The 86,207-nt window shown below is 68.5% G+C and carries 91 protein-coding genes, 1 tRNA gene and 2 pseudogenes; 63 read left to right on the forward strand and 31 right to left on the reverse strand.

Going from position 1 to position 86,207, the window contains the following annotated elements; genetic code table 11:
• Positions 1-430: 430 nt before the first annotated feature.
• The 6 genes and pseudogenes from ACTMTI_RS49625 to ACTMTI_RS49650 form a co-directional block, all read right to left on the reverse strand.
• Positions 431-1,819, reverse strand: a complete 1,389-nt coding sequence (locus ACTMTI_RS49625) for a tyrosine-type recombinase/integrase (protein ID WP_441127884.1) — start codon at positions 1,817-1,819, stop codon at positions 431-433.
• A 17-nt stretch (positions 1,820-1,836) separates the two neighbouring features.
• The gene (locus ACTMTI_RS49630; RefSeq protein ID WP_441127885.1) at positions 1,837-2,031 is read right to left on the reverse strand and encodes a helix-turn-helix transcriptional regulator; all 195 of its coding nucleotides are present in this window, start codon (positions 2,029-2,031) and stop codon (positions 1,837-1,839) included.
• A 128-nt stretch (positions 2,032-2,159) separates the two neighbouring features.
• Complete coding sequence (locus ACTMTI_RS49635; RefSeq protein ID WP_441127886.1) at positions 2,160-2,678, reverse strand: Arm DNA-binding domain-containing protein; 519 nt, start codon at positions 2,676-2,678, stop codon at positions 2,160-2,162.
• Entirely contained in the window at positions 2,675-2,860 is a 186-nt protein-coding gene (locus ACTMTI_RS49640; protein WP_441127887.1) for a helix-turn-helix domain-containing protein, read from the reverse strand. The genes ACTMTI_RS49635 and ACTMTI_RS49640 overlap by 4 nt, the downstream gene beginning before the upstream one ends.
• Positions 2,857-4,022: pseudogene (locus ACTMTI_RS49645) on the reverse strand (replication initiator). The gene ACTMTI_RS49640 and the pseudogene ACTMTI_RS49645 overlap by 4 nt, the downstream one beginning before the upstream one ends.
• Positions 4,023-4,026: 4 nt before the next feature.
• Positions 4,027-4,227, reverse strand: coding sequence for a replication initiator (locus ACTMTI_RS49650; protein ID WP_441127888.1), 201 nt, complete (start codon positions 4,225-4,227; stop codon positions 4,027-4,029).
• 108 nt (positions 4,228-4,335) lie between these two features.
• On the opposite strand from ACTMTI_RS49650, the gene ACTMTI_RS49655 reads away from it, so the two are divergent.
• The 4 genes from ACTMTI_RS49655 to ACTMTI_RS49670 all read left to right on the forward strand — a co-directional run bounded on the left by ACTMTI_RS49655 (position 4,336) and on the right by ACTMTI_RS49670 (position 6,999).
• A complete protein-coding gene (locus ACTMTI_RS49655; RefSeq protein ID WP_441127889.1) occupies positions 4,336-4,752 on the forward strand; it encodes a DUF5919 domain-containing protein in 417 nt (138 codons plus the stop codon).
• Positions 4,753-4,755: 3 nt separating this feature from the next.
• Complete coding sequence (locus tag ACTMTI_RS49660; RefSeq protein ID WP_441127890.1) at positions 4,756-5,232, forward strand: NUDIX hydrolase; 477 nt, start codon at positions 4,756-4,758, stop codon at positions 5,230-5,232.
• 64 nt (positions 5,233-5,296) lie between these two features.
• A complete protein-coding gene (locus ACTMTI_RS49665; protein ID WP_441127891.1) occupies positions 5,297-5,755 on the forward strand; it encodes a hypothetical protein in 459 nt (152 codons plus the stop codon).
• Between the two features lie 380 nt (positions 5,756-6,135).
• Entirely contained in the window at positions 6,136-6,999 is an 864-nt protein-coding gene (locus ACTMTI_RS49670; RefSeq protein WP_441127892.1) for a hypothetical protein, read from the forward strand.
• Between the two features lie 7 nt (positions 7,000-7,006).
• Here ACTMTI_RS49670 and ACTMTI_RS49675 read toward each other — a convergent pair whose 3' ends face one another.
• From ACTMTI_RS49675 to ACTMTI_RS49685, 3 genes are all read right to left on the reverse strand, one after another.
• Positions 7,007-7,195, reverse strand: a complete 189-nt coding sequence (locus tag ACTMTI_RS49675) for a hypothetical protein (RefSeq protein ID WP_441127893.1) — start codon at positions 7,193-7,195, stop codon at positions 7,007-7,009.
• A gap of 128 nt (positions 7,196-7,323) precedes the next feature.
• Positions 7,324-7,689 (reverse strand): hypothetical protein, encoded by a 366-nt coding sequence (locus ACTMTI_RS49680; protein ID WP_441127894.1) that lies wholly within the window; start codon positions 7,687-7,689, stop codon positions 7,324-7,326.
• Between the two features lie 318 nt (positions 7,690-8,007).
• Positions 8,008-8,460: a hypothetical protein gene (locus tag ACTMTI_RS49685; RefSeq protein WP_441127895.1), complete on the reverse strand. Its 453-nt coding sequence runs from the start codon at positions 8,458-8,460 to the stop codon at positions 8,008-8,010.
• Between the two features lie 113 nt (positions 8,461-8,573).
• Here ACTMTI_RS49685 and ACTMTI_RS49690 point away from each other — a divergent pair, with 113 nt between their 5' ends.
• The 3 genes from ACTMTI_RS49690 to ACTMTI_RS49700 are packed head-to-tail and all read left to right on the forward strand — an operon-like array spanning position 8,574 to position 10,012.
• Positions 8,574-9,473, forward strand: a complete 900-nt coding sequence (locus tag ACTMTI_RS49690) for an MBL fold metallo-hydrolase (RefSeq protein WP_441127896.1) — start codon at positions 8,574-8,576, stop codon at positions 9,471-9,473.
• Positions 9,470-9,844 (forward strand): hypothetical protein, encoded by a 375-nt coding sequence (locus ACTMTI_RS49695; RefSeq protein ID WP_441127897.1) that lies wholly within the window; start codon positions 9,470-9,472, stop codon positions 9,842-9,844. The genes ACTMTI_RS49690 and ACTMTI_RS49695 overlap by 4 nt, the downstream gene beginning before the upstream one ends.
• Positions 9,845-10,012: a hypothetical protein gene (locus ACTMTI_RS49700; RefSeq protein WP_441127898.1), complete on the forward strand. Its 168-nt coding sequence runs from the start codon at positions 9,845-9,847 to the stop codon at positions 10,010-10,012. It abuts the gene before it with no gap.
• Between the two features lie 181 nt (positions 10,013-10,193).
• Here ACTMTI_RS49700 and ACTMTI_RS49705 read toward each other — a convergent pair whose 3' ends face one another.
• Complete coding sequence (locus ACTMTI_RS49705) at positions 10,194-10,451, reverse strand: hypothetical protein (protein ID WP_441127899.1); 258 nt, start codon at positions 10,449-10,451, stop codon at positions 10,194-10,196.
• 504 nt (positions 10,452-10,955) lie between these two features.
• Between ACTMTI_RS49705 and ACTMTI_RS49710 the strand changes: the two genes are divergently transcribed.
• From ACTMTI_RS49710 to ACTMTI_RS49725, 4 genes are all read left to right on the forward strand, one after another.
• Positions 10,956-11,177 carry a hypothetical protein gene (locus ACTMTI_RS49710; protein WP_441127900.1) on the forward strand — a complete coding sequence of 74 codons (222 nt, stop codon included), beginning with the start codon at positions 10,956-10,958 and terminating at the stop codon, positions 11,175-11,177.
• 475 nt (positions 11,178-11,652) lie between these two features.
• Positions 11,653-14,196: a DUF6185 family protein gene (locus ACTMTI_RS49715; protein WP_441127901.1), complete on the forward strand. Its 2,544-nt coding sequence runs from the start codon at positions 11,653-11,655 to the stop codon at positions 14,194-14,196.
• A gap of 251 nt (positions 14,197-14,447) precedes the next feature.
• A complete protein-coding gene (locus tag ACTMTI_RS49720; protein WP_441127902.1) occupies positions 14,448-15,041 on the forward strand; it encodes a TetR/AcrR family transcriptional regulator in 594 nt (197 codons plus the stop codon).
• 164 nt (positions 15,042-15,205) lie between these two features.
• Positions 15,206-15,463 carry a class I SAM-dependent methyltransferase gene (locus ACTMTI_RS49725; RefSeq protein WP_441127903.1) on the forward strand — a complete coding sequence of 86 codons (258 nt, stop codon included), beginning with the start codon at positions 15,206-15,208 and terminating at the stop codon, positions 15,461-15,463.
• 395 nt (positions 15,464-15,858) lie between these two features.
• On the opposite strand, the gene ACTMTI_RS49730 is transcribed toward ACTMTI_RS49725, so the two are convergent.
• On the reverse strand, positions 15,859-17,112 hold the full coding sequence (locus tag ACTMTI_RS49730; protein ID WP_441127904.1) for a cation:proton antiporter domain-containing protein: 1,254 nt from the start codon (positions 17,110-17,112) through the stop codon (positions 15,859-15,861).
• Positions 17,113-17,344: 232 nt separating this feature from the next.
• Between ACTMTI_RS49730 and ACTMTI_RS49735 the strand changes: the two genes are divergently transcribed.
• On the forward strand, positions 17,345-17,935 hold the full coding sequence (locus ACTMTI_RS49735) for a hypothetical protein (protein ID WP_441127905.1): 591 nt from the start codon (positions 17,345-17,347) through the stop codon (positions 17,933-17,935).
• A gap of 123 nt (positions 17,936-18,058) precedes the next feature.
• Here the strand turns inward: ACTMTI_RS49735 and ACTMTI_RS49740 are convergent, their stop codons facing one another.
• Genes ACTMTI_RS49740 through ACTMTI_RS49750 form a run of 3 tightly spaced genes read right to left on the reverse strand, consistent with a single transcriptional unit; the run spans position 18,059 to position 21,262 of the window.
• Positions 18,059-19,615 carry an MFS transporter gene (locus ACTMTI_RS49740; protein WP_441127906.1) on the reverse strand — a complete coding sequence of 519 codons (1,557 nt, stop codon included), beginning with the start codon at positions 19,613-19,615 and terminating at the stop codon, positions 18,059-18,061.
• Positions 19,612-20,628: an aldo/keto reductase gene (locus tag ACTMTI_RS49745; RefSeq protein WP_441127907.1), complete on the reverse strand. Its 1,017-nt coding sequence runs from the start codon at positions 20,626-20,628 to the stop codon at positions 19,612-19,614. Before ACTMTI_RS49745 ends, ACTMTI_RS49740 begins: the two co-directional genes overlap by 4 nt.
• Positions 20,629-20,650: 22 nt before the next feature.
• Positions 20,651-21,262, reverse strand: a complete 612-nt coding sequence (locus ACTMTI_RS49750) for an NADPH-dependent FMN reductase (protein WP_441127908.1) — start codon at positions 21,260-21,262, stop codon at positions 20,651-20,653.
• A gap of 449 nt (positions 21,263-21,711) precedes the next feature.
• On the opposite strand from ACTMTI_RS49750, the gene ACTMTI_RS49755 reads away from it, so the two are divergent.
• The 5 genes from ACTMTI_RS49755 to ACTMTI_RS49775 all read left to right on the forward strand — a co-directional run bounded on the left by ACTMTI_RS49755 (position 21,712) and on the right by ACTMTI_RS49775 (position 25,877).
• Positions 21,712-22,944: an SMI1/KNR4 family protein gene (locus ACTMTI_RS49755; protein WP_441127909.1), complete on the forward strand. Its 1,233-nt coding sequence runs from the start codon at positions 21,712-21,714 to the stop codon at positions 22,942-22,944.
• 176 nt (positions 22,945-23,120) lie between these two features.
• Positions 23,121-23,585: a hypothetical protein gene (locus ACTMTI_RS49760; protein WP_441127910.1), complete on the forward strand. Its 465-nt coding sequence runs from the start codon at positions 23,121-23,123 to the stop codon at positions 23,583-23,585.
• A gap of 11 nt (positions 23,586-23,596) precedes the next feature.
• A complete protein-coding gene (locus ACTMTI_RS49765; RefSeq protein ID WP_441127911.1) occupies positions 23,597-25,135 on the forward strand; it encodes a multicopper oxidase family protein in 1,539 nt (512 codons plus the stop codon).
• A gap of 66 nt (positions 25,136-25,201) precedes the next feature.
• Positions 25,202-25,480: a type II toxin-antitoxin system Phd/YefM family antitoxin gene (locus ACTMTI_RS49770; protein ID WP_441127912.1), complete on the forward strand. Its 279-nt coding sequence runs from the start codon at positions 25,202-25,204 to the stop codon at positions 25,478-25,480.
• Positions 25,481-25,496: 16 nt separating this feature from the next.
• On the forward strand, positions 25,497-25,877 hold the full coding sequence (locus ACTMTI_RS49775) for a type II toxin-antitoxin system VapC family toxin (protein ID WP_441127913.1): 381 nt from the start codon (positions 25,497-25,499) through the stop codon (positions 25,875-25,877).
• A gap of 141 nt (positions 25,878-26,018) precedes the next feature.
• On the opposite strand, the gene ACTMTI_RS49780 is transcribed toward ACTMTI_RS49775, so the two are convergent.
• Positions 26,019-27,542, reverse strand: a complete 1,524-nt coding sequence (locus ACTMTI_RS49780) for an alpha/beta fold hydrolase (protein WP_441127914.1) — start codon at positions 27,540-27,542, stop codon at positions 26,019-26,021.
• Between the two features lie 208 nt (positions 27,543-27,750).
• Positions 27,751-28,542, reverse strand: coding sequence for a class I SAM-dependent methyltransferase (locus ACTMTI_RS49785; protein ID WP_441127915.1), 792 nt, complete (start codon positions 28,540-28,542; stop codon positions 27,751-27,753).
• A gap of 72 nt (positions 28,543-28,614) precedes the next feature.
• Here ACTMTI_RS49785 and ACTMTI_RS49790 point away from each other — a divergent pair, with 72 nt between their 5' ends.
• Positions 28,615-29,184 carry a CGNR zinc finger domain-containing protein gene (locus ACTMTI_RS49790; protein ID WP_441127916.1) on the forward strand — a complete coding sequence of 190 codons (570 nt, stop codon included), beginning with the start codon at positions 28,615-28,617 and terminating at the stop codon, positions 29,182-29,184.
• Positions 29,185-29,646: 462 nt separating this feature from the next.
• Here ACTMTI_RS49790 and ACTMTI_RS49795 read toward each other — a convergent pair.
• Both ACTMTI_RS49795 and ACTMTI_RS49800 read right to left on the reverse strand, forming a co-directional pair.
• Positions 29,647-29,784, reverse strand: a pseudogene (locus tag ACTMTI_RS49795) (ClpX C4-type zinc finger protein); the annotation flags it as partial.
• A 17-nt stretch (positions 29,785-29,801) separates the two neighbouring features.
• Positions 29,802-30,038: a hypothetical protein gene (locus tag ACTMTI_RS49800; protein WP_441127917.1), complete on the reverse strand. Its 237-nt coding sequence runs from the start codon at positions 30,036-30,038 to the stop codon at positions 29,802-29,804.
• Positions 30,039-30,483: 445 nt separating this feature from the next.
• Here ACTMTI_RS49800 and ACTMTI_RS49805 point away from each other — a divergent pair, with 445 nt between their 5' ends.
• The 9 genes from ACTMTI_RS49805 (at position 30,484) to ACTMTI_RS49845 (ending at position 38,077) form a co-directional block, all read left to right on the forward strand.
• Complete coding sequence (locus ACTMTI_RS49805; RefSeq protein WP_441127918.1) at positions 30,484-32,298, forward strand: glycosyltransferase family 2 protein; 1,815 nt, start codon at positions 30,484-30,486, stop codon at positions 32,296-32,298.
• A gap of 75 nt (positions 32,299-32,373) precedes the next feature.
• Positions 32,374-33,396, forward strand: coding sequence for an energy-coupling factor ABC transporter permease (locus tag ACTMTI_RS49810; RefSeq protein ID WP_441127919.1), 1,023 nt, complete (start codon positions 32,374-32,376; stop codon positions 33,394-33,396).
• A 3-nt stretch (positions 33,397-33,399) separates the two neighbouring features.
• Complete coding sequence (gene cbiQ / locus ACTMTI_RS49815; protein WP_441127920.1) at positions 33,400-34,155, forward strand: cobalt ECF transporter T component CbiQ; 756 nt, start codon at positions 33,400-33,402, stop codon at positions 34,153-34,155.
• Positions 34,149-34,886, forward strand: coding sequence for an energy-coupling factor ABC transporter ATP-binding protein (locus tag ACTMTI_RS49820; RefSeq protein ID WP_441127921.1), 738 nt, complete (start codon positions 34,149-34,151; stop codon positions 34,884-34,886). The genes cbiQ and ACTMTI_RS49820 overlap by 7 nt, the downstream gene beginning before the upstream one ends.
• Positions 34,887-34,979: 93 nt before the next feature.
• Positions 34,980-35,318: an STAS domain-containing protein gene (locus ACTMTI_RS49825; protein WP_345558275.1), complete on the forward strand. Its 339-nt coding sequence runs from the start codon at positions 34,980-34,982 to the stop codon at positions 35,316-35,318.
• Positions 35,319-35,365: 47 nt separating this feature from the next.
• Positions 35,366-36,139, forward strand: coding sequence for an SDR family NAD(P)-dependent oxidoreductase (locus ACTMTI_RS49830; RefSeq protein WP_441127922.1), 774 nt, complete (start codon positions 35,366-35,368; stop codon positions 36,137-36,139).
• Positions 36,140-36,192: 53 nt separating this feature from the next.
• Positions 36,193-36,957 (forward strand): crotonase/enoyl-CoA hydratase family protein, encoded by a 765-nt coding sequence (locus ACTMTI_RS49835; RefSeq protein WP_441127923.1) that lies wholly within the window; start codon positions 36,193-36,195, stop codon positions 36,955-36,957.
• A 108-nt stretch (positions 36,958-37,065) separates the two neighbouring features.
• Positions 37,066-37,686, forward strand: coding sequence for a rhomboid family intramembrane serine protease (locus tag ACTMTI_RS49840; protein ID WP_441127924.1), 621 nt, complete (start codon positions 37,066-37,068; stop codon positions 37,684-37,686).
• Between the two features lie 25 nt (positions 37,687-37,711).
• A complete protein-coding gene (locus tag ACTMTI_RS49845; protein WP_441127925.1) occupies positions 37,712-38,077 on the forward strand; it encodes a BlaI/MecI/CopY family transcriptional regulator in 366 nt (121 codons plus the stop codon).
• Here ACTMTI_RS49845 and serC read toward each other — a convergent pair.
• Positions 38,070-39,182 carry a phosphoserine transaminase gene (gene serC / locus ACTMTI_RS49850; RefSeq protein ID WP_441127926.1) on the reverse strand — a complete coding sequence of 371 codons (1,113 nt, stop codon included), beginning with the start codon at positions 39,180-39,182 and terminating at the stop codon, positions 38,070-38,072. The genes ACTMTI_RS49845 and serC overlap by 8 nt on opposite strands.
• Positions 39,183-39,282: 100 nt before the next feature.
• Here serC and ACTMTI_RS49855 point away from each other — a divergent pair, with 100 nt between their 5' ends.
• Positions 39,283-41,925: an ABC transporter substrate-binding protein gene (locus tag ACTMTI_RS49855; protein ID WP_441127927.1), complete on the forward strand. Its 2,643-nt coding sequence runs from the start codon at positions 39,283-39,285 to the stop codon at positions 41,923-41,925.
• Between the two features lie 48 nt (positions 41,926-41,973).
• On the opposite strand, the gene ACTMTI_RS49860 is transcribed toward ACTMTI_RS49855, so the two are convergent.
• Positions 41,974-43,080, reverse strand: coding sequence for a citrate synthase 2 (locus ACTMTI_RS49860; RefSeq protein ID WP_441127928.1), 1,107 nt, complete (start codon positions 43,078-43,080; stop codon positions 41,974-41,976).
• Between the two features lie 181 nt (positions 43,081-43,261).
• Here ACTMTI_RS49860 and pdxH point away from each other — a divergent pair, with 181 nt between their 5' ends.
• Both pdxH and ACTMTI_RS49870 read left to right on the forward strand, forming a co-directional pair.
• Complete coding sequence (pdxH, locus tag ACTMTI_RS49865; RefSeq protein WP_441127929.1) at positions 43,262-43,915, forward strand: pyridoxamine 5'-phosphate oxidase; 654 nt, start codon at positions 43,262-43,264, stop codon at positions 43,913-43,915.
• A 10-nt stretch (positions 43,916-43,925) separates the two neighbouring features.
• Positions 43,926-45,161, forward strand: a complete 1,236-nt coding sequence (locus ACTMTI_RS49870; protein ID WP_441127930.1) for an MFS transporter — start codon at positions 43,926-43,928, stop codon at positions 45,159-45,161.
• On the opposite strand, the gene ACTMTI_RS49875 is transcribed toward ACTMTI_RS49870, so the two are convergent.
• Positions 45,158-45,775 (reverse strand): UdgX family uracil-DNA binding protein, encoded by a 618-nt coding sequence (locus ACTMTI_RS49875; protein WP_441127931.1) that lies wholly within the window; start codon positions 45,773-45,775, stop codon positions 45,158-45,160. The two genes, ACTMTI_RS49870 and ACTMTI_RS49875, sit on opposite strands and share 4 nt — an antisense overlap.
• A 136-nt stretch (positions 45,776-45,911) precedes the next feature.
• On the opposite strand from ACTMTI_RS49875, the gene ACTMTI_RS49880 reads away from it, so the two are divergent.
• The 3 genes from ACTMTI_RS49880 (at position 45,912) to ACTMTI_RS49890 (ending at position 49,757) form a co-directional block, all read left to right on the forward strand.
• Complete coding sequence (locus tag ACTMTI_RS49880; RefSeq protein WP_441127932.1) at positions 45,912-46,616, forward strand: metal-dependent transcriptional regulator; 705 nt, start codon at positions 45,912-45,914, stop codon at positions 46,614-46,616.
• Positions 46,617-46,739: 123 nt separating this feature from the next.
• Positions 46,740-48,965 (forward strand): SpoIIE family protein phosphatase, encoded by a 2,226-nt coding sequence (locus ACTMTI_RS49885; protein WP_441127933.1) that lies wholly within the window; start codon positions 46,740-46,742, stop codon positions 48,963-48,965.
• A 12-nt stretch (positions 48,966-48,977) separates the two neighbouring features.
• The gene (locus ACTMTI_RS49890) at positions 48,978-49,757 is read left to right on the forward strand and encodes an alpha/beta fold hydrolase (protein WP_441127934.1); all 780 of its coding nucleotides are present in this window, start codon (positions 48,978-48,980) and stop codon (positions 49,755-49,757) included.
• Here the strand turns inward: ACTMTI_RS49890 and ACTMTI_RS49895 are convergent.
• Positions 49,747-50,100, reverse strand: coding sequence for a helix-turn-helix domain-containing protein (locus ACTMTI_RS49895; RefSeq protein WP_441127935.1), 354 nt, complete (start codon positions 50,098-50,100; stop codon positions 49,747-49,749). The two genes, ACTMTI_RS49890 and ACTMTI_RS49895, sit on opposite strands and share 11 nt — an antisense overlap.
• 59 nt (positions 50,101-50,159) lie before the next feature.
• Here ACTMTI_RS49895 and ACTMTI_RS49900 point away from each other — a divergent pair, with 59 nt between their 5' ends.
• The gene (locus ACTMTI_RS49900) at positions 50,160-50,543 is read left to right on the forward strand and encodes a MarR family winged helix-turn-helix transcriptional regulator (protein WP_441127936.1); all 384 of its coding nucleotides are present in this window, start codon (positions 50,160-50,162) and stop codon (positions 50,541-50,543) included.
• On the opposite strand, the gene ACTMTI_RS49905 is transcribed toward ACTMTI_RS49900, so the two are convergent.
• Positions 50,540-50,701 carry a hypothetical protein gene (locus ACTMTI_RS49905; protein ID WP_441127937.1) on the reverse strand — a complete coding sequence of 54 codons (162 nt, stop codon included), beginning with the start codon at positions 50,699-50,701 and terminating at the stop codon, positions 50,540-50,542. The genes ACTMTI_RS49900 and ACTMTI_RS49905 overlap by 4 nt on opposite strands.
• A 44-nt stretch (positions 50,702-50,745) precedes the next feature.
• The gene (locus ACTMTI_RS49910; RefSeq protein ID WP_441127938.1) at positions 50,746-51,891 is read right to left on the reverse strand and encodes an acyl-CoA dehydrogenase family protein; all 1,146 of its coding nucleotides are present in this window, start codon (positions 51,889-51,891) and stop codon (positions 50,746-50,748) included.
• 243 nt (positions 51,892-52,134) lie between these two features.
• Here ACTMTI_RS49910 and ACTMTI_RS49915 point away from each other — a divergent pair, with 243 nt between their 5' ends.
• From ACTMTI_RS49915 to ACTMTI_RS49940, 6 genes are all read left to right on the forward strand, one after another.
• Positions 52,135-53,508: a hypothetical protein gene (locus tag ACTMTI_RS49915; RefSeq protein ID WP_441127939.1), complete on the forward strand. Its 1,374-nt coding sequence runs from the start codon at positions 52,135-52,137 to the stop codon at positions 53,506-53,508.
• Complete coding sequence (locus ACTMTI_RS49920) at positions 53,508-54,314, forward strand: class F sortase (RefSeq protein ID WP_441127940.1); 807 nt, start codon at positions 53,508-53,510, stop codon at positions 54,312-54,314. Before ACTMTI_RS49915 ends, ACTMTI_RS49920 begins: the two co-directional genes overlap by 1 nt.
• Positions 54,315-54,504: 190 nt before the next feature.
• On the forward strand, positions 54,505-55,752 hold the full coding sequence (locus ACTMTI_RS49925) for a hypothetical protein (RefSeq protein WP_441127941.1): 1,248 nt from the start codon (positions 54,505-54,507) through the stop codon (positions 55,750-55,752).
• Between the two features lie 5 nt (positions 55,753-55,757).
• A complete protein-coding gene (locus ACTMTI_RS49930; protein WP_441127942.1) occupies positions 55,758-56,528 on the forward strand; it encodes a class F sortase in 771 nt (256 codons plus the stop codon).
• 14 nt (positions 56,529-56,542) lie between these two features.
• Positions 56,543-57,205, forward strand: a complete 663-nt coding sequence (locus tag ACTMTI_RS49935; protein WP_441127943.1) for a hypothetical protein — start codon at positions 56,543-56,545, stop codon at positions 57,203-57,205.
• Positions 57,206-57,324: 119 nt separating this feature from the next.
• Positions 57,325-58,470: an acetyl-CoA C-acetyltransferase gene (locus ACTMTI_RS49940; RefSeq protein ID WP_441127944.1), complete on the forward strand. Its 1,146-nt coding sequence runs from the start codon at positions 57,325-57,327 to the stop codon at positions 58,468-58,470.
• 656 nt (positions 58,471-59,126) lie between these two features.
• On the opposite strand, the gene ACTMTI_RS49945 is transcribed toward ACTMTI_RS49940, so the two are convergent.
• Positions 59,127-59,480, reverse strand: coding sequence for a MerR family transcriptional regulator (locus tag ACTMTI_RS49945; protein WP_441127945.1), 354 nt, complete (start codon positions 59,478-59,480; stop codon positions 59,127-59,129).
• Positions 59,481-59,548: 68 nt separating this feature from the next.
• On the opposite strand from ACTMTI_RS49945, the gene ACTMTI_RS49950 reads away from it, so the two are divergent.
• Positions 59,549-60,727, forward strand: a complete 1,179-nt coding sequence (locus ACTMTI_RS49950; RefSeq protein WP_441127946.1) for an MFS transporter — start codon at positions 59,549-59,551, stop codon at positions 60,725-60,727.
• Here the strand turns inward: ACTMTI_RS49950 and ACTMTI_RS49955 are convergent.
• Both ACTMTI_RS49955 and ACTMTI_RS49960 read right to left on the reverse strand, forming a co-directional pair.
• Positions 60,675-62,105, reverse strand: a complete 1,431-nt coding sequence (locus tag ACTMTI_RS49955) for a serine hydrolase domain-containing protein (protein ID WP_441127947.1) — start codon at positions 62,103-62,105, stop codon at positions 60,675-60,677. The genes ACTMTI_RS49950 and ACTMTI_RS49955 overlap by 53 nt on opposite strands.
• A 69-nt stretch (positions 62,106-62,174) precedes the next feature.
• A complete protein-coding gene (locus ACTMTI_RS49960; RefSeq protein WP_441127948.1) occupies positions 62,175-62,645 on the reverse strand; it encodes an Lrp/AsnC family transcriptional regulator in 471 nt (156 codons plus the stop codon).
• A gap of 93 nt (positions 62,646-62,738) precedes the next feature.
• Between ACTMTI_RS49960 and ACTMTI_RS49965 the strand changes: the two genes are divergently transcribed.
• From ACTMTI_RS49965 to ACTMTI_RS49985, 5 genes are all read left to right on the forward strand, one after another.
• On the forward strand, positions 62,739-63,959 hold the full coding sequence (locus tag ACTMTI_RS49965; RefSeq protein ID WP_441127949.1) for an APC family permease: 1,221 nt from the start codon (positions 62,739-62,741) through the stop codon (positions 63,957-63,959).
• 29 nt (positions 63,960-63,988) lie between these two features.
• Positions 63,989-65,860, forward strand: coding sequence for an acyl-CoA dehydrogenase family protein (locus ACTMTI_RS49970; protein ID WP_441127950.1), 1,872 nt, complete (start codon positions 63,989-63,991; stop codon positions 65,858-65,860).
• Positions 65,861-66,060: 200 nt separating this feature from the next.
• Positions 66,061-67,320, forward strand: a complete 1,260-nt coding sequence (locus tag ACTMTI_RS49975) for an extracellular solute-binding protein (protein WP_441127972.1) — start codon at positions 66,061-66,063, stop codon at positions 67,318-67,320.
• Between the two features lie 69 nt (positions 67,321-67,389).
• Positions 67,390-68,274: a carbohydrate ABC transporter permease gene (locus ACTMTI_RS49980; RefSeq protein ID WP_441127951.1), complete on the forward strand. Its 885-nt coding sequence runs from the start codon at positions 67,390-67,392 to the stop codon at positions 68,272-68,274.
• Complete coding sequence (locus tag ACTMTI_RS49985) at positions 68,274-69,164, forward strand: carbohydrate ABC transporter permease (protein WP_441127952.1); 891 nt, start codon at positions 68,274-68,276, stop codon at positions 69,162-69,164. The genes ACTMTI_RS49980 and ACTMTI_RS49985 overlap by 1 nt, the downstream gene beginning before the upstream one ends.
• Positions 69,165-69,197: 33 nt before the next feature.
• Here ACTMTI_RS49985 and ACTMTI_RS49990 read toward each other — a convergent pair whose 3' ends face one another.
• Positions 69,198-69,941, reverse strand: coding sequence for a class I SAM-dependent methyltransferase (locus tag ACTMTI_RS49990; RefSeq protein WP_441127953.1), 744 nt, complete (start codon positions 69,939-69,941; stop codon positions 69,198-69,200).
• Between the two features lie 115 nt (positions 69,942-70,056).
• Between ACTMTI_RS49990 and ACTMTI_RS49995 the strand changes: the two genes are divergently transcribed.
• Both ACTMTI_RS49995 and ACTMTI_RS50000 read left to right on the forward strand, forming a co-directional pair.
• The gene (locus ACTMTI_RS49995) at positions 70,057-70,596 is read left to right on the forward strand and encodes an RNA polymerase sigma factor (RefSeq protein WP_441127954.1); all 540 of its coding nucleotides are present in this window, start codon (positions 70,057-70,059) and stop codon (positions 70,594-70,596) included.
• The gene (locus ACTMTI_RS50000) at positions 70,583-71,488 is read left to right on the forward strand and encodes a hypothetical protein (RefSeq protein ID WP_441127955.1); all 906 of its coding nucleotides are present in this window, start codon (positions 70,583-70,585) and stop codon (positions 71,486-71,488) included. The genes ACTMTI_RS49995 and ACTMTI_RS50000 overlap by 14 nt, the downstream gene beginning before the upstream one ends.
• Here ACTMTI_RS50000 and ACTMTI_RS50005 read toward each other — a convergent pair.
• Complete coding sequence (locus ACTMTI_RS50005; protein ID WP_441127956.1) at positions 71,477-72,499, reverse strand: adenosine deaminase; 1,023 nt, start codon at positions 72,497-72,499, stop codon at positions 71,477-71,479. The two genes, ACTMTI_RS50000 and ACTMTI_RS50005, sit on opposite strands and share 12 nt — an antisense overlap.
• An 87-nt stretch (positions 72,500-72,586) precedes the next feature.
• On the opposite strand from ACTMTI_RS50005, the gene ACTMTI_RS50010 reads away from it, so the two are divergent.
• Together ACTMTI_RS50010 and ACTMTI_RS50015 are read left to right on the forward strand one after the other, a co-directional pair.
• Positions 72,587-73,159 carry a hypothetical protein gene (locus ACTMTI_RS50010; RefSeq protein WP_441127957.1) on the forward strand — a complete coding sequence of 191 codons (573 nt, stop codon included), beginning with the start codon at positions 72,587-72,589 and terminating at the stop codon, positions 73,157-73,159.
• 40 nt (positions 73,160-73,199) lie between these two features.
• Positions 73,200-73,685: a hypothetical protein gene (locus ACTMTI_RS50015; RefSeq protein ID WP_441127958.1), complete on the forward strand. Its 486-nt coding sequence runs from the start codon at positions 73,200-73,202 to the stop codon at positions 73,683-73,685.
• A gap of 141 nt (positions 73,686-73,826) precedes the next feature.
• Here the strand turns inward: ACTMTI_RS50015 and ACTMTI_RS50020 are convergent, their stop codons facing one another.
• A complete protein-coding gene (locus tag ACTMTI_RS50020; RefSeq protein WP_441127959.1) occupies positions 73,827-75,035 on the reverse strand; it encodes a pyridoxal phosphate-dependent aminotransferase in 1,209 nt (402 codons plus the stop codon).
• A 157-nt stretch (positions 75,036-75,192) separates the two neighbouring features.
• Between ACTMTI_RS50020 and ACTMTI_RS50025 the strand changes: the two genes are divergently transcribed.
• The 9 genes from ACTMTI_RS50025 (at position 75,193) to ACTMTI_RS50065 (ending at position 82,352) form a co-directional block, all read left to right on the forward strand.
• Positions 75,193-75,265 (forward strand) — tRNA-Trp (locus tag ACTMTI_RS50025).
• Between the two features lie 78 nt (positions 75,266-75,343).
• The gene (gene secE / locus ACTMTI_RS50030) at positions 75,344-75,589 is read left to right on the forward strand and encodes a preprotein translocase subunit SecE (protein WP_441127960.1); all 246 of its coding nucleotides are present in this window, start codon (positions 75,344-75,346) and stop codon (positions 75,587-75,589) included.
• A gap of 80 nt (positions 75,590-75,669) precedes the next feature.
• Positions 75,670-76,434: a transcription termination/antitermination protein NusG gene (gene nusG / locus ACTMTI_RS50035; protein ID WP_441127961.1), complete on the forward strand. Its 765-nt coding sequence runs from the start codon at positions 75,670-75,672 to the stop codon at positions 76,432-76,434.
• A 121-nt stretch (positions 76,435-76,555) separates the two neighbouring features.
• Positions 76,556-76,987, forward strand: coding sequence for a 50S ribosomal protein L11 (gene rplK / locus ACTMTI_RS50040; protein ID WP_441127973.1), 432 nt, complete (start codon positions 76,556-76,558; stop codon positions 76,985-76,987).
• A gap of 64 nt (positions 76,988-77,051) precedes the next feature.
• A complete protein-coding gene (gene rplA, locus ACTMTI_RS50045; RefSeq protein WP_441127962.1) occupies positions 77,052-77,771 on the forward strand; it encodes a 50S ribosomal protein L1 in 720 nt (239 codons plus the stop codon).
• 425 nt (positions 77,772-78,196) lie between these two features.
• Positions 78,197-79,018, forward strand: a complete 822-nt coding sequence (locus tag ACTMTI_RS50050; RefSeq protein ID WP_441127963.1) for an LppX_LprAFG lipoprotein — start codon at positions 78,197-78,199, stop codon at positions 79,016-79,018.
• Between the two features lie 239 nt (positions 79,019-79,257).
• Positions 79,258-79,782 carry a 50S ribosomal protein L10 gene (gene rplJ / locus ACTMTI_RS50055; RefSeq protein WP_441127964.1) on the forward strand — a complete coding sequence of 175 codons (525 nt, stop codon included), beginning with the start codon at positions 79,258-79,260 and terminating at the stop codon, positions 79,780-79,782.
• Positions 79,783-79,854: 72 nt separating this feature from the next.
• The gene (rplL, locus tag ACTMTI_RS50060; protein WP_441127965.1) at positions 79,855-80,244 is read left to right on the forward strand and encodes a 50S ribosomal protein L7/L12; all 390 of its coding nucleotides are present in this window, start codon (positions 79,855-79,857) and stop codon (positions 80,242-80,244) included.
• 365 nt (positions 80,245-80,609) lie between these two features.
• Positions 80,610-82,352: a glycosyltransferase family 39 protein gene (locus ACTMTI_RS50065; RefSeq protein WP_441127966.1), complete on the forward strand. Its 1,743-nt coding sequence runs from the start codon at positions 80,610-80,612 to the stop codon at positions 82,350-82,352.
• A gap of 45 nt (positions 82,353-82,397) precedes the next feature.
• On the opposite strand, the gene ACTMTI_RS50070 is transcribed toward ACTMTI_RS50065, so the two are convergent.
• Entirely contained in the window at positions 82,398-82,787 is a 390-nt protein-coding gene (locus tag ACTMTI_RS50070; RefSeq protein WP_441127967.1) for a nuclear transport factor 2 family protein, read from the reverse strand.
• 86 nt (positions 82,788-82,873) lie between these two features.
• Here ACTMTI_RS50070 and ACTMTI_RS50075 point away from each other — a divergent pair, with 86 nt between their 5' ends.
• The 4 genes from ACTMTI_RS50075 (at position 82,874) to ACTMTI_RS50090 (ending at position 85,697) form a co-directional block, all read left to right on the forward strand.
• Positions 82,874-83,440, forward strand: coding sequence for a TetR/AcrR family transcriptional regulator (locus ACTMTI_RS50075; protein ID WP_441127968.1), 567 nt, complete (start codon positions 82,874-82,876; stop codon positions 83,438-83,440).
• A 127-nt stretch (positions 83,441-83,567) separates the two neighbouring features.
• Positions 83,568-84,569: an ABC transporter ATP-binding protein gene (locus tag ACTMTI_RS50080; RefSeq protein ID WP_441127969.1), complete on the forward strand. Its 1,002-nt coding sequence runs from the start codon at positions 83,568-83,570 to the stop codon at positions 84,567-84,569.
• A 136-nt stretch (positions 84,570-84,705) separates the two neighbouring features.
• The gene (locus tag ACTMTI_RS50085; protein ID WP_441127970.1) at positions 84,706-85,206 is read left to right on the forward strand and encodes a hypothetical protein; all 501 of its coding nucleotides are present in this window, start codon (positions 84,706-84,708) and stop codon (positions 85,204-85,206) included.
• On the forward strand, positions 85,203-85,697 hold the full coding sequence (locus tag ACTMTI_RS50090; RefSeq protein ID WP_441127971.1) for a hypothetical protein: 495 nt from the start codon (positions 85,203-85,205) through the stop codon (positions 85,695-85,697). Before ACTMTI_RS50085 ends, ACTMTI_RS50090 begins: the two co-directional genes overlap by 4 nt.
• Positions 85,698-86,207: the final 510 nt, after the last annotated feature.

Genomic DNA, 86,207 nt, shown 5'->3' on the forward strand with positions numbered 1-86,207 from the left:
TGTTCGCAGGCATGACACGCCGGGAAAACCGCCGAGATCACTCCAGCTCGGCCGTACCGACCAAACCCTTTGTCAGCGGGCTCTAAGTGGCTGCGGCCGCCGCCGCGGCACAGGTTGTCGATGAACCCCGGGTCCTTCCGCGTCAGCGTGAAGAACAGAAGCACACCAGTTGAGAACCGTCGCGGCAAAGATCGTCAACCGCCCCGAGCGCCGACGTAGCCACAAGTCGGCATTGCAGGCGGCCGCACGGACTGCGTTCCAAGATCGGGGAGACCGCCGGAAGCCGAGATTCAAGATCCGGGATATGTGCGGGATGAAGTGCGGGACTGTCGGTGCCGCGGTCGACAGAAGCGCAGGTCGTAGAGCACTCTGCGTCCGAACCGGCGGCCCGCTGTAAAGCCGTCGACGGCTGTGTCCAGCCGTCACCGGCTTACGGCGACTCTTCATTCCCAATTTGGTCCCACGACCCTCCGCCAAGAGCGTCGATGATCCGACGCATGGATACCTCGGCCTCTCCCACCAGGCACTTGGAATAGGTGCTGAGAAGGACCTTGGGGCTGTTGCCCGCCCACTCGGCCACCTGCTTGGCCGACACCCCAGAGTTGAGCCAGGTGGACAGGCAGGCGTGTCGAAGGTCGTAAGGCCGCTTGGCCAGAGGTGAGGCGTACTCCTCTTCGGCCAGAGCGGTCTTGCGGGCGTTATCCCATGTCCGGCGGATCGTGCTCGTAGCGAGTGCTCTGCCTTCGACGCCGTGGAAGATGCGGCCATCGGGTCCTGTGCCGTGGGCCGCGAGGTGCTCCTGGAGGATCGCGGCCAGTTCGGGGACGCAGGGAACCATGCGAGTCTCTCCCTCTGCCCGGTGCTTGAGCCGTCGTGCGTCGCGGTGCTCACCTGAGTCGGTCCACTCTTTGCCGGCCTCGGGTGCGGTGCGCCTCACGTGGATCCAGCCCCAGGCTTTCGGGGCCGACGGCATCAGGAGATCGCTCTTGCGTACCTCCACGGCCTCTTCGGGGCGCAGCCCGGCGAAGTAGAGGGTTGCGAAGAAGGGCATGAGAAGAGGGCCGCTCGGTCTCTGCGCCTGGACGGACCTCAACAAGGCGCGCGCCTGGTTAGGGTTGACGACGGATCGGCGATCCACTTCGGAGGATGACTTGGGGGAGTTCAGCTTCAAGCCCGTGATGGGGTTTGAGTCCAGCAGGCGCATCTCCAACGCGTAGGACATGGCGCTCGACAGGATCACGCGGTGGTTGCGTGTCGTATTGGCCGCGGCGCGCTTGCCGTCGAGGCGCGAGGTGGCGGCGTCCAGCAGGGCGCGGGCTGTCGCGGGTGTGGCCAGCGTCGAAACAGGTTCGCTGTTCCGTGCGACCCACTTGAGCACGTCGGTGATCCGCTCGGGGCAGTTCTCGCGCTCCTTGGAGTTGTATCCCCAGCGGCGCAGGGCTGTTCGTACCTCCTTGGCGTCGTAGGGGCAAACCGTGCCGTTCAGCATCGCGAATGTGGCCAACGTCAGGGCGTAGGCGATGCTGGCCCGGTGCTTGGCTGAGGCGTCCTTCCACTTCATGTCCACGAACTTGCAGGCGAAGGCGTACCACGTCATGGAGGGCCGCTCGGTACGACTCCACGAGACGGGTTCACCCGTGGAGAGCGCGAACGCCTCACCATTGCGCGCGGCGGTGAGAAGCGCGCTGCGGAACGTGTCGGCCTGGGCCGCGTTCGAGAAGGGTTTCTTCCACAGCTTGCCGGCGGTCTGCCACAGGACCCGGTGCGAGGTGACCTTGCCGTCTTTGTTCTTGCGCTTCTCCGTCTTGTAGACGCGCACGCTGTAGGTGGTGTCCTTTACTGGGTGGTGTCCTCCAGACTGTTCAGCCAGCGGTCGTAGTCGGTACGGCGGATGCGTAGGTTGCCGTTGGGGAGTTTGAGGCAGCGTGGGGCGCGGCCTTTGGCGCGCCAGTCGTAGAAGGTGGATCGAGAGATGCCGAGTTCGGTGCAGAACTCGGCGACGGTGAGGTGCTTGCCGGCGGCGGTGGCCATGGGCGGGCGTGTCCTTCCGGGTTCCGTGAGCGGGCGTGGGTAGCTCCGGTGCGGGAGCGCAAAAGGGGGCGTTTCGAGGGGTGTGGAGAGGGGTTGTGAGGGGGGTAGCCGTCCCAGCCGTCCCAGGCTCATTTCCGCAGATGAAGCCTGGGACGGCTTTTTGGCTGGGACGGCTTAAGCCGTCCCAGGGATCGGAGCCGTCCCAGCCTGACCTGCACTGATGACGCTGGGACGGCTGGGACGGCTACCCCTGGGGAAGGGCAGCACATCGCCCTGGGGAAGGGGTTCGACGGCCGGGCAGTAGCGCGCCCAGGCGTCGAGAAAGTCGGCCCGCTGATAGCCCTTGGACTGACTGCCGTCGGGGAAGCAGGAAGAACGCTCGGGTGTGACCCGCACAGGGGCACACCCACCACCCCCTTCGATTCGCCGCGGCGAGCCTTTACGCGTGCCTCGTCGCGGGCTTCCTTGGCCTCGTCCTCGGTGGCGAAGCCTCCCACCCACCTCGGACGGCTCTCTCCGGTCTCAGGGTCTTTGACGCGGACGACGTAGGACCATGTGCTACCGCGCTTCACCACGCCATCGCGGAGCTTTGGCGTCCTTTTCTTGCGTGGTGGCTCGTCCGGGGTGCCGATTAGCGCCTTGGTCATACTGCGTCCTCCTTCTTCGTTAGGTGGGTGATGAAGTCGTTGAGGGCGGAGACAGGGATGCGGCGGGAGCCGTCGATCCGCAGTGAGGCAACCGCTCCGGTGGCGAGCAACTGGTAGAGCTTGCTGCGTGAGATCGCCAGGGCTTGGGCTGCCTCGGGAACGGTGAGGAGTAGCCGAGTCATAGGCGGCTCTCCGCGAGCGGCGCGTTTGATATGGCGGCGGCGATGATTTGATCTCCGAGGCTGTAGCCCTTGCCTGCGTAGGTCCATTCGCTGATGACGAGGACGGTGTCCTCCTCGAAGAGCGGCAGGCGTCCGTGAGTGACCTCTTCGGTGTGAACGAAGCGCTCACGCGCCGCTCTGAGTTCGCCGAGCGTGGTGGAGTAGCGGCGGGATCGGGTGGAGAAGTGACCGCGGAAGCCGAGCATGTGGGCCCAGTTGGCAAGGCGGAGTTCGGCCAGGTCCTCGATGGCGGCGAGGCGAAGGCATTCGGCGATCAGCCGCTTTGGGTGGTCACGAAGGTTGAAGGCGTCGAGGTTGTCCAGAGGGCTGATGCGGCGATCAAGGGTGCCGACGCATTCAGCCGCTTTCGTGGCGTACTTGGCGATGTAGCCGGCGACGGCTTGTTCAGTGAGGTCGCCGTTCAGGGTGATGGGGCGAATGTCGAGCTGTTGGCCCCATTTGAGAAGGCGAGCGGGTCGGCCGTCGATGGCCGGTACGAGGGCGCTGACTACCTGAGCAGCGTGCCGTACGGCTTGCGTCAGGACATCAGCGGTGGCCCAGGGCGGTGGCGGCGCGGCAGGACCGCCGGGACCGTCGAGGCGGATGACGGCGTGGAAGTGGACGACGCCGCGGCGCTGGTATTCGGCGACCTTGGCGAAGGAGACGGTGAGGTGTTCGCGGAGGTCCTTGAGGGTCAGGCCGCCGAGCTTGGCCAGGCGGCGGCGCAGGGAGTCGGCGAAGCGCTTCCACAGCAGTGGCGCCAGGGCGTTGAACAGGACGGAGCCGGTGTAAAGCAGTCCGGGCACAGTGGTTCGCCGAGGTGGGGGTCGTCGGAGCGGTGCTTGGCTGTGCAGGATATGACGCGCCCGTGTGGGCAGGTTTCGGCGTTGCGGCGGGCGTGGCAGGGCAGGACCTTGCCGTTCTTCTCGCAGCGAGAGTGGACCGTTCCAAAACCTGGTGCGGTGAGGGTGACGAACAGCGTCGGATGAGCGGTGACGCTCTCGGGCACGCCCTTGCCGCCGATCAGGCCCGCGCGGATGAGGTGGTAGGTGTCGGCGCGGTAGATCTCGGCGCAGGCCGGGCAGCGGGAGGCGCGGCGGGTCTTGCAGGGCAGGCGGAGGATTCCGTCAGGTTCGTTTGCGGGTGGTGTAGCGGTGCAGGAGTTGGCCGGTGGCGCGGTCGTAGTGTTCGACCTTGCCGCGCAGGTGGATGGGCTGGCGGCAGCCGCCTGTGGCGCGGATCTGGGCAGCCCACTGATCGTAGTCCGGGGCGTTCAGTCGGGCGATCACGCCGGCAAGGGCGTGCGGGTTGGTGGTGCATGCAGGCAAGATGGAAGCCTCCTTTCACTCGTTCGGGTGAGGGGATGGCCCTCGACCTGGCAGTCGTCTTGGCGGATGTGCGGCCAGGCCGGGGGCGCTGCGCGTTATGCGCCGTGGTTGAGCGGGTTGTTCCTCGCCGATGACACCGGCATGGTCCGCATGTTCGGCGAGAAGGCCGAGGCCGGAGTACGGGTGCGCATCCTGCTCGGCGACCCGGACTGCGCCGAGGTGGCCCAGCGCGGCAAGGACGAGGGGATCGACGACGGCATGGCCGCCAAGATCCGTAACGTGCTCGTCCTCTACCGGTCCCTACGCGAGCGGGAGAACGTCGAATTCCGGCTGCATGCCACGGTGCTGTACAACTCGATCTACCGCGCCGACGACCAATTCCTCGTCAACACCCACGTTTACGGCGTCCCCGCCGGCAACGCGCCGGTGCTGCATCTGCGTAAGGTCATCGGCGGGGACATGGTCGCCACCTACGCCGAGAGCTTCGAGCGCGTCTGGGACGGCGCGCGGCCGGTAGGGTCGTGAGCCATGGCCAAGCGGATCGACTACTACGACGACCCCGACGCCCCAGCGCCCAACAGCCTGGTCCCGTCCGTGAACGTCGTCGTCACCAACGCCGCGGACGACATATTGATGATCCGCCGCACCGACAATGGCAACTGGGCCGTTCCCGGCGGGGCGATCGACCTCGGCGAATCGATCCCGGCCGCAGCCGTACGGGAAACCGAGGAAGAGACCGGCATCCTCTGCGAGATCACCGGCCTGGTAGGCACCTACAGCGACCCCAAGCACGTCATCCTCTACACATCGAACGGCGAGGCTCGCCAAGAGTTCTCCCTTGTCCTGACCGCTCGCCCCGTCAGCGGCGAGCCCAGGCCGAGCAGCGAGTCTCGCGAAGTCCGCTGGGTCCCCCGTGACCAGGTCGCCGACTTGCAGATGGACAGGTCGATGCGGATGCGGATCGAGCACTTCCTAGCCGGGACCGGCCTGCCGTACATCGGCTGATCTCCACGGTGCGGAACGGTGGTGCCGACCGCGGCTATCAAGCAGAAGTGGGGGCTTGTAGCCAGTGGGTGACAACATCACCGAGGCGCTGATGTGGGACGGCGTGCAATGCATGATCAGCGTCTTCGTGGTCCACACCGGTGATACGGCGCCCGCACTGGATTTCTATGCAGGCCAGGTCGTGCCCCGGCAGGTAAGGGTCTACCAACTCGAGGACGAGGATGACCGTCTGCCAGGGAGGCGGTTGACCGAGTACGACCTGATCTTCGATGAGGTTCCTGGTGAACTGGCCGGGTATCTGGACGTCTGCCTGCGACGGGCCTGCGAGGCAGGCCCGGTGGCTTGGTTGGGCTTCGAAGGCTCCTTCCACTTCGACCACTTGCTGACCCCGGAGATAGCGGCGCAGATTTACGGGGTCTGCACCGCGGGCGCACCCGTGGAGCTGGCACTGGAGGAAGAGGAACGAACCCGCCCACGATGGCGGGAGGTGCTCCGGCGCCACGCGGACGCGCTCGCCTCCTGACTCTTCACTGGGCGGGCCCCCTGGTGGGCGTCGCCCTGCCGCGCCGACCGTCGTCACGAAACCCGGTCGCGGACCAACGACCACCGTGGGACGCCAGGCCGCATCACTTGCGAGATCATCGGCCTCGTCGGGACCTACAGCGAGCCCCGCCACGTCATTCTCCACACCAGCAACGGCGGGGCCCGCCAAGGGTTCTCCATCGTTCTCACCGTCCGAGCCATCAGCGGCGAGCCGACCCCAGCGACGAATCCCGCGAAGTCCGGTGGGCGCCACGGGACCAGGTTCTGTCGTTGCCTATGGATCGGTCGATGCGCATGCGGATAAAGCACTACTTGAGCGGTTCGACTGTGCCCTGCATCGGTTGATGTCATCGTTGGCTCATGGGGAAGGATCTTGTCCGGGGCGCTGGTGTGGGGCTGGTGGTAGGCCTCGGACTCGGGTATCCGGTGTCGCGGCTGTACAAGGAGGACATAGAGGCGTACACCGTCCTGCCCGGGGTGCTTGTGGGAGTATTGCTGGCCATCCCCGCCGGTGTGCTGCTCTCCGTGGCGCTGAGGATCGTGCATCCGATCCGTAGCGCGTTGCTCGCGCCCCTGTTGTTGCTTGTGTTGAACAACGCGGTGGATCTGGCTGTGCCGAGTCCCCGTCCTCATCTGGCCTGGTTCGGATTTACCGTGCTGGCCGTGGTGAGTTATGCGAGCGCCGCCGGAGTGTTGAGTACGGCGTCGCCGTTGCCCCGGCTCATCGCGGCTGTGATCGTGTGCACATGCGTGATCATGACGGCGACGATCGAGCAGAGACGGATGGAGGCCAGGAACCAGCAGCATCGTGAGGACTTGATCGCCTCCTACAACGAATCTCTTCCGCTGGCAGTGCCTGACGAGGTCCCTGGACGCACACTGGTCGGTGTGTGGACCATCGCCGACGACGTCTTGGCGCTCGACTACGCCAAGGACCGGCAGAGCGAGCCCGATGTCATGGTCCGTATCAGCGGCAGTGGTGATCCACGCAAGGAGTGCGCGGCGTGGGAACGAGATTCTGGATCCTGCCAGCGGTTGTCGGCGGATCGATGGCTATCCGAGACGGAGGCGAATGGCAGAAGGGTGCTGTTCGCCAAGGTGGGGCGCCTACTCGTCGAGGTGGACTCGACCGCTCTGAGTCCTGACGACGCCCTTGCCGTGGGCACCAGGCTACGTGCGGTCAGCGCGGAGTACCTCGTCGACTTCGAGGCACCGCAGAGATGATCGTCGGTCAGCCCTTGAGAGCGGACTGGATCGAATGCACGGCGGCCATGATGCACGGGGTCGAAGCGGTGATCGAGCGGCTGACCACATGTTCGGGGCCGTAGCGGGAATGGATCTCGGCTAGCCGCTCAGTGACGTCAAGGTGCGTGCCGTCCGGGCCGGTGGTCATGTCGCAGTAGGTCAGCGCCTCGACCAACTCCGGGCGTTCCTCGTCGAATTCGGACGTGAGCGCGTCGAACAGCGCAACGACCTGGTGGACCGCGCCAACACCATCCGCCCCCGCACCGTCCGCTGACCCGCGGTGGCGAGAGGGCGGATGATTCGCTACATCGGGGTGCCAGTCCCGCTCAGCCAGCTGCCGTAGAGGGTGCTGGTGACTCGGCAGCGACCGGCGTAACAGACGTAGCTCACCTTGATGGTCCGGTGCCTATAAACCGTCGGATTGAACTTGCGGATGACGCGTCCGTACGAGCAAACGTCGTACACCTTGGCCGTACGCACACCGTTCTGGTTGTAGATCTTCGTCATGCTGCTCGACGTCGTCTCAGTCTTCTTCAGCCGCTTGACGCTGTGCGTATTGGGGTCGTAGCTCCGCGTCCCGAGGTAGGTCCTCCACGAACCACCACATTCACTCCTGGTCTCCGACCAGTAGAGGTAGGGCCTGATCTCGTCGGCGCTGGCGGTCGACATCCCGCTGCCTCCGACCACTATCCCCAAAGCGAGTATCGCCGACGCCATGAACCACGCGAGCCGTTGTCCTTTGCGCATGAACCTTTCCATCTCTGGTGTCGTCGCATCCTGTGGAGCCCAGCACGGTCAACTGAGTGACCGTCCGCCACAGTGCCGTAGAGCGGTATATGCACAGAACATCTTCGGTACACGTGACGTATCCCAGCCGCAGACCGGCTCGCTTCTCCTAGGTCCGAAAGGGCAGCCCCTCAACGCCTCGTCTCGAATCTGCTCAGCGTTGACCAGCACGTCAATCCGCCCGAACCGCTCGATCACCCGTTAACCTCCACCAGCCAGGCGTGCCGGCTGCTGGGCAATTCCCGCGCCACCCTGTATCGGGAACGCTCGCGGCCGGTTGGTCCACGGCGCAAGCCCGGCCCGGACGGAGCGCCGGCCAACGAGCTGTCTGCGGCCGAGCGGGAGCACGTGCTGGCGATCCTGACCGAGGCGCGCTTCGCGGACAAGGCGGTGGCGCAGATCTGGGCCGAACTCCTCGACGAGGGTATCTATCTGGCCTCGCAGTCGACGATGTACCGGACCTTGCGGGAGGAGAATCTGGTCCGCGAACGCCGCCGACAGGCCGCGCATCCGGCCAAGATTAAACCCGAGCTGGTGGCCGTCCAGCCCAATGACGTGTGGAGCTGGGACATCACGCGCCTGCCCGGCCCGGCTCGCGGCACTGTCATTGATGCGGACGTCGAGGATGGTGTCGGCCATGGTGCGGGCCGGCATGCTTCAACTCATCGTCGTGCTCACACAGACCGGGGCCCGCGAGCACAGCACGTTCAGGAGCCGGTGGTGGGGCGAGTCACCACCCGCGTGCAAGGCATGGCAAGATCGCGGCCATGTCCCTCAGCGTTCCCCGCCTCCGGATCGGCTCGACCGAGATCATCGCCCTCGCTGATGGAGAGGGCCCATTCTTCTCCCCGCGCGCCGAGGCCTTCCCCGAGGCCACGGCCGCTCAGTGGGCCGAGGCCGACCGCTACGACCCGGGCGCGGTCGACGCCGAGGGCCGCTGGCGGCTCCAGTTCCGCGCGTACGCGATCCGCAGCGACAAGGGCCTCACCATCGTGGACGCCGGGATCGGTCCGGCGGACGGCCCGGCCGTCTCGTGGGCGCCCGTGCCCGGTGCGCTCCCCGAGTCGCTAGCCGCCGCGGGCATCGACCCGGCCGAGGTCGACACCGTGGTGCTCACGCATCTGCACACCGACCACGTCGGATGGGCGGTCGTGACCGAGGCGGCCGTCCCATCAGCGGGCGGCGCGGTGGACGGCAACGCTTCGACCAGCAGCGCCGTGGGCGGCGCCCCTGCGCCCGGCAGCGCGACCAGCGACCGCCGCCCCTACTTCCCGAACGCCGAATACCTGCTCCAGCGGGCCGAGTTCGACGCCCTCGACGCGCTCAACCCGCAGCTTCGCGAGACCCTCACCGACCCGCTCGCGGCGGCCGGTCGGCTCCGGCTCCTCGACGGGGACACGCCGCTACGCGCCGGGCGCACGGTCGCCACACCCGGTCACACGCCCGGGCACCAGAGCGTGCTGGTCGCCGACGGGCGCGAGCTGGTGCTCGTCACCGGCGACCTCCTGGTGCACGCGCTCCAACTGCTCCACCCCGAACTCGCCTACTCGCACGAGATCGACCCTGAGGCGGCCAGGCACTCAAGGGAGCGCATGCTCGGCCGCGAAACCGCCACCACGCTGCACCTGGCGACACCGCACCTGACGGAGCCGTTCATCTCGGCGTGATCGCGGCCGTCGGAGCCGTTCGGCATGGGTCAGGCCGCGAGGGCATGCAGACGCTCCAATTTCTCGGTGGTCTCGTCGTCGACGGGACTGAAGACCGTGAGGCGGCAGCCGCCTCCGGACTGGAGTCACATCCAGTCTGCGTGCAGGAGCAGCACGCCGACCTCCCAATTGCGGAAGATCTTGACGTTCTTGCCCTTGTCGGCGACGTTGCGCCGATCACAGATCTCGCCGAACGCCTGGAGGAGGCCGGGCAGGACGCGAAGCTCAGCCTCGAAGTTCAGCCCAACGGCAGGTTGAAGCTGAACGTCGACCGGCTCGGCGCGCTCGGCGAGAGCGAGTCCCTGAAGTGGCTGCGCAAGACAACCTCGTAGATGCTCCCGAAGATCGACCTGCCGGACCAGCTGTCCGAGGTCGACTCCTGGACCGGATTCCTGGACGCCTTCGTGCAGCTGCCGATGCACTGCACCGCGCAGGCGTGCTCACCGCCGAGGAGTTCACTGCTTAGAAGCAGGAACTCCTCGCGTGAGCTCCCCTCGTAGCGTGGAGGCCGAACCGGGAGAGGTTTGGTCGTGGCAGCAGTCATGCGGCGGCGCTTTGATCCGGAGTTCCGGGCTGGGGCGCTGCGCATCGTCAAGGAGACGGGGAAGCCCGTGGCTCAGGTCGCGGGATCTGGGGAGCAGCCCGTACACGCTGATGTCGTCTTTGGATGATCACTTCGTCTCAGTCGTCATCATCGTCACTTGTGTAATCGTCGTAGAGCTTGCGGCGGAGGAGATCGGTTCGGACAGTCAGGGCGCCAAGAAGTTCCTCATCGCTCAGCCCATCCGTGGTCCTGAAGGCCCAAGAGGAGCGACCTTCGTCATCAAGGCACTTCACGAGAACTATTGCGCCTAAAGCGGTCCATCCCTCGGGAAGCGGGTAGACGTTGAGGCCGTTCAGAGCCTGACCCAGGGGCACTTCTTCCTCTTCCACTGTCACGGAGCCTCCTGATAACTGGTGGTTGCACGGATCGAAGTGTGCTGCTCACGTGCATCGCAGCAAACGTCGAAACCACTATGCCGGGGACACTCGACTTCACCAGGTCGCCCGCAGTAGTAGATGTCCGAGCAGCCGCAGTCAAAGAACGCGGGCAAGGGATCAGGCAGGCCGGCCATGTTTCTGATCATGTGTCGTAGGCTCCACGCTGTGCAACTGCTTTGATAGCGACGGCCGACCAGTATGGCGAACGATCCTGAACGGCCCTGCAGATCGTTTGGGGGCCTTGTAAACAGAAGGCCAGAGGAGTTTCGACCATTGGCTCGGGCGCTCGTCGAGGCAGGTTGGGGTTCGACACGTGAAAGTTTCAGAGATCTCGGAAGCTTCTGGCGATCTCTGGCAAGCTCACGGTTTCGTGAGAGCGTCGTGAGAACTTCGGGGCTCGTCGGAGGCGGGCAGCGCTGTCATGATTTCTGAGATGTCGTCGCGAATCTCGAAGGAGAGTCAATGGGCAAAGCTCGATCGTTGGCCGTCACTGCGGCGCTGGCTGCCGGCCTGACACTATCGGTGGGGACGGCCCCTGCTCAGGCCGACAGCATCAGGTACGTCTACTACTTCTACTCCGACTGCATCAATGGCGGGAACCTCGGCATTCAGTGGGGATGGTGGACCTCCTACAACTGTGTCTATACGGAAACCTACGGGCCGAAATGGGCGTTGTGGGCCTGACCGTTCGCTGACGGCATTTCTTTCGTACGCCATCCGCGATTAAGGCCGATCCCGGACGCTCTCACGTGGGTCGGGTTGATTCCGTCGCGCGTTGAGTGGCGTCCGGTACGGTGTCCTCCGTCTTGATGCCGTACTCCTTCAGCCGGGCCGTCAGGATGGCGGGTCTTGGCCTCGTCTTCCAGGCACGCCCATTGGCTGTAGGCGTCGGGGCGCAGCTTCAGGAGGTCAAGGGCCAGTACTTGTGCGGTTCGGTTCGGGCTTCAGTGGCACGATGCGGGGTCGTTCGTGCCATCACGGTGCCATCTGACGCAGCGACATGAGGGTGATGTCGGCGGCGCCCCGGACGCCTCGGCGGTGGGCTGGACGTAACCTGACCGCGGAGTCGATCGCCTCCGGCCGCCCCGCGAGGACACGATTGTGAATCGTTCCCTGTGTGGGGAGCCGCGCCGCTTGCCGCGCCGGTCAGCATGTGCACATGCTTCGCCGTCTGCGCAGGGGTCCTTTCCCGGTACCGGTCCGCATCGCCGACCGTCATGCCCAGACCACGGGGTCGGGCAGGGTTCCGTGGCGGCCGTGGGAGAAGACCCTGCTGGTGGCCTGCCTGCTCTCCGTGCTCGCTCTGGCGGGCGCGGTGATGGCGCTCGCCGACACCGGGGTGCGCCCCCCGGACAAGGCCACCACCAGCGTGGGCCTCCCCGCCAAGACCACCGATTGCCGCGCGGATGTCCTGGCGGGCGCGAGAATGACGGCCAAGCTGACGGTTGTGGCCGACAACGTGAACACCCCGTCGATACGCAGCCACTTCACCGTATCGATACCGGCAAGATGGCCGTGGACCGACGAGGTACGCGGCCATCTCGAATCGGCCGGGTACCGGCAGGCCATGCGCTGCCTGTTCGGGCCTGCCGCCGACGAGCCGAGCCGCTGGTGGGAGGAGCGGCGGCGCCTTCCCATGGCGGAGATCGGCGACTCGACCGTGACGGTCTCGGACGAGGTGGAGACGTATGTCAGCAACGCCGGCGAAGCCACCGCCGTCGGCCCATGGCGTACGGACCTCACCGTCACCACGTGGAGGCTCGCCCTCACCGTCCCCCAGGCGCTGAGCCGGGCGACCTGGGAGCGGATCGACGTACACCTGCCCGCCGGTTGGACCTCCCGCCTCGGGCTCACCCCGGACACGACCCGGGCCGGAGTCCTGACCTGGACGGACAAGCCTGCGTCAGGAGAACAGCAGCCCGTCCTCGCCCTGGCGCCCGACATGCAGGCCCGCGCGGTGGTGGCCATGTCGGAGATTCCGGGCAGCACATGGGCCTTCGCCATGGAGCACCTGTCCTATGGGGGCGTGCTGGTCTGGGCGCTGGTGGTGGTCCGGCGGGCGCGCGCGGAGGAGCCCTGGCGGGCCGAGCACCCACGTCGGTCGGCCGGATCCGACAGCAGGCGGTACCTGGCGGTCACCTCTGCCCGGGCGCATCGGATCCTCCTGTTGCAGGTCGTGGTGTCACTCGCCGTCGCCGCCGACATGGTCCTCTACGACGTCTGGGACAGCGCCGGCATCATGGATCTGGAACGCCCTGCCACGCTGTACCAACTGGTCGACGTGCTCTTCTGGGCGGCCGTGATCGTCTCGGTGGCCAGGCTGACCGCGTTCCGCTTCTCCCTGCTGTCGGCTGCGCTGATGATCTTCGTCCCCCTGACCGTCATCATGGCTGGAGACCTGCCTGTATCCGGAGTCCTGCTGAACGTCTATGTCCTCACCCTGACACTCGTCATGACCGTGCTCCAGCTGCTCCATGTCATGCGCGATCGCCCTTTCGACGATCAGGCCGTGAGAGCCCCCCGCTGGGTATGGCTCGGTGGTCTGGCGATCACGACCGTGGCGGTCGCGGTCCTGGTCAACCATCACGCACAGCGTCTCCCGTACGCGACCTGGCTCGACGACGTGGTGAACCCCTTCGAGGAGATGATCGACCACGTCGGCTGGTATCCCTGGGAGCTGGCGATGATACTCGCCGAGCTGCTCGCCGCCGTCACCATAGTCGCCGTGATCGCGCAACTTCACGCCAGAACTGCGGTACGCGGCCCGCTCGCGACCGGGCGCGATCTCGCGCTCGTCGTCTGGGTCTTCGCGGCGGCCATGTTCGACTGGACCGACAGCCTGCTCGGGACTTCGTTACCCCTGTCCGTGGTCGCGGTCGGGTGCGTCTTGTGGCTCGCGCTGACTTGCAGCCGGCCGTGGGCGCCGCTCAACAGGCCTGCCATCCGCGCCGCTTTGGCACGGCTGCCCGGCACGGCCCTGCAGAAGCACGCCGAGCTGTTCGACGAGGCCCGCAGGCGTTACCACACCTCCCGCGCGGAGCAGGACGCGCAGGACGACCCCGCGGCCACCGGCATTGATTACGTACGCCTGGCCTTCGCGTACGGGCCCCACCAGGACCCCTGGCGGACGGCCCGCTTCGCCGCCGCCGTCACGGGCGTGCTGGGCAGCGTTCCCGCGGTCTGGTTCCTGTGGACCGAGCTCAGCACCCCGTACTGGAGCTTCGCCGGTGGGCAGCCCTTCGGCGGGCTGCGCGTGCCCGCGATGATCCTCCAAGAGGCCCTGTTCTGGTCCGTTCCCGGTCTGCTGCTCGGCCTGTTATGGCGGAATCTGCCCGGACGGGTCGGCGCGATCAAGGTTCTGCCGATTGCCGTGAGCTACCTCGTCGCCGCGCTCGGGCACCTGCTGGTCTCGCGACTGCTCGGCCAGGACCCCGCCGTCTGGGCGGTGCAACGCTCGCTGCTCCTTTGGGGTGTGCTGTCCATGGCGGCCATCGCGATCGACCTCAAGACCGTGCGCCTGCTCGAACGCCGACCCACGACCACCAGGAACGATCTGGCCGCCCTCTACGGGTTCGTGGGCTGGCCGGCCCGTCTGATGGGCGTGCTGCCGCAGGTGGCCGCGGTCGCGCTGATGGTCTATGTCGTCCTCCAGCCGGACGTCGGCCTGGTGCAGAGCGATCCTCTGCAGGTGCTCAAACGCTGAGTCGGCCTATCTCGATCCAGGATCGGCCCCGGGCGATGTCAGCTGAGGCTCAGACCGCGGCCTGCGGTGCCCAGAAGGCGCGGGCGCCCATGAAGGTGATGCCCGCCGCCGATCAGTCCGGCGAGCACAGTGGCGATGTTGCTGAGTATGAGTTGTCCCCTCGATAGCAGCGCCGTCTCTAGCGGCGCTAGTTATGGTAGTGACCATATTTCTATCGTAGACATGATGTCTAGCATTGCTATGCTGCTGCCATGTCCGCCATCACCAAACGCCGCGAACGTGAACGCGCCCAACGCCATCAGCTGATCATCACGGCCGCCCGCGAACTGGCCGAGGCCGAAGGATGGGAGGCAGTGACAACGCGAAGGCTGGCTGAGCGCGTCGAGTACAGCCAGCCCGTGCTCTACAGCCACTTCAACGGGAAGGACGCCATCCTGCGCGCCGTTGCCATCGAAGGCTTCGCTGAACTCGCGGCCCGCCTGCGCCGTGCCCGGCTGGCCACCCCCGAGCCGCCTCAGGCACTGCACGCCGTCTGCCGCGCTTACCTGGAGTTCGCGACCGAGCAGCCCGCCCTCTACCAGGCCATGTTCGTCCTGCCGACCGATGTGAAGTTCGCGCACGCCGAGACGCCGCCCCCACTGCGCGCCGCTTTCGACGAGTTCGTGAGCTGCTTCCGCTCGGACAACCTGCGACGCGAACTGTTCGCCGAAGTCACCTGGAGCGCGTTGCACGGCATAGCCGCCCTGTCGGACAGTGGCCGCATCCCCCCGAACGGCCAAACGGAGCGGCTCGACTTCCTCGTCACCCAGATCGCCGGCACACCAAATGGACCGGCCACGCTGTGAGGGGCGATTGAAGGGCCAAGGATCTGAGCCGAGCCACTGGCATGGTCGTTGTGATCAAATCCTCCGCCTAGCTGAGTGCCACCGCGGAGGCCTACGACGCCGTCGCCGTTCGCTACGTCGATTTCGCCCGAGATGAGCTCGCCCAGCTGCCGTTGGATCGCGCGGTGCTTGCCGCGTTCGCCGAATTCGTGCGGGCAGGGGGCGCTGGTCGCGTGGCCGAGCTTGGGTGCGGCACCGGCCGGGTCGCAGCGCACCTGCGGGACCTGGAATTGGATGTTCTCGGTGTCGACCTGTCGCCGGTGATGATTGATCTTGATCGCCAGGCTCACCCAGACCTGCGCTTCGAGAAGGTGGCGTCGGCTTACCGGTGGCCGATCGACGAGCCGTTAGGTGTCCTTCCTGATCTGGCGGCGCACGAATAACGCCACACCCACCCAAATCAGCACGTGGATCACGCCGTCCCTGAAGTACCGACACCAGGGGATGGGGTGCTCTCCCGTCGCCACAGAGATGGCGCCTCCGAGAAGAAGAAAGAGGCACACCGCAGAGATCGTGCCACTGATCGCCAAAGTGGCAATGGGACGAGCGCGGACCTGCCTGCCATACCGGTTCCCGGCAGCGGTGATTCTCTCCCGCACCGCACCGCTCGCCTCCATGACCGCGATCATCTCAGATTGCCGACAGCGTCCGGAAGAAGGACTTTCGACAGCCAGCAGCATTGGATGCGTCCATGCCGTCCCCTGTCTTCACCATCGTGGAGGAGCCGCGTATCGAGCGCGTGATGTTGCGTTTCTGGCCCATTCATGCCGCCCATGTCTCACCAGGCGGGTAGCCGGGTGCCGTCGCGTAGGGCGTCCAGGCGGGCCATGGCCGGAGTGGCGGTGATGCCGTGCAGCACCACCGAGGCGACCACGGTGAAGGCGGTTACCGCCCACAGCTCTTCCGGCGGGACGCCGAAGTCGGCCTGGCCGAGCGCGTACGCCAAGTAGAACAGCGAGCCGATCCCCCGGATGCCGAAGAACGAGATCATCAGCCGTTCCTTGGGGCCGGCCGGGCCGCGTACCTGGGACAGCCAGCCCGCGAGCGGACGGATCACCAGCAGCAACAGCAGTCCCACCGCGGCGCCCCGCCAGGTGAGGGCGGCCAGGCCGCCCGCGGCCACGAAGCCGCCGAGCAGGAGCAGCAGCCAGGCGGTGAACAGCCGCTCGAGCTGCTCCACGAAGCTGTGCAGGACGTTGTTGTAGCCGTGGCCGAACTCGGCCCGCCTGATGGTGCACGCGGTGACGAACACCGCGATGAAGCCGTAGCCGTGCGCGAGTTCCGTCAGCCCGTACGCGAGGAAGGTCGCGGCGAGCGCGACGAAGCCTTCACGATGCTCCGCCAGCCGCAGCTCGTCGGCCTGGGAGTGGAAGAACAGCCGTCCCAGCAGCCGGCCGATCAGCAGCCCGCAGACCAGCCCCGCCACGATCCGATAGAGCACGTCCACCAGCGCCCACTCGCCTGCCCATCCCGCGCCGCCGACGGCGGCCACGGCGATGGCGGCGTACACGACGGGGAAGGCCAGCCCGTCGTTCAGCCCCGCCTCCGAGGTCAGCGCGAAGCGGACCTCGTCGTCCGCGTTCTCGACGTCGCCGGGCTCGCCCACGTTCACGTCGGAGGCGAGCACCGGGTCGGTGGGCGCGAGCACCGCTCCGAGCAGCAGCGCCGCCGCGATGGGCCAGCCCATCACGAACGCCGCCGCAGCCGTCACCCCCGCGACGGTCAGCGGCATCGCCCAGCCGAGCAGCCGCCACGTCGTGGTCCAGTTGCGTAATCCGACGCGCCGGTTGAGCGCGAGCCCCGCTCCCATGAGGGAGACGAGTACGCAGATTTCCGTGATGTGCTCCAACGCCACCCGATGAGTGATCGGGTTGGGTTCGGGCAGGCCGATCGGCAGCAGGAACAGCAGCACACCGCCGAGCAGGTACACCAGGGGCAGGGAGAGCGCCCGGCGGGCGAGCAGGTTGGGCAGGACGGCGGCGAGCAACGCGGCGGCGCCGGCGAGGGCGAGAATGAGATCGGGGGTGGGCATCCCGGACCACCTGCCCCAAAGGTCACCGCGCATCCCACGTTGGGCAGAGTTCTCGAACCCGGTAGGCGCGGCCATCTCCGGTCGCGGGCGCGCATACAGGCACGAGACAAACGGCATGCAACCACCACGCAAGTGCTTCGCCGTTACCTGATCACCGTACGCCGGACAGGACCGCGGAGTAAGGAACACGCTGATGGCGCGTAGAGGGATGCTGCTCCCGGTAGGAGTGGCCGTGGAAGTGATCGGTGGCATCGTGCTGGCGGCCGGGATCACCGGGATGATGAAGTGGCCGGCACCGGAGTGGGCGTCCATCGCCTTCCCCATCGGCATGATGCTGTCGATCCCCGGGGGCTTCATGATCGTGTTGGGCCTCGTCAACGGCGCGACGCGTACGGCCAGGTCGAGCTTCGACGGAGCCGTGAAGCCGAGCGGAGCCGGCAGCCTGAAGGGGATGATCAAGGGCATGGCCGGCGGCAACCATGACCTGTGGAACGACGGCGACCCGGCCGGCGCTGTCATCCTGTCGATGCAGGACACGGGTGTGACGATCAATGACCAGCCCATGGTCGCGTTCGATCTGGACGTGCGCCCCGAGGGCGGAGCCGCGTACCGTGTCGTCCACCGCGAGACGATGCCCCGCCTCCTCGTGGGCGCCATCCTCCCCGGCGCCCATCTCCCCATCTTCGTCGACCCGCGCGACCCTGGCCGCGTTCTCATCGACTGGGAGCTCGCTCCGAGCTGGAACTCCCCGCCGGCGGCGAGCGGGTGTAGGCCGATGACATCCTCGCTCGGGGCGTGCCCGCCATGGTCACGTTCTCTGTGAGCGCACCCGGCTCGCGGCCAAGATCGATCGCCGCGCACATGATCATGTGCGGCGCTCCAGGAGGCGTGATCTCCTTGGAGAGCGGCGGGGCCGGGGCCAGGTGGACCCGCAGATCCTGCCCGCTCAGCTGGTGCTCGTCGTGGCGGCCGGTTGCCGGGACGGGGCCAGCGTGGCCCACACGACGACGGTGATGATGACGCAGACGCCCGCCATGCCCCAGGAAGTGACGTGCCAGGCGTCGGTGAAGTGCAGGGCGTGCTCGGCGCGGCCGGGACCGGCGAGGTCACCGGCGGCGATCCGGCCCGCGGACGCGATGTCACCGGTCCGGGCCTGGATCAGGTTGGTCAGGGCGGTGCCGAAGAGGGTGATGACCATGGTGGCGCCTCCGGCGCGGATCGTGTTGAGCAGGCCCGTGGCCAGGCCGATCCGCTCGGGCGCCACCTCGTTCAGCGCCTGGGCGTCGGTGGTGCCGATCACCAGTCCCATGCCGACGCCCAGCGTGGCCAGCGGGCCCAGCAGGGCGAGCGCGCCGATGCCGGGATGGAGCACGGTGAGCCCCGCGTTACCGGCGGCGATCAACAGCAGGCTGAGGGTGATGAGGGTCCGAGGCGGCAGACCCCGGTTCACCAGCCGGGCTCCCACCTGCGGCATGAGCAGGACCGGCGCAGTCAGCATCAGCCTGGTGAGCCCGGCACCCTGGGCGGACACGCCGTTGACCCCCTGCAGATAGGTGGGCAGGAACGCCGTCACCCCCGCGGCCCCGGCTGCGACGAAGAGGCAGGCCAGGCACCAGGCCATGAAGCGGCGCCGGCGCAGCAGGGCCAGGTCCAGCACGGGATGCGCGCTGCGGCGCTCGATGAGCACGAAGGCCACCAGCAGGACCGAGCCGGCGGCGAGCGGGACGAGCACCGCGGCGCTTCCCCATCCCGACTCCGAGGCCTGGTTGACGCCGAACATGACCAGCCCGAGCGCACCGATGAGCGTCACCGACCCGGCGAGGTCGACCCGGCCCCTGGTTGCCCCGCGCGATTCGGCCATGAACGCGGTGCCGGCCCATAGCAGCAGGCCGACGGCGGCGAAGACGGCGAAGGTGGCGCGCCACCCGAAGGAGCCCACCAGCCAGCTGGACAGCGTCGGCCCGATCGCCATGCCCACTCCGGCCGTGGTGCCCATCGCCCCGAACGCCCGGGTCCGGGCGCGCCCGGTGAATGTGGCGCCCAGGATCGCGCCGCCGCCGGCCATCACCCCGGCGGCGCCGATGCCCGACAGCGTCCGCGCCACGTCCAGCAGCAGGATGTCGGTGGCGATCGCGGCGGCCAGAGCGCCCGCGGTGTAGGCGACGGCGCCGAACGCGAAGACGCGGCGGCGGCCGAACAGGTCGCCCAGTGAGCCGGCCACCAGCATCACCGACGCGGCGGCCAGAAAGTAGCCGACGACCACCCATTGGAGCGCCGCGCCGGAAGCGCCCAGGTCGGCGCCGATGCGCGGCAGCGCGACCGTCGTCCCCGACATCAGCATCGGCAGGACGAGGAAGCCGAGCAGCACCGCGGCCAGGGTCACCCCCGGATGTCCGCGCCCTTCCCGGGTCACGGCCGCCGCCCGTCGCCGGGCCGCGTCGAGGCGCTCTCGTGTCATGGCCGCCGCCGGTCGCCGGGCCGCGTCCAGGTGCTCTCGCGTCATGGCCGCCTGCCGTCGACCCGGGTGGCGACCTCGCCGAACACCGAGCCGGCCTGGGCGAGGAAGTCGCCGGGGAAGCCCAGGGTGAAGTCGGTGCTCTCCTCCAGCAGGCGCACCGCGTCGGCGGGGAGGGTGAGGTCGAGGACGCCGAGGGTGTCGTGGAGTTGCTCGGCGGTCCTGGCGCCCACGATCGGGTGTACGGCCCGCGAGCGCGCCCGGGTCCAGGCGATCGCCACCTGGGCGGGAGTGGCGCCCAGGTCTTCGGCGACCTTCTGGACCGCTTGCGCGGCGCCGCGCTCGCGCGGGCCGAGGGAGTCGGGCGCGACCCGGGTCCTCGCCTTCGGGCCGCCGGGGCGGGTGAACGCGCCCGACAGGACGCCGTGGGCGAGCGGCCCCCAGGCGGCGACCGTCATGCCGAAGGTCTCCGCCATGGGCAGCAGCTCGCGTTCGATGTCGCGGTTGAGCAGGCTGTACGGCGCCTGCACGGCCGCGAACGGCGTCCAGCCGCGCGAGTCGGCCAGCGTGTTGGCGTGGGCGACGACCCAGGCGGGCGCGTCGGAGAGGCCGACGTAGAGGATCTTCCCCGCGCGCACGGCGTCGTCCAGTGCCCGCATCGTCTCCTCGATCGGAGTGTGCCGGTCCCACAGGTTGACCCAGTAGAGGTCGAGGTAGTCCGTACGCAGCCGCCGCAGGCTCTCCTCCAGGGAGAGCGTGAGGTTCTTGCGGTGGCTGCCGGCGGCGTTCGGGTCGGTGCCGTCGCGCGAGACGGTGTACTTGGTGGCGACGACGAACCGGTCACGGCGGCCCTGCAGGAATTCACCGAGCAGGCTCTCGCTCTGCCCATCGCCGTAGAAGCCGGCCGTGTCGACGACGTTGCCGCCGGCCTCGGCGTACAGGTCCAGGATGCGTCGTGCCTCGGCGTCCGAGGCGCCCATCCTCTGCTCGCCGAAGGTCATCGCGCCCAGGAACACTTCCGAGACCCGCAGGCCGGTACGGCCCAGCAGCCGGTATCGCATGGGATCTCTCCTTTCCGGAAGATCAGGCGGAGACGGGCAGCGAGGCGGTCTCGCGCAGCGGCTGGAGCGCCCGGGACCAGGCGATGACCTCGTCGAGCAGCTCCATCAGGGTGGGCTCCTGGTGCGGTCCCGGTGCGATCGTGCCGGGCTCCGTCGGGTCGGTGATCTCGAAGTCGGTGAAGGCCGACAGCGCCACCTGGGTGCGCACGTTGGCGACCTGCAGCTCGGTCATGACCAGGCGGAGGTGCTCTACGGCCCGGGTGCCGCCGAGCACGCCGTGGCTCACGAATCCGGCCGCCTTGTTGTTCCATTCCGCGTACAGGAAGTCGATCGCGTTCTTCAGAGCGGCGGGGGCGGAGTGGTTGTACTCCGGGGTGACGAAGACGAACCCGTCGAACGAGCCGATGGTCCTGGCCCACCTGGCGGTGTGTTCGTGGCGGTAGTCGCCGAACAGCGCGGGCACGGGCTCGTCGAGCATCGGCAGCTCTTGGTGGGCCAGGTCGACGAGCTCGAAGGCCGCCTCACCGGCCGTGACGGCCGGGTGCCTGGCGGCGACCTCGGCGACCCAGCGGGCGGCGACTTCGGTCCTGCGGCTGTCGCGGGTGCTGCCGACGATGATGGCGATCCTGGTCATGCGGGTTACTCCTCTGCTGCTTCGGGTGCGGCACGAGCTAAAGTACAACGCACAGGGCAATAAGTAAAACGCTCACGGCAAAAACGAGGCGATCCAGGGTGCCCGGTGCGAGCAGCACGTCGTCACGTCCGCGCGGAGGGCTGGCGGGCGAGCCTCGCAGGCGCGCTCACGGTGTTCGCGCGGGTGGTCGGGCACTGGAGCCGACGGTGGCGGGATACGCCGGCGGAACGCGCACGGTCCGGGTGCCCGCTGGCCTTGCCGGTCGTCTTCGAGACCCGGTAGATCGCCACCCCCGTCTTGGTTTTCGAGCGGACGATCAAGCGTCCCGCCTGAGAGCCGTACGAAATTCGTTGGAAGTATTCAGATCAGCACCGATGTCATTTCCATTTCGGGATCATCCGGAGGGCTTTTGATCTCCTCGCAGTCCAATTCCGGGTACTCTGCCGGGCGTGCGGCGATTGATCACGTCTCGCGGAGTATGGCTCGCGCTTTCGGCTGCCGTAGTGGCAGCGACGATTGTTGCGATCGCGCGTTCTCGCCGGCGCCCGACGGGACGGCGTCCAGTTCAGCAGGACGAGGCGGCCTCCGATAGCTCGTTTCCAGTCCAGACCGAGACCGGCCCCGTATCGCAGTGGCCCCCGGTTCCGCTCCTCGGCACCCCCACTGCTGACGACCTCGGGCGCTATGCCCGCGGGCCCTCCGTTTTCGACCGCCCCGCGTTCACGAGGATCTTCGAGCGCGGCGAGCCGAGAAAGCCGCTGGACGAAGCGGCCCGACGCCGCCTGACCCGCTGGGGCATCGCCGGACTCGCGCTCCTCTTGCTGACCGCCGGCACTCAAGCCCTTGAATCCTCGGTCTTCTCCAAGGAAACGGGGGTCGAGGCTGCCGAGGGGTATCGGTATGCGTTCGAGCTGCGGCCATGCGTCGGGACCGCCTCCTGCTCGTTCACCGAGATCGAGCAGGAGAACGCTCCGGAGGGTGATCACTTCCCTCAGCCCACCGAAGGCGGGGAGACGCAAGAGCCGGTCCCGGCCTATCAGGAGAGTCCCGACGCGGACTGCCGCCCCAAGAGCGCCAACCCGCGAGTACGGAAGCTCAACGCGAAGGTGACCCGGGCAGTCAACCGGCAGTGGCAGCGGATCGAGGCGTGGTTGAAGATCAACGCCCCCAGAACTCATCGCACGCTCGGCAAGCCCGGAAAGGCCGAGGCCATCGCGGCGGCGGAGGCGCAGATGGGCTTGCGATTCCCCGACGACCTGCGGGCGTCACTACTGCGGCACGACGGGACGGTCCCGGTGAAGGACACCTGGGGCTTCGGCTTTCTGGGCAACTCGAATCTGAGTGTCCGGCAGATCCCGGATACGTGGCGGGGGCTGTGCGAGATCGACGGTGCGGACGAAGGCGATGGGGGGTTCTCCGATCCGCGAACGGAATGGTGGGACGGGCGAATGCTGCCCTTCGGCGACAACGGGTCGGGTGACCACCTCGTGATCGACTCGGTGAAGCGCGACGTCGGCAACACCGATCACGAGGGGAGTATGAGCTTCACGCCTGGAGGGGCGCGGATCCGCTCGTACTACGCCCTGCTGAAGGCCACCGCCGACGCCATGGAGAACGGCGGCTCCGTCGGCTACTGGAAGCCCAAGGCAGTCGCCGGTGAGCTCGACTGGGAGGTCCTCTGAGTCCGCTCAAGGTGTTCCGCGGGCATCTCGTCTCGGCCATTTTCTGCGCCACCAGAAGGCATGCGTGTTGACGATGATCCGGCGCGCGTACCGGCTTGAAGTCCGTTCCAAGTCGCTGACCATTCCGTGCCAAGTCGCGCTCTCTAACGTGACACGCGACGAAAGGGAGGGACGTCATGAAACGCGTCTACAGGGTCTTGGCCTATCTCGTGGCGATCGAGGTGGCCGTGCAAGCGGCGATGGCGGTCTGGGGGGACGCCGGGCTCGGCAAGTGGGTCGGAGAGGGCGGCGTGCTCGACAAGACGCTCGCCGAGAGCGGTGAAGCGCCGTTCCCGGAGTTCGCCGGCATGGTCGTACACGCCTTCAACGGGATGATCGCCATCCCGGTCATCGCGCTGCTCCTGCTGATCTCCTCGTTCTGGGCGAAGGTCCCTGGAGCGGTGAAGGCGGCCGGACTGGTGTTGCTGCTCGTCGTCCTGCAGGTCACCTTCGGCATCATCGGCCACAGCATTCCGCTGGTGGGTGCCGTGCACGGCCTCAACGCGCTGCTGCTGTTCACCGCGGCGCTGTACGCGGCGCGGCGGGGCGCGGCCGTGCAGTCGTCGGCCGCGCCGGTGTCACAGCCTGCGGCTCGAGGCTGACGGCGCGTCCCATGAATCGTCGGGGTGGTGGTCGCGTCCGGCTCGCCGTCGCGTGCGTCGCGACCATGGGCGTACTGGGGCCGTTGGGCTGGCTGTGGCAGGACAGCCTGCTGCCGGCGGCGTACTCGGTCATGGACATGGGGTACGCGGATTACGGGGGCGGGCCGGTCGGCTCCCCGGGGCACGAAGCGCATTCAGGAGGAGGCGCGTCGGCGCACGGCGGCCGTGGACGGCAGCCGGGGGCGGGGCGTGACGTCACGCAACTGATCGCCGACGCGGACCTCCCGGCCGACGTCGCGGTGACCATGGTCGCCCGCAAGCAGCGGTTCCGGCTGCCGTCCGGCCGCGCTTTCGAGGGCTACACGCTCAACGGCCGATCGCCCGGCCCGGTCATCAAGGCGGCCAAGGGGCAACTGGTCCAGGTGCGGCTGATCAACGAGTCGGTTCCGGGGGGCATCACGCTGCACTGGCACGGCGTCGACGTGCCCAATGCCGCGGACGGAGTGGCCGGCGTCACCCAGGACGCGGTCGGCATCGGCAAGGAGTTCACCTATCGGTTCGTCGCCGACCAGGCGGGCACCTTTTGGTACCACTCTCACCAGATGTCGCATGAGCAGGTCCGTGGGGGGCTGCTCGGGGCACTGGTGGTCACACCGGCTCCGGGCAAGGACGCCGACGCGGGCCGGTCCATCGACGTCGAGGCGTTGGTGCACCTGTACGGCGGAGTGCGCACCATCAACGGGCGTGAGGGTGATGTCCGTATCGAGGCGCCTCCCGGCGCGCGGGCACGGGTGCGGGTGATCAACACTGAGTACGGCGTCATGCCGGCGTGGGTGAGCGGCGCGCCGTACCGGCTGGTCGCCGTCGACGGCACGGAGATCAACGAGCCCACGGCGGTTCAGGACAAGGCCGTGGCGGTGGCCGCCGGAGGACGCGCCGACATCGAGGTGACCATGCCCGAGGACGGCTCACCGGTCCGGGTCCACCTCGGCGGCCCGGCCGGCATCGTGCTCGGCTCCAAGGCGTACGACCTGGCTCCGGTCCCTCGGCCGGCGGCGACGCTCGACCTGCTCACGTACGGCACCCGGGCGCCGCTTGCCTTCGACCCCGGCAAGGCCGACCGGCGCTTCGCCTACGACATGGGGCGCCGGCCCGGCTTCCTCGACGGGGTCCCGGGGGTGTGGTGGACCGTCAACGGCCGCCTCTATCCCGACGTGCCGATGTTCCACGTGGCCGAGGGCGACGTGGTGCGGATGCGCATCTCCAACGACAGCGGCGAGGCCCATCCCATGCACCTGCACGGCCACCACGCGGTGGTGCTCAGCCGCGACGGCGTGCCGGCCACGGGCAGCCCCTGGTGGGTGGACTCCCTGGAGGTCGCCGTCGGCGAGTCGTACGAGATCGCCTTCGTCGCCGACAACCCCGGCGTCTGGATGGACCACTGCCACAACCTGCCCCACGCTTCAGAAGGGCTCACCGCCCACCTGATGTACGAGGGCGTCACCACGTCGTTCACCGTGGGAGGCCCGGCCGGGAACGAGCCGGAGTGAGCGCTGGTACAGACTGATGACGCATATCACGTAGCACATGGGGCTACACAGAGCTACGACAGGCGCATGATGAAGGTCATCACCCAGCGAGAGTTCCGCAACAACTCCGCCGCCGTCATGGATCAGGTCGAGGCGGGCGAGGTCTTCCACATCACCCGCAACGGAGTCGAGATCGCGGAGCTGCGACCGCTTCCGCGTCGGCGGCGCCTGAGTGCTGAAGAGCTCGTCGCCAGGCATCGCCGGCTCCCAGCCGTGGACTACGCGGAAATGCGCCGGGAGGCCGACGAGTTGTTCGGCTCCGAAGACCGCATCGACGACGACCCCTGGGAGCGGCGCGATGGCTGAGCGGTACAGCGCCGGAGTGATCGACACGTGCGTCTACATTGACCTCACCCAGATCTCTCCTGCCGATCTTCCGGTTTATCCCGAACTCGCGGCCATCACACTCGCCGAACTCCACCAGGGTGTGGCCATGGCAAAGGACCAGGCCACCCGAGCCGCGCGCATGGAGAAGCTGGGCGCCGCGGTGACCGACTTCGAGCCTCTGCCCTTCGACGCCGACGCGGCGGCCCGCTACGGCAGCCTTGTCGCACTGACGCTCGCGGCGAAGCGCGACCCTCGGCCTCTGCGAATGGACCTCATGATCGCTGCAGTCGCCTCCAGCCGAGGCTTGCCGCTCTACACGCGCAACACCGACGACTTCGTCGGCCTGGAAAGCCTGGTCACCGTCGTCCCTGCGTAAACGTCAATCCCCGGTGATGCGAGACCGGCCGGTCCAGGGCCTCGTTGTGCTCCTCCAGCCCGCAGTGTCCCTGAGGAATCGATCAAGTCTAGAAACCCGGCTTCGCGGGGCGGACCCCCGTGAAGCCGGCAGATCAGCTCCTTACGAGGCCGTCCAACCTGGGAGGCCAGGCATGGGGCCAGGGAACGTGCGGGTCCGCTGGGCGGTCAGCTCGGCCGGCGGCACGGCCGGGCATCGTGCACCCTTGCCCGGCACGGTGAGGGAGGTCAGATAACGGTCGAACGCGAGGGTCGGGCACTCACCCCGGCCGTAGACCCCGTGCCCCCACCCTTCGTAGGTGAGCAGCCTGGCCTCGCGGCCGATCTGCAACGCCGCGTTGACCGCCCACGGGTAGCCGGTGGCGGGGTCGTGCAGGGCGTTGGCCAGCAGCAGCGTCGGGGTGCCTGAGACGCGGAGGCGGTGCTGGGGGTTCGGGACCGGGGTAGGCGTGCCGAGGCACGCGGCCGTTATCGGGTGGGCCGCCGCGCTGACCAGCATGTCCGGCGCGATCGCCGCCGACCTGCGCAGGTGGCGCGCATACTCGCGGTAGTCGCGGACGGGCACCGCATAGTCCAGGCAGAAGACCTGGGTGGCGTCGTTGATCACCTCCTCGCTCTTGGCCGCCGGCGGCGTGAGGATCGCGCGCGCCGTCTGGTCACCGCTCTCCAGCGCCACCAGGAACTCGGCCAGCTCCTTGTAGGCGGGGCCGTAGAACGCGCCGAACGCCTGCGAGATGAGGCCCAGCTTGCTCAGCGGGATCTCCGGCCTGCCAGGCAGGTGCAGCTCGCCGCGCTCGGCCCGGGCAAGCAGTTCCTTCCAGAGCCCGCGGATGTCCCTGCCGTGCAGCGCGCACGAGGTGGTCCTGCCGCACCAGGCGACGAACTCGTTGAACGAGTCCTGGGAGGTCCACGACTCGGTGTCCAGGAACGCCGTCGTGCCGAGGCTGTGGTCCATGTTGCTGTCGAGCGCCAGGGCACGTACCCGCTGCGGGAACCGCTCGGCGTAGAGCTGTCCGATGAGCGTGCCGTACGAGACGCCGTAGTAGGTGAGCTTGTCGTCGCCCAGCGCGGCACGCAGGGCGTCGAGGTCGCGTATGACGTTGCCGGTGTGCACCTGGTCGAACAGCGGCCCGGTGCGAGCCCGGCAATCCTGCCGGTAGCGCTCGTTGTAGGCGAGCAGGGCGTCGAAGTCGGCCTGGCTCTTCAGCGACAGCGGGTCGGGTGCCTGCCTGGCCAGCTCCAGCGAGCACCGGATCGGATGGCTGCGGCCCACGCCGCGCGGGTCGAATCCGACGACGTCGAAGCGGCTCGTGAGCTCCGGTGTGAAGCCGAGCCAGTTCTGGAGTACGGCGTCCACGCCGGACCCGCCCGGCCCGCCCGGGTTGATCACCAGCGACCCGGTCCGGGCCGCCGGATCGGTGGCCTTGCGGCGGGCGAGCGCCAGCTCGAACGTCTCGCCGCCGGGGTTGTTCCAGTCGACGGGTACGGCCAGCGTGCCGCACTCGGCCGTGGGATCTTCCTCGCACGGCGCCCAGGAGATGGCGTCCGCGGCGGAGGCCGGGGCCACGGGTAGTAAGGGGACGACGAGGGCGAGTAAGAAGGCAAGGCTCAGAACAGGTCTTCGCACAGCGAATCCAATCGTCGGGAACTCGATCATCAATCAGATCTCCCGACAAGGCCATCCGACTCGGGTATGAAACCCGCGTCATCCTCAGGTGCCTCTGATGCTCGTGGAATCAGCCGTATGCGATGAAAGGCCGGCTCGGCAGCCTCGCGGTCGAAAAAGAGCGGCCCTTCTGGTGATGTCAGAAAGGCCGCTCTCACGGTTCACAAGGTCATGACGTAGCCCGCAGCCCACGGCCGGGGTGGCTCGCCCTCCGCACGGCGCACAGCAGCCGGTTGTTGCCGCGCTGCCAGAGTGTCCCGATCTCGGCGAAGCCCGCTTCGCGCAGGGCCTCGACGTGATGCGACAGCAGGTGGGACTCGGAGCCGTGGTGGCCTGCCCCGGCCGTGGTGCGCTCCTGGTTGAGCCCGGCGAACGCCGGGTCCGCCGCGATCGCGTCCCACCAGGCCCGCCAGTCCTCCGGCCGGTTGCCGCCGAACGTCCGCTCGGTCTCGCGCTCGTGCACGGCCCGCTCCAGCCGCGCCAGAGCAGGCGTGGTGTCGTCGGTGTCCATGTGATCTCCGTTGAGCAGCACCCCTCCAGGCCGCAGCAGGGCCGCCACCTCGGCGTACACCCTGCGCAGGTCGAAGTCGGAAATCCAGTGCAGCGCCGTCGTGCTGACCGCGGCGTCGGCCGGCCGGTCCAGGCCGAGCAGCTCCGTCCACCCGCTCGTCCGCAGATCGGCCGCGACGAACGTGAGCTGCGGATAGGCCGCCCGCCCGAGCCCCAGCAACAGCGGATCGGCGTCCACCGACACGACGGTGGCCTTGGGGAGCCGGTCGAGCAGTCGCGCGGACAGCGACCCTGGCCCGCACCCCAGGTCGATGACCAGCGGATCGGGCCGGCCCAGTGCCTCCACGGCGTCGATCAGGGCGGTGAATCGTTCCTCGCGGTCGGGAAGGTAACCCTCCTGCTGGCGGTCCCAGCGCGCGATCCACTCCAGTGCGGCATCGTGAGTGAGCACGTACGTCTCCTTGTGACTGTCGTTTAAGCTTTCGACAGTCACAACCTAGAACACGAAGGTGTAACCGGTCAATTGGATTTCAACAGTCACACGGATGGAGTGGTCCGGGCCGCGGTGGCGCTGGTGAACGCGCTGACCCCGGGCGAGAGGCGCGGACGCGCCTTCCCCGTGCCCGCCGATCCGGCCGCCGCCGCCACCGAGGGCCTGCGCGCCGTCTATCCGGCCTACCGAGAGCTCACCCAGGCGGAGGGCGCCGAGTTGGCCGAGGTCGCGGCCCGCTTGCGCACGGTCTTCACCGCCGTCGCCGCGGACGACATCGACACCGCCGCCACGCAGATCAACGCGCTGCTGGAGGAGACCCGCGCCAGGCCGCTCCTGGAAAGGCACGACGGCGAGCCGTGGCACCTGCACTTCCACGGTCGTGGCGGGACCGCGGCCGGCGACTGGGCGGCGGGCTGCGCCACCGGCCTTGCGATCGTGCTGGGCGGCGAGTTCAGCGACCGCCTCGGCGTCTGCACGGCGCCGCACTGCGACCGCGTCTACGTGGACGTCTCGCGCAACGGCGCCCGCCGGTTCTGCTCCACGGCCTGCCAGAATCGCGTCAAGACGGCGGCATTCCGGGCGAGGAGCAAGACCGAGTGAGCCGCCCTCGACGCGGCCCACGGGAGCGGGCCCCCTGCCCCAGCTCCCCGGGGCGGCCGGGGAGCTGGGGCCCGTTCATTCCGCGGCCACCCGCTCTGCCTCTTCGTGCAGTGCGAGGACCAAGGCCAGCTCCAGATTGAGCTGGTCGAGGTCCTGTGGCGCGAGACCGTCAAGGACGCTCATGGCGGGCCTCCCTGAGCATGAGACGTCCCAGAAGTCACATCGGTTCACATTTCAGGTTTCAGTCCTGAATCGTTCCCACGCTGATTGGCGTGTCATGCCGAGTGAGGCGCCGATGCGTTCCCAGCTGACGTCTCTGCTGCGCAGGTGTGTCACCCAGTCGCGCAGATTGTCGTCGACCTGCGCCTGTACGGCGGCGATTTTCGGGAGATGGCCGAGGATCTGCTCCTCGGTCATGGATTCCCATAGGGGGAGCCGGGGGCTCGGTTGAGGGGCGAGCCGCTCCTGTTCGAGGATTGCATTGCACAGACCGATGCACTCGTCGCAAATATGCACACCAGGCCCGGCAATGAGCTTGTTCACCTCCGTGTGTCTCTTGTGGCAGAAAGAGCAGCGGGTTTTGTCCTTCCAGTCAGGCATGGCCTGACGGTAATCCGTCAGGCGGCACCTGACAACCCTCTCTGTCGATCCTGTTCCATCTGCGCCCGCAGGATGGTCTGGCGCTCTTCGGTGATCCTGGCGCAGAGCGTCACGTACGCAGTCAGCACCTTCGAGTACGCCTGACGCGCCTGGTCGAGCTGCGCCTGCAGGCTCAATATGTGATCAGGGTCGCCGAGCCGCTCCGCCTCGGCCAGCAACATGCGAGCCTCGTCGACGATCTCTTCGGCGCGCATCCTCGTGCGGCGGAGCAGAGCCGTGCACTCGTGCAGCTCTGTCAGCCGCGCCGAGGAGGCAATGAACTCGGCAGTGTGCCCGGCTGAACCGTTGGCCGACCACCTGCGGAGATCCGATCCCATTTCCCGCCACCTCCCGGTCAAGGATGCCTAACTGTAGACGCGCCACCCTCGCGAGCGGATCACCAGGGACGGCTGGGAGGATCTCAATGCACCTGGCGGAGAGGTTTCTACCCCCGGGAGGGAAAACCTCGTTCCTGAAACTCATTCGGTCCAGGATGAATGTGGCATTTAGCGGTCTTGACTGCAGTTATTTGAGGAATGCCGCGAATATCCGGTGATAGCAAAAGCAGGGGATGAAGAGCTTCGATCGGCCCCCATGAGCACGGGCGCTCGTCACATACTGAATCGGAACGACAGCGCAACGTGTCCGGGAGTGGTGGCGATGCCGCAAGCAGCGAACGACGACGACGCGGTGGACGTCAGCGTCGTCATCCCCGCCCACAACTGCCGCGACTACCTGGACAGGTGCCTGACGTCCGTGCTCGTGCAGCGGGTGAAGAAGGAGATCGTCGTCGTGGACGACGGATCCACGGACGGCAGCGCCGGCCTGCTCGACCTGTACGCCGCCTACCACAAGGACAGCGTCCGGGTGATCCACATCGAGAGCTGCGGCGGTGCGGGCCGCCCGCGCAACGTCGGGCTCGACCACGCCACCGGGCGCTACGTGTTCTTCTGCGACGCCGACGACTACCTCGGCCCCGAGGCGCTGGAGCGCATGGTCGCCATGGCGGACAGGAACGACTCCGACATCGTGCTCGGGAAGATCGTGGGGCACGGCAGGCGGGCGCCGGTGTCGATGTTCCAGCGCAGCGCCGACCGGGTGGACCTCGGCGACAGCACCGTCTACAACAGCCTGAGCTGCTTCAAGCTGTTCAGGAGAGAGCTGCTCGACCGCCACCGCATCCGGTTCGGCGAGGGCATGCTGGTGGGCGAGGACATCCTCTTCACCGTCCACGCCTACTGTCACGCCCAGGTGATCTCCGTGGTCGCCGACCACGACTGCTACCACCTCGTGGCCAGGCCCGACGGCAGCAGCATCATGCAGCAACCGGGCAGCAGGGACCCGCTCGCCTGGCTCGCCATGATCCGCGAGCCCATCCGGCTCATGGCCCGGCACATCCAGGCGGGCCCGCTCCGCGACCACCTGCTGCGCAGGCACTTCCGGCTGGACGCCTTCGCCCAGCTCGGAGCGGTGTTCCTGGAGAGCGACGACATCCGGCGCAAGGACATCGCCCGCGAGGTGGCGGCGCTCTGCGAGGAGTGGTACACGCCGGGCGTGCACGAGCTGCTCAACAGCATCGACCGGCAGCGGGCCGGCGCCCTCGACGACATCGACCGCCTCGTGCGCCTGGCCCGCATCGAGAGCGCCACCGTGCGGCGCAAGCTGACCGGCCTGCGCTGGGACGGCGATCGCCTGGTGGTGACCGGCGCCGCCCGGCTCGACGGCATCGGCAGGGACGACGGCGTCGCCGTGGTGCTGCGCTCCCGGTACGACCCGGCAACCGAGCTCGTCATCCCGGCCGAGCGCAAGGGCGGCGAGTTCAGCGCCGGCATCGACGCGGGCGCGCTCGGCCCCGGCATCTGGGACCTGCGGGTGGCCGTCGAGATCGAAGGCGTGGTGCGGTTCGGCAGGCTCGGCGCCGATCGCGACAGCGGCATCACCCGCCCGCCCCCGCGGCTGCTCGGGAACGTCGCGGTCCTGCCGTACTTCACCAGGGACAACGACAACCTGAGCATCGACGTCGGCGGGCACGTGGTCGCGGTGCCCGGCACGGTCCGGCTCATCAGGACCCGATGGACGCTCGGGCACCGGCTGCTCGTCGACGGCGAGGTCACGGTCGCCGGCAGCGCCCCGGGGACCGCGGCGATCAAGCGGCTCGTCTGGCGCGAGCGGCGCACCGGGCGCGAGCGGACCGAGCCGGTGGTGGCGCTGCCCGGCGGGGGCTTCGCGGCCCGGCCCGCGATGGGGCGGCTCGCGCCCGGCACCTGGGACGCCTATCTGGAGCTGGATCTCGGCGGGCCGCCCGCGCGGTTCAGGATCGAGGCCGACGCCGAGACCGTCGTGGCGCCGCGGCGGTGGCGGGCGGCGGCCCTGTTCAGGAGCGTACGGCCGTACGCGACGCGGGGGACCGGGCGGCTGAGTACGGCGGTGCGGCGGCTGACGCTCGGAACGATCATCAGAAGGATCATGCACTAATTGCCATCTATATGCAGGTGCAAGACGATGTCCTAAAGTAGGAACGGTTGTTCGTCCTCTTTGGGAGGCTTGGTCGTGCACGTACCCGATGGCTTCTTCAATGCGGCAACGTCCATATCCGCTGGGGCGGTGGCGGCCGCCGGGGTCGCTGTCTGCCTGCGCGGGGCGCGGCGCGAGCTCGACGACCGGACCGCTCCCATGGCCGGGCTCGTCGCGGCCTTCATCTTCGCCGTTCAGATGCTCAACTTCCCGGTCGCCGCGGGCACCAGCGGCCACCTGCTGGGCGGCGCGCTGGCGGCGATACTCGTCGGCCCCTATACAGGCGTCCTGTGCATGGCCGTGGTCCTCCTGGTGCAGGGCGTGTTCTTCGCCGACGGCGGACTGACCGCGCTGGGCGTGAACATCACGATCATGGGCATCGTCACGGTGCTCGTCGGCTGGGTGGTCTTCCGGCTGGTCACCGGGCTGGCCAGGGGCAGGGGCGGGGTCACGGTGGCGGCGTTCCTGGCCGCGCTGATCTCCGTGCCGGCCTCCGCGCTGGTGTTCACGCTGCTGTTCTGGATCGGCGGGACGGCGCCCATCGAGGCGTCGTCGGTGGCGGTCGCGATGGGCGGCGTGCACCTGCTGATCGGCATCGGCGAGGGCGTGATCACGGCGGCGACCGTCGGCGCGGTGCTCACGGTCCGCCCCGACCTCGTCTACGGCGCCCGCGGCCTCGCCAAGCCGCTGGTCCTGCGCGGGGCGGAGGGGACGACCACGACCGTGGGCGACCCCGAGCCGGTCCCCGCCCGCGGCGCGCTCAAGCCGTTCCTGCTCGGCGGCGTCGGGCTGACGCTGGTGCTGGCCGGGGCCGTGTCGTTCGTCGCCTCCTCCGCCCCCGACGGGCTGGAGGCGGTGGCCGAGAACAAGGGCTTCCTCGGCCAGGCGACCGACCACGGGTTCGGCAAGTGGGCGCTGGCCGACTACGGTGAGGTGGGCGGGATCCCCGTGGGCGTGGCCGGGATCATCGGCGTCGGGCTCGTGCTGCTCATCGCCGGTGCCGTGGCCTACGCCGCCAGGAGCCGAAGCGAGATCGACGAAAAAAAGATCAAGGTGTGACGCGTGAGCGCCGGGCATCATCACCAGCTCTACCTGCCGGGCGACTCGGTCGTGCACCGGCTGCCGCCGCAGTGCAAGCTGCTCGCCGTCTTCGCGTTCGCGATCGTGGTGGTGGCCACGCCGCGGGAGCGGTTCTGGGCGTTCGCCTCGTACGCGGTCCTGCTCGGGGGCGTGGCGGTGGCGGCCCGGGTGCCGGTGACCTACATCCTGCGGCGGATGGTGATCGAGGTGCCCTTCGTGCTGTTCGCCTTCCTCATTCCGGTCATCGGGCTGGGGGAGCGGACCACGGTGCTGGGGCTCTCGCTGAGCGTGCCCGGGCTCTGGGCGGCCTGGAACATCCTGGCGAAGGCCACGCTCGGGGTGGCCGCCTCGATCCTGCTGGCGACCACCACGGAGCCGCGCGTCATCCTGATCGGAGCTCAGCGGCTGCGGCTGCCGAGTCTGCTGGTGCAGATCGCCATGTTCATGCTGCGGTACATGGACGTGATCCTGGATGAGATGCGGCGGATGCGGGTGGCCCGTGAGTCCCGTGGCTTCGAAGCGCGAAATTTCCGGCACATCCCCGTGATCGCCCGCTCAGCCGGGGCGCTGTTCATCCGGTCGTACGAGCGCGGCGAGCGGGTGCACCTGGCGATGCTCAGTCGGGGATACTCCGGGCTGATGCCTACCATTCAGGACATGTCGGCATCGGCTCACCAATGGGGCACCGCCCTCGCCCTGCCCGCCGTGGCGCTCGCAGTGTTGGGACTGACGTGGTGAACTCTCTCGAAGTACGGCAGCTCGCCTACGCCTATCCCGACGGGACGCAGGCGTTGTTCGGCGTGGACCTGTCGATCGCCCGCGGCGAGCGGGTCGCCCTGCTCGGCCCGAACGGCGCCGGCAAGACCACGCTCGTCATGCACCTCAACGGGATTCTCACCGCAGGGCACGGCACTGTCACCGTGGCCGGCGTCCCCGTGCGCAAGGACACGCTCAAGGAGGTCCGGCAGCGCGTCGGCCTGGTCTTCCAGGACCCCGACGACCAGCTCTTCATGCCCACGGTCCGCGACGACGTGGCCTTCGGCCCGGCCAACGCGGGAATGCGGGGCGAGGAGCTGGACTGGGTGGTCAAGGAGGCGCTGGCACGGGTCGGCATGCTGGAGGCCATCGACCGGCCGCCGCACCACCTGTCGTTCGGGCAGCGGCGCAGGGTGGCCGTGGCGACGGTGCTGGCCATGGAGCCGGAGATTTTGGTGCTCGACGAGCCCTCGTCCAACCTGGACCCGGCCGCCCGCAGGGAGCTGGCCGAGGTCCTGCGTTCCCTGGACGTGACGGTGCTCATGGTCACGCACGACCTCCCGTACGCGCTGGAGCTGTGCGAGCGCTCGCTCGTCCTCTCCGACGGCGTGATCGCCGCCGACGGGCCCACGCGCGAGCTGCTCGCCGACACCGATCTGCTGGCCCGGCACCGCCTGGAGCTCCCGTACGGCTTCGCGATTCCGGCGGTGTGACGACGTTCAACCCGTTTATCCCACTATTCGTGGTCTGTGCATGTCCGCGATCCGGGCATGTCGAAGTACAGTGGCTCATCGAGGAGGGGCCAAATGAAGCTGCGGCTTGCGCGACATGCCCTGGGTGACGCCGTGGTGGTGGCCGTTGAGGGAGAGCTCGACCTGTTCACCGCGCCGTTCCTCCGCGACGAGGTACGCGACGCCATCAAACAGGACGGCGCCAGGCTCGTGCTCGACCTGCAGCAGCTGTCGTTCATGGATTCCAGCGGACTGTCGGTGCTGATCGAGGCCTGGCGGCTGGCGACGGGGGAGGGCGGCGGCGTGTCACTGGCGGCGCCGCAGGCGCCGGTGGCGCGCATCCTCCGCACCACCGGGCTCGACCGGCGGATCAAGGTGTATTCCGACGTCGACAGTGCCGTGGGTGGAATTTAACCACCCCCAAGTAGAACTTCATTCGGTCGGCGGCTAGGGTCCGGGATATGGACGTGAACGGATCTGCAGCAATCATTTCCGGCGGCGCCAGCGGCCTCGGCGAGGCCACGGCCCGCGAGCTGGCCCGCGCCGGCGCCACGGTGGTCGTCGCCGACCTGAACGAAGAGCGCGGCAAGAGCGTCGCCGACGAGATCGGCGGCGTCTTCGCCAAGACGGACGTGACGGACGACGAGCAGGTGCAGGCGGCCGTGGACGCCGCCGTGGCCACCGGCAAGCCGCTGCGCGTGGTGGTCAACAGCGCCGGCATCGGCTGGGCCGAGCGCACGGTCAACCGCGATGGCCAGCCGCACAACCCGAGTACCTACCGCAAGGTCATCGAGGTCAACCTCATCGGCACGTTCAACCTCATGCGCATCGCGGCGGCCGCGATCGCCAAGACCGAGCCGGCCGACGAGGACGGGCAGCGCGGCGTGGTGATCAACACGGCCTCCGTGGCGGCGCTGGAGGGACAGACGGGGCAACTGGCGTACTCGGCCTCCAAGGGCGGCATCGTGGGCATGACGCTGCCCGCGGCGCGCGACCTGTCGGCGATCGGCGTGCGGGTGAACACGGTCTGCCCCGGCATCATCGACACCCCGATCTACGGCTTCTCGGCCGACGCCGATGAGTTCAAGGCCAAGCTGGTGGCGCCGGTCGTGTTCCCCAAGCGCATGGGGCGGCCCGAGGAGTTCGCCCACCTGGTGCACTCGCTGATCGAGAACGACTACATGAACGCCGAGGTCGTCCGCTTCGACGGCGGCATCCGCTTCCAGCCCAAGTGAGGCACCCGCGGGGGGACGACCCCCCGCGACCCCCCAGACCTGAAAGGGATCTTGTGTCTGACGAAGTGCTCGTCGAGGAGTCCGGCAACGTCGCGATCATCACGATCAACCGGCCCAAGGCCCGCAACGCGGTGAACGGGGCGGTGGCGCGGGGGATCGCCGGCGCGCTGGACGACCTGGATGCCCGCCCCGACATCTCCGCTTATGTCCTGACCGGTGCCGGCGGCACGTTCTGCGCCGGGATGGACCTGAAGGGGTTCCTGTCCGGTGACTTCCCGATGGTGGAGGGGCGGGGCTTCGGCGGCCTGACCGAGGCGCCGCCGAAGAAGCCGCTGGTCGCCGCGGTGGAAGGGTACGCGCTCGCGGGCGGGTTCGAGCTGGCGCTGTCGTGCGACGTCATCGTGGCGTCGTCGGAGTCCACTTTCGGGCTGCCCGAGCCGAAGCGCGGGCTCGTGGCGGGCGCGGGCGGCATCATGCGGCTGCCGCGGCGGATCCCGTACCACGTGGCCATGGAGATCGCGCTCACCGGCGATCACTACCCGGCCGCCCGCCTGTACGAGCTGGGCCTGGTCAACCGGATCACCGAGCCCGGCGCGGCCCTGGAAGGGGCGATCGAGCTGGCCCGCAAGATCGCGGCCAACGCCCCGCTCGCGCTCGCCGCGACCAAGAAGGTGATCATCGAATCGCAGGACTGGCCGCTGGAGGAGATGTTCGAGAAGCAAGGCCCGATCATCAATCCGGTGTTCGGCTCGAAGGACGCCATGGAGGGCGCCGCCGCCTTCGCCGAGAAGCGCGCGCCCCAATGGAAGGGCGAATAGCCGTCCCCTCCCGCTCCCTCGCGGAACGGGAGGGGACTCTCTTAACGCGCGCATGACTCTTCCTGCGTACGGTAAAAGAAGATAAAGACCGACCTTCCGGGAGAGCGCATGAGCGACTATTCGGGTTCCAGGTTCGAGTCCGCCAAGCGCGGCGCCGGGGCCCTTCTCCCGGGCGCGTTGAGCTCGCTCATCATCGTGGTCGCCATGCTCGCCGTGATGTGGGTCGTCGAGGGCGTCGACTTCGTGCTCAACGGCTCGCTCGACCAGTTCGGCATTCTCGGCTGGGACGCCGACGGGCTGGTCGGCATCCTGTTCGCGCCCTTCCTGCACGGCGGCTTCGGCCATCTCATGGCCAACTCGCTGCCCCTGCTGATCCTGGGCTTCCTGGCCGGCCTGCGCGACGTCCGCAAGTTCCTGTGGGCCAGCGTGCTGATCATCCTGATCGGCGGCCTGGGCACCTGGGTGACGAGCCCGGGCGTCTACACCGTCGGGGCCAGCGGCCTGGTCTTCGGCTACTTCGGCTACATCTTGGCCAGGGGCGTGTTCGACCGCCGCCTGCTCGACATCGCCATCGCCGTCGGCGTGGGCATCGCCTACTACGGGATCCTGGCCGGGCTGCTGCCCAACCAGCAGGGCATCTCCTGGCAGGGCCACCTGTTCGGGCTCATCGGCGGCGTGGTGGCCGGCTGGGTGCTGCGCCGCAAGCGTGCGTTGCCGGCGCCCTATTGAATATCGAACCGGAGGGATCGGTCAGTTGGCGAACCTGGGATCCCTGGAGCGCGCGATCATGGATGTGCTGTGGGCCGCCGGGAAACCGATGCGCGTCAGGGAGCTCCTGGCCACGCTCAACGAGGAGCGCGAGCTGGCCTACACGACGGTCCAGACCGTCGCCGAGCGGCTGGTGAAGAAGGGCCTGCTCGTACGCACGCCGTACCGCAACGCGTTCAGATACGCCGCGGCGAAGTCAAGAGACGAACACGTCAGCGACCTCATGCTGGAGGCCCTGTCCGCCAGCACCGACCGGCTGCCGGTGCTGGCGAGGTTCGCGCAGAGCGTCGCGGACGAGGACGCGCTCGCCCTCATGGAAGAGCTGCGACGCCGCGGCGCGGGGACTAGCTGAGGCGCTCGACCACGTGGTCCACGCACGCCGTCAGCGCCTCGACGTCCGCCGGGTCGATGGCCGGGAACATCGCGATGCGCAGCTGGTTGCGGCCGAGCTTGCGGTAGGGCTCGGTGTCCACGATGCCGTTGGCGCGCAGCACCTTGGCCACGGCCGCGGCGTCCACGCTGTCGGCGAAGTCGATCGTGCCGACCACCTGCGAGCGGAACTCGGGCGCGGCGAACGGCGTGGCGTAGGAGGACTTCTCCGCCCACGTGTAGAGGCGCGCGCTGGAGTCGGCCGTGCGGGCGGTGGTCCAGGCCAGGCCGCCGTTGCCGTTCATCCAGTCGAGCTGGTCGGCCAGCAGGAACAGCGTCGCCACGGCCGGGGTGTTGTAGGTCTGGTCCTTGGCGGAGTTGTCGATCGCGACCGGCAGGCTGAAGAACTCCGGCACGTAGCGGCCGGTCGCGGCGATCTCCTCGACCCTGGCCAGGGCGCGCGGCGACATGATCGCGATCCACAGGCCGCCGTCGGAGGCGAAGCTCTTCTGCGGCGCGAAGTAGTAGACGTCGCTCTCGGTGATGTCGACCGGCAGGCCGCCGGCGCCGGAGGTCGCGTCCACGAGCACCAGCGAGTCGTCCGAGCCCACGCGCTTGATCGGCATGGCGACGCCGGTCGAGGTCTCGTTGTGGGTCAGCGCGTAGACGTCCACGCCGTCCTCGGCGACCGCCGTGGGGTGGGTGCCGACCTCGGACTTGATGACGCTCGGCTCGCCAAGCCACGGGGCCTTCTTGGTCACCGCGGCGAACTTCGAGGAGAACTCGCCGAACGACAGGTGCTGTGACCTGTCGCGGACCAGGCCGAAGGCGGCGATGTCCCAGAACGCGGTGGTGCCGCCGTTGCCCAGCACGACCTGGTAGCCCTCGGGCAGCGAGAACAGGTCGGCGAGGCCGGAGCGCACGCGGCCGACCAGGTTCTTGACCGGCTTCTGGCGATGGGAGGTGCCCATGAGGCTCGCGCCGGAGGCGGCGAGCGCGGCCAGTTGCTCGGTGCGCACCTTCGAGGGCCCGCAGCCGAATCGGCCGTCGGCGGGCTTGATGTCAGCGGGAATCACGATGTCAGCCACGTGCCCAGCGTACTGAGCCCGGAAGAATGACCTGGACCTGGGTCCGGATCCTGAGACATGATGAACCACTTCTGTTGATCGTTCGTTGACCGTACACGGGGTGGGTACCGGCTGGAGGGGCGTCCAGGTGGCCGATCTGCGCAGCGTCATCGAGGTGTTGATCCGCAGGCCCGCGTTCTGGCGCGCGGATCCGCCGCTGCCCACCGTGCTGGTGACCGGTCCGCAGGCGCTCGCCGCGGTCGAGATGCTCGCCGAGCCCTTCCACGACTGCGTGCCCTATGCCTACGTCAAGGACGGCGAGCACGAGTCGGTCGTGGAGCTGGTGAAGTCGCTGGCGGGGGAGCAGGGCCAGCTCGGAAAGCCGGTGGGCGGGTCGCTCCTGCCGCCGCCGCGCTTTCCGCTCGCCCAGTTCGTGTTGTGGGCGAGGGAGCAGCGCGGCCTGCCGCCGCAGGGCGCCGCGAGCTGGCCGCCCGAGCCCCATTCGCACACGGGCTACCAGGAGTTCAAAAAACGCCTCAAGGAATGGCGCAGGCGCGCCAGCAGCGACGACCGCGGGGTCAGGACGAGGGCCGACTTCCTGACCCGGGCCGCCACGACATGGGTGCCGGTGGGCACCCTGGCCGTCTGGTGGGCCGGTGGCGCCGCCGACCTCGTCGGCGTCATTCCCTGGCTGCTCGGCCTCGTCGTGGCGCTGGCCGGCACCGCGGCGCAGGGCGTGCTGTCGATCCGGGGATCGCTGTTCACCCGCTGGTTCAGCGGGGCGCCGGCCCTGAAGAGGAAGCGTTTCGAACGGCTGCCGCAATACGCGCTGCGCCTGGCGAACGCGCCGGCACCGGAGATCGAGGAGTTGCTGGTCCATGCGCTGATGCAGGACCTGCACGAGGCGTACAAGAAGTGGATCATTCCGTGGCCGAGCTGGGGCAGGGGGCTGCACTCCCTGCTGGTCCTCCAGATCACCGATCCCGACGGGATCAACGCCCGGTTCCTGTGGCTGACGGAGGAGATCACCAAGAAGAGCGGGCTGCTCGCCCCGATGGTCGTGCTGGCCGCCGTGCCGGAGGTCACGTCCAGGCCGCAGGACAGACCGGAGGACCTCGGCAATCTCGAGGACGCGGTCCGGCGGTGGCGGGAGACGGCTCGGCTGGGCGTTCCCGATCTGCGGTTGACCATCGAGGCCACCGCCCTGCCCCCGAGCCCGCCGCCGTACCAGCCGCCGCCACGCCGCGCGCGGGCCATGGGCTACTGGGCGGCGATGGCGCTGCTGCTGGTCGTGCCGCTCGCGTCGGTCTACTGGATCCAGCGGGACAGGGCCGAACACTGCGGTGGCCTGCCGTGGGTCGAGCGGATCGAGGATGAGTGCGTCGGCATCGTCAACGCCACCCGCGCCACGCCTGGCGACCTGTTCGACGGCGAGGTGGAGCGACTGATCAAGAAGATCGACGCGAACAACGTCTATGCCACGGACTCCGGACGGTACGTCAGCATGGTCCTGTTCGGCGAGTTCTCGATCAAGAAGACCGCAGAGGACGACACCCGGCTCGCCGCCGCCGTCTCCGAGCTCGCGGCGGTCGAGGAATACCAGCGGACGGTGTCCAGCACCCCCCGCTTACGTGTGCTGATCGCCAACGCGGGCGACAACTTCGACCATGGGCGCAGGACGGCCCAGCTCATCACCGAGATGGCCGAGCAGAACCCGCACGTGATGGGCGTGGTGGGCCTGCCGCGCAGCGTGAGGGGCATCAGCGAGGCGATCCAGGAGCTGCACCTGGCGAAGATCCCGATGGTGTCGAGCACGGCGACCGCGGACGGGCTCGGCTACATCAAGAACACCGCCAGGCCGGACGATCCCGGCGATCCATCCCCTTACTTCTTCCACGTGGGCCCGACGAACTTCCGGCAGGCGACGTTGGGCGCCCGGTTCGCCCGGCGGACCCTCCTGCCGGCCGTGGACGAGCCCTCGGCGGTCATCGTCGAGGACCGGTCGACGGGCGACGAGTACACCTACAACCTGGCCGACGACTTCGAGAAGGCGCTGACGGCGGAGGAGGTCAAGGTCGCGGGCCGGATCCCGTACACCGTCGAACAGGGCGGGATCTCCTCGGCCGCGGAGAAGGCGTGCAAGCTCCAGCCGGACGTCCTGATCTACGCGGGGCGCGCGTCCGAGTTCCGCGCCTTCCTCACCGCGATCGAGGGCCAGGCCTGCGGGCAGGTGAAGGTGATCGCCGGCGACGACGTCATCAAGGTGGTGACCGATCACGGCGAGGCGATCGCGAACATGAAGCAGGTCGAGGTCTACTACATGGCGCTGGCGAGCCGGGCGTTGTGGCGGCCTGACTTGGCCACCGCGTTCGTCAGCAAGCTGCTGAAGGGCGCCCACGCGAAGGCCTCCGACGACAACCTCATCCTCACCTACGACGCGGCCGACGTGGTCTACCGGGCGGCCGAGGCCGCCTACCGGGCCGCCAGCGCGGCAGGAGGGGAAGAGGACGAACGGCTGCCCAGCCAGGGCGACATCCTGTACCGGCTGGCCCGCACGTCAGGGGAGCACGCGTGGGCGGGGTCCAGCGGGGTCATGGACTTCAACGCCACGGAGCGGCACACTCCCACCGACAAGGCGATCGCGATCATGAAGGTGGAGCGGTCTCAGTGGGGCTACGCACAACCCAAGGTGCGCTGCGGCCGGCTGGACACCAACGAGCCTCCCTCGAAGGAGGCTCTATGCGTCGGCCTGCCCAACACCTGACCTGACGAACGGCTGCCGCGGCGGAGGCGCGGCAGCCGTTCGCCGGAATCAGATGGTGCCGGTGACCTCGGCGGCGCCGGGGACGTCGCTCAGGGGACGGGAGGCGGGGCCGATGTAGTTCGCGCTGGGGCGGACCAGCCTGCCCGTGCGCTTCTGCTCCAGGATGTGCGCGGCCCAGCCGGCCGTGCGGGCGCAGGTGAACATCGAGGTGAACATGTGGGCGGGCACCTCGGCGAAGTCCAGCACCACGGCCGCCCAGTACTCCACGTTGGTGGCCAGCACCCGGTCGGGCTTGCGCGCGTGCAGCTCCTCCAGCGCGGCCTGCTCCAGCGCCGCCGCGACCTCGTAGCGGGGGGCGTCGAGCTCCTTGGCGGTACGGCGGAGCACCCGGGCGCGAGGGTCCTCCGCGCGGTAGACGCGGTGCCCGAAGCCCATGAGCCTGTTGCCCTTGTCGAGCTCGCTCTGAACGTACTTCTTGGCGTCGCCGAGGTGCTCGACGCCCTCGATCATGTGCAGCACCCGGGCCGGGGCGCCACCGTGCAGCGGACCCGACATGGCGCCCACGGCGCCCGAGAGCGCGGCGGCCACGTCGGCGCCGGTGGAGGCGATGACGCGGGCGGTGAACGTGGAGGCGTTCATGCCGTGCTCGGCCGCGGAGGTCCAGTAAGCGTCGATGGCCTTGACGTGCTTGGGGTCGGGCTCACCGCGCCAGCGGATCATGAAACGTTCGACGATGGTCTTGGCCTCGTCGACCCGGCTCTGCGGCACCATCGGCAGGCCGAGCCCGCGCGCGGACTGCGCGACGAAGGACAGAGCCATCACGGAGGCGCGGGCGAGCTGGTCCCGGGCCTCCTGGTCGGAAATGTCGAGCAGAGGCTTGAAGCCATAGGCCGGAGCCAGCATGGCCAGCGCGCTCTGCACGTCTACGCGGATGTCACCGGAGTGGACAGGGATGGGGTACGGCTCCGCCGGGGGCAGGCCCGGCTGGAACGTGTTGTCGACCAGCAGGCCCCAGACGGCCCCGAACGGGACACGGCCGACCAGCTCTTCGATGTCGACGCCCCGGTATCGAAGGGCGCCCCCTTCTTTGTCCGGTTCCGCGATCTCGGTCTCGAAAGCTACGACGCCTTCGAGCCCGGGTTTGAAGTCGGACATGCTCGGCCGCCTCCCTTTCTGCCATGTTCCGGCAATGCAATGCCTTGATGTCGAGATACCGGCGGGTCAATTTAACCCCCTACCAGCTCATGCTCGGTCTCGGGACCCGCCGTTAGGCCAAACCCGCTGGTGGGGAGGGGGGTATGAGATCCGTCTCACGGGCGCGCAAGAATACCGTCTCGTGGATGCCATCCCGCGCCCGCCCTTGTTGGCGGGGCTTCGCCGTACGTACGAGGGCGAGCCGCTGCTCGAAACTGACGTCGCGGCCGATCCCGTCACCCAATTCACCGTCTGGTTCCAGGAGGCGCTCGACGCCGGGCTGCCGGAACCCAACGCCATGATCCTGGCCACCGCCTCCGCCGGCGGCCGCCCCAGCGCCAGGACGGTCCTGCTGAAGGGCTATGACGAACGCGGATTCGTCTTCTACACCAACTTCGAGTCCCGCAAGGGCCGCGACCTGGCCGAGAACGCCCGCGCGTCACTCCTGTTCCCCTGGCACCCGATCCGCCGCCAGGTGCGCATCGAGGGCACCGTCACCCGCGTCTCCCCGGAGGAGTCGGCCGCATATTTCAACTCCCGCCCGTACGGCTCGCGCATCGGGGCCTGGGCCTCGCGGCAGTCGGCCGTCGTGCGATCCAGGGAGGAGCTGGACGCCCGATACGCGGAGCTGGCGGCACGCTGGCCGGAGGATCCGCCGGTGCCCGACTTCTGGGGCGGCTTCCGGGTCCACCCGATCGAGGCCGAATTCTGGCAAGGACAACTCGACCGGATGCACGACAGACTCCGCTATCGGCGCACGCGCCCCGGATGGGTCTTGGAGAGACTGGCACCTTAATGTTCTTCAAGTGGCATTCGGGGAGCTGGTCAAACGTCATCTGGTGGACACCCGGCCGCTCGGCGTGCCCGCGTACCGGCGGCTCTGGCTCGGCCAGGCCGTCTCGCAGGTGGGCATCGGGGCCACCGTGGTCGCGGTCGGCCAGCAGGTCTATGAGCTGACCGGCTCCTCGCTCTGGGTCGGGCTGCTCAGCATGGCCAACCTGGTGCCGCTGGTGGTGTTCGGCCTGTGGGGCGGGGCGGTCGCCGACGCCGTCGACCGGCGCAGGCTACTCGTCGCCGGCTCGCTCGTGGCCTGGGTCGCCACGCTGTTCATCCTGGTGCAGGCGCTGTTGGGTTGGGGGAACGTCTACCTGATCTTCGCCGCGGTCGCGTTGAACGCCACCGGCTTCGCCATCACCGGGCCGACCAGGGGCGCGATCATCCCCAGGATCCTGGAGCCGGAGCTGGTGCCCGCCGCCAACGCGCTCAACTCGCTGGTCTACAGCATCGGCTCGGTGGTCGGCCCGATGGTCGGCGGGGTGATGCTGGCCTTGGGCGGGTTCGCGGCCGCGTACGGGGTGGATGCCCTGCTGTTCGCCGGCAGCCTCTACGCGGCCCTCAGACTGCCCTCACTGCCCCCGCTGGGCGAGGTGAGCCGCCCGGGGGCGCGGGCCGTGTTCGACGGCCTCAGCTTCATCGTCAGGAGCCCGGTGCTGCTGATGTCGTTCGTCGTGGACATCATCGCGATGGTGTTCGCGCTGCCGCGGGCGTTGTTCCCCGAACTGGCCGCCACGAAATTCGGCGGCTCCGAGATCGCGCTCGGCCTGCTGAACTCGGCCATGGCCGCCGGCTCCGTCGCCGGGGCGCTGTTCTCCGGCTGGGTGGGGCGGGTCTCGCGGCAGGGGGTGGCGCTGGTGGTCGTCATCGCCGTCTGGGGGCTGGCCGTGGCCGCGGCCGGGCTGGTGCAGGAGCTGTGGCTGGTGGTGGCGTTCATGGCCGTCGGGGGCGCGGCGGACGTGGTCTCGTCGGTGTGGCGGCAGTCGATCCTGCAGTTGCACGCGCCTGACGAGATGCGCGGGCGCATGCAGGGCGCGTTCCTGGTGGTCGTGGCGGGCGGGCCGCGGCTGGGCGATCTGCGGGCCGGGGCGACCGCGACGGCGTTCGGGCTGACCGGCGCGTGGGTGGGCGGCGGGCTCGCGTGCGCGGTCATGGTGCTGGTCGTGGGCCTGTCCGTGGCGCGCTTCAGGAACTACCGATCGGGTTAGGCGGCGTGGGCCGCCGCCCGCAGGTCGGCGAGGAAGCCCTCGTACTCCGCCTCCCTGTCGGGGGCGCGCAGCACCGCCGACGGGTGGATGGTGGCCACGGCGAGCCGCTCCCCGAGCGGCACCGGCACGCCTCGCTGCTTCGTCACCCGGAACGCCGGCCCCAGCAACGACCTGGCCGCCGTCGCGCCGAGCACCACGACCATCCGCGGCTCCACCACGGCCAGCTCCGCGTTCAGCCACGGCTGGCAGGCGGTGATCTCGGCGGCCGTCGGCTTCTGGTGAATGCGCCTCTTCCCCTTAGGTATGAAGGCGAAGTGCTTGACCGCGTTCGTCACGTAGACGTCGTCGCGCGGGATTCCCGCCTCCTCCAGCCCTCTGTCCAGAATGCGGCCCGCCGGACCGACGAACGGATGCCCCTGGCGGTCCTCCTGGTCTCCGGGCACCTCGCCCACCAGCATGAACGTGGCGTGACTCGGCCCTTCGCCGAACACCGTCTGCGTGGCGTTCTGGAAGCGGCCGCAGCCTTCACAGCAGGCCGCGGCGATGCGCAGCGACTCGAGGTCCAGCTTGTCGGGAAGGAACTCGGCCGCGCCTTTGTTGGGGTCCTTATCCATCGTCGGTCGTTCTCCCAATAGGGTTCCTGTGACTCATGTGCCCGAGGCGGATGAGCTCAGTCCTGAGCCGGGTGGGCCAGTGTTCGAAGGGGCCCGCACGCCACGACCGGCGTAACATTTAGGTGGGAGGACTGCCTTGACCGCACACGGCCTGATCGACACGACGGAGATGTATCTCCGCACGATTTACGAGCTCGAGGAGGAGGGCATCGTTCCCCTTCGCGCCCGCATCGCCGAGCGCCTGCAGCAGAGTGGGCCCACCGTCAGCCAGACGGTCGCCCGCATGGAGCGCGACGGCCTCGTCCGCGTCGAGGGCGACCGGCACCTGTCCATGACGGACCTCGGCCGCACGCTCGCCACGCGCGTGATGCGCAAGCACCGGCTCGCCGAGTGCCTGCTGACCCAGGTGATCGGACTTCCCTGGGAAGAGGTGCACATCGAGGCGTGCCGCTGGGAACACGTCATGTCGGAGTCCGTGGAGTCGCGCCTGGTGACGCTGCTCGACAACCCCACCGTCTGCCCGCACGGCAACCCCATCCCCGGGCTGGCCGAGCTGGGCGCGACGGAGCCCGCCGAGGCCGGCGCCAACGTGCTGACCTCGATGTGCGACCTGGCAGGACCGGGAGACGTACCCGTCGTCGTCAGGCGAATTAGCGAACAAGTGCAAAGTGATCCCGCTGTGATGCTTAAACTCAAGCAAGTTGGGATACAACCCGGACGCGAGGTCACGCTCGCGGCGAGCGACGACGGTGTGCGGGTGACAGGTGACGGTGACGCGAACGACACTCCCGCGGAGCTTCCGCGAGACGTTGCGGCGCACGTTTTTGTCTCCAAGCGCTGACGCGCGCGCGGCTGCTTGGTTGAATCCCTCTTGGGAGCCCCTCCACTCTCCCCTGGCCAAGACCGTTGCAGGAGCGCCCGTGGTTCGCTTTGCATGCATGCCACCCCGAGGAGTGGTCTCCGGATGAAGCGATGGGGGGATCTGCCCCAAGACGCGGCCGATCACCTTGCTGCCGGATCCGTGCTCGACCACGCGGAAATGGCGGTGGTCGTCACCGATCGTTTCAGCAATCTTCTCTATTGGAACCCCTTCGCCGAGAAGCTCTTCGGCCGTACGGGTCAGTCGCCTTCTCGTGAGACGTCCGTCCTGTCCCTCGGGATCATGGAGAAGGACCACCCGCTCGCCATCGAGCTGGCCAAGCACGTGCTCAAGGGCGGCGTGTGGGAGGGCACGTTCGACGTCAAGCGCGGCGACGGCACCATCGTCTACGTTCGCGCCCAGGCCGTGCCGCTGCGCCACTCCTCGGGCGCGGTGACCGGCATCGTCATCCTCGCCCGCGAGGCGCTGCGCAGCAACGAGCGCGAAAAGGACCGCTTCGGGCTGCTGGAGCGCATCGGCGAGCGGCTGGCCGGCTCGCTCTACGTCGAGGAGACGCTCAAGCGCGTCGCCGAGATGCTCGTCCCGCAGTTCGCCGACCACTGCTTCATCGAGCTGATGGAGGGCGACCGGCTCGTCCGCCGGGTCTCACAACATGTGCAGGGGTGGACGCCGCCGTCGGGAACATGGAAGCCGGTGGGCGCGGAGATCCGCTACCCCTCCGGCCACTACGCGGACACGGCACTGCGCCGCCAGGAGACCATCCTCGTCGAGGACTTCGCCACCAGCAGCTACCCCGCCTCCAACGAAAACAGCGCGCGGCTGTGCGGCGAGATCGGCATGACCTCGGCCATCGTCGCCCCCCTGCTGGTGCGCGGCGAGACGCTCGGCCTGATGTACCTCAGCCTGTCCAACCTCACCGACCGCCGCAGCCCCCACTACGACGCCTTCGACCGCGACTTCGTGGGCGCCATCGCCACCAGGGTCGCGCTCGCGATCGACAACGCGCTGCTGTTCGAGGAGGAGCGGCACACCGCCGAGTCGTTCCAGAAGCACCTGCTGCCCAGGGCGTTGCCGCAGCTCGACGGCCTGACGATCGCGGTGCGCTACTACCCGGCGGCCCCGCTGGTCTCCCACGGGCAGGGCATCCAGACCCAGGTCGGCGGCGACTGGTACGACGTGATCCCGCTGTCCGCCGGCCGCGTCGGCATCGTGATCGGCGACGTCGAGGGCAGGGGCGCCAAGGCGGCGGCCATCATGGGCCAGCTCAGGGCCGCGCTGCGGGCCTTCGCGCAGGACGACAAGTCACCCGCCGACATCCTGGCCAGGCTGGATGAGTGGACCCGCATCATCGCCACGCCCGAGCAGGACGACAACGGCGCCGACGTCAGCATCCCGCCCATCGTGACCTGCCAATACCTGGTCTACGACGCCTGGTCCCGGCAGCTGTCCTTCGCCAACGCGGGGCACGCGCCGCCGCTGCTGCTGGTCGACGGCCAGTGCGTGGAGCTCGACATCGAAGAGGTCGGCCAGCCGCTCGGCGTACGCGCCAAGGGCCTTCATGCCGACCTGGTCTACAAGGAGGAGACCCGCACCCTCCCGCCGGGCGCGGCGCTGCTCCTCTACACCGACGGCCTGGTCGACCGCCGCCCCAGCCGCGACGGCCGGATGCCGACCGACGAGGAGACGCTCGGCGTGCTCTGCGACAAGCTCGCCAAGATGTCGTCGGCCGACGTCGAGCGCATCGCCGACGTCGCCACGGTCGCGGTGCCCGGCGAGATCGACGACGACATGGCGATCCTGGTGGTCCGCTCCAGCGACGTGGACCTCGACGTCGAGGAACGCACGTTCCCCGCCCAGCCGATCATGGTGAGTGAGGCGCGGCGCATGGCGGGTGAGGCGTTCGCGAGCTGGAACGTGCCCGAAGAGCGGGCCGAGCTGGCCTGCCTGCTGGTCTCCGAGGTCGTGACCAACGTGGTGCTGCACGCCGCCACCGCCAGCGTGCCGCGCAGGGAGCTGGTCGTGGAGGGGCCGCCGCTGCCGTTCGAGGAGTCCTGGGACATGCCGGGCTTCGAGGACGAGGTGGTCGGCGACAAGGAGTTCACGCTGCGGCTGCGCAGGGGTGAGGAGGCGGTCTGGGTCGAGGTGTTCGACCAGGACCTGCGCCTGCCGCGGATCCGCAGCGCGGGGGAGAACGACGAGGGTGGGCGCGGCCTCTACCTCGTCGACCAGCTCGCCAGGCGCTGGGGCTCACGGCCCACCAGGGAAGGCAAAGCCGTCTGGTTCGAGATTCCCACGCGCGGCAGGCAGTGATTCACTGACGGGATGGAGCTGGCCTTCGAACGACGGGGCGCCGGCGCGCCCCTGGTCCTCATTCACGGCATCGGTCACCACTGGCAGGCCTGGTTGCCGGTGATCGACCGGCTGGCCGCCTCCCGTACGGTGATCGCGGTCGACCTGCCTGGCTCCGGGAGGTCGCGGGGCCTGCCGGACCGCACCCCGTACACCGCGGAAGCGCTGGCGGACGCGGTGGAGTCGTTCTGCGCGCTGCTGGGCGTCCGCGAGCCGCACGTGGTGGGCAACTCGCTGGGCGGCTACATCGCGCTGGAGCTGGCCTCGCGCGGCGCCGTGCGTACGGCCACCGCGCTGTCGCCGGCCGGTTTCTGGTCGCGGTCCGAGCTGCTCTACTGCCAGGCGGTGCTGCGCGCGCTGCGGGCCACGGCTCGGGCGATGCCGCCCGAACAGGCCGTCAGGACCGCGGAGAGCCCGTTCCTGCGGGCCGTGTCCGCCGGGATCCTGGTCGCGCACCCGTCCAGGCTGGAGCCGACCGCGCTCATCGCGGCCACGCAGGCGCTGGCCGCGTCGAGCGGCTTCGACGAGACGCTGGAGTCGTTCGCGGGCCTGATGCCGCCCGCGCCGCCCAAGTCGCCCATCACGATCGCCTGGGGTGAGCACGACCGGCTCCTGCCGCGCCGCCAAGCGGTCCGCGCGGCCCGCTGGTCCGGGCAGCGGGTCAAGCTGCTGAAGGGCTGCGGGCACGTGCCGATGAGCGATGATCCGGAGCTCGTGGCACGCGTCATCCTGGAATCCAGCGCTATGTCGTGAGATTGGCGGACATCCGGCGGAGCACGTCCACGGTCGCCTGATACTCCTGCGGGCTCACGCCCACGCTCACCCGCCACCGGAACGCGGCCACCCGCTCGGCGATCTCCGCGTGCGCGGCCCTGCCCGCCTCAGTGATCCGGCCGTCCATCAGCCACCCCCGGGCGGTGAGCCGCTCCACGGCCTCGTCTATCCCGGTGAACGGCGCCAGTTCGTCCGGCCGGGCGTCATGCGCGGTGGTGTTGAGGACCTGCCACTCTCGCCGGGACATCTGCAGCGCGTCGTCCATGGCACTTTCCAGCAGCATGTCCAGATTCTTCAGCCAGTACCCAATGTGCTTCTCCATGCATGTACACTAGCAACTATATGTATGAAGACAATCAAATTGCCGCGATTGAGCGGGCGATGGTCGCCATCAGGCGCAGGCAGAGGCGGCGCGTGCTCGCGCGAGCACAGGGCGCCGGGCCGGAATATGACGTGCTCGACGTGATCGACGGGGCGCGCGAGCCCGTCACCGTGACAGCGGTCGCCGAGGCGCTGAGCGTGGACCAGCCGCGGGCGAGCCGGCTGGTGGCCGCGGCCGTGGCAGCCGGGCTGGTCGGGCGGGAGGCCGATCAGGCCGACGGGCGCAGGTCGCACCTGGTGCTGACGGACAAGGGGGCCGCCGCGCTGGAGCAGGCCCACCGTGCCAGGCGGGCGGCGTTCGCGACGGCGATGGAGGGCTGGTCGGAGGCCGAGCGCGCGGAGTTCGCCCGGCTGCTCACCCGCTTCGTCGAGGCGATGCTCTAGAGCTTCGTCTGGCCCCAGACGAGCAGCATGGCGATGATGAACACGATCATCACGCCGGCATAGCCCACCGGCCCCAGGCGGAACGCCCGGCGCACGCGATTGAGCCCCCAGGCGCACAGCAACGCCAGGAAGACCAGGAGGATCAGGCCGCCGTCCATGCTGCCCAGTATGCGGCGTGAACGGGCTCCGCGCGCGGCATGGATCAAAACCCGAATGACCGGCCGATGATCTCCTTCATGATCTCTGTGGTGCCGCCGTAGATCGTCTGGACCCGGCTGTCCAGCCACGCCTTGGCGACCGGGTATTCGGTCATGTAGCCGTACCCGCCGTGGAGCTGGAGGCAGCGGTCGACGACCTTGGTCTGCAGCTCCGTGGTCCACCACTTGGCCTTGGCCGCGTCCACCGCGGTCAGTTGCTTGGCGTTGAGCGCCAGGATGCACTTGTCGACGTAGTGGCGGGCGATCTCCGTCTCGGTGGCCAGCTCGGCCAGGACGAACCGGGTGTTCTGGAACGAGCCGATGTTCCGCCCGAACGCCTGGCGGGTCCTGCAGTATTCGACGGTCTGCTCCAGCACGGTCTCTGCCGCGGCCACCGCCGCCACCGCGATCGACAGGCGCTCCTGCGGCAGGTTGTTCATGAGCTGGAAGAAACCCTCGCCGTCGCGGGGGCCGAGACGGTTGGCGACGGGCACCCGTACGTTCTCGAAGAACAGCTCGGCGGTGTCCTGCGCCTTCATGCCGATCTTCTCCAGGTTGCGCCCGCGGCCGAACCCGTCCATGCCGCGCTCCACGACCAGCAGCGTCGTCCCTCTGGCGCCCGCCTCCGGGTCGGTCTTGACCACCACGACCACCAGGTCGGCGTTGATCCCGTTGGTGATGAACGTCTTCTGCCCGTTGACGACGTAGTGGTCGCCCTCGCGGACGGCCGTGGTCCTGATCCCCTGCAGGTCACTCCCGGCCCCTGGCTCGCTCATCGCGATCGCCGTGATCAGCTCACCGCCGGCGAACCCGGGCAGCCACCGCTGCTTCTGCTCGTCGCTGGTCAGATCCACGAGGTACGGGGCCGCGACGTCGTTGTGCAGCGAGAAACCGAGCCCGGTCGCACCATGCCTGATGATCTCTTCGACGATCACCGCGTTGTACCGGAAGTCCGTGACGCCCGCGCCGCCGTACTCCTCCGGCACCGAAAACCCGAACACGCCGAGTTCCCCGGCCTTCTTCCAGACCTCGCGCGGGACGACGCCGTCCTTCTCCCACTGCGCGTGGTGCGGGTCGACCTCGCGGGCCATGAACTCACGCACGGTCTCCTGGAAGAGCAGGTGCTCCTCATCGAAGAGGTCTCGCTGCATCGATCGCCTCCTAGCAGGTGTCGTGCACGCCAGAATACGATTCTGTTACTCAGAGGTATACCCGCTTTTCCAGTACTGCCGCGCCTGTGGACACGGGTTCATCACAAGTGCCGGGAGAAGGCTGATTTTGCATGTGTTACGGGTGTTTTCGACTCTAAGATCTACCCTCGGTCTGTTTGTGGTTGATCGGAGTCTCCCGTGAGTCGGTGGCACAAGGCGTTGATCGCCGCATCGGTCGGGTCTGTGGCAGCGTTAGGCCTGGTGGTGTTGCCGAGCGTACCCGCATCGGCCGCGCCGGCCGATCTTGTCATCGACTACGCGTGCACGCCGACCGGGCAGAGCAGCATCGTCAGGCACAGCCCGGTACGGATGACCACCAACCTCACCTTCGCCACTGACCTGGTGGTCGGCGACCCGCTCAACTTCACCTGGAAGATGAACTACACCGGTGACGGCAGCCGGCTGCAGTCCCCCGGCTACTTCGACGACGGCGGCCAGGTGCACGCCACCGGGAACGTCGAGCTGCGCAGCGACTGGGTGGGCATTCTCCAGCCCAGGGGCAGCTCTGACCCGGAGGGCCCGCTCCGTCCCGACGACCCCCTCGGCCTGCCGCCGATGATGAACGACCCTGGCCTGATCAACAGGGCGGGCACCATCAAGATCACGCCGAAGGACATCGAGCTCGACTTCACCCCGCCGGACGGGAGCGTGGTCGTCAACGACGGCGACGACACCGACAACCCGAGCGACATGCAGATCGTCTACGGCGGCACCTGGACCCAGCGCGACGACCTGCCGGGCTCCGAGCACCACGTGCACAACGACCTGCACGAGACCAACCAATTGGGTGCCTCCGCCTCGCTGACCTTCGTCGGCACCGGAGTGACGTACATCGGGCCCCACGACAAGGACTCGGGCCCCGTCGACGTCTACATCGACGGGGTCAAGCGGGCCACGGTGGACCCCTCGCGTGATGCCAACGACGATCCCGTCAACGACGACCTCGACGGTGGCTACCCGCTGTATACGTCGCCCGACCTGACGTACGGCAAGCACACGATCAAGGTCCAGAACGCCTCGCCGAATTCGGCCAAGTTCATGTGGGTGGACGCGTTCGAGGTGTCGACCACCACGGCCCAGACCCCGACCGGCTACCACAGCGCGAAGTGCAGCCCGGTCAACCCGCCGGCGTCGGTCGTGGTGACCGTACGGGAGAAGATGGGTCCCACGGGGTCGAACTCGCCTTCGCCCAGCCCTACCGTCACCCCGACGAACACTCCGACGGATGACCCGACGGACCCGAATCCGCCCCCGAACGACACCACACCCCCGCATGCCGGCACCACCACCATCGGCATGGGTCACGTGGTCGTCGTTCCGTCGGCGTCCAGTTCGAGCTCGGCCAAGCCCAAGACCACCGGGCCGACCGCGACCAAGTACTACAAGCCGCAGGTGGCCAAGACACCCCAAGGCGGTGTGGACACCGGTGAGGCGCCGGAGAGTGCCGACCCGCCGTACGGGCTCTTGGCCAGCGGGATGGCAATGGCGATGGGTAGTGCCGGCAGCGGGTTGCTGCTTCGGCGGCGCAGGGCCGCGCACGCAGGAGGAGTGAAGTGATGGCCGAGACCCCGACGCAGAAGACGCCCATGCAGAAGACCCCTATGCAGAAGGCCACGCCGGGACTGCTGATCGCCGGCTCGCTGGGCGGCATCGGCGCCATCATGGTGGGGCTGCTGTCGCTGGCACCCCCGGTGGATGACGGCTCAGGCTCCCTCGCCGCGGCCCAGGACCGGCCGACCACGGTCCAAGTCGAGAACGCGGGTGCTTTCGTCCTCCCGGCCACGGTGGGACCGGGCGGAAAGAACGCGCCTTTGACGCCTGCCCGCCTGGAGGCGCCGCCGCCACTGCCGGCCCTCCCCGTCGTGGCGCCGATCCCGCCGGCCAAGACCAAGGCCGCGAAGGTCAAGGCCAAGCCGACCCGGATCAAGATCCCCAAGATCAAGGTCAACTCCCCGACCGGGGCGGTCACCGTCGACATCAAGGGCAAGCTGGGCACCCCGCCGCTGAGCAGGCCGAACCGGACCGGCTGGTACCGCTTCTCGCCCATCCCGGGCGAGGCCGGCCCAGCGATCATCAACGGCCATGTGAGCACCCGCAAAGGCCCCGCTGTCTTCGACCGGCTGCGCGAACTGGCCAAGGGCGACCACATCTACGTGTATCGGTCGGACGGCAAGGTCACCCGGTTCACGGTGAGTGGCATCGAGCAGGTGAGCAAGTCGACATTTCCGACGTCCCGGGTCTACGGGAACACGAACGACTCCCAGTTGAGGCTCATCACGTGTGGTGGGGTCTACAACAAGGCAGCGCACAGCTACACGGACAACATCGTCGTGTACGCGACGCTGTCCAAGAAGAAGGGCTGAGGAGAGAGTCTTGGCCGATTTGACGGTTTACGGGAAGTTGACAGGGACAGTTCGTAGGATCTCAACCAAACCGTGACCAAGGGCTGGGATTCTGGCACGACTGTTGGCACTGCTTTGAAACGGAGATGGACCCGTGCTCATGTCTCAGGCGTGGCGCCGCCTCGCCCATAAGACATCCACCTTGGGATTGGTGGGTACGCTCACCGTCTTCGTTAGCTCGATCTTCATCGTCTCGACCCCAACGTCGGCATCGGCTGCGGTGACGAAGCAGTTCAGCTTCACATGTCAAGGGACGTTGCTCAGCTCGACGGCGCAACCGATCAATGTCGGGCTCAGTGCGCCGGACACGGCGGCGGCAGGCGCGACCTTCGATCTTACGGTGAGCATCCCCGCACTTACTCTTGCGACCGCACCGACCGCAGCGACGACCTTGCAGGTCAACGCCGCGCTGACGCCGACGCCCGGCTCGGTTCAGGATGCCGGGGCAAAGCAGGGCGCCAGTGTCACGACCAGCACTGCTGTGCCCGCCAAGGAAGTGATCTACAAGGTTTCCGTGCCTACCGGAACAACAGGCAATGTCATGGTGAAGCCCGGCACGCTGATGCTGAGCCTCGCTTCGACCCCGAACACCTCGGCGACCTGTACGACCACGTCCACCGAGAGCCTGTCGGTTCCGATCGGTACGGGAGGCGGCAACGGCTCTGGCACGGACCTGGTCCAGTACGAATGCGTTGGGCCCGCTACCACTGACACCCAGGATGTCGAGATCAAGGTCGAGATGACCATGCCGACCTCCGCCAAGGTGGGGGAGCAGTTCGCGATCAAGTGGAAGGGCACCTACACCACGGGCAAGGAGCTGAAAGCTCCTACCACAGGCCAGACGATCAGTGCGAAGGTCTTCGCCTATGCGGCCTTGACCGGCATCACCGGCCTGACCTCCGCCACGGGTGAGGGCACCACCGGCACGATCACGGCCGGCCAGATCATCACACTCCCGACCACGACGATCGACCTCAAGTCGACCACCAGCACCGCGGGCACCGCGACGGTGAAGCCTGCGAAGGTGAATTTCGGCTCGAACACGGCTACTGGCACGCAGCCGATGATTGAGTGCACGGTCCAGAACGAGACTGCGCTGAAGACCTACACTTTTACGGTGAGCAGCGGCACCGCCAGTCCAAGCCCCAGCGCGAGCCCCAGCCCCAGCTCGACCAGCACCAGCCCCAAGCCCACGAACACCAAAACCGCGACGGTCACCGTAACCCCGCCCACGCCCACCAAGAAGAAGTCCCAGACCCCCAAGGCCGGGGCAGACACGGGTGGTGGCGGTGAGATGGGCCCGGATGGGCGGATGTTCATTCTTACCGGCACGGCCCTGATCGCGGCGGCTGCCGCAGGTGGGCTTCTCATGCGGCGGCGTAACGCCACCCGGGGCTGACTGACATGTCGGGGTACTACCCGTACGGCGGCGGCAATGGGGGGCCGCCACCCGTTGAGGACAAGGGGAGCACGGCGCTCAGGACCGTGCTGATCGTGGCCGCCATCGCCGGGGTCGTGACGGTGGTGGCCGGGCTGCTGATCGTGCTGAGGTCGCCCGACGAGTACGGCCTCGCGTCCGGCAGCAGGGACGCCCTGTCCCTGCAGACGCAGCCGGACGGCAAGGCCACCGGGCAGCCCGAGCAGGCGCTGTTCCAGGCGGCCCCCGACGTGCCGCCGCCATTGCCGCAGATCAACCCGGCCCCGCCGATGCTGCCGGCCACTCCCGTCCAGATCGTGATCAGAAGGCTGGGGATCAAGGCGCCGATCAAGTCCGTCGGGCTGGCCAAGGACGGGACGATCGAGGTGCCTCCGGCGAACAATGCCAACCTGGTCGGCTGGTACCGGAACATGTCGACCCCCGGCGAGGCCGGTCCGGCCGTGCTGCTCGGGCACAAGGACACCAGGACGAGCCCCGCGGTGTTCAGCCGGTTGTTCGAGATCAAGAACGGCGACACCATCGAGGTCAAGCGCCAGGACAAGACCACTGCGGTGTTCACGGTGGGCGGCGTGGAGCAGGCGAGCAAGAAGACGTTCCCGACGGAGCGCGTGTACGGGGCGCAGGACAACGCCCAGCTTCACCTGATCACCTGCGGCGGGATCTACGATCGCCGTACTGGGCACTACACCGACAACATCATCGTCTATGCGACGATGACGAGCTCCTATCGAAGCTGAGCGCGGAGGCGGGCATGGGCTGGTTGGCGAAGCGGAGACTGCGTACTGGCCCCACGGCGGCACTGCCGGCCAAACCTGATCCGGCCGAGCTGCTGCGAATCGTGCAGCTCGCGGATCCGGGGGCCAAGAGGGACGGCGACGACATCGTGGCCACCGACGTCAGGATCTGCGCGCCCGTGGAGGCGGACGCCGAGCTGACGGGCGGCGAGCTGGAGCAGGTCTGGGCGGTACGGGTGACCGCCGAGGGCCCGCTGCCGCTGGACTTCTTCGACCGTTATCTCGCCGAAGGCATCGCGTTCCGGCTCAAGGGGCTCGCGGTGTGCCGGGGCGAGGTGAGCGATCCGGCCGACGAGGAGGGCTCGGGCCCGGCGGTGATCATTCCGGTACGGCCCGCCGCCGAGGAGCTGGCGCCGCTGCTGGAGCCGCAGGAGGACGACGAGTTCACCTTCACCGCCGGCGACATCCGGGCCGCGCTGGTCCCGCAGAAGGGCCAGCCCCCGGCCGTACAGGAGCTGCTGCCCTTCGCCACCGAGCTGACCGCTGTAGAGCTGCGCGGGGACGAGCAGGTCAAGCTCGGCACGCTGGCCCTGGAGCTGTCCGACAAGCTGAACGGCCTGGTCGTGGACCGGTGGCGGTTCCGGGTCGACGCGGCGGAGGACCTCCTGCCGCCGGAGTAGGCGCAAACCGCTGCCTGCGGTGGACCGTTGAACGGGGCCCACCGCGAGCAGCCGTAGAACGTCGTTCTGTTGTAGTCTGCCCTTAGTAACCGAATAATGCTCGGTTTCCAGGAGGCACTGTGGCAGAGGCGTACATCGTCGGGGCGGTCCGCACCCCGGTCGGCAAGAAGAAGGGCGGCCTTTCCACCGTCCACCCCACTGACCTGGCCGCGCACACGCTGAAGGCGCTGGTCGACCGCACCGGCGTCGACCCCGCGGCGGTCGAGGACGTCATCATGGGGTGCGTCATGCAGTTCGGCCCCCAGAGCATGGACATCGCGCGCAACGCCTGGCTGTCGGCGGGCCTGCCGGAGACCACCGCGGGCGTGACGATCGACCGTCAGTGTGGCTCCTCGCAGCAGTCGATTCACTTCGCCGCCCAGGGCGTCATGTCCGGCACCCAGGACCTGGTCGTGGCCGCCGGCGTCGAGTCGATGAGCATCGTGCCCATGGGCTCCTCGATCACGGCCGCCCTGGAGAAGGGCATGCCGTTCCCGTTCGGCGACAAATGGGTCGAGCGGTACGGCAAGCAGGAGATCTCGCAGTTCCGCGGCGCGGAGCTGATGTGTGAGAAGTGGGGCTACACGCGCGAGATGCTGGAGCAGTACGCGCTGGAGTCCCACCAGCGGGCCGCGAAGGCGATCGCGAACGGCTACTTCAAGGACCAGATCGCGCCCGTCAACGGCGTCGAGGACGACGAGGGGCCGCGCGCGGACACGACGCTGGAGAAGATGGCCGGGCTCAAGACCCTGAAGGAGGGCGGCCAGATCACCGCCGCCACCTCCTCGCAGATCTCCGACGGCTCCGGCGCGGTGCTGATCGCCTCCGAGCAGGCCGTCAGGGACCATGGGCTGACGCCGCGCGCCCGCATTCACCAGCTCGCGCTCATGGGCGACGACCCCGTCTACATGCTGACCGCGCCGATCCCCGCCACGCAGCGGGCGCTCAAGAAGGCCGGCATGTCGATGGACGACATCGACGTCGTGGAGATCAACGAGGCGTTCGCGCCGGTGCCGCTGGCCTGGATGCACGAGCTCGGCGCCGACCCCGCCAAGGTCAACCCCAACGGCGGCGCCATCGCGCTCGGCCACCCGCTCGGCGGCACGGGTGCGATCCTGATGACCAAGCTCCTGCACGAGCTGGAGCGTACGGGCGGCCGCTACGGCCTGCAGACGATGTGCGAGGGCGGCGGCCAGGCCAACGTCACGATCATCGAAAGACTGTGAAAGGCGCGAGCGCCGCCTCCGGGCGTAACAGGGGAGGCGGCGCTCGCTAACTACCCATCCTGGTAGTTGTCTTAGCGGCCCTTGGGGGGGATGCGCCGGGGCGGCGCGATCGGGCGCTGCGGCATCTTCGGCATCTGCCGGGGCACGGGCATCTCACGCCCAGGGAGACCCGGGGCGTTCTTCTTTTTGCCTGATCGAACTCGCATGCGAAAGCTCCTTTACGCAGGTTCACGACGCGGCCCGAGGCCGGTCGGCTAGCTCAGCTGCCGCGTCTGGGATGGACGGGGACGGCGGGAGTGATCGCCGCCGGACGGTTTCGCTGAGTGGCTGGAACAGCCGTTACTGGTAAAGGCGCATGTCCATGACAGTACGGGGCCGCCGGAATCCGGCGCAACCCAATTAATTCCACCGCCAAGAGCGGGCGCCGCGTGACGGTGAGGTGCTTACGTCCCTCGTTCTCCGGCTCTCGGTCCGCCGAACGCACTGCCAGCTGATCTTGTTCACCTGCTGATCTCTCAAGTGGGCCTGGACGAGGCCGAGATCGCGGCGATGACCAAAGGGGATGCCGCTGCCAGGCTGCAGAAGTATTGGACCGAAGGCGTCTGATGCGGTGGCCACCGGCGCTGCGTGTCCCGAAGTAGCCACGACGCGGCCTTCTATAGCTGGGCGGCCTCGATCACGACGTCGAGGGCCTCGCGCGACTCGCGCAGGTCTGCCATCGCCCGCTCGATCCGCTCCCGTTCCCTGCGCAGCCGCCCCACCACGTCCGGGCAGGTAGGGGCCAGGCGTTCGCCGTTGGTTTCCAGGCAGGGGAGCACGGTGGCGATCGTCGAGGTGCGCAGCCCGGCCGCGAGCAGGCAGCGGATGCGCCGGACGGTTTCGACGTGGGCCTCGGTGTAGTCGCGGTAACCGCTGGGGCGGCGCTCGGGCTTGAGCAGGCCCTGCTCCTCGTAGTAGCGCAGGAGCCGCTCGCTCACGCCAGTGCGCCGCACCAGCTCGCCGATCCGCATGTGACCTCCCTCACGGCGCCCCGAGCTCCGTTGACTCTCACATACATGTGAGACTTTAGCGTACTCGCATGAAGAAGAGTCTTGTGGTGCCGATCGCGCTGATGGTGAGCGTGTTCGTGGTCGGCACGTCCGAGTATCTGATCGCGGGATTGCTTCCCCAGGTCGCCGCGGACCTGGACGTCTCGGTGTCCACGGCGGGGCAGACGGTGACGGCGTACGCGCTGGGCGTGGTGATCGGCGGCCCGCTGGTGACGATCGCGACCGTGCGGCTGCCGCGCAAGGGGCTGGCGTTGGGGCTGCTCCTGCTGTTCGCCGCCGGTAACACGATCTGCGCGGTGGCCGGTTCGTACGAGCTGCTGATCGCCGGGCGGGTCGTCGCGTCGCTGAGCCACGCGGCTTTTCTGACACTGGCGTTGATGCTGACCACCCGTGTGGTCGCGCCGGAGCGGGTCGGCACCGCCATCGCGGTCGTGGGGTCGGGGTTCTCGGCGGCGACCCTGCTGGGCGTGCCCGTGGGTGTGTTGCTCGGGGAGGGCATGGGGTGGCGGGCGCCGTTCGGCGTGCTGGCCGTCCTGGCGCTCGTGGTCACCGGGCTGCTGGCGGTCGTGCTGCCCCGGCAGGATGCCGCGGCCACCAGCGTCCGGGACGAGCTGGCTACAGTCGTCCAGCGGCGGGTGCTGGTCGTGATCGCGACCACGGCGGTGGGACTGGCGGCCACCTCGACGGTGTTCACCTACCTTGCGCCGGCGCTCACCGAGATCACCGGGTTCACTCCGGTGGTGGTCTCCACGCTGCTGCTGGTCTATGGGCTGGGAAGCCTGGCCGGCGGCCTGGTGGCGGGGCGCCTGGCCGACCGCTCGCTGGCCGCCACCGTACGCGGGACGTTCGCCGGGCTGGCTGTGGTGCTGGCGCTCTTCCCGCTCGCGCTGCGGTGGCAGGTGTCGGCCGTGTTCGCCGTGCTCGCGTTCGGGCTGCTGACCTCCGCCACCACGCCCGTGCTGCAGAGCCTGATGCTGCGGCGCGCGGGGGACGCGCCGACGCTGGCGGTGTCCGCGAACGTGTGCGCGTTCAACATCGGTATAGCGGGCGGCTCGGCGCTTGGCGGTGGCCTGGTCGCCGTGGACGGGCTGGGCTGGCTCGGGCTCGTGGCGGCCGTACTGAGCCTGGGCGCCCTCGCCGTCAGCTACGCGGCCATTACGCGCCGGCAGCCGGCCGCCGCCGAGCCCGCTCCGGTGCACGCGCGCTAGAAAGCGCGCGAATCCGGGTCACCGCTGCCAGAGCCCCCGCGAGGGCCGTCACGAGCAGCGTGATCGACATCGGTGCGGGGAAGTAGGTGAGCTGTGCCCAGGTGACCGTCCGCCCGTTCATGAGGAACGACAACAGATCCGGATACGCCGCCAGCGCCGCCGCGGGCAGCAGTAGGGGCGCCAGCCGCAGCCAGATCAGCCACCGGGGCTTGCCCGCCCGCCTGGTGGCCCAGCGCCGAGCCCGTAGCACGCCCAGGATCCCCATGCCCGCCGCGGCCATCGCGATCAGGGCCAGGACCAGTTCGAACTGCTGCCGGCCGCCTCCGACCTCCTCGGGCGTGCGCCCCTCGCTCAGCGCCGTCAGGCCGAGCATGATGTCGTACGTGTCGTCGTGCAGCGCAGCGCTGTTGGTCATGACGGCGAAGCCGTATCCGGTCTTGGGGGAGATGGCCTCGACGGCGGTGTACGTGAACAGGTTCCCCGAATGGGCGAGCTGTCCGGTCTCGTCGTCCTTGCTCCAGCCCATGCCGTAGTCCCGGATCGCGGTGGGCGCTTGCATGGTCTCCAGGCTGCGTCGCTTGACCAGCGGGGCACCGTCACCCGTCTGGGCGATCAGCCATTTGCCCATGTCGGCGGCAGTCGTGATGACCCCGCCCGAGCCGCTCCCGTCGAGGAAGGCGGGCAGCTCGGGGCGCGGGAGCCAGAGGCCGAAGATCGAGTTGTAGCCGTCGGCCGGCCGCACGACCTGGTCGCTGACGGCGCTGGACTTCATGCCCAGCGGGCCGAACACCCGATCGCGCAGGTAGTCGCCGAACGGCCGGCCGCCGGCGACCTCGACCAGGCGGGCGGCCAGGTTGTAGTTGACGTTGCAGTACGCCCAGCGGGTGCCGGGATCGGCGGCGAGCCGGGAATCGGCGAGGCGTGCGGTGTAGTCGGCGAGCGAGGTGGCGCTGTCCAGCGTGCCGATGTCGACCGTGGTGTCCGACAGGCCGGAGGTCTGGTTCAGCAGCTGGCGCACGGTGATCCGGGCCGCCCGGGGGTCCGCCATCCGGAACTCCGGGAGCTGGGCGGCCACCGGCTCGTCCAGCTTGATCTTGCCGCGCTCCACGAGCGTCATGATGGCCATCGCGGTGAACGACTTGCTCACCGAGGCCACCCGCATCGGGGTGTTCTCGGTGACCGCGCGGCCCTCGGAGTCCTCGCCGTAGCCGGCGGCGTGCACCACCTTGCCGCCGTGCGTCACCACCACGGACACGCCGGGCAGGCCGGTGTCTTCCAGCGCGCCGCGCATGTACGTGTCGATGGCCGCGGGGGTGATGGAGGGGGCCGGGGGAGCCAGGGTCATGGTGGCGAACAGGCCGATCAGGAGCGTTTTCACGCGATCAACCTAGAGAGGGAGGACCTTCCGCCGGATCGGCCGACCGTCCAGAACCACCCCTGACGAAAGTCAGGTCTCGCCCGGCGCCGGCAGCCGGGTCGGCACGGCATTCTGCACCTGCTGGTAGATCACCGACGTGCGGAAGCCGACGATCTCCTTTCGCTTGCTGAGCTTGTCCAGCAGGAACGCGTGCAGGTGATCCAGATCCTGCACGGCCACGTGCAGCAGGAAGTCGTCCCCGCCCGCCAGCACGAACACGCTGAGCACCTCGGGCATCTCGGCGGCCGACGACTTGAAGGCATTGATCACGGCCCGGCTGAGCGGGCGCACCTGGACCGCGACCATGGCCTGGACGGTGCGGTTGAGCGCGGCCGGGTCGATGTCGGCGTGGTAGCCGCGGATGACGCCGCGCCGGGTCAGCGCCCTTACCCGCTCCAGACAGGTCGAGGGCGCGATGCCGAGCTGTCGGGCGAGCTCCCTGTTGGACTGCCGCGCATCCGTTTGGAGAAACCGTACGATCGCCGAATCAAGTTCATCCATGGCTTGATCTTTCCATGCTTGTCCGGTCAGACGTTCGGCACGGGCCCTGGGATTTCGTTCATGTGGGCTAATTTCAGCGCTATGACACAACACATGAGCGCAGGACAGGGCACGGCGTTGCTGGTCGGGGCGGTGCTGGGGCCCGGGATGCTGGTGCTGCCGCACCTGGCCGCGGCCGCCGCCGGACCCGCCTCCGTGCTGGCCTGGGCGGGCCTGCTCGCGCTGAGCGTTCCCGTCGCCCTGACCTTCGCCGCGCTCGGCGCGCGCTACCCGGACGGCGGGGGAGTGGCGAGCTTCGTCGGGCTGGCGTTCGGGCGGCATGCCGCCGCCGTGGCCGGGTGGTGGTTCTACGGCGCGGTGCCCATCGGTACGGTCGCGGGCGCCCTGGTCGGCGGCCAGTACGTCGAAGCGTGTTTCGGCGTGGACGCGACCCTCGCCGCCTGGCTGATCATGATCGCCGCCTTCGGCGCCAACACCGCCGGGCTGCGCACCTCGGGACGGCTGCAGATCGGATTCGTCGTCCTGCTCGTCGGGCTGCTGGCCGCTGCCGTGATCACCGCCGCGCCCCATGTCGACCCGGCCAACTTCACCCCCTTCGCCCCGTACGGCCTGGCGGGCGTGGCCGGTGCGGCCGGCGTGCTCATGTTCGCCTTCGTCGGCTGGGAGGCGGCCAGCCATCTGTCGGCCGAGTTCGCCGACAGGACGAACGGCCTGGTCAGGGCCACGGTGGTGACGCTCGTCGTGATCAGCGTCCTGTATGTCGGGGTGTCGGTCACCTCCGTCGGCGTGCTCGGCGCGGACATGACCGGCGTGCCGCTCACCGCGATGCTGGAGCTCGGGCTCGGCGACGTCGCCCGGCCGGTTACCGGGGTGGTGGCCGTGCTGCTGACGTTCGGGGCCGTCAACACCTACATCGCCGGAGCCGCGCGGCTCGGGGCGGCCCTGGCCAGGGACGGCGCGCTGCCCGCCTGGTTCGCCGCGGGCGGAGAGCCGGGGCGCACGCCGTACCGGAGCCTTGGGTTGCTGGCCGTGCTGTGCGTGCCCGTGCTGGTGTGGGCGGTGGATCTGGATCTGCTGATGCGGGCCACGTCGGCGTGTCTGGCCGCCGTCACGGCGGCGGGCGTGGCGGCGGCGGTGCGCGCGCTGCCCGCGGGACGGCACCGGAACACGGCTGTGGCGGCCACCGGGATGTCACTCGTGGCGCTCGCGCTTTGTGGCGGCTACCTGGTGGTTCCCGCCGTGTTCGCGCTCGTGGCAACGGCCGTGTTGAAAGCCGGTGCTCGCCGTCCCGGTAAATGGGGCATATACCGATAGCACGGGACGACGTCACGTCGGGAGGTGCTATGACCGAGCAGGCCAAGTACGCGGAGTCCAGAGCGGTCGGCGAGCAGGCGCGCGAGAAGGAATGGACCCGGCCCAGCTTCGGCAAGCAGTTGTTCCTCGGCGACTTCCGGCTGGATCTGGTGCATCCGGTCCCCACGCTGTCCGACGAGGCGACCAAGCGGGGCGAGGAGTTCGTCAGGACGGTGCGGCGCTATCTCGACGCGCACGTCGATCCCGCGCTCATCGAGCGGACCGCCCAGGTGCCCGACGAGGTCGTCAAGGGGCTGGCCGGGCTCGGGGCGTTCGGGATCACAATCGGGGAGGAGTACGGCGGGCTCGGGCTTCCCTACCTGTACTACTGCCGCACCCTCATGCTCCTCGGCTCGTACTGCCCGGCGCTGGCGACGCTGCTGTCGGCGCACCAGTCGATCGGGGTGCCGCAGCCGCTGAAGCTGTTCGGCACCGAGGAACAGAAGCGAGAATTCCTGCCAAGGTGCGCGGCGGGCGAAATTTCGGCATTCCTGCTTACCGAGCCTGATGTCGGGTCCGACCCGGCCCGGCTGTCCACCACTGCCGTCCTCGACGGCGACGACTACGTGCTCAACGGCGTCAAGCTGTGGACGACGAACGGCGTCGTCGCCGAGCTGCTCGTGGTCATGGCCAGGACCGGCAAGAAGATCAGCGCGTTCGTGGTCGAGGCGGACACCCCGGGCATCACGGTCAGGCGCCGCAACGAATTCATGGGGCTGCGCGGGATCGAGAACGGCGTCACCGAGTTCTCCCAGGTACGGGTGCCGGCCAGGAACCGCATCGGGCGCGAGGGAGAGGGCCTCAAGATCGCGCTCACCACGCTGAACACCGGCCGCCTGTCGCTCCCTGCCGTGTGCGCGGGCAGCGCCAAGTGGGCAGTCAAGATCGCCCGCGAGTGGGGCAACGCCCGCGAGCAGTGGGGGCGCAAGATCGGCCGGCACGAGGCCGTGGCCACCAAGATCGCCTTCATCGCGGCCACCGCGTACGCGCTCGAAGCCGTCACGGAGCTCACCAGCCGCCTGGCCGACGACCGGCGCAACGACATCAGGATCGAGGCCGCGCTGGCCAAGCTGTACGCGACGGAGCTGTCGTACCAGGCGCTGGACGAACTGGTCCAGATCAGGGGCGGGCGCGGCTTCGAGACGGCCGAGTCGCTGGCCGCCCGCGGGGAGCGCGGCGTGCCGGCCGAGCAGATGCTGCGCGACGCGCGCATCAACCGCATCTTCGAGGGCTCCTCGGAGATCATGCGCCTGATGATCACCCGGGAGGCGGTGGACGCTCATCTGTCGGCCGCCGGGGAGCTGATCAACCCGGAGGCCTCCCGCCAGGAGCGCGCCCAAGCCCTGCGACGGGCCAGCCGCTTCTACGCCAAGTGGCTGCCCACGCTGGTGGCCGGCACCGGCAACCTGCCCACCGCGTACGCCGGATTCGGGCCGCTGGCCGGGCACCTGCGCTTCGTGGAGCGGACCAGCAGGAAACTGGCCAGGTCCACCTTCTACGGCATGTCCCGCTGGCAGGGCAAGCTGGAGCACAAACAGTCGTTCCTCGGCCGGCTCGTCGACATCGGGGCCGAGCTGTTCGCCATGACCGCCGCCTGCGTCAAGGCCGCGGAGGACTCCAGGGATCTGGGGCGCAGGCCGTACGAGCTGGCCGACACGTTCTGCCGCCAGGCGCGGCACCGCGTGGAGGCGCTGTTCGACCGGCTCTGGGACAACAGCGACGAGCAGGACGCGCGGCTGGCCGGCTACGTGCTCGAAGGCCGCTACGGCTTCGTCGAGGAGGGCATCCTCGACCCGTCCATCGAGGGGCCGTGGATCGGCACGCCATCCGGCGAGGAGAACGTCCGGCGGAAGATCCTCTGACGACCGGTCTAGACCGGAAGTGAGGCTTTTCTGGTAAGAGTGTTTCCAAATCGAGACGAGCCGGTATAGACCGCTTCGTTTGCGCAGGCTTACTCTGACGCAAGCGCGCCTCGCGCGTCCCCATCCCCCCAGGGCGGGGTCCGGTGGCTGGTACGGACCAGCGTCACCCGTCCGACGAGAAGGCGGTATCTCCAGTGAACATGAAGCTTGTGGGCGGCGCCGCGCTCGGCCTTGCCACGGTACTGGTCCTGTCCAGCTGCGGCTCCGGCGGCTCCGGCGGCGCCACCCAGGCATCGGGCGACGGCACGGTCACGCTCAAGATGGTCGCCGCCGACTACGGCGATGGCCCCGGCAAGCCCAACTCGGGCGAGACGTTCTGGAAGGGCGTCACCGACGAGTTCACCAAGGCGAACCCGAACATCAAGGTCGAGGTCCAGGTCATCAACTGGAACGACATCGACAAGCAGGTCGCCACCATGGTCCAGAACGGCCAGGTGCCCGACATCCTGCAGACCGGCGACTACTCGGGCTTCGTCAAGGACGGGCTGCTCCACAAGGTCGACGAGGTCCTGTCCCCGAACGTCTCCGGCGACATGCTGCAGAAGTTCGCCGAGTTCGGCAAGGTGGACGGGGCCGCGTACGGCATCCCGTTCGTCTCCTCCGCCCGCGCCCTGTTCTACAACAAGGACCTGTTCGCCAAGGCCGGCATCGCCGAGCCGCCGAAGACGTGGGACGAGGCCAAGGCCGCGGCCGAGAAGCTGAAGGCGGCCGGCGTGACCCAGCCGTTCGGCCTGCCGCTCGGCCAGGAAGAGGCCCAGGCCGAGTCCTTCCTGTGGATGCTCGGCAACGGCGGCGGCTACAAGGACGCCTCCGGCAATTGGGCGATCAATTCGCCGCAGAACGTCGAGACCTTCACGTACCTGAAGGGCCTGGTCGACGCCGGCTTGACCACCCCGAACCCGGGCACCAAGGACCGCAAGACGGTCTGGGAGGACTTCGGCGCCGGCAAGGTCGGCATGGTCAACGGCGGCCCCATGTCGATCCCGATCTTCGACGCGGCCGGCCTGAAGAACTACGGCGTCGCGCCCATCCCCGGCAAGGCCGGACCGCTCGACACCACGCTCGGCGTCATGGACTGGATCATGGCCTTCAACAAGAACGGCCGCGCCGCCGAGATCAAGAAGTTCTTCGACTTCTTCTACAGCGGCACCGCCGCGCAGAAGATCTCCGACACCTACAAGCTGCTGCCCGTCACCAACAGCGGCATCCAGAAGCTGTCGGGTGACGAGAAGCTCAAGCCGTTCCTGGACGCGCTGCCCAACGCCAGCTTCTACCCGTTCCAGGACCCCAAGTGGGCCACGGTGAACCCGGCGATCAAGCAGACCATCGGCGGGGCCGTCAAGGACGACCCGGCCAAGGTCCTCGGTGAGCTCCAGAAGACCGCCGAAGCGGCCAGCTGATTCATCGGGGATCCGTACGGCCGGCGCTGTTCTGCCTGCGCCGGCCGTACCGTCCTGGAAAGGTGCCTCATGAGAAGGTTGCGCGCCCTCGAGCCCCTCGCCTGGGTCGGGCCCGCCATCGTGCTGATCGCAGTGGTCGTGCTTTGGCCCGTGGTCGAGATGATCAGGTCGTCGTTCCTCGAGATCAGCCGCTTCGGCGTGGAACGCGGATACAACGGGCTGGCGAACTACGACAAGTTGTTCGGCGAGAAGGACTTCGCCGACATCATGTCCCGCAGCGTGATCTGGGTCGTCGCGGTCGTCGTCTGCACCGTGCTGATCTCGCTGGCCCTCGCCCAGCTGTTCAACCAGCGCTTTCCGCTGCGCAAGGTGGCCCGGTGGGCGCTGATCGCACCGTGGGCCGCCTCGGTGCTGATGACGGCCATCATCTTCAAGTGGATGCTCGACCCCGAGGTCGGCGTGATCAACCAGATCCGGCTGAAGCTGGGACTGATCGACGCGATGGGCGGCGCCGCGGCCGACCAGCTCGGCGACGGCTCCACCGCCATGCCGTGGCTGGTGTTCGTCGCGGTGTTCGTGTCGGTGCCGTTCACCACGTACGCGCTGCTGGCCGGCCTCGCAACGATCCCCAGTGACGTGTACGAGGCGGCCAAGATGGACGGGGCCGGACGGTTCCGGACGTACTGGTCGATCACGCTGCCGCTACTGCGTCCCGCGCTCACCGTCGCGGCCCTCATCAACGTCATGAACGTTTTCAACAGCTTCCCGATCATCTGGGCGATGACGCACGGCCAGCCGGGATACTCGACGGCCACCTCGACCATCCTCATGTTCATCCTCAAGGGATCCGACATCGGTGAATCGGCAGCCATGTCCGTCGTCAACTTCGGCATGGTGATCGTGCTGACCGTGATCTTCCTCAAGGTGTCGCGGTGGAACAAGGAGGTGGCGTGATGGCCGTCAACACGATGCCGCCGAAGGCCAGGCCGCACCCCCATGTCAGCAGGCAGAGGGGGGCCGTGCAGCGTCAGCTGCCGCGAGTCAAGACGGTGCTGGTGGCGGCCAGCGCGTACGTCGTCGCCTTCATCTTCCTGTTCCCCTACCTGGTGATGCTGCTCACCTCGCTGCGTTCGCAGGACTCGCTGCGCGACGTGACGTTCTGGCCGGAGGAGTGGGTGTGGTCCAACCTCACCAACTTCTGGAGCAGCGGCCTGGCCGGCAACCTGTGGGTGACGATGAAGGTGGCCGCGGGCTCGACGGTGCTCGTGCTGCTGGTGGCGCTGCCCGCGGCGTACTACTCGGCCAGGCACAACTTCAGGGGGCGCACCGCGTTCCTGATCCTCGTGCTGATCACTCAGATGTTCCAGCCCACGGCCATGGTGGTCGGCATCTACCGCGAGTTCTTCCAGTTCGGGCTGGTGGACTCGATCTGGTCGCTGATCCTGGTCAACGGCGGGTTCAACCTGGCGTTCGCGGTGTGGATCCTGAACGCGTATTTCGCCTCGATCCCGCGTGAGCTGGAGGAGGCGGCGTTCATCGACGGGAACGGGCGCTTCGGCGCGCTGTTCAGGATCACGCTGCCGCTGGCCATGCCGGGCGTCATCACCGCGCTGATCTTCACGTTCATCGCGGCGTGGAACGAGTTCGTGGTCGCGCTGACCCTGACCACGAGCCAGGCGAACCAGCCGCTCACGGTGGCGCTCAACTCGTTCATCGGCCAGTATCAGGTGGACTGGCAGAACCTGTTCGCCGGGTCCGTGATCGCCACCATCCCGGTGATCATCCTGTTCGCGCTGATCGAGCGCAAGGTGGTCGGCGGGCTGACCGCAGGGTCGATCAAGTGAGACGGGGGAGGCCGACCGGGCCTCCCCCCGCCACTAGTCCTTCTTCTTGGGCACCCGGGCCACGCAGAACACCGTCTGGCCGAAGGGCGGCCGCATGAACCGCTCGATCAGGCGGGTCAGCGGGACCACCGTCCGGTCGTAGATCTTGACCAGCCGCGGGTCCGGGTAGCCGACGCCACCCCGGCGCACCGCCGCCCACCAGGCGATGCCGCCCAGGAAGTTGATCGGCTTGAGCACCTCGATGTCCAGCCCCGCCTTGGCGACCGTGGTGCCCAGAGTCTTGGGCGTGTAGCGCTGGACGTGGCCGACCTTGCGGTCGAAGTCACCGTAGAGCTGCATGTAGCCCGGCACCCAGATGATGATCCGCCCGCCCGGCAGCGTGACACGGGCCAGCGAACGCAGCGCCTCGGCGTCGTCCTCGATGTGCTCGAGGACATTCATCATGACGACGGTGTCGACCTTGTCCTTCAGCGGGATGTCGGTCGGCAGCCCGAACTGCAGGACGTCGATGTCGTCGCGGCCCTCGAAGCGCTTGGCCAGCTGTTCGACGCAGTAGGGGTCGAAGTCGCTCACGACGAGCCTGTCGAGCCGGGGCAGGAACTGCTCGGCGAAGTGGCCGAGCCCGGAGCCGATCTCCAGCATCGACCGGCCGACGTGCGGGGCGACCATGTCGAACTCGTACTGCCGATAGTTCTTGGCCTCGTCCCCACCTAGGTGGTTCTCCAGGGCCTCGTCACCGGCCGCCGGTTGGACTACACGGTCATACCCAGATGACATAATCCCGTTCCTTCTAGGGGCTCATGGATTGCCCGAGTCTAATGCCCTTGCCGGGGATGAGGGGCAAGACACCCCTTCCCCCGCGGCACTCGGATGCGGTGGAATCTGACTCGCCATGGACGACGACGAGGCGATCGCCCGCTCGCTCGACGGTGACTTAGCGGCCTATGAGGCGCTGGTCGCCCGCTACAGCGCGCTTGCCCACCGTACCGCGTACATGATGGGGGCCGGGGACGAAGCCGAGGACGTCGTGCAGGAGGCGTTCGTCAAGGCGTTCCGGCATCTGGCGAGCTTCCGCAGGGACGCGCCGTTCCGGCCGTGGCTGCTGCGCATCGTTGTGAACGAGACGCACAACCTGACGAGGTCGCGGGGACGGCGGGCCGAGCTGGCCTTGCGGCTCGGCGCCACCGCCGACCCCGTGGCGCCCGACGATCCCGAGGGCGCGGCCATGGCCACCGACCGGCGTGCGCGGTTACTGGTCGCGGTACGCGGGCTGCCCGAGCGGGAACGCCAGGCCGTCGTGTGCCGGTACTTCTTACAGCTGACGGAGGCGGAGACGGCGCAGGTGCTCGACTGGCCGGTCGGCACCGTCAAATCCAGCACGCATCGTGGGCTGGCCCGGTTGAGGGAGGAGGTGGGCAATGAGTTCGCGTGAGCCTTTCGACGACCTGGAAGCCGAACTGCTGGCGCTCGGCGACCTCCTCGACGTGCCTGCCCCGCCGCCGGCCGACGTGGCCGCCGCCGTCCGCGCCCGCCTCGACGCTGCCGCTGCCGCGGACGCCGGGGCTGCCGATGCTGACGCCGCGGCTGCCGACGCTGCCGCTGACGCCGCGGCTGCCACCGATGCGGGCGCCGCCGGCGAAGAGCCCGATCCTGCGCATGGCCCCCACACCACCGCTGTCAGGCCGCACCCGCGACGGCCGGGGCGGCGGGATGATGGGCGGCGGCCTCCGGCGCGGCGCGGGCGGCGGGCGCGGTGGAAGATCGTGGCGGCCGTCGTCATAGCTGTCATCGCCGTCACGGCCGCCACCCCCCAGGGCCGGGCCGCCGTGGTGCAGATCCTGCGTTTCGCCGGAATCGAGCTCCAGATCGGCGACACCCCGCCCGAACCCGTCACCACCACGGCCCCGCTGCCAGGAGAGCGGACGGTGTCCCCGTCCGAGGCCGCGCGCCTGGTGAGGTTCCAGGTCAGGACCCCGTCCCGGCTCGGCCCGCCCCAGAGCGCGTCCGTCGCCGACAACGGCAGGGTGGTGTCGATGTTCTGGCCGGACGGCATCAGGCTCGACCAGTTCGACGGCGGCGTGGACCCGTACTTCTTCAAGAAGGTCGGCCCGCCGCATCCCGACTACGTGGACGTCGGCCCGTACCAGGCGTGGTGGCTGCCAGGGGCGCATCCGCTGGGCTACATCAAGCGGCAGGACGGCACCCAGGTGCCGCTGCGCCAGGCGGGGCCGACCCTCATCTGGCAGCAGGACACGCTGACCTTCCGACTGGAAGGCGTCAAGACCAAGGAGGAGGCCGTCAGGATCGCCGGATCACTCGAATGAGCCCGTGAGCCACTCGTCCATGCCCTTGAACAGCTCCTTGCGTACGGACTCCGGCGCCGCCGACGATCGTACGGACTGCCGCGCCAGCTCGGCCAATTCGGCGTCGCTGAAGCCGTAGACGTCCCTGGCCAGCTCGTACTGCCGCAGCAGCCGCGCGCCGAACAACAGCGGGTCGTCCGCCCCCAGCGCGATCGGCACGCCCGCGTCGAACAGCCGCCGCACCGGCAGGTCGGCGGCCCGCTCGGCGACGCCCAGCCCCAGGTTCGAGGTAGGACAGATCTCGCAGCAGATCTGCCGGTCGGCCAGCCGGTGCATGAGCCACTCGTCCTCCGCCGCCCGCACTCCGTGCCCGATCCGGTCCGCCCCCAGATCGTCCACGCACTGCGCCACGCTGCGCGGCCCCATCAGCTCGCCGCCGTGCGGCACGGCCAGCAGCCCGCCCCGCTTGGCGATCCGGAACGCCCGCTCGAAATCCCGCGCCTGGCCCCGGCGCTCGTCGTTGGACAGCCCGAACCCGACCACGCCTTTGTCGGCGTATTGCGTGGCCAGCCTGGCCAGGGTGTTCGCGTCGAGCGGATGCCTGGTCCTGTTCGCCGCCACGACCACCGCCATTCCGATCCCGGCGTGCTCGGCCGCCTGGCGTACGGCGTCGAGCGTCAGTTCGAGCGTGGCCGTCAGCCCGCCGAACCGCTGCGCGTAACCCGAGGGGTCCACCTGGATCTCCAGCCATCGCGACCCGGCCCGCGCCTCGTCCTCGGCCGTCTCGCGCATCAACCGGTAGACGTGCTCCGGCTTGGTCAGCACGGACCTGGCGATGTCGTACAGCCGCTGGAACCTGAACCAGCCGCGCTCGTCGGTGGCCCGCAGCTTGGGCGGCCAGTCGTCCTCGAGCGCGTCGGGCAGGTGCAGCCCCTGCTCCCTGGCAAGCTCGATCAGCGTGGTGTGCCGCATCGAGCCGGTGAAGTGCAGGTGGAGATGAGCTTTGGGAAGCGCGTCTAGGGGCCGTGGCATTTGCCTATCTTGCCATTCACCCTGGGCAGGGTTCGGCGGCGACCAACCGCATGGTACGGATGGGGCGTGGTGGGGGATCAACGAACCATGATCCCGGAGGGATGGCGGGCGGCGCTCGCGGCGCTGGCGCTCGCGGTGACGGCGCTCATCATCTACGGGCTCTTCGCCTCGGGGTTCGGACGTCCGCCGCGCCCTGTCGCGGAGACGCCGGAGCCCATCGCCGTGCCGACCACGCTCACGATCCCCCGCGCCGGCTCGGCGGTGGCCGTCGCGGCTCCCGACGCCGCGCCGGCGGTGATCACCGGTGGACTCTGGCTCACGTACCTGCCCGGCGGGCTCGGACGCAGCGGCGGGGGAGCGATCGAGCACGGGGGCGGCTGGGCCAGGTTCGGCTCCGCGGACACGTTCGTCGAGGCGCGGGTCGACCACGGCCCCGAGGCCGCCGACTGGCGGCGCTACCGTGCGCGAGCCACCGTGCTGGACGCCCGCAGCACCACCGTACGCGGCAAGCCCGCGGTAGCCGGCAGGCATCCGGGCGGCGGGCGTGTGATCGTCTGGCTGGAACGTCCGGGCGCCGGGGCGTGGATCAGGGTCAGCGAATCGCTCGGTAAGGAACTGGTCGCAGTCGCCGCCTCAGTCAGGACTCCTGTAGGAGACTAGGACCCCTTTCCTGGGTATCTGCTCATGTCATGGGGGGTTGATGCGGCGTCTGGCGGCAGCGCTCCTCGTCGTCGTGCTCGCCGGGTGCGGGTGCGCGGACGACGTGCCGGAATCCCGCCCCACGCCGCGCCCGCCCGCACCGGCCACGAGCCCGGCCCTCACGCTGTCCTGCGACGCCACCGGAGTCCGGCTCCCCGCCATGCCGGCGGGCCTGACCCGGGTGGGCTCGTTCGCCCGCCTGGCCTCGCTCACCCGCCGAATCAAGGTCAAGGGTCTGGTCTGGCGCCAGAACGACGAGCAGCTGTACGTCGGCGTCGTGTGCGGCGTGCGTACGGCCGAGCAGTTCGTCACGCTGGTCGCCAGCTCGACGCTGACGACGTATGAGGGCAAGCCGGCGCTGCGCTGGACCACCCGGCGCGGCCTGCGTAACTTCATGTGGCTGGAGCGGCCGGGCACCGCCGTCTACATCGGCGCGACACCCGGCCTGGCCCCTCACATCAGACAAATCGCCGCAGGCATCAGCTGAAGCCGCAGCATCACCTCAAGCCGCAGCATCACCTCAAGCCGCAGCATCACCTCAAGCCGTAGGCATCACAACAAGCCGCAGCGTCACCTGAAGCTGCAGGCATCACTTAAAGCCGCGGGCGTCCCCTGATGGCGCCGCGGCTCAGCGGGCCTCTCCCAGCAGCTTGGCCAGGCGGCTGACGCCCTCGACCAGGTCGTCGTCGCCCAGCGCGTATGACAGGCGGAAGTAGCCCGGCGTCCCGAACGCCTCCCCGGGCACCACCGCCACCTCCGCCTCCTCCAGGATCAGCTCGGCCAGTTCGCTGGACGACTGGGGACGCCTGCCCCGCAGCTCCTTGCCGATGAGCTCCTTGACCGACGGGTACGCGTAGAACGCCCCCTTCGGCTCCGGGCAGTAGACGCCCGGGATCTCGTTGAGCATCCGCACCATGGTGTGGCGCCGCCGGTCGAACGCCGTGCGCATCTCGGCCACCGCCGACAGGTCACCGGACACCGCGGCCAGCGCCGCCATCTGGGCGACGTTGGAGACGTTGGAAGTGGCGTGCGACTGCAGGTTGGTGGCGGCCTTGACCACGTCGGCCGGGCCGATCAGCCAGCCGACCCGCCAGCCCGTCATCGCGTAGGTCTTGGCCACGCCGTTGAGGATCACGACCCGGTCGCCCAGCTCGGGGACGGCGGTGGCGATGCTGGTGAACTCGGCGCCGCCGTACACGAGGTGCTCGTAGATCTCGTCCGTGACGACCCACAGTCCGTGCTCGGCCGCCCAGCGGCCGATCGCCACCGTCTCCTCGCGCGAGTGGACGGCGCCCGTCGGGTTGGACGGCGAGACGAACAGCAGGACCTTCGTGCGCTCGGTCCGCGCCGCCTCCAGCTGCTCCACGCTCACCAGATAGCCGGTCGACTCGTCGGTCACGACGTCGACCTGGACGCCCCCGGCCAACTTGATCGCCTCGGGGTAGGTCGTCCAGTAGGGGGCGACGACCAGGACCTCGTCACCCGGGTCGAGCAGCGTCGCGAACGCCTCGTACACCGCCTGCTTGCCCCCGTTGGTGATCAGGACCTGCGAGGCCTCGGCGGCGTAGCCGGAGTCGCGCCGCGTCTTGGCTGCGACGGCCTGCTTGAGCTCCGGCAGGCCGCCCGCCGGGGTGTACTTGTGGAAGCGGGGGTCGCGGGCCGCCTCGATCGCCGCCTCGACGATGTAGCCGGGCGTCGAGAAGTCGGGCTCGCCCGCGCCGAAGCCGATGACGGGGCGTCCGGCCGCCTTCATGGCCTTCGCCTTGGCGTCCACGGCGAGCGTGGCGGACTCGGAAATCGCGGAGATTCTTGCGGAGATGCGAGGTCGGATCGACATGCTCCCATCGTCCCACGCGCTCGTGACCTGGGCGATCAGGTTTGGGTTCGACGTACTGGGCATTCCCCCGTATGCTTTCGCCTGGTCCTTCCGCCGCATGTCGGCGAGCGGTTCGGTCCAGGCAGTGAGTCGATCAGGGTAGTCTGGTTGACGACATAGGGCACTGGCGCAATTGGTAGCGCACCGGTCTCCAAAACCGGCGGTTGGGGGTTCGAGTCCCTCGTGCCCTGCGAGTGCGGTCCGCGCAATGATAGGCGTGTTAGCGCGCCGCAATAACTGCGTTGGATACGACGAATCAGGTGAGGACTGTGGCGATCGACACGCGCGGCGAGGCCGCAGACAAGCCCAGTGGCGAAAAGAAGACACGCACTTCACCTGCCCTTTTCTACCGGCAGGTCGTCAACGAGCTTCGCAAGGTCATTTGGCCGACACGCAAGGATCTCGTCACCTATACGACGGTCGTTCTGATATTCGTTCTGATCATGGTTGCCATCGTGTACGGGCTCGACAGCGCCCTGGGATGGGCGGTCCTCCGCGTCTTCGGTGGGGCCTGACCCAGACACCGCCGGTTTCGCCTGACGGAGTCGCCATTCGATACGAGCTGAATCGATAAGACGAAAGAGGAAGAGTCACCGTGTCCGAGTCTTCAGTTCCGGCGGAGGAGTCCCGCGACGAGTGGGGCGACGAGCTGGAAGAGGCCACTGACGAGGCCGCCGAGGCGGCCATCGAGGAGGCCGAGGTCGCGGAGAGCGACGAGGCAGCCGATGTCGAGGCTTCCGCCGTCGAGGACGGTTCTGCTCTTCCCGACATCGACCCTGTCGAGGAGTTCAAGGATTCGCTCCGCGGCCTGCCCGGCGAGTGGTACGTCATCCACTCCTACGCCGGTTACGAGAACCGCGTGAAGTCCAACATCGAGAGCCGCAACGTGTCGCTCAACATGGAGGACTACATCTACCAGGTCGAGGTGCCGACGCACACCGTCCAGGAGTTCAAGAGCGGCAAGAAGGTGCCCGTCAAGGAGCGCGTGCTGCCCGGCTACGTGCTGGTGCGCATGGAGCTGACCGACGAGTCCTGGGCCGCCGTGCGTAACACGCCCGGCGTGACCGGCTTCGTGGGCCTGTCCAACAAGCCGAGCCCGCTCAGTCTCAGCGAGGTCGCCAAGCTGCTCGCGCCCGAGCCGACCGAGGAGACGAAGAAGGCCGCGGCCAAGACCGCCACCGGCCCGACCGTCGAGTTCGAGATCGGCGAGTCGGTCACGGTCATGGACGGCCCGTTCGCCACGCTGCCGGCCTCGGTGAGCGAGATCAGCCCCGAGTCGCAGAAGCTCAAGGTGCTGGTGTCGATCTTCGGTCGCGAGACCCCGGTCGAGCTCTCGTTCAACCAGGTCTCGAAGATCTAAGGCCATCACATACACTTAGACGTTCGGCTGGCCGCCCTGTCGCGAAGGGTGGCCTTCCGACATGTCAGGGCTGCATCCGCAGTCCCGGCAAGCATCGCAATCAGGACCCGGAGAAGGACAAATGCCTCCGAAGAAGAAAATTGCCGCGCTGGTCAAGGTGCAGCTGCCTGCAGGCCAGGCCACGCCGGCGCCGCCCGTGGGTACCGCCCTCGGTCCCCACGGCGTCAACATCATGGACTTCGTCAAGCAGTACAACGCTGCGACGGAGGCTCAGCGGGGCAACATCATCCCCGTTGAGATCACCATTTTCGAAGACCGCAGCTTCGTCTTCATCACCAAGACGCCGCCGGCGCCTGAGCTGATCAAGAAGGCTCTCGGTCTCGACAAGGGCAGCGCGGTCCCGCACCGCGACAAGGTCGGCAAGCTCAGCCGCGAGCAGCTGCGCAGCATCGCCGAGACGAAGATGCCCGACCTCAACGCCAACGACATCGAGGCAGCCGAGAAGATCATCGCCGGCACCGCCCGGTCGATGGGCATCACGGTCGCCGAGTAAGTCCTTCCCAGAAGTCGTGGGAGGGCCGGCTGAACACCGGCCCGTACACCACTAGGAGTCAGAAATGCAGCGCAGCAAGGCGCACAAAGACGCGGCCGCCAAGGTCGACCGCGACAAGCTCTACTCGCCCACCGAGGCAGCGAAGCTGGCCAAGGAGACGTCGACCACCAAGTTCGACGCCACCGTCGAGGTCGCGCTGCGGCTGGGCGTCGACCCTCGCAAGGCCGACCAGATCGTGCGCGGCACGGTCAACCTCCCGCACGGCACCGGTAAGACCGCCCGGGTCCTGGTCTTCGCGACCGGTGACCGTGCCGAGGCGGCCCGCGAGGCGGGCGCCGACATCGTCGGCGCCGACGAGCTGATCGACGAGATCTCCAAGGGCAACAGGCTCAACGAGTTCGACGCCGTCGTGGCCACCCCTGACCTGATGGGCAAGGTCGGTCGCCTGGGCCGTGTGCTCGGCCCGCGCGGTCTCATGCCCAACCCGAAGACCGGCACCGTGACGCCCGACGTCGCCAAGGCCGTGACGGAGATCAAGGGCGGAAAGATCGAGTTCCGCACCGACCGGCAGGCCAACCTGCACTTCATCATCGGCAAGACGTCGTTCGGCGAGCGCGAGCTCCTGGAGAACTACGCCGCCGCCCTCGACGAGGTGCTGCGTCTCAAGCCGTCCGCGGCCAAGGGCCGTTACCTGAAGAAGGTCACCTTCTCGACGACGATGGGCCCGGGCGTCCCGGTCGACCCCAACGTCACCCGTGGGATCACCGCCGAGCTGGAAGGCTGATCCTCCGGTTCTGCGAAGGCCCCCGCCCGATTTCTTCGGGCGGGGGCCTTTTCGTGCGCCGGGGGTGGCTTTCTTGTTTTTACGGCAAGCCGTGGCGACCGCTACCCGCCGCACTTCGGCTGAGGGCCCTCCAGGAAAACGGCCTCTGACCCTTCAGTGGCTGAGCGCCGTTACGTGCGCTCTGTCACTCAGGAATTCGGACGTTCGTGCATTCGGGCACCGCTTTCCGGCGTTGGCTCCGCTGCTGCCTTCCCACGACCGGGGTGGCGTTCCCGACGCCCTCCGCGGAGCCTTGCTTGGCCGGGTGTGGGCTTGTGGGGAGTTGTGGAGGGAATGTGTGGGATGTGTAGGGGATAACCCTGGGTTTTCCCCTAATTGTGTGGGGAAGGCGCTACGGAGCCGGAACTTAAAAGTAGGGTCAAGACATGTTGAAGCGCACGATAGGTCTCGCCGCGGCCGGCGCCGCACTCGTCGTGGCCGCGGTCGCCGGTTGTGGCTCGACGGCCCAGCCCATCCAGGTCAACCTGGCCGCCTCGGAGGTGCTCGCCCAGGCTGCGCAGAAGACGGCGGAGGTCACGAGCTACACGGTCGACGCCGTGGTGAACGCGACCCACTCCCAGGAAGGCACCGGCCGGGTGCAGGGGCGCATGCTCTACCAGAGCAAGCCCCAGCTCGCCGTGGACCTCACCCTGGACACCGTCGACATGGGCGACAGGAGCCTGCCGGGCGGCGTGCGCGCCGTGCTGCAGGGCGACGTCGTCTACGTCAAGGTCGAGGCGCTCAAGGACCTCGTGGGCGCCACCAAGCCATGGATCAAGGTGCCGCTCACCGAGATGGGCGATTCCGCGCAGGTGAACCAGTACCTGTCCCAGATCCAGCAATTCGACCTCGCCAACGTGACCAAGCTCGTCACGGCCTCGCAGGACGTGAAGTCGGTCGGCAACGAGAGCGTCAACGGCGAGGACACCACCCACTACAGCGGTACCTTCCCGGTCGACGCGGCCGTGCTGCTGCTGCCTGCCGACAAGCAGGAGCAGGCCAGGACCAACCTCGCCGAGCTGAAGGACGTCAAGTTCGACATCTGGGTGGCCGCCGACGGCCTGCCGCGCAAGCTGGCGCTGAACGGCTCCAAGGAGGGCGCCACGCTCGACGCGACCCTGTTCTTCAAGGACTTCAACAAGCCCGTCACCATCGAGGCCCCGCCTGCTGAGCAGGTCGGCGAGCTGCCCAAGAGCACGACCAACTGAGAGCGATTTGGAAACTCGGCGGCCAGCACGTAGTCTGGTCGTTGCCGAAGACCGCCGGTCGTCGTCAGGTGCCTCAAAGCCTGGCGGCCGAAGGTTCCACGACATGTGGACGACCCGCGCAGGTGTGATGCGAGTTTCCCACATGGTTGATCCGTGTGTGCGAGCCCCGTGTGCGCCCTGCGCCCGGGGCTGTTCTCATGTATAGGGCCTTCTCCGGCGGCACATCTGGAAGGAGGCCCATGGCGAGGCCGGATAAGGCGACAGCGGTTGCCGAGCTCAAGAACGAGTTCGAGGGCAGCAGCGCCGCCGTTCTGACCGAGTACCGCGGTCTCACCGTCGCGCAGCTCAAGGAGCTGCGCACCTCTCTCGGTGAGAATGCGAAGTTCGCCGTGGCGAAGAACACCCTGACCAAGATCGCGGCCAACGAGGCCGGCGTGACGGGTCTGGACGACCTGCTGATCGGCCCGACCGCCGTCGCCTTTGTCAAGGGCGACGTCGTCGAGGCGGCCAAGGGTCTGCGTGACTTCGCCAAGGCCAATCCCCTTCTGGTGATCAAGGGCGGCGTGCTCGAGGGCAAGACGCTCGACGCCACCGAGATCACCAAGCTCGCCGACCTCGAGTCCCGCGAGGTCCTCCTCGCGAAGCTTGCCGGTGCGCTCAAGGCGAAGCAGAGCGCTGCTGCCGCGATGTTCGCCGCGCTACCCACGCAAATGGCTCAGCTGGCCGACGCCCTCCGCGCGAAGCGCGAAGAAGCGGGCGAGTAACACGGGGGTTGCCGCAACACACCGCGGTCCCGTTCCTAGTTTTCTGCAGGTCCTAAACGTAAGGAAAGCATCATGGCGAAGCTCAGCACCGACGAGCTGCTCGACACGTTCAAGGAGATGACCCTCCTCGAGCTGTCCGAGTTCGTGAAGCAGTTCGAAGAGGTCTTCGACGTCAAGGCCGCCGCCCCCGTCGCGGTTGCCGCCGCCCCCGCCGCCGGTGGTGGCGAGGCCGCCGCCGTTGAGGAGCAGGACGAGTTCGACGTCATCCTCGAGGCTGCCGGCGACAAGAAGATCCAGGTCATCAAGGAGATCCGCGCCCTCACGTCCCTGGGCCTCAAGGAGGCCAAGGACCTGGTGGACGGCGCTCCGAAGAACGTCTTCGACGGCAAGGTCAACAAGGAGCAGGCGGAGAAGGCCAAGGCTGCCCTCGAGGGCGCCGGCGCCACCGTGACCGTGAAGTAGTTTCTCCTTCACGCAAAAAGCTCTTCGAAAAGAGGCGGCTGCACCCTGGTGCCGGGTGTGCCGTCTCTTTTCGCATGTCAGGACTGTTCTGGGAGCAGCCTCCGAAGGGTCCGGGCAGGGGCTCAGGAGATTCTCATGGGCGTCTCATGGCCCCGCCAACCGGCTTGCTTAGCGTGCCGGGTGTGGTTACCGAGTTTTCTGGCCGAGCTCCGCTCGGCGCGCTTCGACCGAGGTCCTCGCTTCGCCGTGGATCCGTCCCAGCCAAGTCTCGTTGGGCGCTGGCGGGCCTGCTCATAGGCGCCGGCATCCTCTACATCTGGGGCCTGGGCGCCTCCGGATGGGCCAATCCGTACTACTCCGCGGCCGTGCAGGCCGGCAGCCAGAGCTGGAAGGCGTTCTTTTTCGGGGCCTCGGACGCCTCGAACGCGATAACCGTCGACAAGACGCCCGCCTCGCTGTGGCCGATGGTGCTCAGCGTGCGGCTGTTCGGGCTGAACTCCTGGGCGATCCTCATACCCCAGGCGTTGATGGGCGTCGGCACCGTGGCCCTGGTGTACGCCTCCGTACGCAGGCTGTTCGCGCCCTGGGCGGGGTTGCTGGCCGGGGCCGTCATGGCGCTCACGCCGGTGGCCGTGCTGATGTTCCGGTTCAACAATCCGGACGCGATGCTGGTGCTGCTGCTGACCGCCGCCGGCTACTGCGTGGTGCGGGCGCAGGAGCGCGGCGCCACCCGGTGGCTGGTGCTGGCGGGGGCGGCGATCGGGTTCGCCTTCCTGGCGAAGATGCTCCAGGCGTTCGTGGTGCTGCCGGGGTTCGCGCTGGTCTACCTTGTCACGGCGCCTGTGGCCTTCTGGAGGCGCGTGCGGCAGTTGCTGCTCGCCGGTGCGGCCATGGTGGCCGCGGCCGGATGGTGGCTGCTGGCGGTGGCGCTGGTGCCCGCGTCGGAACGGCCCTACATCGGGGGCTCCCAAACCAACAGCGTGCTGGAGCTGGCGCTCGGCTACAACGGCATCGGGCGGCTCAACGGCGACGAATACGGCGGGCTGGGAAACCTGAACCAGCAGGCCGGATTGCTGCGGATGTTCGACACCGAGGCCGGCGGGCAGATCTCCTGGCTGCTGCCGGCGGCGCTGGTGCTGCTCGTCGCGGCCATCTGGCTCACCCGGCGGGCGACACGGGCCGATCCCGTGCGCGCCGCCTTCTGGGTGTGGGGCAGCTGGCTGATCGTGACCGGGCTGGTGTTCAGCCTCATGCAGGGGATCTTCCACGCGTACTACACCGTCGCGCTGGCTCCGGCCATCGCGGTGCTGGTCGGCATGGGGGTCGCCCTGCTCTGGGAGCGGGGGGCCCGCCCGCTGCTCGCCGTGCTGACGGCGGGGACGGCCGTGTGGTCGTACGTGCTGCTGTCCCGCAGTTCCGAGTGGAACTCATGGCTGGGTGTCGCCGTGCTGGCGGCGGGGCTGGGGGCGGCGCTGGCGCTGCTTCTCACGCGCCGCGTCCTCGCCGTGGTCGCGCTCGCCCTGGCGGCCTGCCTGGCGGGACCGGCGGCCTACGCCGTGGACACCGCCGCGTCGCCGCACACCGGAGCCATCCCGACGGCCGGGCCCTCCACCGGTGGCGGGTTCCCGCGGCCTGGGGGAGGCGGCCAGGCGTTCCGGCTGCCACCGGGCGGTGGCGGACCGGGCCAGGCTGGCGGCGGGATGAGCACGGGTGGAATGCGCCGGGGCGGCATGGGCGGGTTGCTCAACGCGGGCACGCCGGCCGCCGCGCTGACCGCGCTGCTGAAGGACGGCGCGTCCGGCTACACGTGGGCGGCGGCGACCGTGGGGTCCAACAACGCGGCCGGCTACCAACTCGCCGGCGATGTGCCGGTGATGGCGGTGGGCGGGTTCAACGGCACCGACCCCGCGCCGACGCTGGAGCAGTTCAAGAAGTACGTGGCCGAGAAGAAGATCCATTACTTCCTCGGCGCCGGCATGGGATTCGGGCGCGGTGGCGACACGGGTGGCAGCGACGACGCGGCGAAGATCGCGGCCTGGGTGCAGGAGACCTTCACCGCCACCACGGTCGGCGGCACCGCCGTCTACGACCTCACGACCCAGCCCTGACCGCGCCGAGCCGTAGCAGGACGGGCAGGGCCACGGTCCGGGCAGCTAACCGGCGGCCCGGACCCGGGCGACGGCGGTGCCGTCCATGTAGTCCCTCGTGTGGACGATCTGGCCGTTCCTGATCCGGAACACCAGAAGCCCCGGCACCGTGATCCGCCGATCCCCGGCCGTGCCGTCCACGACGTGCTCCACCACCACGACCTCGGAGTCCTCCGTCCGGTGCAGCGCGAGTCGGCGTACCTCCTGGACCTCGAACGGCGTCGTACCCCATGTCGCGCGGTACCCCGCGCGGATCTCCTCCCGCCCCTTGTACGGCGGCCACCCGCCGAACGGGAACTCGTGCAACCCGTCCTCCGCGTAGAGCTCGGCCAGCTCGTCGGCCGACTTGTGGAGCATGGCGTCGTGGTAGCGGCTGACGATCTCGTCGATGGACATGCGAGGACCTCTTTCGCTCAACAGGCGTTGACTCAACGAGCGTAGAGCGAAAAAGTCTGATAGGTCAACGCATGTAGAGTCTGAGCGTGGGCGAGAGAGTGCTTCCGCGGGCCGAGAGGCGGCGCAAGACCGAGGGCAGGATCCTCGACGCGGCCAGGCGGCTCTTCGCGGATGCGGGATATGAGCGCACCACCATCAGGGCCGTCGCCAAGGCGGCCGAAGTCGATCCCGCCCTGGTCATGCAGTATTTCGGCAACAAGCAGGAGCTCTTCCGGCAGGCCGTCCGCGTGACGCCGGATCCTGCCGCGGGGCTGAGCGCCGACGAGCTGGTCGAGCAGGTGCTCGGCACACTCGACGTCAAAATGGGCGAGTTGCCGCAGGGAACGCTGGCCATGATGCGCTCCATGCTCACGCACCCCGAGGCGGCCACGTCGGCGCGGGAGGCGCTCGGCAGGCAGATCGACCGGCTCGCGCAGTCCATCCCGGGCGACGATGCGCGGCTGCGGGCCGCGCTGACAGTGGCGATCATGCTCGGCGTGACAGTCGGGCACCAGTTGCTGGAGCTGGACGAACTTCGCGAAGTGTCGCGGGAGGAGATCGCGCGAGTGCTGCGCCCGAGCCTGTTGGCACTTACTGGACCCGAGGTCCGATAACCGCCCGGTAACAAGTTATTGGATCCAGTTTCAATTCTGTGGAACGTCGCTACGGTGATGGCAGCTCGGCGGTAAAGTTTGCGTTAAGTTATCTCCTGGATGCTCCCTGTGATCGGGAAGGTGGCCGGTGGGCGTCGAAGTCGTGGTCGATGGACTGACCAAGTCGTTCGGGCGGCAGGTCATCTGGGAGGATGTCTCGCTCACGCTGCCCGCCGGCCAGATCTCGGTGCTGCTGGGCCCCTCGGGCACCGGCAAGTCGGTCTTCCTCAAGACGCTGGTCGGGCTGCTGCGGCCGGATCGCGGCCACATCTGGATCGACGGCTACGACCTGGCCAACTGCTCCGAGAACAAGCTCTACGAGCTGCGCAGGCTCTTCGGCGTGCTGTTCCAGGACGGCGCGCTGTTCGGCTCCCTCAACCTCTACGACAACGTCGCCTTCCCGCTGCGCGAGCACACCAAGAAGACCGAGTCCCAGATCCGCCAGATCGTGATGGAGAAGATGGAGCTGGTCGGCCTGCTCGGCGCGGAGCGCAAGCTGCCGGGGGAGATCTCCGGCGGCATGCGCAAGCGCGCGGGGCTGGCCCGGGCGCTGGTGCTCGACCCGGAGATCATCCTGTTCGACGAGCCGGACTCCGGGCTCGATCCGGTACGGACCGCGTACCTCAACCAGCTCATCGTCGATCTCAACGCCGAGGTCGAGGCGACGTTCCTGATCGTGACGCACGACATCAACACCGCCCGTACGGTCCCCGACAGCATCGGGCTGCTCTTCAGGCGCGAGCTGGTCATGTTCGGGCCGCGGGAGATGCTGCTGTCCAGCGACGAGCCGGTCGTGCGGCAGTTCCTCAACGCCAGGAAGCACGGGCCGATCGGCATGTCCGAGGAGAAGGACATCTCCGAGCTGGAGGCCGAGGCGCGCCTGGGGCACGATCCCGGCACCCTTCCGCCGATCCCGCCGCAGCTCATGCCCACCGGCAACCGCATTCGCCGCTCCCAGCAGCCGCCGGGCACCTGGCTGGCGGCCAACGGCGTGCTCCCGCCCCAGGGCTCGTTCGTGGACGAGCGCGGGCGCAACTGGCTGGATGAGTATCCCCGCCTGATCAACGCCCACCTGCACGGCATCGCGTAGATCGTAGCGCCCCTGCGGCGGTGCACCTGGACAGGTGGCCGTGAGGCGAGCGCCTTACCGGCTGCGTTGATTCGGGGGCCCCAGGAGCGGGTCGCGGGTTATGATCCGGCGACCGGCCGGGAAGGGGTGAGCAGACGTGGCGGGACTCGCTGCGCGGCCCGCTCGCATCCTGATCGCGGCGCTCAGCGGGGTGCTGGCGGTGCTCGTCGGCACGGGCGTGTGGGTCGCCGCGCAGGCGCGCGATGAGCAGGGCAGGGCAGGCGACAAGGAGGCGGCGCTCCTGGTGGCGGGAACCCACGCCAAGAACCTGATCTCGCTCGACTACCGCACCGTCGACGCCGATCTGCAACGGATCCTCGACACCTCGACCGGTCCGGCGAGGGCCGAATACGCCGCCAACGCCGGCAAGCTCAAGTCCACCACGGTCGCCAACAAGGTCGTCCAGCACGGCGTGCTGCGCGCCACCGGGCTCGTCTCGCTGACCGACGTCACGGCCAAGGTGCTGGTCGTGGCCGATGTGGAGATCCGCTGGGACGGATCCAAGAGCGCGCCGCAGGAGCGGTACTACCGGTGGTCGATGGACCTGGCCAAGGTCGGCGACGGCTGGCGGGTGTCGAAGGCGGTGCAGGTGCTGTGAGGATTTTCACGATCGTCCTGCTCGCCGTCCTCGTGGCCGCGGGCGCGGTGCTGGTGCCGACGATGTGGTTCAACCTGCGCGACCTGCGCGCGGCCGACGCGGCCGGCGTGGAGGCCATGGCGGCGGCCAAGCGGGTCGCACCGGACCTGCTCTCCTACGACTACCGCACCGTCGAGAAGGACCTGGCGCGGGCCGGCGCGCACACCACCGGCGCGCTGACCAAGCACTACAAGGATCTGGCCACGACCCTGGTCTCGCGGGCCAAGGCGCAGAAGATCGTGCAGACCGTGTCCGTGGCGGCCGCGGGGGTCGAGCGGGCCGAGCCCGACCGCGTCGAAATTCTGCTGTTCGTGAACACTGGTACGGTCAGGGAGGCTCCTGGCGAAGAGCTCGAACGGCAGTTCGCGCAGAGCCGGGCGAGGTTCGTCATGGTGCGGCGGGACTCGCGCTGGCTGGTGGCCGACCTGTCGACCTTGCTGGGGACCGCCTGATCCGCTCCGGGACCCGTGGGCGTGCCGCTTCCTTCAATTGTTACCAAAAATCTGGTTTGGTGAAGCCCTTGATAGGGGTACTCCAGTCACAGCTACACCGGTTGTCGGCATGGGTTCGACCCCTGGTGTGACGGAGCGTTAACCGCCCCCGTTCGCGGGTATCGTCTTGGGCCTGGCGGTAAGCGACTGATCACACAGGGGAGAAAACCCAGCGTCCGGGCCCCTAGTCGGCTAAAAGTCGGGCTTGTGGGCTTGACGTTTCCGCCTGAACGGGCGATGCTGCGAGCAACGTGAAGCATGCAGCGAGAGCGAAGTGGACAGGCGTGTGCCGTTCGGCTACACTGCCCCTTTGCGCTGCCCTTTGACGACCCGCGATGCTTGCTCACGTTGCGAGGTTGTCTGGCGTGCGTGTAGTCAGTCCGCCGCGAGCCCTCGGAAGGACATCTGTTGGCAGCCTCGCGCAACGCCTCCGCCGTACCCGCTGGTCCCCGTCGCGTCTCATTCGCGCGT

The organism is Nonomuraea sp. H19 (genome assembly GCF_052068215.1).
In the GTDB taxonomy this organism is placed as follows: Bacteria; Actinomycetota; Actinomycetes; order Streptosporangiales; family Streptosporangiaceae; genus Nonomuraea.

Excerpts from the sequence above, each read along its gene's own strand:
- ACTMTI_RS49720 (WP_441127902.1), top strand. The coding sequence starts at position 14,448 with ATGTCCGCCATCACCAAACGCCGCGAACGTGAACGCGCCCAACGCCAT.
- ACTMTI_RS49700 (WP_441127898.1), top strand. The coding sequence starts at position 9,845 with ATGCTCCCGAAGATCGACCTGCCGGACCAGCTGTCCGAGGTCGACTCC.
- ACTMTI_RS50020 (WP_441127959.1), bottom strand. The coding sequence starts at position 75,035 with ATGTCGATCCGACCTCGCATCTCCGCAAGAATCTCCGCGATTTCCGAG.
- ACTMTI_RS50010 (WP_441127957.1), top strand. The coding sequence starts at position 72,587 with ATGATCCCGGAGGGATGGCGGGCGGCGCTCGCGGCGCTGGCGCTCGCG.
- ACTMTI_RS49740 (WP_441127906.1), bottom strand. The coding sequence starts at position 19,615 with ATGACGCGAGAGCACCTGGACGCGGCCCGGCGACCGGCGGCGGCCATG.
- ACTMTI_RS49875 (WP_441127931.1), bottom strand. The coding sequence starts at position 45,775 with ATGGATAAGGACCCCAACAAAGGCGCGGCCGAGTTCCTTCCCGACAAG.
- ACTMTI_RS49660 (WP_441127890.1), top strand. The coding sequence starts at position 4,756 with ATGGCCAAGCGGATCGACTACTACGACGACCCCGACGCCCCAGCGCCC.
- ACTMTI_RS49910 (WP_441127938.1), bottom strand. The coding sequence starts at position 51,891 with ATGCAGCGAGACCTCTTCGATGAGGAGCACCTGCTCTTCCAGGAGACC.
- ACTMTI_RS49765 (WP_441127911.1), top strand. The coding sequence starts at position 23,597 with ATGAATCGTCGGGGTGGTGGTCGCGTCCGGCTCGCCGTCGCGTGCGTC.
- ACTMTI_RS49950 (WP_441127946.1), top strand. The coding sequence starts at position 59,549 with ATGAAGAAGAGTCTTGTGGTGCCGATCGCGCTGATGGTGAGCGTGTTC.
- ACTMTI_RS49680 (WP_441127894.1), bottom strand. The coding sequence starts at position 7,689 with ATGTCGACCGCCAGCGCCGACGAGATCAGGCCCTACCTCTACTGGTCG.
- ACTMTI_RS50015 (WP_441127958.1), top strand. The coding sequence starts at position 73,200 with ATGCGGCGTCTGGCGGCAGCGCTCCTCGTCGTCGTGCTCGCCGGGTGC.
- ACTMTI_RS49935 (WP_441127943.1), top strand. The coding sequence starts at position 56,543 with ATGGGCTGGTTGGCGAAGCGGAGACTGCGTACTGGCCCCACGGCGGCA.
- ACTMTI_RS49905 (WP_441127937.1), bottom strand. The coding sequence starts at position 50,701 with ATGGACGGCGGCCTGATCCTCCTGGTCTTCCTGGCGTTGCTGTGCGCC.
- ACTMTI_RS49885 (WP_441127933.1), top strand. The coding sequence starts at position 46,740 with ATGAAGCGATGGGGGGATCTGCCCCAAGACGCGGCCGATCACCTTGCT.
- rplA (WP_441127962.1), top strand. The coding sequence starts at position 77,052 with ATGCAGCGCAGCAAGGCGCACAAAGACGCGGCCGCCAAGGTCGACCGC.
- ACTMTI_RS49635 (WP_441127886.1), bottom strand. The coding sequence starts at position 2,678 with ATGACCAAGGCGCTAATCGGCACCCCGGACGAGCCACCACGCAAGAAA.
- ACTMTI_RS50070 (WP_441127967.1), bottom strand. The coding sequence starts at position 82,787 with ATGTCCATCGACGAGATCGTCAGCCGCTACCACGACGCCATGCTCCAC.
- ACTMTI_RS49930 (WP_441127942.1), top strand. The coding sequence starts at position 55,758 with ATGTCGGGGTACTACCCGTACGGCGGCGGCAATGGGGGGCCGCCACCC.
- ACTMTI_RS49990 (WP_441127953.1), bottom strand. The coding sequence starts at position 69,941 with ATGTCATCTGGGTATGACCGTGTAGTCCAACCGGCGGCCGGTGACGAG.
- ACTMTI_RS49830 (WP_441127922.1), top strand. The coding sequence starts at position 35,366 with ATGGACGTGAACGGATCTGCAGCAATCATTTCCGGCGGCGCCAGCGGC.
- ACTMTI_RS49890 (WP_441127934.1), top strand. The coding sequence starts at position 48,978 with ATGGAGCTGGCCTTCGAACGACGGGGCGCCGGCGCGCCCCTGGTCCTC.
- ACTMTI_RS49825 (WP_345558275.1), top strand. The coding sequence starts at position 34,980 with ATGAAGCTGCGGCTTGCGCGACATGCCCTGGGTGACGCCGTGGTGGTG.
- rplK (WP_441127973.1), top strand. The coding sequence starts at position 76,556 with ATGCCTCCGAAGAAGAAAATTGCCGCGCTGGTCAAGGTGCAGCTGCCT.
- ACTMTI_RS49670 (WP_441127892.1), top strand. The coding sequence starts at position 6,136 with ATGGGGAAGGATCTTGTCCGGGGCGCTGGTGTGGGGCTGGTGGTAGGC.
- ACTMTI_RS49690 (WP_441127896.1), top strand. The coding sequence starts at position 8,574 with ATGTCCCTCAGCGTTCCCCGCCTCCGGATCGGCTCGACCGAGATCATC.
- ACTMTI_RS49970 (WP_441127950.1), top strand. The coding sequence starts at position 63,989 with ATGACCGAGCAGGCCAAGTACGCGGAGTCCAGAGCGGTCGGCGAGCAG.
- ACTMTI_RS50050 (WP_441127963.1), top strand. The coding sequence starts at position 78,197 with ATGTTGAAGCGCACGATAGGTCTCGCCGCGGCCGGCGCCGCACTCGTC.
- ACTMTI_RS49630 (WP_441127885.1), bottom strand. The coding sequence starts at position 2,031 with ATGGCCACCGCCGCCGGCAAGCACCTCACCGTCGCCGAGTTCTGCACC.
- ACTMTI_RS50000 (WP_441127955.1), top strand. The coding sequence starts at position 70,583 with ATGAGTTCGCGTGAGCCTTTCGACGACCTGGAAGCCGAACTGCTGGCG.
- ACTMTI_RS49895 (WP_441127935.1), bottom strand. The coding sequence starts at position 50,100 with ATGGAGAAGCACATTGGGTACTGGCTGAAGAATCTGGACATGCTGCTG.
- ACTMTI_RS49750 (WP_441127908.1), bottom strand. The coding sequence starts at position 21,262 with ATGACCAGGATCGCCATCATCGTCGGCAGCACCCGCGACAGCCGCAGG.
- ACTMTI_RS49745 (WP_441127907.1), bottom strand. The coding sequence starts at position 20,628 with ATGCGATACCGGCTGCTGGGCCGTACCGGCCTGCGGGTCTCGGAAGTG.
- ACTMTI_RS49960 (WP_441127948.1), bottom strand. The coding sequence starts at position 62,645 with ATGGATGAACTTGATTCGGCGATCGTACGGTTTCTCCAAACGGATGCG.
- ACTMTI_RS49860 (WP_441127928.1), bottom strand. The coding sequence starts at position 43,080 with ATGTCCGACTTCAAACCCGGGCTCGAAGGCGTCGTAGCTTTCGAGACC.
- rplL (WP_441127965.1), top strand. The coding sequence starts at position 79,855 with ATGGCGAAGCTCAGCACCGACGAGCTGCTCGACACGTTCAAGGAGATG.
- ACTMTI_RS49900 (WP_441127936.1), top strand. The coding sequence starts at position 50,160 with ATGGTCGCCATCAGGCGCAGGCAGAGGCGGCGCGTGCTCGCGCGAGCA.
- ACTMTI_RS49640 (WP_441127887.1), bottom strand. The coding sequence starts at position 2,860 with ATGACTCGGCTACTCCTCACCGTTCCCGAGGCAGCCCAAGCCCTGGCG.
- ACTMTI_RS49715 (WP_441127901.1), top strand. The coding sequence starts at position 11,653 with ATGCTTCGCCGTCTGCGCAGGGGTCCTTTCCCGGTACCGGTCCGCATC.
- ACTMTI_RS49770 (WP_441127912.1), top strand. The coding sequence starts at position 25,202 with ATGATGAAGGTCATCACCCAGCGAGAGTTCCGCAACAACTCCGCCGCC.
- ACTMTI_RS49945 (WP_441127945.1), bottom strand. The coding sequence starts at position 59,480 with ATGCGGATCGGCGAGCTGGTGCGGCGCACTGGCGTGAGCGAGCGGCTC.
- ACTMTI_RS49995 (WP_441127954.1), top strand. The coding sequence starts at position 70,057 with ATGGACGACGACGAGGCGATCGCCCGCTCGCTCGACGGTGACTTAGCG.
- ACTMTI_RS49975 (WP_441127972.1), top strand. The coding sequence starts at position 66,061 with ATGAAGCTTGTGGGCGGCGCCGCGCTCGGCCTTGCCACGGTACTGGTC.
- ACTMTI_RS49920 (WP_441127940.1), top strand. The coding sequence starts at position 53,508 with ATGGCCGAGACCCCGACGCAGAAGACGCCCATGCAGAAGACCCCTATG.
- ACTMTI_RS49965 (WP_441127949.1), top strand. The coding sequence starts at position 62,739 with ATGAGCGCAGGACAGGGCACGGCGTTGCTGGTCGGGGCGGTGCTGGGG.
- rplJ (WP_441127964.1), top strand. The coding sequence starts at position 79,258 with ATGGCGAGGCCGGATAAGGCGACAGCGGTTGCCGAGCTCAAGAACGAG.
- ACTMTI_RS49805 (WP_441127918.1), top strand. The coding sequence starts at position 30,484 with ATGCCGCAAGCAGCGAACGACGACGACGCGGTGGACGTCAGCGTCGTC.
- ACTMTI_RS49985 (WP_441127952.1), top strand. The coding sequence starts at position 68,274 with ATGGCCGTCAACACGATGCCGCCGAAGGCCAGGCCGCACCCCCATGTC.
- ACTMTI_RS50005 (WP_441127956.1), bottom strand. The coding sequence starts at position 72,499 with ATGCCACGGCCCCTAGACGCGCTTCCCAAAGCTCATCTCCACCTGCAC.
- ACTMTI_RS49800 (WP_441127917.1), bottom strand. The coding sequence starts at position 30,038 with ATGCGCGCCGAAGAGATCGTCGACGAGGCTCGCATGTTGCTGGCCGAG.
- ACTMTI_RS49980 (WP_441127951.1), top strand. The coding sequence starts at position 67,390 with ATGAGAAGGTTGCGCGCCCTCGAGCCCCTCGCCTGGGTCGGGCCCGCC.
- ACTMTI_RS49685 (WP_441127895.1), bottom strand. The coding sequence starts at position 8,460 with ATGCCGGCCCGCACCATGGCCGACACCATCCTCGACGTCCGCATCAAT.
- ACTMTI_RS49730 (WP_441127904.1), bottom strand. The coding sequence starts at position 17,112 with ATGCCCACCCCCGATCTCATTCTCGCCCTCGCCGGCGCCGCCGCGTTG.
- ACTMTI_RS49840 (WP_441127924.1), top strand. The coding sequence starts at position 37,066 with ATGAGCGACTATTCGGGTTCCAGGTTCGAGTCCGCCAAGCGCGGCGCC.
- ACTMTI_RS49760 (WP_441127910.1), top strand. The coding sequence starts at position 23,121 with ATGAAACGCGTCTACAGGGTCTTGGCCTATCTCGTGGCGATCGAGGTG.
- ACTMTI_RS49710 (WP_441127900.1), top strand. The coding sequence starts at position 10,956 with ATGGGCAAAGCTCGATCGTTGGCCGTCACTGCGGCGCTGGCTGCCGGC.